The 86856-nt window shown below is 74.8% G+C and carries 86 protein-coding genes; 50 read left to right on the top strand and 36 right to left on the bottom strand.

Going from position 1 to position 86856, the window contains the following annotated elements:
- A partial coding sequence (locus tag VM95_RS15950) for a hypothetical protein (RefSeq protein WP_208615466.1) occupies positions 1–1306 on the top strand: 1306 nt, incomplete at its 5' end.
- Positions 1307–1316: 10 nt separating this feature from the next.
- On the opposite strand, the gene VM95_RS15955 is transcribed toward VM95_RS15950, so the two are convergent.
- A complete protein-coding gene (locus tag VM95_RS15955; RefSeq protein WP_045697112.1) occupies positions 1317–3074 on the bottom strand; it encodes an AAA family ATPase in 1758 nt (585 codons plus the stop codon).
- A 28-nt stretch (positions 3075–3102) separates the two neighbouring features.
- The gene (locus tag VM95_RS15960) at positions 3103–4104 is read right to left on the bottom strand and encodes a DNA-methyltransferase (protein WP_157882118.1); all 1002 of its coding nucleotides are present in this window, start codon (positions 4102–4104) and stop codon (positions 3103–3105) included.
- Positions 4105–4200: 96 nt separating this feature from the next.
- Here VM95_RS15960 and VM95_RS15965 point away from each other — a divergent pair, with 96 nt between their 5' ends.
- The 6 genes from VM95_RS15965 (at position 4201) to VM95_RS15990 (ending at position 9854) form a co-directional block, all read left to right on the top strand.
- The gene (locus tag VM95_RS15965; protein WP_157882119.1) at positions 4201–4560 is read left to right on the top strand and encodes a hypothetical protein; all 360 of its coding nucleotides are present in this window, start codon (positions 4201–4203) and stop codon (positions 4558–4560) included.
- A 32-nt stretch (positions 4561–4592) separates the two neighbouring features.
- Positions 4593–5270, top strand: coding sequence for a response regulator (locus VM95_RS15970; protein WP_425265314.1), 678 nt, complete (start codon positions 4593–4595; stop codon positions 5268–5270).
- A 72-nt stretch (positions 5271–5342) separates the two neighbouring features.
- Entirely contained in the window at positions 5343–6644 is a 1302-nt protein-coding gene (locus tag VM95_RS45205; protein ID WP_063773509.1) for a sensor histidine kinase, read from the top strand.
- Positions 6645–6873: 229 nt separating this feature from the next.
- Positions 6874–7257: a hypothetical protein gene (locus VM95_RS15980; RefSeq protein ID WP_045697121.1), complete on the top strand. Its 384-nt coding sequence runs from the start codon at positions 6874–6876 to the stop codon at positions 7255–7257.
- Between the two features lie 36 nt (positions 7258–7293).
- Positions 7294–8208, top strand: a complete 915-nt coding sequence (locus VM95_RS15985) for an ABC transporter ATP-binding protein (protein ID WP_045697123.1) — start codon at positions 7294–7296, stop codon at positions 8206–8208.
- Entirely contained in the window at positions 8205–9854 is a 1650-nt protein-coding gene (locus tag VM95_RS15990; RefSeq protein WP_045697125.1) for a hypothetical protein, read from the top strand. Before VM95_RS15985 ends, VM95_RS15990 begins: the two co-directional genes overlap by 4 nt.
- A 58-nt stretch (positions 9855–9912) precedes the next feature.
- Here the strand turns inward: VM95_RS15990 and VM95_RS15995 are convergent, their stop codons facing one another.
- The 6 genes from VM95_RS15995 to VM95_RS16020 form a co-directional block, all read right to left on the bottom strand.
- Positions 9913–10557: a LuxR C-terminal-related transcriptional regulator gene (locus VM95_RS15995; protein WP_045697127.1), complete on the bottom strand. Its 645-nt coding sequence runs from the start codon at positions 10555–10557 to the stop codon at positions 9913–9915.
- A complete protein-coding gene (locus tag VM95_RS16000; RefSeq protein WP_045697129.1) occupies positions 10521–11840 on the bottom strand; it encodes a sensor histidine kinase in 1320 nt (439 codons plus the stop codon). Before VM95_RS16000 ends, VM95_RS15995 begins: the two co-directional genes overlap by 37 nt.
- 227 nt (positions 11841–12067) lie before the next feature.
- The gene (locus VM95_RS16005; protein WP_244178797.1) at positions 12068–12826 is read right to left on the bottom strand and encodes an AfsR/SARP family transcriptional regulator; all 759 of its coding nucleotides are present in this window, start codon (positions 12824–12826) and stop codon (positions 12068–12070) included.
- 299 nt (positions 12827–13125) lie between these two features.
- Positions 13126–13698 (bottom strand): TrmH family RNA methyltransferase, encoded by a 573-nt coding sequence (locus VM95_RS16010; protein ID WP_045697131.1) that lies wholly within the window; start codon positions 13696–13698, stop codon positions 13126–13128.
- Complete coding sequence (locus VM95_RS16015; RefSeq protein WP_045697133.1) at positions 13695–14339, bottom strand: class I SAM-dependent methyltransferase; 645 nt, start codon at positions 14337–14339, stop codon at positions 13695–13697. The genes VM95_RS16010 and VM95_RS16015 overlap by 4 nt, the downstream gene beginning before the upstream one ends.
- A 196-nt stretch (positions 14340–14535) precedes the next feature.
- A complete protein-coding gene (locus VM95_RS16020; protein WP_045697135.1) occupies positions 14536–15015 on the bottom strand; it encodes a carboxymuconolactone decarboxylase family protein in 480 nt (159 codons plus the stop codon).
- 277 nt (positions 15016–15292) lie between these two features.
- On the opposite strand from VM95_RS16020, the gene VM95_RS16025 reads away from it, so the two are divergent.
- A complete protein-coding gene (locus tag VM95_RS16025) occupies positions 15293–15490 on the top strand; it encodes a hypothetical protein (protein ID WP_045697137.1) in 198 nt (65 codons plus the stop codon).
- 104 nt (positions 15491–15594) lie between these two features.
- Here the strand turns inward: VM95_RS16025 and VM95_RS16030 are convergent, their stop codons facing one another.
- Complete coding sequence (locus VM95_RS16030) at positions 15595–18264, bottom strand: lysylphosphatidylglycerol synthase transmembrane domain-containing protein (RefSeq protein ID WP_157882120.1); 2670 nt, start codon at positions 18262–18264, stop codon at positions 15595–15597.
- 133 nt (positions 18265–18397) lie between these two features.
- On the opposite strand from VM95_RS16030, the gene VM95_RS16035 reads away from it, so the two are divergent.
- From VM95_RS16035 to VM95_RS16045, 3 genes are all read left to right on the top strand, one after another.
- A complete protein-coding gene (locus VM95_RS16035) occupies positions 18398–18664 on the top strand; it encodes a UBP-type zinc finger domain-containing protein (RefSeq protein WP_045697139.1) in 267 nt (88 codons plus the stop codon).
- Positions 18665–18812: 148 nt separating this feature from the next.
- On the top strand, positions 18813–19085 hold the full coding sequence (locus tag VM95_RS16040) for a hypothetical protein (protein ID WP_157882121.1): 273 nt from the start codon (positions 18813–18815) through the stop codon (positions 19083–19085).
- 208 nt (positions 19086–19293) lie between these two features.
- Positions 19294–20271: a sigma-70 family RNA polymerase sigma factor gene (locus VM95_RS16045; protein ID WP_045697144.1), complete on the top strand. Its 978-nt coding sequence runs from the start codon at positions 19294–19296 to the stop codon at positions 20269–20271.
- On the opposite strand, the gene VM95_RS44405 is transcribed toward VM95_RS16045, so the two are convergent.
- Complete coding sequence (locus VM95_RS44405; RefSeq protein WP_045708765.1) at positions 20179–20535, bottom strand: STAS domain-containing protein; 357 nt, start codon at positions 20533–20535, stop codon at positions 20179–20181. The genes VM95_RS16045 and VM95_RS44405 overlap by 93 nt on opposite strands.
- A gap of 251 nt (positions 20536–20786) precedes the next feature.
- Here VM95_RS44405 and VM95_RS16055 point away from each other — a divergent pair, with 251 nt between their 5' ends.
- Both VM95_RS16055 and VM95_RS16060 read left to right on the top strand, forming a co-directional pair.
- Entirely contained in the window at positions 20787–21224 is a 438-nt protein-coding gene (locus tag VM95_RS16055) for an SRPBCC family protein (RefSeq protein WP_045697149.1), read from the top strand.
- Between the two features lie 94 nt (positions 21225–21318).
- Complete coding sequence (locus VM95_RS16060) at positions 21319–21816, top strand: NUDIX domain-containing protein (protein WP_052706264.1); 498 nt, start codon at positions 21319–21321, stop codon at positions 21814–21816.
- A gap of 87 nt (positions 21817–21903) precedes the next feature.
- Here VM95_RS16060 and VM95_RS16065 read toward each other — a convergent pair whose 3' ends face one another.
- The 3 genes from VM95_RS16065 to VM95_RS16075 form a co-directional block, all read right to left on the bottom strand.
- The gene (locus VM95_RS16065; RefSeq protein ID WP_045697151.1) at positions 21904–22656 is read right to left on the bottom strand and encodes a Clp protease N-terminal domain-containing protein; all 753 of its coding nucleotides are present in this window, start codon (positions 22654–22656) and stop codon (positions 21904–21906) included.
- 95 nt (positions 22657–22751) lie between these two features.
- On the bottom strand, positions 22752–23492 hold the full coding sequence (locus VM95_RS16070; protein WP_045697154.1) for a tyrosine-protein phosphatase: 741 nt from the start codon (positions 23490–23492) through the stop codon (positions 22752–22754).
- A gap of 210 nt (positions 23493–23702) precedes the next feature.
- Positions 23703–24437: a VC0807 family protein gene (locus VM95_RS16075; RefSeq protein WP_244178798.1), complete on the bottom strand. Its 735-nt coding sequence runs from the start codon at positions 24435–24437 to the stop codon at positions 23703–23705.
- A gap of 379 nt (positions 24438–24816) precedes the next feature.
- On the opposite strand from VM95_RS16075, the gene VM95_RS16080 reads away from it, so the two are divergent.
- The 3 genes from VM95_RS16080 to VM95_RS16095 all read left to right on the top strand — a co-directional run bounded on the left by VM95_RS16080 (position 24817) and on the right by VM95_RS16095 (position 28569).
- Complete coding sequence (locus VM95_RS16080) at positions 24817–25524, top strand: RNA polymerase sigma factor (RefSeq protein WP_045697156.1); 708 nt, start codon at positions 24817–24819, stop codon at positions 25522–25524.
- Positions 25521–26558: a hypothetical protein gene (locus VM95_RS38870; protein ID WP_052707397.1), complete on the top strand. Its 1038-nt coding sequence runs from the start codon at positions 25521–25523 to the stop codon at positions 26556–26558. Before VM95_RS16080 ends, VM95_RS38870 begins: the two co-directional genes overlap by 4 nt.
- Positions 26559–26991: 433 nt before the next feature.
- Positions 26992–28569 carry a protein kinase domain-containing protein gene (locus VM95_RS16095; RefSeq protein WP_052707398.1) on the top strand — a complete coding sequence of 526 codons (1578 nt, stop codon included), beginning with the start codon at positions 26992–26994 and terminating at the stop codon, positions 28567–28569.
- 158 nt (positions 28570–28727) lie between these two features.
- Here the strand turns inward: VM95_RS16095 and tatA are convergent, their stop codons facing one another.
- From tatA to VM95_RS16115, 4 genes are all read right to left on the bottom strand, one after another.
- Positions 28728–29009 (bottom strand): Sec-independent protein translocase subunit TatA, encoded by a 282-nt coding sequence (gene tatA / locus VM95_RS16100; protein WP_045697158.1) that lies wholly within the window; start codon positions 29007–29009, stop codon positions 28728–28730.
- Positions 29010–29204: 195 nt separating this feature from the next.
- The gene (locus tag VM95_RS16105) at positions 29205–29774 is read right to left on the bottom strand and encodes a methyltransferase family protein (RefSeq protein WP_078859985.1); all 570 of its coding nucleotides are present in this window, start codon (positions 29772–29774) and stop codon (positions 29205–29207) included.
- A gap of 115 nt (positions 29775–29889) precedes the next feature.
- Positions 29890–30525, bottom strand: coding sequence for a class I SAM-dependent methyltransferase (locus VM95_RS16110; protein ID WP_045697163.1), 636 nt, complete (start codon positions 30523–30525; stop codon positions 29890–29892).
- Positions 30526–30798: 273 nt separating this feature from the next.
- Positions 30799–32397 carry an MFS transporter gene (locus VM95_RS16115; protein WP_045697166.1) on the bottom strand — a complete coding sequence of 533 codons (1599 nt, stop codon included), beginning with the start codon at positions 32395–32397 and terminating at the stop codon, positions 30799–30801.
- A gap of 123 nt (positions 32398–32520) precedes the next feature.
- Here VM95_RS16115 and VM95_RS16120 point away from each other — a divergent pair, with 123 nt between their 5' ends.
- Positions 32521–33111: a TetR/AcrR family transcriptional regulator gene (locus VM95_RS16120; protein WP_045697168.1), complete on the top strand. Its 591-nt coding sequence runs from the start codon at positions 32521–32523 to the stop codon at positions 33109–33111.
- Positions 33112–33190: 79 nt separating this feature from the next.
- Here VM95_RS16120 and VM95_RS16125 read toward each other — a convergent pair whose 3' ends face one another.
- Positions 33191–33508 (bottom strand): cupin domain-containing protein, encoded by a 318-nt coding sequence (locus tag VM95_RS16125; RefSeq protein WP_045697170.1) that lies wholly within the window; start codon positions 33506–33508, stop codon positions 33191–33193.
- A gap of 113 nt (positions 33509–33621) precedes the next feature.
- Here VM95_RS16125 and VM95_RS16130 point away from each other — a divergent pair, with 113 nt between their 5' ends.
- The gene (locus tag VM95_RS16130) at positions 33622–33888 is read left to right on the top strand and encodes a hypothetical protein (RefSeq protein ID WP_045697172.1); all 267 of its coding nucleotides are present in this window, start codon (positions 33622–33624) and stop codon (positions 33886–33888) included.
- Positions 33889–33952: 64 nt separating this feature from the next.
- On the opposite strand, the gene VM95_RS16135 is transcribed toward VM95_RS16130, so the two are convergent.
- The gene (locus VM95_RS16135) at positions 33953–35110 is read right to left on the bottom strand and encodes an acyl-CoA dehydrogenase family protein (RefSeq protein WP_045697174.1); all 1158 of its coding nucleotides are present in this window, start codon (positions 35108–35110) and stop codon (positions 33953–33955) included.
- 200 nt (positions 35111–35310) lie between these two features.
- On the opposite strand from VM95_RS16135, the gene VM95_RS16140 reads away from it, so the two are divergent.
- Positions 35311–36471 carry a TetR/AcrR family transcriptional regulator gene (locus VM95_RS16140; protein ID WP_045697176.1) on the top strand — a complete coding sequence of 387 codons (1161 nt, stop codon included), beginning with the start codon at positions 35311–35313 and terminating at the stop codon, positions 36469–36471.
- A 143-nt stretch (positions 36472–36614) separates the two neighbouring features.
- Here the strand turns inward: VM95_RS16140 and VM95_RS16145 are convergent, their stop codons facing one another.
- Complete coding sequence (locus VM95_RS16145; RefSeq protein ID WP_045697179.1) at positions 36615–36938, bottom strand: hypothetical protein; 324 nt, start codon at positions 36936–36938, stop codon at positions 36615–36617.
- Between the two features lie 246 nt (positions 36939–37184).
- Here VM95_RS16145 and VM95_RS16150 point away from each other — a divergent pair, with 246 nt between their 5' ends.
- The 6 genes from VM95_RS16150 to VM95_RS45210 all read left to right on the top strand — a co-directional run bounded on the left by VM95_RS16150 (position 37185) and on the right by VM95_RS45210 (position 47151).
- Positions 37185–39113, top strand: a complete 1929-nt coding sequence (locus VM95_RS16150; protein ID WP_045697181.1) for an ATP-binding protein — start codon at positions 37185–37187, stop codon at positions 39111–39113.
- 97 nt (positions 39114–39210) lie between these two features.
- Positions 39211–41568, top strand: coding sequence for a hypothetical protein (locus VM95_RS16155; RefSeq protein ID WP_045697183.1), 2358 nt, complete (start codon positions 39211–39213; stop codon positions 41566–41568).
- 125 nt (positions 41569–41693) lie between these two features.
- Positions 41694–42356: a DedA family protein gene (locus VM95_RS16160; RefSeq protein ID WP_045697186.1), complete on the top strand. Its 663-nt coding sequence runs from the start codon at positions 41694–41696 to the stop codon at positions 42354–42356.
- A 207-nt stretch (positions 42357–42563) separates the two neighbouring features.
- On the top strand, positions 42564–44432 hold the full coding sequence (locus VM95_RS16165) for a threonine/serine exporter family protein (RefSeq protein ID WP_045697188.1): 1869 nt from the start codon (positions 42564–42566) through the stop codon (positions 44430–44432).
- A gap of 90 nt (positions 44433–44522) precedes the next feature.
- Positions 44523–45620: a hypothetical protein gene (locus VM95_RS16170; RefSeq protein WP_208615467.1), complete on the top strand. Its 1098-nt coding sequence runs from the start codon at positions 44523–44525 to the stop codon at positions 45618–45620.
- A gap of 271 nt (positions 45621–45891) precedes the next feature.
- Entirely contained in the window at positions 45892–47151 is a 1260-nt protein-coding gene (locus VM95_RS45210) for a C40 family peptidase (RefSeq protein WP_052707399.1), read from the top strand.
- A gap of 26 nt (positions 47152–47177) precedes the next feature.
- Here the strand turns inward: VM95_RS45210 and VM95_RS16180 are convergent, their stop codons facing one another.
- The 3 genes from VM95_RS16180 to VM95_RS16190 all read right to left on the bottom strand — a co-directional run bounded on the left by VM95_RS16180 (position 47178) and on the right by VM95_RS16190 (position 48353).
- Positions 47178–47579 (bottom strand): PIN domain-containing protein, encoded by a 402-nt coding sequence (locus tag VM95_RS16180; RefSeq protein ID WP_045697191.1) that lies wholly within the window; start codon positions 47577–47579, stop codon positions 47178–47180.
- A gap of 61 nt (positions 47580–47640) precedes the next feature.
- Positions 47641–47943 (bottom strand): hypothetical protein, encoded by a 303-nt coding sequence (locus tag VM95_RS16185; protein WP_045697193.1) that lies wholly within the window; start codon positions 47941–47943, stop codon positions 47641–47643.
- Between the two features lie 44 nt (positions 47944–47987).
- Complete coding sequence (locus VM95_RS16190; protein WP_045697195.1) at positions 47988–48353, bottom strand: hypothetical protein; 366 nt, start codon at positions 48351–48353, stop codon at positions 47988–47990.
- A gap of 137 nt (positions 48354–48490) precedes the next feature.
- On the opposite strand from VM95_RS16190, the gene VM95_RS16195 reads away from it, so the two are divergent.
- Together VM95_RS16195 and VM95_RS16200 are read left to right on the top strand one after the other, a co-directional pair.
- Positions 48491–49003: a GNAT family N-acetyltransferase gene (locus tag VM95_RS16195; protein ID WP_045697197.1), complete on the top strand. Its 513-nt coding sequence runs from the start codon at positions 48491–48493 to the stop codon at positions 49001–49003.
- Between the two features lie 70 nt (positions 49004–49073).
- Positions 49074–50354 (top strand): GNAT family N-acetyltransferase, encoded by a 1281-nt coding sequence (locus VM95_RS16200; RefSeq protein WP_045697199.1) that lies wholly within the window; start codon positions 49074–49076, stop codon positions 50352–50354.
- Between the two features lie 122 nt (positions 50355–50476).
- On the opposite strand, the gene VM95_RS16205 is transcribed toward VM95_RS16200, so the two are convergent.
- Positions 50477–51301, bottom strand: a complete 825-nt coding sequence (locus VM95_RS16205; RefSeq protein WP_244178799.1) for a TetR/AcrR family transcriptional regulator — start codon at positions 51299–51301, stop codon at positions 50477–50479.
- A 184-nt stretch (positions 51302–51485) separates the two neighbouring features.
- On the opposite strand from VM95_RS16205, the gene VM95_RS16210 reads away from it, so the two are divergent.
- Positions 51486–52043: a GNAT family N-acetyltransferase gene (locus VM95_RS16210; RefSeq protein ID WP_045697201.1), complete on the top strand. Its 558-nt coding sequence runs from the start codon at positions 51486–51488 to the stop codon at positions 52041–52043.
- Here VM95_RS16210 and VM95_RS16215 read toward each other — a convergent pair.
- Both VM95_RS16215 and VM95_RS16220 read right to left on the bottom strand, forming a co-directional pair.
- Entirely contained in the window at positions 52028–52519 is a 492-nt protein-coding gene (locus VM95_RS16215; RefSeq protein ID WP_045697204.1) for a macro domain-containing protein, read from the bottom strand. The two genes, VM95_RS16210 and VM95_RS16215, sit on opposite strands and share 16 nt — an antisense overlap.
- 9 nt (positions 52520–52528) lie before the next feature.
- Positions 52529–53800: an MFS transporter gene (locus VM95_RS16220; protein ID WP_045697206.1), complete on the bottom strand. Its 1272-nt coding sequence runs from the start codon at positions 53798–53800 to the stop codon at positions 52529–52531.
- A gap of 233 nt (positions 53801–54033) precedes the next feature.
- On the opposite strand from VM95_RS16220, the gene VM95_RS16225 reads away from it, so the two are divergent.
- Entirely contained in the window at positions 54034–55002 is a 969-nt protein-coding gene (locus VM95_RS16225) for a LysR family transcriptional regulator (RefSeq protein ID WP_045697208.1), read from the top strand.
- A gap of 146 nt (positions 55003–55148) precedes the next feature.
- Here VM95_RS16225 and VM95_RS16230 read toward each other — a convergent pair whose 3' ends face one another.
- Positions 55149–55766, bottom strand: coding sequence for a YceI family protein (locus tag VM95_RS16230; protein ID WP_045697210.1), 618 nt, complete (start codon positions 55764–55766; stop codon positions 55149–55151).
- Between the two features lie 156 nt (positions 55767–55922).
- On the opposite strand from VM95_RS16230, the gene VM95_RS16235 reads away from it, so the two are divergent.
- From VM95_RS16235 to VM95_RS16265, 7 genes are all read left to right on the top strand, one after another.
- On the top strand, positions 55923–59108 hold the full coding sequence (locus tag VM95_RS16235; RefSeq protein WP_045697212.1) for a DEAD/DEAH box helicase: 3186 nt from the start codon (positions 55923–55925) through the stop codon (positions 59106–59108).
- A complete protein-coding gene (locus VM95_RS44415; RefSeq protein ID WP_045708746.1) occupies positions 59105–59314 on the top strand; it encodes a hypothetical protein in 210 nt (69 codons plus the stop codon). The genes VM95_RS16235 and VM95_RS44415 overlap by 4 nt, the downstream gene beginning before the upstream one ends.
- Positions 59315–59414: 100 nt before the next feature.
- Positions 59415–60341 carry an RNA polymerase sigma-70 factor gene (locus VM95_RS16245; RefSeq protein ID WP_425265313.1) on the top strand — a complete coding sequence of 309 codons (927 nt, stop codon included), beginning with the start codon at positions 59415–59417 and terminating at the stop codon, positions 60339–60341.
- Between the two features lie 33 nt (positions 60342–60374).
- Positions 60375–61466 (top strand): DNA polymerase III subunit beta family protein, encoded by a 1092-nt coding sequence (locus VM95_RS16250; protein WP_045697216.1) that lies wholly within the window; start codon positions 60375–60377, stop codon positions 61464–61466.
- Positions 61467–61527: 61 nt separating this feature from the next.
- The gene (locus tag VM95_RS16255; RefSeq protein ID WP_045697218.1) at positions 61528–61950 is read left to right on the top strand and encodes a helix-turn-helix domain-containing protein; all 423 of its coding nucleotides are present in this window, start codon (positions 61528–61530) and stop codon (positions 61948–61950) included.
- Between the two features lie 2 nt (positions 61951–61952).
- Positions 61953–62468, top strand: coding sequence for a hypothetical protein (locus tag VM95_RS16260; RefSeq protein ID WP_045697221.1), 516 nt, complete (start codon positions 61953–61955; stop codon positions 62466–62468).
- Positions 62469–62625: 157 nt separating this feature from the next.
- Entirely contained in the window at positions 62626–62952 is a 327-nt protein-coding gene (locus tag VM95_RS16265) for a DUF2516 family protein (protein WP_045697291.1), read from the top strand.
- Positions 62953–63050: 98 nt separating this feature from the next.
- Here VM95_RS16265 and VM95_RS16270 read toward each other — a convergent pair whose 3' ends face one another.
- Positions 63051–64529 carry a PP2C family protein-serine/threonine phosphatase gene (locus tag VM95_RS16270; protein WP_045697223.1) on the bottom strand — a complete coding sequence of 493 codons (1479 nt, stop codon included), beginning with the start codon at positions 64527–64529 and terminating at the stop codon, positions 63051–63053.
- Positions 64530–64788: 259 nt separating this feature from the next.
- Between VM95_RS16270 and VM95_RS16275 the strand changes: the two genes are divergently transcribed.
- Positions 64789–65349, top strand: a complete 561-nt coding sequence (locus VM95_RS16275; protein ID WP_208615468.1) for an O-acetyl-ADP-ribose deacetylase — start codon at positions 64789–64791, stop codon at positions 65347–65349.
- A gap of 200 nt (positions 65350–65549) precedes the next feature.
- Here VM95_RS16275 and VM95_RS16280 read toward each other — a convergent pair whose 3' ends face one another.
- Positions 65550–66383 (bottom strand): class I SAM-dependent methyltransferase, encoded by an 834-nt coding sequence (locus VM95_RS16280; protein ID WP_045697227.1) that lies wholly within the window; start codon positions 66381–66383, stop codon positions 65550–65552.
- A gap of 252 nt (positions 66384–66635) precedes the next feature.
- Here VM95_RS16280 and mshA point away from each other — a divergent pair, with 252 nt between their 5' ends.
- Positions 66636–68006: a D-inositol-3-phosphate glycosyltransferase gene (gene mshA, locus VM95_RS16285; protein ID WP_425265315.1), complete on the top strand. Its 1371-nt coding sequence runs from the start codon at positions 66636–66638 to the stop codon at positions 68004–68006.
- Between the two features lie 127 nt (positions 68007–68133).
- The gene (locus VM95_RS16290; protein ID WP_045697233.1) at positions 68134–68676 is read left to right on the top strand and encodes a type III secretion system chaperone family protein; all 543 of its coding nucleotides are present in this window, start codon (positions 68134–68136) and stop codon (positions 68674–68676) included.
- A 9-nt stretch (positions 68677–68685) separates the two neighbouring features.
- On the opposite strand, the gene VM95_RS16295 is transcribed toward VM95_RS16290, so the two are convergent.
- Entirely contained in the window at positions 68686–70023 is a 1338-nt protein-coding gene (locus VM95_RS16295; protein WP_107072980.1) for an MDR family MFS transporter, read from the bottom strand.
- Between the two features lie 160 nt (positions 70024–70183).
- On the opposite strand from VM95_RS16295, the gene VM95_RS16300 reads away from it, so the two are divergent.
- Both VM95_RS16300 and VM95_RS16305 read left to right on the top strand, forming a co-directional pair.
- Entirely contained in the window at positions 70184–70942 is a 759-nt protein-coding gene (locus VM95_RS16300; RefSeq protein WP_045697235.1) for a phosphoglyceromutase, read from the top strand.
- Positions 70943–71258: 316 nt separating this feature from the next.
- Positions 71259–71855, top strand: coding sequence for a lytic polysaccharide monooxygenase auxiliary activity family 9 protein (locus VM95_RS16305; protein WP_045697237.1), 597 nt, complete (start codon positions 71259–71261; stop codon positions 71853–71855).
- 128 nt (positions 71856–71983) lie between these two features.
- Here VM95_RS16305 and VM95_RS16310 read toward each other — a convergent pair whose 3' ends face one another.
- The gene (locus VM95_RS16310; protein ID WP_045697239.1) at positions 71984–72163 is read right to left on the bottom strand and encodes a hypothetical protein; all 180 of its coding nucleotides are present in this window, start codon (positions 72161–72163) and stop codon (positions 71984–71986) included.
- Between the two features lie 234 nt (positions 72164–72397).
- Positions 72398–73087, bottom strand: a complete 690-nt coding sequence (phoU, locus tag VM95_RS16315; RefSeq protein ID WP_045697241.1) for a phosphate signaling complex protein PhoU — start codon at positions 73085–73087, stop codon at positions 72398–72400.
- A 307-nt stretch (positions 73088–73394) separates the two neighbouring features.
- Between phoU and VM95_RS16320 the strand changes: the two genes are divergently transcribed.
- Positions 73395–74840, top strand: a complete 1446-nt coding sequence (locus VM95_RS16320; RefSeq protein WP_244178801.1) for a sensor histidine kinase — start codon at positions 73395–73397, stop codon at positions 74838–74840.
- Between the two features lie 2 nt (positions 74841–74842).
- Positions 74843–75538 (top strand): two-component system response regulator PhoP, encoded by a 696-nt coding sequence (gene phoP / locus VM95_RS16325; protein ID WP_031069385.1) that lies wholly within the window; start codon positions 74843–74845, stop codon positions 75536–75538.
- A 146-nt stretch (positions 75539–75684) separates the two neighbouring features.
- On the opposite strand, the gene VM95_RS16330 is transcribed toward phoP, so the two are convergent.
- Positions 75685–76416, bottom strand: coding sequence for a hypothetical protein (locus tag VM95_RS16330; protein ID WP_052707400.1), 732 nt, complete (start codon positions 76414–76416; stop codon positions 75685–75687).
- Between the two features lie 443 nt (positions 76417–76859).
- On the opposite strand from VM95_RS16330, the gene VM95_RS16335 reads away from it, so the two are divergent.
- The 7 genes from VM95_RS16335 to VM95_RS45215 all read left to right on the top strand — a co-directional run bounded on the left by VM95_RS16335 (position 76860) and on the right by VM95_RS45215 (position 83950).
- Positions 76860–77342: a CarD family transcriptional regulator gene (locus tag VM95_RS16335; protein ID WP_030244332.1), complete on the top strand. Its 483-nt coding sequence runs from the start codon at positions 76860–76862 to the stop codon at positions 77340–77342.
- Between the two features lie 277 nt (positions 77343–77619).
- On the top strand, positions 77620–78375 hold the full coding sequence (gene ispD, locus VM95_RS16340) for a 2-C-methyl-D-erythritol 4-phosphate cytidylyltransferase (RefSeq protein ID WP_045697251.1): 756 nt from the start codon (positions 77620–77622) through the stop codon (positions 78373–78375).
- On the top strand, positions 78365–78856 hold the full coding sequence (gene ispF / locus VM95_RS16345; RefSeq protein ID WP_045697253.1) for a 2-C-methyl-D-erythritol 2,4-cyclodiphosphate synthase: 492 nt from the start codon (positions 78365–78367) through the stop codon (positions 78854–78856). The genes ispD and ispF overlap by 11 nt, the downstream gene beginning before the upstream one ends.
- 178 nt (positions 78857–79034) lie before the next feature.
- Complete coding sequence (locus VM95_RS16350) at positions 79035–79430, top strand: PPOX class F420-dependent oxidoreductase (RefSeq protein ID WP_045697256.1); 396 nt, start codon at positions 79035–79037, stop codon at positions 79428–79430.
- Positions 79431–79525: 95 nt separating this feature from the next.
- Entirely contained in the window at positions 79526–80920 is a 1395-nt protein-coding gene (gene cysS, locus VM95_RS16355; RefSeq protein ID WP_045697258.1) for a cysteine--tRNA ligase, read from the top strand.
- 137 nt (positions 80921–81057) lie between these two features.
- The gene (gene rlmB / locus VM95_RS16360) at positions 81058–82050 is read left to right on the top strand and encodes a 23S rRNA (guanosine(2251)-2'-O)-methyltransferase RlmB (RefSeq protein WP_045697260.1); all 993 of its coding nucleotides are present in this window, start codon (positions 81058–81060) and stop codon (positions 82048–82050) included.
- A gap of 184 nt (positions 82051–82234) precedes the next feature.
- Positions 82235–83950, top strand: a complete 1716-nt coding sequence (locus VM95_RS45215; protein ID WP_052707401.1) for a DoxX family membrane protein — start codon at positions 82235–82237, stop codon at positions 83948–83950.
- A 108-nt stretch (positions 83951–84058) separates the two neighbouring features.
- Here the strand turns inward: VM95_RS45215 and VM95_RS16370 are convergent, their stop codons facing one another.
- From VM95_RS16370 to VM95_RS16380, 3 genes are all read right to left on the bottom strand, one after another.
- Positions 84059–84868, bottom strand: coding sequence for a nucleotidyltransferase family protein (locus tag VM95_RS16370; protein WP_078859994.1), 810 nt, complete (start codon positions 84866–84868; stop codon positions 84059–84061).
- 101 nt (positions 84869–84969) lie between these two features.
- Positions 84970–85416 carry a hypothetical protein gene (locus VM95_RS16375; protein ID WP_045697262.1) on the bottom strand — a complete coding sequence of 149 codons (447 nt, stop codon included), beginning with the start codon at positions 85414–85416 and terminating at the stop codon, positions 84970–84972.
- Positions 85417–85579: 163 nt separating this feature from the next.
- Entirely contained in the window at positions 85580–86677 is a 1098-nt protein-coding gene (locus VM95_RS16380; protein WP_045697264.1) for an ABC transporter ATP-binding protein, read from the bottom strand.
- Positions 86678–86856 lie beyond the last annotated feature (179 nt).

Genomic DNA, 86856 nt, shown 5'->3' on the forward strand with positions numbered 1-86856 from the left:
GGTGGAGCGGGTGGCCGGGGGTCTGTTGCCGGTGGACCTGACGCGGTCGACCGGGTTCCACCGGCTGGTCGTGGAGGGGCGGGAGTACTGGTTCGGGACGGAGGACGCGAAGCTCGGGCTGGACGGGATCGAGCGGATGCTGAACCACCTGCGGACGGTGTACGCGGGGGCGGGCTGGCGCGGGCAGGTGCTGTTCTCGTCGGGGGAGGTGCTGCGGGACCCGCACGTGGTGTACGGGTGGCTGGACCGGCACGCGGACGTGGTCGTGGCGGTGGCGCGGGAGATCCTGGCGCAGCCGCGGTGGGGGAGCGAGGCCGGGCGGCGGATGAGCCGGGTGGGCGGGCCGGGGGTGGACGCGGCGGCGACGCACCGGCTGCTGCGGTCGGATCCGCGACGGCTGCTGGTGGAGGTCGAGGGCAAGGGGTACCTGCCGCTGCGGGTGGTCCGGAAGGACCGGCGGGCGAGCGTGCGGACGGCGGCGAACCTGCGGCTGCTGGCCCTGCTGCGGGTGGTGGCCCGGCTGGCGGGGGAGGTGCGGGCGGCGGCGGCCGAGGACGAGGAGGCGGCGGCGCGGTGCCTGCGCTGGCAGGAGGAGGTCGGCGGGCTGCTGCGGCTGGGCGTGCTGCGGGAGTTGGGACGGGACGGGGTGCCGGCGAACGCGCTGCACGCCGCGCGGACGGCCGACGAGCTGGCCGACCGGCGGTACCGGGCGATGTACGGCCAGGCCGATTCGCTGCGGCGCAACTTCGGCTGGCAGGCGACGCGGGAGCCGCTCAGCCGCTTCGCGTACGTGGACTACGCGGACCGGATCTACCAGTCGTTCGTGGCGGTGGCGCTGGCCGACGCGCTCGGTTGCGCGCCGGTGGACCCGGTACTGGGGCGGGCGGCCGGGGCGGCCTTCAGCGGACCGGAGTTCGACGTCCACGTCGACCGGACGCCACCGGAGGGCGTGTTGAGGTCCTGGCGGCTGGCGAGCAGCACGCCCGACCGGCTGCGGCCGGACGTCCTGGTGCACCGCCGGGAGGACGGGGCGGTGCTGCTGCTGGACGCGAAGTACCGGGCGCACGGGAACCGGGCGACGGAGGACTCGCGGAAGGAAGTGCTGGCGTACATGGCGAGTTACGGCCTGGAGACCGCTGTGATCGCGTACCCGCCGAGGAACGCGGCGTACGCGCAGGTGGCGGTCGTGGAGGGGGCCGGGCAGCGGCTGATCGAGCTGCCGGTGGCGCCCCGGGCCGGGTTGCGCGCGGAACTCGCGGCGGAGGTGCCGAAGTTGCTCGCGCACCTGGCTCCGGGGCGGTACTGAGCGCGGCGGCTCAGAGGAGCGGGAGGAGCTCCTCGGGGGCGCCGTCCTTCATCCGGTCCAGCAGGCGGCCGACGTGCTCGGCGCCGGTCAACCCGGCGACGGCGGCGGCCAGTTCGTCGGCGCGGGCATGCGGGCCGCGCAGCTGCGGGACCAGCTTGTCGGCCACCGCGTCGACCAGGGCGCGGAGTTCGGACTCCTCGTCGCCGCGGTCCTCGTAGGCGATGGCCAGGGCGAGGTCGCGGAGCAGGCCCATGGTGAACCAGGACCGGCCCTCGGGGCTGCCGAGGATGGCGGCGCAGATCGTGGCCAGTGCGGAACGGGTCTGCGGGGAGAGGGAGTCCGAGGTCTCGACGGTGGCGAGCTGGGCGAGGCGGGCCCCGTCGAACATGCTGGCCAGGCCGGAGTCGACGCGCTGCTGGACGCGCCGGTGCTCGGTCCGGATCTGGTCGACGGCGAGGGAGACGATCTCCGCCTCGCGGTCGGACTCGTCCACGGCCTCGAAGCGGTCGGCCAGCACGTTGGGCATGGTGATGACGGTGGCGCGACGCTTGGCCGGGGCGCTGATCCTGGTCCGGGTCTCCGGCTCGTCCAGGTAGGAGTTGCAGGTGGCCAGGATGAAGGCGTCGACGGGCAGGGCCCGGTGGGTGCCGTCCGGGAGGCGGATCCGGCGCTTGGGCTCCTGGGTCGCGATCAGGACGGAGGCGAGGTAGCTCTCGATCGTCGCGAGGTTGAACTCCTCCAGGATGACCACGCGGGCGTCCAAGGGGCGTTCGGTGTCGAGGATCTCGGTGGCGAACTCGCGCAGCTGGGGAGTTCCGTCGAGCTGCTGGTAGCCGAGGAACTCGGCCTCGTCGAAGTCCGAGCGGATCGGGATCAGGACCGGGGCCGGGAGCTTGAGGTACTTGCTCATGGCCTCCGCCAGGTTGCTCGCGAAGGTCGTCTTGCCGGTACCGGGCTGGCCGATCAGCACGACCATGTCGCCGCGCAGCCAGGCGGTCAGGACGCGGCGGACGAGTCCGGTGGGGGCGGCGAAGCCGGACTTGGCTATCCGGGCGTCGAGTTCGGCGATGATGCCGTCGATCGGGCCGGGGAGCTGACCGGCCTGCTCGGTGCCGCCGAGGGCGGCGGTGAGTTCGGCGTCGGTGACCGGCTGGTCGGTGAGGGAGTAGTCCCAGTAGGCCGTGGGGATGCCGTTGTCGGGCAGGATCGTCCCGGGGAGATCCAGGACGTCGGGACGGAACTCCGCGCGGAACCAGGCTGCCAGCTCGTCGAGGTCGGCGATCTCGACGTTCCGGCCGAACCAGATCGCCAGGTCGATCAGGGGGGTCGGCTCGTAGCCCTGGTCGAGCATGTCCTGGCCGGCCGTCACGGTGAGAGCCCACTCGTCCCTCGGCCGGTTGGCCAGCGGGTTCTTCTTCTGCTGGCGCAGGACCTTGCCGCGTTCGTAGCAGCCCTTTCGGATCCGCTGGATGCTCGTCTCCGCGTAGCGCTCCTTCACCCACGGGCTCTCGCTCTTCCAGATCGCCCGGTACGGGGCGTCGGTGTCGGGCGCGCCGGGGAGGCGGAAATGCGCGTCGAGGAAGGCCTTCTCCTCGCTGCCGCCCCACGGGAGGCCGTCCAGCAGTTTCTTGGCCGCGCCCTCGGCGTCCGCGCTGTCCTTGGCGGCGGTCCGCAGCATGGCGGAGAGGGTGACGACGATCAGCGGGTGGGCCTCGGCCTGGAGCCGTTCGGCGGCCTTGAGGATCAGCGGCAGGGGAAGGTACGGCACGGTCGTACTGTACCGACCCGAGCTTCCGCTACGGGGCCAGGTCGGTGAGCCCGGGGAGGGTGGGGTGGAGGTCGAGCTCGTCCGGCTGCGGGGTGTCCTCGGGGCCGGCGGTCCGGGGGCGGGCGGCGGCGCCGGGCATGTGGCCGATGACGAGGTCGCAGAAGGCCGGGTTGAGCTCGATGCCGACCGAGGAGCGCCCCATCTCCAGGGACACGTCCATGGTGGTGCCGCCGCCGAGGAACGGGTCGAGGGTGACGCCGCCCTCCGGGCAGCCGGCGGCGATGCAGCGCCGGACCAGGTCGCGCGGGTAGGGGGCGTAGTGGGTGCCGCGGCCGAGGGACTTGCGGTCCGGCTCGATGGTCCAGACGTCCTCGGCGCCGTCCAGCCCGTCGCGGTTGAAGAAGTACCGGGGGCCCTTGGAGAACAGGAAGACGTGCTCGTACTGGCGGTGCGGGCGGTCCTTGGCGGTGGGCTCGGGGAGGCTGGTGCGGCGGGTCCAGATGATCGCGCTGCGGAGCGTCCAGCCGTCCTCCTGGAGGGCGAGGGCGACCCGCCAGGGGATGCCGATCAGGGACTTCCGGGGCAGGCCGAGGCCGGGGCCGTCGACGGCGCGCAGGCCGGGGAGGCGGCGGCTGCGGTGCTTGGCGTCGTTGCCGTGCGGCTTGCCCTTGGCGGAGTAGTAGGTGTCGCCCAGGTTGAGCCAGACCGTGCCGTCCTTGGACAGCACGTGGCGCAGGCCCTCGAAGGTCTCGCGCAGGTTGGTGACGAAGCCGTCGATGGTCGCCTCCATACCGAACTGGCCGTCGACGCCGTAGTCGCGCTGCCAGTAGTACGGCGGGGAGGTGATCACGCAGTCGACGGACTCGGCCGGCAGGTCCTGGAGGATCTTGCGGTTGTCGCCCTCGTGGACGCGCCAGAAGGAGCCGTCCGGGGTGCTGCCCGCGCCGCGTGCCGCGGGGACGTTCTCGTCGGCCCAGATCTCGGCCTTGGGGCGTGGCTCGGCCTTCGACGTCTTCGTGCGCGCAGCCACGTGGTCCCTCATCCGGATTGTCCTGCAATGTACCGACCCATTATGGGCCAGTGAACACCAATGTAAGAGTAGTCCGACGGTGGTGGCAAGCCGCGGATGGATCTAGGCTGGCTGGTCGTGGACGCCAAGTATCTTGCGGGTGCGACCGAGATCGGCGAGGTGCTGGGCGCGGACGGCAACACCGTCAACCAGTGGAAGCGCCGCTACCCCGACTTCCCGGAGCCGGTGCTCGTGCTGTCCGGGCGCCCGCTCTGGGACATCCGGGAGGTCGTCGGCTGGGCCCGGCGCACCGGGCGGCCGGTGGCGAAGCCGGACTACGAGGCGCCGGTGCGGTCGGCGGGCGTGCGGTCGGCGGGCGTCCGATCGACGGCGGCGGAGCGGTCAACGGTGCTGCCGGGCAAGGACGTTCGCGCACCCGAGGGGTGGACGAACGGTGTGGCAGAATCCCGGCTGTGACCCTTCGCCTACTGATCGCGGACGACCAGGAGATGGTCCGGCGCGGCATGCGGCGGATCCTGGAGAACCAGCCGGACCTGGCGGTGGTCGGTGAGGCGGCGGACGGCGTCGCCGCGGTGGAGGAGGCCCGCCGGCTCCGGCCGGACGTCGCCCTGGTGGACATCCGGATGCCGCGGATGGACGGCCTGGAGGTCGTCCGGCTGCTGGCCGGGCCCGGGGTGGCGGAGCCCGTCAAGGTGGTCGTCGTCACCACCTTCGACCTCGACGAGTACGTGTACCCGGCGCTGCGCAACGGCGCCTCCGGGTTCCTGCTCAAGCGCTCGGGGCCGGCGCTGCTGGTCGAGGCGGTCCGGTCGGCGGCGGTGGGGGACAGCCTGATCAGCCCGTCGATCACCGTCCGGCTGCTGCGGCACGTGACCGGCGGCGTGGGGTCGGAGAAGGCGGGGGCGAGGGCTGGCGCGGGGGCGTCGAGGGCGGGCGGTGGTGGCCCGGCGCCGGTCGAGCGGCTCACCGGGCGGGAGGCGGAGATCGCCGGGAAGGTCGCGGAGGGCCTGACCAACGCGGACATCGCCGGGGAGCTGTTCATCTCGGCCGGCACGGTGAAGACCCACGTGGCCAGCATCCAGCGGAAGTTGGGCGTTCGGAACCGGGTCGGGATCGCCGTGCGGGCCTTCGAGCTGGGGTACGCGGACGGCCGGACGGTCGGCTGACCGGCCTGCCGCGCCGGGCAGTTGGGCCGTTCGGGGTCGCACCGCCGGGTCGGTGCCGCCTAGGCTCGGCGCATGCAGACCGACCCGGGGCCGCCGGACTCGCGCCGCCGCCGCACCCTCTGCGTCGTGGCCGGGGCGCTGGTCGCGGCGCCGGCGGCGTTCGCCCAGACGGCCAGTGCGTGGATCGTGGCGCTGGCCGCCGCCGCGGCGCTGGCGGTCGCGGTGCTGCGGCGGCCGTTCGGGGCCGGCTCCGCGGTCCGGGCGGCCGGGCTGGTCGCGGCGGTCTCGCTCGCGGTGGACGCCGGCTACCCCGGGCCGCGCGGCGTGGTGCTGCTGTGGCTGCCGTTCGAGTTCGCGGCGCTGCTGGTGCTGGTCGCGCGGGTGGTGCGGCTGGCGCCGGCCCGGCAGGCGGCGCTGGTCGGCTCGGCGCTGACGCTCGCGGTGACGGTCCTGCCGCTGCGCTTCGCGCTGCAGCCGCCGGGGCCCGCCCTCGGGCCCGCGGTGGTCGGCGTCGCGACGGCCGTGTTCCCGGCCGTCGGGGCGGTCGGTGTCGGGCTGTACCTGCGGGCGCTGGACGACCGCCGGGCCCGGGCCGTCCGGCGGGCGCGGCGGGAGCAGCGGCTCGAAGTGGCCCGCGATCTGCACGACTTCGTCGCCCACGAGGTGACCGGGATCCTGCTGGAGGTGCAGGCCGCGCAGCTCGGGCCGTACGACGAGCGGGAGGTCGGGGAGCTGCTGGTGCGGCTGGAGGCGGCCGGGCTGCGGGCGCTGGACTCGATGGACCACACCCTGCGGACCTTGCGGGAGCCGGGCGGCGGATCGGGTGGGTCGGGGGACGCGCCGGTGGACGTGCAGGTGGACACACAGGTGGACGCGCCGGGGGACGCGCCGGGGGTTGCCGACGCCGAGCCGCCGCCGACCCGGACCCGTGGCCTCGCCGACCTGCCGGAGCTGCTGGAGCGCTTCCTGGCGGCCGGCCCGGTCGACGGCGGGCTCGACCTGGCGCCCGGGCTGGCCGGGACGGCGCCGCCCGCGATCGAGGACGCGGCCTACCGGATCGTCCTGGAGGCGCTGACCAACGTCAGGCGGCACGCCCCGGACACTGGGCGGGTGGCGGTCGAGGTGGTCCGCGCGGAGGGGCCCGCGCTGCGGGTCACCGTGACGGACGGCGGGCGGCGGGCGGGCTCCGGACGGCTCGGTGGACCGGGCCCGCGCCGTGACGGCGGGGGCGGCACCGGGCTGGCCGCGCTGGGCGAGCGGGTCGAGGCGCTCGGCGGGCGGTTGGAGGCCGGGCCGTACGGCGGGGGGTGGGGGGGGGGCGGCGAGGTGCGGTGGCGGGGGGGGCGGGGGCGGGGGCGGTCCGGGCGGGGCTGAGACGGCGGGGCCCTGCCCGGTCCGGCGGCCTCGCCCGGCCCTGCCTCGTGCCGGCCGGCCGTGCCCGGGGTGAGCGGGAGGGGCGCGCGACGCGGGTGCGCGCCCTGCCGAAAAGCACAGGTCAGGGGGCGAGAAAGTCCCCGGATATCTGCCGAACGGCAGATGGCAGCCGGGCGCGGATCGGGGAGGCTTCCGAGCGTGTCCAACGCCAACCCCCTGGAGGTGCCCGGTGTTCACCCGCCGCCGAGTCGTACCCGCCCTGCTCGCCCTCGTCGTGGCCGTCCTCGTTCCGCTGACCGGCTGTGCCAACGCCGCCGGCGCCGAACCCGAGGACAAGACCTTCAAGTTCACCGGCAAGAGCCTGAACGTCAAGTCGCACGGCATCCCGACCGACCTGGTGCCCGCCGACCGCAAGGACGTGAAGGTCACCCGCTGGTTCGACAAGGACGGCCGGATCGGCGACACCCACGAGGTCTGGGAGTTACAGGGCGACGTCCTCGAACTCCGGGCCGGGTGCAACGGGCTGGCCAACTGCGACGCCAAGTTCCGGGTCGAGGTCCCCCAGGGAGTGGCGGTGCTGCGGGACGGCCGCGAGACGGACCTCAAGGGCTGAACCGACCGACTGCTGTTGCTGGGAAAGGAGGAGACGGTGCTCGAATTGATCGACGTCACCAAGGTCTACAAGGGCGGCAAGCGGGCCGTCGACGGCATGACGATGCAGCTCGCCCCGGGGATGCTGGGCCTGCTCGGCCCCAACGGCGCCGGGAAGTCGTCGTTGATGCGCATCGTGTCGACGGTGACCCGGCCCACCAGCGGCCAGGTCCGCTACCGGGGTGCCGACGTGGTCGCCGAACCCGACTGGTTGCGCACGGAACTCGGCTACCTGCCGCAGGACTTCGGGGTCTACCCGAACCTGACCTCGCGGGAGTTCCTGTCCTACCTGGCGGCCGCCAAGGGGCTCGGCGCCCGCTCCGCCCGGGCCCGGATCGACGAACTGCTCCACCTGGTCAACCTGACCGAGGCGGTGAAGCGTCCGCTCGGCACGTACTCGGGCGGCATGCTCCGCAGGGTCGGCATCGCCCAGGCCCTGCTGGCCGACCCCCGGGTGATCGTGGTCGACGAGCCGACCGCCGGGCTGGACCCGGAGGAGCGGGTGCGCTTCCGCAACCTGCTCAGTGAACTCGCGGCCGACCGGGTGGTGATGCTCTCCACCCACATCGTCTCCGACGTCGAGTCGGTCGCCGCCGACATCGCCGTGGTCGCGCGGGGGCGGCTGCTGCGGCGTGGCGCGCCCGAGGGCCTGCTCCGGGAGGCGGACGGGCAGGTCTGGGAGGCCGTGGTCGCCCCGGCCGCCGTTCCGGCGGTGCAGGAGCGGTGCGTGGTCAGCCGGATGGTGCGGACGGCGGACGGCGTGCGGCTTCGGCTGCTCGCGTCCGACCCGCCGACGCCCGACGCCGTCCCGGTGCCGCCCGACCTGGAGGATGCCTACCTGGGCGTCATCCACGGTGCCGACGCGCTGGGTTCGGGGACGAGGCCCGCGAATCCGGGGGTGGTGCGGCGATGACGGTGCGACTGCTCGCGGGCCTGGCGGCGGGCGACTTCCGGGACCGGGTGCGCCGCCCGGCGTACGCGGTGACCCTGCTGGCGGCGGTCGGCCTCGGCTACCTGGCGGTGCCGGACGCCGGTAGCCGGTGGGTGATCATGGACGTGGGCGGCCACCGGGGGGTCTACAACAGCCCGTACGTCGGCGTGGTCACCGCGCTGGCCGGCGCGCTCTGGCTCACCTTCGGCGGCTTCTACGTGGTGCGCAGCGGCATCGCCCGGGACGAGACCACGGGGGTCGGCCAGATCCTGGCCGCCACCCGGATACGCAGCTCCGGGTACCTGCTGTCCAAGTTCCTGAGCAACCTGCTGGTGCTCGCCTCGATGCTGGGTGTGCTGGCGGTGACCGCGCTGCTGATGCAGCTGGCCCGGGGCGAGGACCGCTCGGTCGACCCGGTCGCCCTGGTCGAGCCCTTCCTGGTGCTCGCGCTGCCGCTGATGGCGGTGACCGCGGCGGTGGCGATCCTGTTCGAGACGGTGCCGCTGCTGCGGGCGGGCCTCGGGAGCGTGGTCTGGTTCGGGCTGGCGCTCGTCCTGTCGATCGGCGGGCAGTCCGCGTCCGCGCCGCTGGGCGGGCTGGGCGTGCAGGAGGTGTCGCGGTCGATGGGGGCGGCGCTGGAGGCCCAGCACCTGTCGGCCGGGGACGGCGGCTTCAGCCTGGGCCTGACCGAGGTCGCGGAGCCGTTGGGCACCTTCGGCTGGAACGGCTTCACCCCGTCCGGGGGGTTCCTGCTCGGTCGGGCGGTGCTGGTGCTGCTGGCCGTGACGGTGGCGATGCTGCCGGCGCTCTGGTTCGGTCGGTTCGATCCGGCGCGGGCGGCACGGACGGTGGCACGGACAGCGGCACGGACTGTGCGGGGCGCCAGGGCGGGACAGGCGTCCGGGCCGGAGCCGGAGCCGGAGCCGGAACTCGAGCCCGGGCCCGGGCCCCGGCCGAAACCGGCGCAGGCGCCGGGGCCGGAGTCCCCGTCCCTGCCGCGGACGGAGGCGCGTCGGGCCGGGGCGTTCGGCCGGCTGCTCGCGGGCGAGCTGCGGATCCTGGTACAGGGCGTCTCGCGGTGGTGGTGGCTGGTGGCCGCCGGGCTGGCGGTGGCCGGGTTCGTGCTGCCGCTCGGGACGGTCACCGGGGCGCTGCTGCCCGTGGCGTGGCTGTGGCCGGTGCTGATCTGGTCCCGGCTGGGCAGCCAGCAGGTCGAGAACGGCCTGGAGGTGCTGCTCGGCGCCTACCCCTCGGCGCGACGCCGGCTGCTGGCCGAGTGGGCGTCCGGGGTGGTGCTGACCGCGGTGGTGGGTCTCGCGCCGCTGGCGCGGATGCTGGCGGCGGGGGACGGCGCGGGTGCGGCCTGCTGGTTCGGCGGGGCGGTGTTCATACCCTCGCTGGCCATGGTGCTGGGTGTGCTGAGCCGGACCCACCGGGTGTTCCAGGCGGTCTACCTGCCGATCTGGTACGTCCTGGTCAACCACGTGGCCGCGCTGGACTTCATGGGGGCGGTGCGTAGGAACGGCGGTCCGGCCGGGCCGAGCCCGCTGCTGGTCGCGGGCCTGGCGGCGGCGATGCTCGCGGTGGTGTTCCAGGTCGGCGCCGCCCGGCGGAACGTCAAGGAGTGACGGAACAAGGGGTGAGGAGGTGGGAGCGGTGGGAGGCTGAAGGCCCTGGCGGCCGTCGTCACTGGTCGAGGTAGGCGAGGACGGCGAGGACGCGGCGGTTGTCGGCGTCGGCGGGCAGCAGGCCGAGCTTGGTGAAGATGCTGCTGATGTGCTTGGCGACGGCCTTCTCGGTGATGAACAGCCCCTGGGCGATTCCGGCGTTGGAGCGTCCCTGGGCGACCCATTCGAGGACCTCGCGCTCCCGGGCGGAGAGGCTGCCGACGCTCTCGTCGCGCTCCTTGCGGACCAGCAGCTGCGAGATCACCTCCGGGTCCATCGCGGTGCCGCCCTCGGCGACCCGGCGGATCGAGTCGAGGAACTGCGAGCCGTTGGTGACCCGGTCCTTGAGCATGTAGCCGACTCCGCGCCCGCCGCTGGCCAGCAACTCCCGGGCGTAGAGGGGCTCGACGTACTGGGAGAGCAGCAGGACCGGCAGATCGGGCATGGTGCGGCGGGCGGAGAGGACGGCCCGCAGGCCCTCGTCGGTGAAGTTCGGCGGCAGCCGGACGTCGACGATGGCGACGTCCGGCCGCTCGGCGGTCAGCGCGGCGAGGAGGTCGGAGCCGTTGTCCACGGCGGCCACCACCTCGTGGCCGTAGGCCTGGAGCAGGCGGATCAGGCCGTCCCTCAGGAGGAAGTGGTCTTCGGCGAGGACAATGCGCACGGGAGCTCCATGGTCACCACGGTCGGGCCGTTGGCGGGGCTGTTGACGGCGACGACCCCGTCGAAGGTGGCGAGCCGTCGCTCGATGCCGCGCAGCCCGGTGCCCCGGGAGGCGTCGGCGCCGCCGCGGCCGCTGTCGGTCACGGTGATGCGCAGCACGCCGTGATCGTAGCGAATGTCGATCCGGGCCCGGTCGGCGTGCGAGTGCTTGGCGACGTTGGTCAGGATCTCCGAGACGGCGAAGTAGGCGGCCGACTCGACCGGCATCTCCGGGCGGCCGGGGAGGTCCACCTCGACCTCGGTCGGGACGGGGCAGACCATGGCCAACGCCCGTACCGCGTCGGCCAGTCCGCGGTCGGCGAGGACCGGCGGGTGGATGCCGCGGACCAGGTTGCGGATCTCCTCCAGCGCCTTGGAGGAGGACTGCCGGGCCTCGATCAGCAGCGCGCGGACGGCCTCCGGGTTGCTTTCCAGCAGGTGCTCGGCGGCGTCCAGGGTCATGCCCATCGCGACCAGCCGGGCCTGGGCGCCGTCGTGCAGGTCGCGCTCGATCCGGCGGATCTCGGCCATCTGGGTGTCGACCGCGCTGCTGCGGGTGGTGGTCAGGTGCTCGATCCGGCTGGCCATCAGCTCCTGCTCGCCGGGGGCGAGCATCGAGCGAGTGTACAGCGCGTGCCGGCGCACCGCGCGCGGGGCGACCCACAGCGCCAGCGGCAGCTGCGCCAGGCCGAGGACGCCGGCCAGGACGGCGGTGGCGGTGCCGTTGATCGGGACGAACTCGTACCAGAGGCCGTCCACCTCGGCGGAGAGCGGGACGCCGAAGAAGGCGAGGAAGATCCCCCAGAGGCCGCTGAGCAGCAGCGCGACCGGAACGAAGGCGAGGAAGGCGCCGACGAACGGGTCGGTGAAGACCCAGGCGAACTCCCGTCTGGTCTGCGGGTCGCCCGTGATCCAGCGGTAGCGGGCGATCATCCCGGAGGCGTCGGTCGGCACCGGCGGCAGCGGGGCGGGCGGGCCGGGGATCTGCACGCCGGACCAGCTCGCGGCCCGCTCGCGCTGCCGGTCGGCCAGGGCGCGCACCCGCGCCATGGCACGCGGCACCAGGCCGAGTCGCAGGCCCGGCAGGGAGATCGCGGTGGTGACCACGAGGGTGAGCCCGCAGGCCACGACGGACAGCCGGCACAGCTCCAGGGCCCGGCGCAGCCCGGTGAATCCGGCAGGGACGGAGAACCCCTTGATCTCGACCGCCGAGGGGCTTCCCCCGAGCTGCATCGTGCGGTCCATGGACGCGCTCCTTCCTGGTGCCTCGCGGCCTTGGCGGTGCTCCGGCCTGCGGTGGCCGTGCGTCCATTCTGGTGGTGCCGCGGGGGTGGCCGCGGTGGTAATAACTCCCCTCTTGCGGCCCGGTGACGAATCGCCAGGCCGCCCATGCCGCCCAGGCCGCCCAGGCCGGCCTGGCCCGGCAGTGGGGCCCGGTGGTCACTGCGGGGCGCGCTGCCCACGTCCCGCCGTCACAGCGACGGGTCCTGCACCAGGATCGCCTGGTAGAGGTGGTGGAGGCGGCGGCTCGGCGCGAGCCCCAGCTCCTCGTCGAGCCAGCGGCGCGTCCGGTGGAAGGTGTCGACCGCCTCGGACGGCCGCCCGCACCGGTACAGCGCGATCATCAACTGCTCGCTGAACCGCTCCCGTTCGGGGTGCTGGGCGAGCAGCTGCTTGAGCTCCGGGACGACCGCGCCCGCCTCGCCGGCCTGCAGCTGCGCCGCGATCAGGTCCTCGCGAGCGGTCCTGCGCTGCTCGTCCAGCCGCAGGGCGACCGCCCGGCACCAGGGGCCGTCGCTGGTGTCCAGCAGGGCGGGTCCGCGCCACATCGCGAGCGCCTCGCGGAGCGTGCCCATCGCCTCGTACGGCCGGTGCTCGACCAGCCCGGCGCCCCGCTCGGCGGTGCGCAGGAAGCGGTAGGCGTCGACGGCGCCCTCCGGGACGTCGAGCAGGTAGCCGTTGTCGACGGTGCGGACGAGTTCCCGGTCGTGTCTCTCCAGGCCGAGTTCAGCCAGGGACTTCCGCATCCGTTTCACCGTGGCCTGCAGGGCGTTCCGCGCGTTCTTGAGCGGCGCCTCCCCCCACAGCTCGTCGATCAGCTCGTCGAACGCGACCACCCGCCCGGCATTCAGGGCCAGCATGGTGAGCATGACGCGGTTCTTCTTCGCCCGTAAGCGCACGGTCCGCTGATCGTCGCCGATCAGCAGCGGGCCGAGTATGGAGATGTCCACCGAATTCCCCGTCCCTGGCGGTGAACTCCGGCCGCGCCGTGCCCGGTCGACACGCGACGCGAACGGCGAACGTGTATGCGGCTCCACAACTCCCGTAACAAACCATCACATGGCGGTCGCCGTCAAACCCCTGATCCGCCGTGCGTGCGGGGGAGGGAGGCGCCGGGGAGCGCTGGGTCGGCGCGGCGGGACGGGCGTTCGCGGCGGCCAACTCGCCCGGGGCGCACAGCAGTCCGGGGTCGGCGAGGACATCCTCGCCGACCCCGGACGTCGTGCCGGTGCGGCCCGGCCGGTGGGTGCTAGTCGTCGTCCCCGAAGTCCCCGGCGTCGCTGCCGTCCGGGGTGCCGCTGATGGCGTAGCCCTGGCGGCGGGCCTCGTAGCAGGCCACCGTCGCGGCAGCCGAGACGTTCAGCGAGCCGACCCGGCCCAGCTGCGGCACGAAGACCACCTGGTCGCAGAGCGCCAGCGCCTCGGGGGTGATGCCGCGGTCCTCGTGCCCGAGCACGAAGGCCACCGCCGGGGTCAGCTCGGCGGCGAACATCGGCACCGCCTCGTCCGCGAGCTCCAGGCCGACCACCTTGAAGCCGTCCGCCTTCGCCGCGGCCACCGCCTCGGCGACGGTCGGGAAGTGCTCCACCTTGAGGTACTTGTCGGTGCCCATGGCGGCCTTCTGCGCGCCGGAGGAGCGCACCGAGGGAGTGTCCCCGGCCAGGTACAGCTTCTCGGCGCCCATCGCCGCCCCGGTCCGGACCACCGAGCCGACGTTGAACGGCGACTGCAGGTTCTCCAGGATCATCGCGAGCCGGAACTCGTTGCTGCGCCGCCACGAGCGGTGCAGTCGCTTCAGTTCGGTCCCGCGCAGCTGCTTCACGACGTCGTACCCCTGCCACTCTCGGTGCCCTCGCCCGCCTCCGGACGGGGCCGTGCTTCCAGAATCCGGAACCCGTTGACGGACGTGACCCGGCTCGTCGGGTAGCCCTGGTCGTTCAGCCACTTCTGCAGCGAGTCCGAGCCCAGGTGCTTCTGCACCACCAGGAAGGCCGAGCCGTCCGGGGTCAGTCGGCCGAGCCAGCGGGTCAGCAGCCGGCGCAGTTCCGCCTTGCCGATCCGGATCGGCGGGTTGGAGTAGATGGTGGCGAACCGGACGTCCTCCGGGACGTCGTCGGGCAGCGCGGCCTGGACGTTGCCCAGCCCCAGCGCCTGCGCGTTCAGCCGGACCAGCTCCAGCGCGCGCTCGTTCACGTCCACCGCCCACACCGGCAGCCGCTTGCGCCGGGTCGCCCAGGTCAGCGCGATCGGGCCGTAGCCGCAGCCGACGTCCAGGATCGGGCCGCGCACCCGCGGCGGCGGGGCGTGCTCCAGCAGGATCCGGGTGCCCGGGTCGAGCCGGTTGCGGGAGAACACGCCGGCGTCGGTGGTCAGTTCCAGGGTGACGTCCGGCAGGGAGACCGTGATCGGCCTGCGCTCGCTGGCGACCTCGGGTGCACCGCTGAAGTAGTGCGAGCCGGACATGCGTTCCCCGTCGTTCGTAAGGGCCTCGGGGCCACCGGGTGGGTGTGGGTAAGCCCTTGGTACGGCACCGATCGTACCCCGGTGGCCTCGGACGGCGTCCCGGACGGCGTCCCGGCGGGCGGGGCGGACGGGGCGGACGGGGCGGGGTGGACGGGGCGGGCGGCGGCCCGGACGGGGGCCCGCCGCCCGGGCCGGGTCAGTGCGTGCCCGGGGTCTTGCGGGTCGCCACGTTGATCCGGTTCCAGGTGTTGATGGTGAAGCAGACCGAGATCAGCTGCGCCAGCTCCGCCTCGGCGAACTGCTCGGCGGCCCGGGCGTACACCGCGTCCGAGACCCCGCCCTCGATCCGGGCGATCTCCTCGGCCAGCGCCAGCGCGGCCCGCTCCCGCTCGTTGTACACGCCGGCGGGGGCCTCGTGCCAGACCGGCAGCAGGTAGATCCGCTCGTCGGTCTCGCCGGCCTTGCGGGCGTCCTTGGCGTGCATGTCCAGGCAGTACGCGCAGCCGTTCAGCTGCGAGGTGCGCATCTGGACCAGCTCGACCAGCGCCGGGTCCAGCCCCTCGCGGGCGGCGGCGTCCAGGGCGATCACCGCGCGGAAGACCTTCGGGGCGGTGCGGGCGTAGTCGAGGCGGGCGGGGGCGGTGGTGCTGTCCTTCGTCGTGGAGTTCGTCGTCATGGCTACGACCCTAGGCGTGGAATGCACCCGCTCCATGGGTCATTCCGCGGCCGGATTCCCGGGTCAATTTCCGGGGCCGATCCCGGGCCGGTTCCCGGGGCCGATCCCGGGCCGGTTCCGGAGCCGTTTCCCGACCGGTCCGGGCCCCGGTCGGCTCCGGCACGTCGCGCCCGGCGGCCCGGCGGCGGATACTGCCAGTACCGCCCTGTACCGCCCCGTAGCGCGCAGCACCGCCGCCCGGGCCCGTGGGAGCCTCCGAACAGCGAGGACGTACGCCATGCCGCAGAATCACGAGGACTACCTGATCGACGAGGCCGTCGAGACCGTCGAGCCGGACGAGGCGGAGCCCGAGGGCGACGAGTACGACGAGGTCGCCGAGCGCAGGGCCGTCGGCGCGGACCCGGCCACCGACATCGCGGACGCCGCCGAACAGAGCCGGACCGTCCAGCTCGACGAGGACGCGTACCGCGAGTAGCGCCGACCCGGAGCAGCTCCGTCCGCGAACAGCGGCTACCGCGAGCAGCGCCTACCCCGAGTAACGCCCAGCGCGCGCGGCCTCCCGCCGCCGGCGGCCGCCCGTCACAGCGCCTTGCGGCGCTGCAGCCAGGTCATCGCCGCCCAGCCCGGCAGCACCGGAAGGATCAGCGTCAGCAGTCGGAACAGCGCCACCGCCGCCAGCGCGCCGCCCTCCTCCATCGACGCGGTCTGCTCCAGCAGCCCGGTCAGCATCGTGTCCACCGCGCCGGCCCCGCCCGGGGTCGGCGCCATGCTGCCCACCGAGTTCCCGACCAGGAACACCACGGCCACCGAGGCGAACGACGGCTCCCGGCCGATCGCCCGGACACAGCAGTACAGGCAGGCGATCAGGCACAGCGACACCAGCAGCTGCCCGGCCACGCCGACCGCCAGCCGTCGGGGGTTGCGCAGCAGGTCCAGCATCCGCGGCAGCACCTCGGCGGTCAGCGGCCGCAGCCGTGCCGCCAGCCACCGCCGGGCCGCCGGGACCGCCCAGGCGACCGCCAGCAGCGCCGCCGCCACAGCCAGGCCGGTCACCACGATCGGCAGCGGGTCCGACTCGGCGTTGCCCGGCTCGAAGTCCAACAGGTAGGCGAACGCGCCCAGTTGCAGCATGTGCAGGGCCAGCCCGATCAGGTTCCCCACCCCGACGCTGGACAGCGCCTGCGCGGTCGGGATCCCGGCCTTCTGCAGCAGTCGGGTGTTCAGCGCGATCCCGCCGACGCCGCCGGGTGACACCAGCTTCACGAACGACCCGGCCACCTGCGCCAGCACCACGTTGCGGAAGTCCAGCCGCTCCGGCACGAACCCGACGAACCCCATCCCCGCCGCCACGTGGCTCGCCGCCGCCGCGGCCAGCGCCAGCACCAGCCACCACGGTTCGGCGTTCGCCACCGCCGAGATCGGATTGTCCTCCGCCGCGAACAGCTGCGGTATCAGCAGCCACCCGGCCACCACCCCGCCCACCACGGCCAGCAGCGTCCGGGGCCGCAGCCGCTCCAGTTTCACCGGCCGCTCCGGCGTCACCGCCCGCCCCCGCAGCACCTCCGCCCGGATCTCCTCCACCAGCCCGCCGGCCGTGGCCGTTCCCCCGGCGGTGCCGCTCTCCTGCTCCGGCCGCTGCGCCTGCTGCGACTCCGCCGCCTGCTCCGACTGGTCCGCCTGCTCCGGCACCGGCTTGTGGTGCTTGAGGGCGTGGCGGGTGGTGCGGGCGAGGGCGATGGGCTGGAGGAGGGGGAGGGCGGCGACGACCGGGTCGGGGCCGAGGACGGCGATCGCGGTGGCGACGGCGCGGGCGGCGCCGGCGCGCAGGGCCAGGGTGGTGAGGAGCTGGACGAGGTCGCAGCGGAGGACGAGTTCGCTGGCCGCGATGTCGCCGTCCGCGAAGTCGACCAGGTGGACGGCGCCGGTCCCGTCGATCAGCAGGGAGGTGGGGACGAGCGCCCGGTGGGCGATCTCGCGGCGCTGCAGCAGGGCGAGCTGCCGCCAGGCGTCGGCGAGCAGTTCGTCGGTGATCTCCTCGTCGGCGAGCCGGTCGAGGGTGCGGCCGTCGAGGTGTTCGTAGGCGATGAGCGCGGTGTCCGGGCCGAGGCCGGCGGTGGCGGCGATGTGCCGGGTGCGGACGCCCGCGGCGAGGGCCGCGTAGGTGACCAGGGCCTCGTGTTCCAGGCCGGTGCGGGGCGAGCGCAGGGCGCGCGGGTGCGGCGCGGTGCGCAACCGCAGACGGCGCCAGGCGCGCTGGAGGGCGGCGGCGGTGACGGCCTGCCGGTCGAGGAGCTGGAGGTCGAGGTCGGGCCGGTCGTCGGCCTGCCGGACGTGGTAGCGGTCGGGCCCGGCGGGCTGGGCCTCGACGGGCCGCAGCCCGCTGTCCCGCAGGGTGCGCAGGATCTCGCCGGGGCGGGGCCGCGGGTCCGGGGTGCCGACCGCGTACAGGGTGCCGTGCGCGCCGGTCCAGCCGAGCAGCAGGCCGAGCAGCAGCGCGGTGGGGGTGGCGTAGCCGCCGGCCAGCCCGGCGAGGCCGTTGAGCGCGAGGAGGGCCCAGGGCAGCCGGCGTTCGCGGCTGCCGGAGGCGGTCATGAAGGCGAGGACGGGCGCGAGGTAGCCGTACACGGGCTCGGTGTGGCCGAGCGTGCCGGGTGTCGGCTGGGTGAGCGCGTCGAGCATCGAGGCGGGGGCGCGGGTTTCGCACCACAGGTTGAGGGCGAGGGTGGCGCCGTACGCGAGGACGGCGGCGAGCAGTCCGTCCGAGACCTGGTGGAGGGCGCGGCGCCGGTCGGGGCCGAACAGGCGGCGGACGGCGAGGCCGACCGGGAGCAGCAGGACGGCGGCGGTGCTGAGGCCACCGGCGAGCTGGGCCAGCGGGCGGGGGACCAGTGCGGCGACGCCGGCGACGTCGTCGGCGAAGCCGCCGGTGGTGGCGCGGGCGTACTCGGCGAGGAGGAGGGTGAGGGCGATCGCGGTCAGGCCGGTGAGCAGCCGGATGAGGGCGACGGGCTGCCGGACGCGGTCGGTGCCGGGCAGCACCCGGGCGGCCCGGTACCGCCCGGAGGCGGCCTGCCCGCTCCCGGCCGGTCCGTTCCCGGTCTGCCCGTTCTCGCCCTGCCCGCTCCCGGCGGGTCCGTCCCCGCCCTGCCCGGCTCGGCGCTGTTCGGGTATGCCGCCCGCGCCACCCGCCCCGGTGGGTGCGCTGCCGCCCCCGCCGTCGCCGCTCGTTCTCCCCGTCACGATCGTCACGGACGGCATGCTCCCACGCCGTCCGTGGACGAGGTGTCCGGGCGGTGGACGACCGCGCCCGCTCTCGGGGCCGGGCCGGCGCTGAGCGTGTCGCGGGCGGGCCCGACCGGGGCCGTCACTACCCTCGACGACCATGAGCGCCTGCGAAGACCTCGCCGCGGCCCCCCGGGAGATCGCGCCGCTTCCGCCCGTCGACGGCTGCGCCGACTGCCTGGCCGAGGGCCGCCGGGACTGGGTGCACCTGCGGATCTGCCTGGACTGCGGCCACATCGGCTGCTGCGACTTCTCGCCGCGGCGGCACGCCACCGCGCACTTCCACGATTCCTCGCACCCGGTGATCCGCTCGTTCGAGCCGGGGGAGGACTGGCGCTGGTGCTACGTCCACGAGGTCATGGGCTGAGTCACGGGCCGGGCGCACCGGCCGGCCCGGCTCGGCTCGGCTCCCCGGTGGCACGGGCCCCCAGGCCGGATAAAATCCGGACATAACGCCCGTGCGGGCCCTCCGGCCGACATCCGTCCGGTCGGTGGCCGCCGAAGGGAGGCCGATGATGACCAAGCGATCACCGGGCAGCACCGCCAAGCTCCGCCAGGGCACCCAGGAGCTGCTGGAACGCCGGGGCATGGCGAGCGCGCCCACCCGGCTCGGACCGACGCCGCAGGCCGGATCCATGTCCTCCGCCACCGCCGGGTACGGCGCCGGCGGCGCCTTCCGCCACGGCGGGCGCGACGCGGCGACGGCGGCGATGCACTCCGCCCCGGCGATGCACGCCGAGCTCAAGGGGCACCGGCACCGCGGCGCGGAGAAGCACTCGGCGCACTGAGCGCCGCGTCGTCCGGGGTTCCCTCTCGGGGCGGGCGCCGGAACCTCCGGGCCCGCCCCTGACGCGTGTTCAGGCGCCCGGGCCGGGCGGCCCCGAGGGACGGTCCGGGCGATTGTCGGAGGTGTCCGCTAGGTTCGTCGCGATCACCGGCACAGGGCCCGTTGATCAGCGCAGGGCACAGGGCACGGCAGGACGTTGGGGGCGCACCATGGCCGATGTGATCGCGGAGGAGCCGGTCGAGGTCCGGATCGAGCGGCACCGCACCGAGTTGACGGGCTACTGCTACCGCATGCTCGGCTCGGTCTTCGAGGCCGAGGACGCGGTGCAGGAGACGATGGTCCGCGCCTGGCGCGGCTACCAGGGCTTCGAGGGCCGGGCCGCGCTGCGCTCCTGGCTGTACCGGATCGCCACCAACGTCTGCCTGGACGCGTTGAACGGCCGCAACAACCGGGCCCGTCCGATGGACCTCGCCGGTCCGGTGACGGTGGCCACGGCGAGCGACACCCAGCTGCCCGAGGTCACCTGGATCGGTCCGGCGCCGGACGGCCGGGTGCTCCCCGAGACGGGGGACCCGGCCGAGGTGGCGGCGCAGCGCGAGTCGGTGAAGCTGGCCTTCGTCGCCGCGCTGCAGCGCCTGGCGCCCCGGCAGCGGGCGGTGCTGATCCTGCGCGAGGTGCTCGGCTGGAAGGCGGCCGAGGCGGCCGAACTGCTCGGCGTCACGGTGGCCTCGGTCAACAGCGCGCTGCAGCGGGCCCGGGCCGTACTGGCCGCCGACGACTCGGCCGCGCGGCCCCCGCAGCCGCTGGACGCCGACCACCGCGCCCTGCTGGACCGCTACGTCACGGCCTTCGAGGCCTACGACATGGACGGCCTGGCGGCGCTGCTGCACGAGGACGTCACGCTCAACATGCCGCCGTTCTCGATGTGGCTGCGCGGCCGGGGCGAGATCCGGGACTGGATGCTGGGCCCGGGCCACGGCTGCCGGGGCTCGCGACTGGTGCCGGTGACGGCCAACGGCGGCCCGGCGTTCGGCCAGTACCGGCCGAGCCCGGCGGGCGGGCACGAGCCGTGGGCGCTGATCGTGCCGGAGGTGTCAGGGGGCCGGATCACCGGGCTCACCAACTTCCTCGACACCGACGTGCTCTTCCCGCTGTTCGGCCTCCCGCCCCGGCTGGACGCGGAGTAGCCGGGTGTCGGGCCGCGACACGTCGAGCATCCCCGCCAGCGCCGGCGGGTCGGCCGCGCCCGGCAGCAGCGCCGCGAGGCCGCTGAACGCGAGCAGTTCGCGCAGCGGCCCGTCCGCGTTCAGCAGCACCACGCCCACACCGTGCCGCCCGGCGGCCAGCCGCAGCCGGGCGAGCGCGTCGACGACGGCCAGGTCGGGGGCGGTGAGGGCGCCCAGGTCGCAGGTGAGCACGGGGGCGGTCGCGGTGTGGCGGTCGAGGTCCATGCGGTGTGGACCGTCCGCGCGGCCCGGGCTCATCGCTCCCGGCGGAATCGGCCGGGATGGGCCGGGATCCCGACCGGATCCGGCCGGGATCCGCCGCGCATGCGGCCCGGGGGAACCGGTCGGAAAACACCTCGGCGGGCAGCGGAAAAAAATCGGCGCGGAGCGATGAGTTTCGACCCGGCACCCGGTCTACCCCTGTGAAAGCGCGCCACCGAGGGCGCCCCACCCGAGCGAGGACGGACGGACACCACATGACCGAGAACCTGGGCGAGCTGACCATCACCCGCGAGCTGCCGGCCGGCCCGGACGCGGTGTTCCGCGCCTACGTCGAGCCCGAGCAGTTCGTCCGCTTCTGGGGCCCGGTCGGCACCCACGTGGAGCTGGACACGGTGACCATCGAGCCGAAGGTGGGCGGCCGTTACGACAGCACGATGACCATCGACGCGACCGGCGACACCTTCCCGCTGCGCAGCACGATCACCGCGTTCGTCCCCGGCGAGCTGCTCGTGATCCGGGAGGAGGGCGTCGGCATGAGCTCCAGCCTGGCCTTCAAGGACCTCGGCGACGGCCGCACCGAGGTCGTCCTGCACCAGACCGACGTGCCCGAGATGTTCCGCGGGCCGGAGGCCGAGGCGGGCATGAACTCCAGCTTCGACCGCCTGGTCGAGCACCTGTCCGCCCAGCGCTGACCGGGCCGGACGGTGCCCCCGGGTGCGGCCGACCGGCCGTGCCCGGTGGCAGAGTTGGGGCCACCTGTACCCGCCCCGCCCCAGGAGGTCCGCCGTGACGGCCGAGCCCGAGCCCCTGAAGTCCCGTGAGGAATGGCTGGCGTCGCTGCCCCGGATCTACGCGGCGGCCGGCTGCCTGCTGCGGGACGCGTCCGGCCGGATCCTGATCGTGAAGGCCGGCTACCGCGAGCACTGGCAGTTCCCGGGCGGGACGATCGACCTCGGTGAGGGCCCGGTCGAGTGCGCCGTACGGGAGTTGGAGGAGGAGACCGGCATCGTCCAGGAGGCCGGCGAGCTGCTGGCGATCTCCTGGACCCACCCCTCGCCCGAACTGGACCACCCCGCCCAGCACTTCCTGTTCGCGTTCGGCACCGTCCCGGACGGCACCCCCGTGACCGTCCCGGCCGGTGAACTGGACGCGTACCGCTGGGCCGGCGTCGAGGAGGCGCTGGACCTGCTCGGCCCGGCCCGCTCGCTCCGGCTGCGCGCCGCGCTGGAGGCGGAGGCGGACGGCCGGGTGCGGATCTTCTCCACTCCGATCTCCGGCTTCTGAGCGGCGGCTGCGGCTGGCTGGGCGGCGCCCCAGCGGCGTGACCGGCCCCGGGCGGGATCCTTCGCCCGGGGCCGGCCGCCTCCGCTGCTACGACTGGTCGCCGCCCCGGGTGGCGGCGACGAGGGCGGCGACGGCCTCGGCGACGAAGGTCTCGGCCTCGGGCTTGTCGACCTTCAGCCCGGTCAGCACGCCGTCGCCGTTCTCCAGCTCCAGCAGCGCGAGCAGGATGTGCTCGGTGCCGATGTAGTTGTGCCCGAGCCGGAGCGCCTCGCGGAAGGTCAGCTCCAGCGCCTTCTTCCCCCGCGCGTCGTACGGGATGAGCGCCGGCACGGTCTCGACGGCGGCCGGCAGGGCCGCGGCGACGGCCGTCCGGACGGCCTCCGGGGTGACGCCCTGGGCGGCGAGGGCCTTGACGGCGATGCCCTCCGGTTCGGCGAGCAGCCCGACCAGCAGGTGCTCGGCGGTGATCTCGGCGTTGCCGGCGGCCCGGGCCTCCTCCTGGGAGGCCATGACGACGTTGCGGGCCCGGGGGGTGAACCGGCTGAAGCCCTGGCTGGGGTCCAGGTCGTTCGGGGTGCCCGGGTCCTTGGGGACGAAGCGCTTCTGGGCGGCCTGCTTGGTGACGCCCATGCTGCGGCCGATGTCGGTCCAGGAGGCGCCGGAGCGCCGGGCCTGGTCGACGAAGTGGCCGATCAGGTGGTCGGCGAGTTCGCCGAGGTGGTCGGCGGCGATGACCGCGTCGGACAGCTGGTCGAGCGCGTCGGCGTGGACCTTCTTGATCGCGGCGATCAGGTCGTCGAGGCGCAGCGGGGTGGCGGAGGGAACGACGGGATTCTCCATGCGTCAACCGTAGGTTGTCGATCCGAGGATCGTCAACCATCGGTTGACGTTACTGGAGGGTAGTCCCGCCGGACGTCCTGCTTGCCCCCGGCGTCCTACGCGTCCGGCAGCAGTCGCGCCCGGACGGCCGCGAGCTCGGCGGGCGTGTTCCCGGCGGCGAGCAGGTAGCGGGCCGGGTCGAAGCCGTCCAGGGCCGAGCCCAGGGCCGCCCCGGCGGTGGTGCCGGCCTCGGCGAGCGCCGCGTCGATCCGGCGGTACGGGTCCCGCAGGCCGAGCATCGTGTACAGCGGGCGGACGTTCGGCTCGCTCAGCAGGTAGTCCTCGACGATCGCGTCCCGGTCGACCCCGGCCAGGGCGAGCAGCAGTGCGGCGGCCAGGCCGGTGCGGTCGCGGCCGGCGCCGCAGTGCACCACCAGGCCGCCGGGGCGGGCCGCGGCGATCGCGGAGACCAGCGCGGCGGCGGCGTGCGGGCAGTGCTCCAGGTAGGGGCGGAAGGCGAGCGGGGTGCCGTCCAGGTGGCCGTGCGCCTCCCACCAGGCGGGGCCGGCCAGCTCGTCCAGCGGGACGCGGATCAGCTCGACGTCCTCGGGGAGCGGCAGCAGCGGCTTGTGCTCGGCGGCGTCACGCAGGTCGACGACGGTGCGGATGCCGTGGTCCAGCAGGGCCTCCCGGCCCTCGGCGGTGAGGCGGTCCAGGTTGTCCGCCCGGACGATCGCGCCCCGGGCGGTGGGTCGGCCGATGGCGGTGGGCAGTCCGCCCAGGTCCCGGACGTTCAGGCAGCCGTCCCAGACGAGGGTGCGGTCCTCGATGGTGGTGGGCGTGCTCGTCCGAATCATGGGGTCCCCGTTTCCTCGACCGGGGGTCCCGTTACCCCCTTGTTATGAACGACTCCCGAGAGGGATGGATGGTTCCTGTGGTTCCATCCCGTTCGATCCGGCGGAACCGTCCGTTCACGGAACTCCGGGCCCGTCCGATGACGGGGAGGTCGGCCCGTCCCGCGACGGCGCGCTCGGGACCTGCGCTCCGCGAGCGGTCGGGCCGTGCGCTCAGCGGGCGGTCGGGGCCTCGACCTCGTCGCGGACCAGCTTCTCGATCGGCTCGACGGCGATCTGGCCGAGCATCGAGCCGGCCACGATCGCGCCGACCAGGAACACGGTGGACAGCCAGGTCATGGTGGCCACCGGCAGGGTGAAGGCGCCGACCACCCGGGCCGCGCACTCGGCCAGCAGCGCGGTCCCCCAGATCCCGGCGAAGACCCGCTCGTGGCGGTGGAAGGCCCGGGAGCCGGCCGCCCGGCCCTCGACCAGCCGCTGCCACGCGGCGGCGCGGTCCCGCCGGCCCTTGGTCACGAAGGGCATCAGCATCGGGGTCATCACCGGGCGCCCGATCAGCGCCGAGACCAGGATCGCCAGCGCCACGGTGCCGCTCAGCAGGCCGTCCTTGGCGATCATCATCCGGGCGTCGCCGCTGACCAGGGTCAGCGCCAGCCCGGCCAGGTTGACCGTCAGCATCAGCGACGACCACAGGTTGAGCCGGCGCTCCTGGAGCAGGCCGAGGACCGTCCGCCCGGCCGGGACGACGCTGCTCCAGGCCAGCGCGGCGAACTCGCTCAGGCCGCAGACCGAGTGCAGCAGGTAGTAGCCGGCCAGCGGCGCGGCGATGTCGAGGGCCAGCGGCCGCAGCCCGGCGGCGAGCGGGTTCGGCGCCCCGGCGCCCTGCGCGGGGGCGGTGGCGTGGGCGGCGGGAGCGGCGACGGCTGCGGTGGTGACGGTCTGGCTCACGGTGGGTTCCTCCCCGACTGGCTGCCGCGGGCCGCTGCCCGCGTCGTGCCTCCAGTCTTCTCGGCGACCCCCGGGCCGGAGCAGTGCCGTCCGTTGCCCGTTCCGCGTGACAGGTGTCATGGTGAGACCCGTGACACCGCCGCTGACCTGCGGTTTTCCTGGAGTGCGGGGAGGTGGCCGGGGTGCCCCGGCGCCGGGTGCGGCCCGCTGCCGCCGACCGGCCCCGCGACCGGGGCCGAGCTGTTCGCCCGGATGGCGCATCATGTGGCGGGTGCAGAGTGCAGAACTCCCAGGAGCGGGGGCCGGCGGCCCGCTCGGCCGGTCCGGACCGGTACCCCCCGAAGACCCGTCACCGGGCCGGGCCGCCACCGAAGCCGAGTTGACCGAGGCCGTCCTGGCCGCCCAGGCCGGGGACGAGGAGGCCTTCCGGCTGCTGTTCCGGACCGTCCAGCCGGGCCTGCTGCGCTACCTGCGGGTGCTGGTCGGCGGCCGCCCGGAGGACGCGCAGGACGCGGAGGACATCGCCTCCGAGACCTGGCTGCAGATCGCCCGCGACCTGAGCGGGTTCTCCGGCGACGGCGACGGCTTCCGCGGCTGGGCCGCCACCGTCGCCCGGCACCGCGCCCTGGACCACCTGCGGGCCCGGCGCCGCCGCCCGGTCGCGGACCTGCCCTTCGAGTACCTGTCCGAGCTGGCCGCCGGGGACGACACGGCGGGCAGCGCGCTGGCCTCGGTCGGCACCTCCGACGCACTGGCGCTGATCTCCCGGCTGCCGCAGGACCAGGCCGAGGCCGTCCTGCTGCGGGTGGTGATGGAGCTCGACGCCGAGAGCGCCGCCCGGGTGCTCGGCAAACGGGCGGGCACCGTCCGGATGGCCGCCCACCGGGGCCTGAAGCGGCTGGCCAAGCTGCTCGGCCAGACCGGCGTCGGGATCCCGGCCGCTCGGACGGGTACGGAGGACGCGCCGGATCCGGCCGCGGACCCCGCCCGGGAGGGCTCCGGGACCTCCGCGCGGAAACCCGCGAGAAAAAAATCTCCGCAAGGTGTGACGGAACACCGGGCCGCGACGCTGAAGGACATGAGATGAGCACCAACCGACCCCGTCGGATCGACCGTGATACCGCCGAGCAGCTGCTCGGCGGTGCCGTGGGCGGCCCGTCGGCCGGGCAGGGCGCCTCGCTCACCGGACCGGACGGCGGTCCCGGGCAGCTCGCCCGGGTGCTGGCCGCGGCCGCCGCTCCCGCGACGGCCGGTGAACTGGCCGGGGAGGAGGCCGCACTGGCCGCGTTCCGGGAGGCCCGTCTCGCGCCCCACCCCGTCACGACCACCGCACCCGTCCGGAGACGACCGATGGCGACCGCCACGCTGGCCAGGGCCTTCAGCACGAAGGCCGCTGCCGCCGTGCTCGGGGCCACTGCGCTGTGCGGGGTCGCGGTCGCCGCCGGGACGGGCAACCTGCCCGGGATCGGCGGCGGCACGCCCGAGCCGGCCCGCACCCTCGGAAGGGACGGCGCCTCCGCCGCCGGTTCGGCCTCCTCACCCACCGGCGGCTCCGCCCACGGCGCGTCCGCACGTCCGCCCGGCACGTCCCCCTCGGCCGGAGCGCCGGCACTCGTGCCGACCCCCGGCTCGCCCTCGGCGGACGGGCACGGCGCGGGCCACCCGGCCGCCGGCCCGCTCGCGGACCTCTGCCGGGGGTTCGTGGAGCGGACGGGCAAGGGCGAGCACCCGCTACGGGTGGCCGCCGACCCGCTGTTCGCGCAGCTGGTCACGGAGGCGGGCGGTGCCGACAAGGTGGCCGAGTACTGCGCCAAGGCGCCGGACCGGGCCGGCCAGGACGGCCACCAGGGTGCGACCGGCCAACCGCACGACCCGGGCCGGACCGGCTCGGGCTCCGGTTCGGGCTCCGGCGCCGGAAAGGGCGGCGACGGCCAGGGCGCCCAGAACGGCGGCAACGCGAACGGCGGGAACCAGAACGGCGGCAACGCGAACGGCGGGAACCAGAACGGCGGCGCCGACAGCAAGCCGGGCGGCCACGGCGGCGCGACCGCACCGGCCCCACCGGGCGGGCCGACCGTCCGCCCGGGCAAATCGGACGATCCGAAGTCCGGAACGTCCTGAGACACCCCCCAGAACTCCGGATGGGCGGCGAGCGAATCCCCCCGGGCTCGCCGCCCATCCGGACCGCACCACCCGCAGTACCCGCACCACCCGCACCACCCGCAGTACCTGCGCACCGCCCGTGCGCAGGACCACCCGAAGACTCCGGGTGGCCGGTCGGCTCCCCCGTGCCCGCCGTCCACCCGGCCGGCCCCGGCCGGACCGGCAGGCGCTCTCCCCGGACGCGCCGCCGGCCCGGCCGGCCCGGAAACGTGCGGCCCGCCCTCCCGCAGTCAGGGCGGGCCGCACACCCCCGTGCCGGCGGCCGGGGGACCGCTGCCCGGTCCCCCGACCGCCTCCCCTGCTCGCGGGGCGCCTCCCGGCGGGGCCGCTATCGTGCACAGGTGCACGAGGCGGCCCGAACCCCGGGCAGCGCACGTGAGGGGAGCTCCAGGTGATCGGTCGGGCGCTGAACGGGCGTTACGAACTCGTCGAGATACTCGGCGTCGGCGGCATGGCCACCGTCTGGCGCGGTGTCGACCGCGTGCTCGGCCGCCAGGTGGCCGTCAAGGTCCTCAACGGCGGCCTCGCCGACGACCCCCGCTTCGCCGAGCGGTTCAGCCGCGAGGCGCAGCACGCGGCCATGCTGGTGCACCCGAGGATCGTCATGGTCTTCGACTCGGGCGTGGACCAGGGCACCCCGTTCATCGTCATGGAGCTGGTCCACGGCCGTTCGCTGGCCGCGGTGCTGGTCGAGCAGCCGACCCTGCCGGTGGAGCGCGCCGTGGGCATCGCGGCGGCGGTCTGCGAGGCGCTGGCCGTCGCGCACGCGGCCGAGCTGGTGCACCGGGACATCAAGCCCGGCAACATCATGATCACCGACGACGGCGGGGTGAAGGTCGTCGACTTCGGCATCGCCCGGGCCGGCTCCTCCAACAACCTGACCCAGACCGCCAGCGTGCTCGGCACCGCCGCCTACCTCTCGCCCGAGCAGGCCACCGCCTCCGCCCTGGACGGCCGCACCGACCTGTACGCGGTCGGCTGCGTGCTGACCGAGATGCTCACCGGCGAGACCCCGTTCACCGCCGAGACGCCGGTCGCGATCGCCTTCAAGCACGTCAGCGAGCAGCCGGTGCCGCCGTCCTTCCGGCGCCCGGGCCTGCCGCCGGCGCTGGACGCCGCGGTGCTGCGGCTGCTCGCCAAGAACCCCGCCGGGCGCCCGGCCGACGCCACCGCGGCGCGCGCCGAACTCCTCGCCACCGTCCCCGGGTTGATGGTCGGTGACCCGACCGCCGAGCTGCTGTCGACCACCGCCGCGCCGACCCGGGTGCTCCCGCCGGTCGCTCCGCCGCAGTCCCCGTTCGGGCCGAACCCGGACCAGCAGCACACCACCCTGCTGCCGCCCCAGCCGCCGGCCGCCACCTCGGTGATGGCGCCGGTCCCGACCGCGCCGGCGGCCGTGCCCGTCCCGCCCGCGCGGCCCGCCCCGGCCGCGAGCAGCCGGCGCCGCAAGCCGCTGGTCATCGGGGCGCTGGGGGTGGTCGGGCTGGCCGGGGTCACCGCGCTGGCGGTCACCGCCTTCGACGAGCCGGCCGGGCACGCCGCCGCCACCCCGCCGCCCGCGAGCACCGCCGCCCGCACGCCCGGCCCGTCCGTGGCCGCGACCCCGGCCGCCACCGGGCCGTCCGCCACGCCGTCCGCCCCGGCGAGCGCGGCCCCCACCCAGGCCGTCCCGCGCAACCAGCCGGCGGCCCTGCAGCTCCAGTCCTTCCGTCAGGCCGTCGCGCAGACCCAGGTGACCAAGGAACGGGACCGTCAGCTGGAGCTGCTGAAGGTCCTCGACGACACCGCCGCCGCCCTCAACGAGGGCAATCCGGACGACGCGGCCCAGAAGCTGAAGGGCGCCCAGAAGGTGATCAAGGACCTGGGCAAGAAGCACGCCATCGACGGCCCCACCTACGCCAACTGGAACGCCCGGCTGTCCGCCCTCTACGCGACGCTGCACACCGCTGGCGACTTCCAGGACGACTGACCCCGGCGGGCTCGGGTTGTCCACAGGTCTGTGGACAACCCGAGCCGTCCGGTGGACGGGTCGGGCCGGCCGCTCCGGGGCGTCCAGCGGAAAGGTGCGGCGGGAACGACGGAAGCCCCCGGCAGTGCCGGGGGCTTCCGAGGGGGCGTCGCGCGGACTCAGGCGGTCTCGGTGTGCTTCGCCTCGGTGGCCTTGGTCACGTTGGTCGGCGTGACGGCCGGGCGCTCGGCGGCCGGCTGCTGCGGCGCGGCCGTGCTCTGGGCGGTGCCGGCGTCGGCGGGGGGGTCGTCCTCGCGCATCGCCTTGGTCTCCGCCTTCAGGATGCGCATCGACTTGCCGAGTCCGCGGGCCATCTCCGGCAGCTTCTTCGAACCGAACAGCAGCACTACGACCGCCAGCACCACGAAGATGTGCCAGGGCTCAAGACCGTTCCGCAGCATCCCTGGCCACCGGTCCCTTCTTGTCTAGAGTCACGGGAGGGCTAGCGCCCGTGCTGGCCAGTATGCCTGTCCTTACCGACGAACGGATACACCGGCCGGGAAACGCTGGCTGAAAACCAGGTGCCGGGCGAATCGTCCCGGGGGCCGGGTCGGGCCCGGCCCGGCGGGCTCGTCGGCGCGTCGTCGCCGGTGTGATCAGTAGACGAACGGAACCAGTCGCTTCGACGCCCGCCGGTACTCCTCGTACTCCGCCCCGAAGGCCGCCAGCAGCAGCCGCTCCTCGGCGGCGATCCGCCAGCCGTACGCGGTGAGCAGCACCGCCAGCACCACCAGCGCCGCCGCCCAGCCGGCCGTGCCCAGCGCGTAGCCGGCCCAGACCAGCAGGCTGCCGCTGTAGCCCGGGTGCCGGACCAGCCGGTACGGGCCGGAGCGGACCACCCGCTGGGCGTCCACGGTGCGCAGGGTGCGGGTGTAGTACCGGCCCAGGGTGGTCATGCCCCAGGCCCGCAGCGCCAGCCCGGCGGCGATCAGCGCGACCCCGGACCAGCGCGCCCCCGTGGGCAGTTCGCCGATCGAGGCCCGGGCGCACACCACCACGGCCAGCACCGCCACGCCGTAGCCGGCCAGCAGCAGGCGGGTGGAGCCGCGGTCGCGCCCGTCGGCGCGCCAGCTGCCCGTGGCGGAGTCCTCCCGGTGGCGCAGCAGCAGCTCGTAGCCGGCCCAGCAGAGGACGCCGAGGACGGAGAACAGACTCGGCAGGGACATGGTGGGGCTCCTGACGTCTCGGGGGAGCGGGTGCCCACCACGGTCCTCCCGCGCGGGCGCGGACACACGCACCCGGGGGTGGACCGGGAGCCGTCCACCCCGGGGTGGACGGCCGTCAGGCCGGGCGCCGGGCCAGCAGGTAGCCGCGCCGGGTCGGGGCCTCCTGCGGCAGCCCCTCCCGCTCCAGGCGGGCCTCCACGGCGAAGCCCGCGCCGGCGAGGAGGGCGGCCACCGCCCCGGTCTCCAGGTGGTGGAAGGCCACGTCCACCGGGTGGCCCCACCACTCCTCCAGCCGCTTCACCTCGGTGCCCAGGTGGAAGGAGACCAGCAGCACCCCGCCCGGCCGCAGCACCCGGTGCATCTCGGCGAAGGCGGGCGCCAGTTCGCCCGGTTCCAGGTGGATCACCGAGTACAGCGCCACCGCCGCCGCGAACTCCCCGTCCGCGGCGGGCAGCGCCAGCAGGTCGCCGGTGCGGAACCCGGCCTTCGGGTGCTCGCGCCGGGCCAGCTCGACCATCCGCGGCGACAGGTCGATCCCCACCACCTCGGCCCCCAGCCCGCTCAGCCACCCGGCCACGTGCCCCGGCCCGCACCCGAGGTCCGCCACCACCCCGCCGGCCGCCTCCTCCACCACGGCCGCCAACAGCGCCCGGTCCAGCGGCTTGTACGCCAGCTCACCCCCGATCCGCCCCAGGTACTCCTCCGCCACCGCGTCGTAACTCCCGCGCACCCGCCCGTGATTCGCCGTCATGCCCCCACCCTGGCACGCGGGGCGCGGCCCCGGCAGCCCCGGATCCGTCTCCTCCGGCCGTTTCGCAACTCCCGCGTGCCCGCCGGTGGTTCGCGGCCGCACGCCCCCGACTCGGCGCGCTGGTCGAGGCCGCGGCGGGCGAGTGGCGATCGCCGCCTCTCGAACGGCCGCGCCCGGATCGCCGCCCCCCCCGAACGGCACAGAGCCCCCGCCCGGGTGGGCGGGGGCTCTCGATGACTCGCGCGGATCGGTGTCGGTCGTTCGCCGACCGGGTCAGGCGGCGGCGGTCTCCGGCTCGGTCTCGGCGGCCTCGGCGGCCTCGGCGGCCGGGGCGGCGGGGAGGTGGCCGAGCAGGCGGTAGGCCAGCAGGCCGGCGCCGAGGGCGAAGACCAGGCCGACCACGGCGGCCACGTGCAGCCCATCGGTGAAGGCGCCGCGGGCGGTCTCCAGCAGGTCCGTGCCGAGCCGGCCGGGCAGCTGGGCCGCGGTGCTCACCGCGCCGCCGAGGGTGTCCTGGGCGGTGCGGGCGGCCTCGCCGCCGACACCCGCCGGGAGGCCGCCGTCGAGCTGGTGGCGGTAGACCGCCGCGCCGGCCGCGCCGAGCAGGGCGATGCCGAGCGAGCTGCCGAGCTCCACGGCGGTCTCGGAGGTGGCCGAGGCGGCGCCGGTCTGTTCGGCGGGGGCGGCGGAGACGACCATCTCGGCGGTCATCGTCATGGTGCCGACCGTCCCGGCGGCGAGCACGCCGGCCGCGGTGAGGATGAGCGCCAGCGGCGAGTGCGGGCCGACCTGGGTCATCATCGCGAAGCCCGTCGCGCCGATCAGGAAGCCGCAGCCCATCAGCACCGCCGGGCGGACCTTGCCGGCCAGCGCGGAGCTGATGCCGACCGACGCGCCGACGCCGACGCTCGGCACCAGGGACCAGAGCGAGGCGGTGAACGGGCTCATGCCCTTGACCAGCTGCAGGTACTGCGAGGTGAAGAGGGCGAAGCCCATCATCGCGAACATCGCCAGGGTGTTGACGCCGATCGCCCCGCTGAAGGTGCGGATGCGGAACAGGCTCAGGTCGATCAGCGGGTTCGCGGCGGTGCGCTGGCGCAGGTAGAAGGCACCGGCGAGGACCAGCCCGGCCGCGAGGGCGCCCGCGGGCAGCGGGTCCCAGCCGTCCACCGCGAGGGTCTTGATGCCGTAGACGGCCGGCAGGATCGCGGCGAACGAGAGCGCGGCGCCGAGCAGGTCGAAGCGGCCGATGGGGGTCCCCCCGGCCGAAGGCTGGGGGAGGGCGGGGCTGCGGTGCTCGGGGAGCAGGAAGGGCGCGCCGAGCAGCACCAGGGCCATCACGGGGACGGCGAGCAGGAACGCCGAGCCCCACCAGCAGTGGTCGAGCAGCAGGCCGCCGGCGACCGGCCCGAGGGTGGCGCCGCCGGTGAGCATGCCGCCCCAGGCGCCGAGCGCGATCTGCCGCTGCTTGGGGTCGTCGAACATGGTGCGGATCAGCGCGAGCGTCGAGGGCATCACGGTGGCCCCGGCGGCGCCGAGCAGGGCCCGGGCGGCGATCAGCTGTTCCGCGCTGCCGGACCAGGCGGCGAGCAGCGAGGCGCCGATGAAGCCGGCGGCGCCGACCATCAGCAGTCGGCGGCGGCCGATCCGGTCGCCGAGGGCGCCCATGGTGATGAGCAGCCCGGCCAGCAGGAACGAGTACATGTCCATGATCCACAGCTGCTGGGTGCCGCTGGGGGCGAGCGTGGTGGAGATGTACGGGACGGCGAAGAACAGCACGCCCATGTCCATGGCGAGGACGAGGGTCGGGAGCAGGAGGACGGCGAGGCCGATCCATTCGCGGCGGCCGGCGCGGCCGGTGGTTGCGGTCATGAGGGAGACGGTACGCACGTGTCAGACGCTTGTCTAGTACGTATGTGTAAATCGCTCGTGCAAGACGACCGTGCGAGACGCATGTCCGAGACAAGCGTCCAGGCGGGACGTAGGATCGGAGGCATGGGAAACCGCGAAGACCTGATGGCCGGCGCCAAGCGCTGCCTGTACGAGAAGGGCTACGGGCGCACCACCGCCCGCGACATCGCGACCGCCTCCGGTGTCAGCCTGGCCGCGATCGGCTACCACTTCGGCTCGAAGGACGCGCTGCTGAACGCCGCGATGATCGAGGCGATCGGCGAGATGGGGCAGTCCCTGGCCGCGGTGGTGATCGCCGCCAACCAGGTGTCCGACCGGCCGGACGAGCGGTTCGCCGCCGTCTGGGAGGGCCTCAAGGGCGTCTTCGTCGAACACCGCGGCCTGTGGGCGGCCCAGTTCGAGGCGCTGGCGCAGGCCGAGCACGCGCCGGAGCTGGCCGCCGCGCTGGCGGAGGTGCAGAAGGAGGGCCGGCTCGGCCTGGCCGCGCTGTTCCAGGGCCTGCCCGAGGTGGCGGACACCGAGGAGGAGCTGGCCCGCGGCGCCTTCTACCAGACGCTGCTGGCCGGTTACGTCGCGCAGTGGCTGGCCGCGCCCGAACAGGCGCCCAGCGGGCCGCAGTTCCTTCTCGGGCTGCGGCTGGTCAGCGCGAGCCTGCTGGAGCCGGCCGCGACCTGAGGCCGGTCGGGTGGCGGCGGCCGGGTGGCGGCGGCCGGGTGACGGCGGCCGGGCGGCGGCGGCCGGGCGGTGGCGGCGCTCAGGTGGTGACGGCGGTCAGCAGCACCACCGAGTCGACGTGCGCCAGCAGCCCGTGCCGCTCCTGCGGGACGGGCTCGAGCCGCCCGGCGGGCAGCTCCAGCCGGTGCCCGGCGATGGTCAGCGAGACCCGGCCGCGCAGCACCTGGACGCTGCCCGCGGACGGCGGGTTGTGCTCGTCGAGCGCGGTGCCGGCGGTCAGCGCGATCACGGTCTGCCGCAACACGCCGTCGTGCAGCAGCAGATGGGCGCTGCGCCCGTGCGGGCTCTCGGCAGCGCGGGCGGCGTGCTCCACGGCGAGCTGTTCGAGATCCGGCATCGCGCCGCCTCCTCACCCACTCGGTGTGCCCAGGTTCGCGGACGGGCCGGTGCGGCGCACCTCGGCGACGGGCCCGAGGTGCGGCCCTCGCCGACTGCCCGCATCGTGGAGGCATGGCGACCAACGAGAGTGAATTCAGCGGGTTCCGGGTCAACCGCTCGCTGCTCGCCGGCGGCGCGGTGCTCACCGGCATCGGCTCGCTGCTCGGCGCGGCCGGGGCGACGATGGTGTGCGTGGCGCTGGCGATGGCCGGCCGCGACTGGATGCGCGGCCTGGAGAACCGGCCCACCGCCGTCGCCCAGCGGGCGCTGCACGAGGCGCGGGTGGCCTCCACGGCCGGCTGGGAGGCCTGGCGGGCCGAGCACGGTTCGCCCAACTGAGCGGCCGCACCCGGCACCCGCCGTCCGCGCGCAGGCGCCGTCCGCGCGCGGGCGGCGTCCGGCCCTACAGCCCCAGCGACTTGGCGATGATGCTCCGCATGACCTCGCTGGTGCCGCCGTAGATCCGGAACACCCGGTTGTCGGTGTAGAGCCGGGCGATCGGGTACTCCAGGATGTAGCCGTAACCGCCGTGCAGCTGGAGGCACTTGTCGATCACGGTGGACGCCGACTCGGTGCAGAACAGCTTCGCCGCCGCCGCGTCCGCCACGGTCAGCTCGCCGCGCTGGTACAGCTCCAGGGCGCGGTCCACCATCGACTGCTGCGCCACCACCTGGGCCTCGCAGTCGGCCAGGGTGAACTTGGTGTTCTGGAACTCGGCGACCGCCTTGCCGAACACCCGGCGGTCCTTGACGTACTGCAGCGCGAACCGCACCGCGGCCGCCGACGCCGCGTACGCGCTCACCGCGATCGCCAGCCGCTCCTGCACCAGGTTGTGGGTCAGGTAGGAGAAGGCCCGCCCCTCCTCGCCGAGCAGGTTCTCCACCGGCACCCGGACGTCGGCGAACGCCAGCTCGGCGGTGTCGGAGGTGCGCAGGCCGATCTTCTTCAGCTTGCGGCCGACCGTGTAGCCGGGCGACGTGGTGTCCACGCACAGGATGGACAGCCCGGCCCGGCGGTTCTCCGGGTCGTACGGCGAGGTGCGGCAGACCACCAGCACCAGGTCGGCCAGCACGCCGCCGGTGATGAAGGTCTTGGCGCCGTTCAGGACGTAGTGGGTGCCGTCCTCGGAGAGCCGCGCGGTGGTGGCGATGCCGGCCAGGTCGGAGCCCGTGCCCGGCTCGGTCATCGCGATCGCGGTCATCAGGTCGCCCGAGACGAAGCCCGGCAGCCAGCGCCGCTTCTGCTCCTCGTTCGCGTACTCCAGCAGGTAGGGCAGCACCAGCCCGGTGTGCACGCCGGAGGAACCGAAGGTCACGCCCGCCCGGGCGGTCTCCTCGGCGATCACCGCCTGGTACTTGAACCCGCTCTCGCCCGCGCCGCCGTACTCCTCCGGCACCTCGATGCCGTAGACGCCGAGCGCGCCGAGCTTCCGGTAGAAGTCGCGCGGCGGGTGGCCCTCGGTCTCCCAGCTCTCGTAGACCGGGACGACCTCGTTCGCGATGAAGTCCCGGATGGTCTCCCGGAAGGCCTCGTGGTCCTCGGTGAACACGGTGCGGCGCACGGCGGCGCTCCCTTCGGCGGAGCCGGCCGAGCGGGCCGGCGGGGGCGGAACGGGCCTGGTGATGGCCCCACAAGTTAATCCCGGGTAGCTTCCGCTGTCCAGGGTCGGCGGTCGGCCGTCCAGCCGTGGCCGTCCAGCCGGGTGAATCCTTGCTAGCCTGCCGTCGACACCCGGTCGGACGGCAGGAAAGGGGGCTCGCCGTGGTGGTCCGACGCCCGCCCGGGCGACGCGCCGAGATCCTCGCCGTCGCCGCCGACCGCTTCCACCGCAGCGGCTACCACCAGGTCTCGATGAGCGAGGTCGCCGCCGGCGTCGGCATCACCGCGCCCGCGCTCTACCGGCACTTCCGCGGCAAGCCCGAACTCCTCGACCGCTCCCTCCGGGTGGGCCTGGACGCCCTCGCGGACGGGCTGCGCGGGGCCCGCACCACCGCCGACCTCGGCGCCGCGCTGGCCGCCGTCGCGGTCGCGCACCGGCCGCTCGGCACCCTGGTGCAACGCGACGCCCGGCTGCTGCCGCCGGCCCGGCGGGCCGCGCTGCGCCGCGAACTGCGGGGCGACGTCGCCCTGATGGCCGCCGTGCTGCGCGCCGAACGGCCCGAACTGGTCGCGGCGGACGCCGAGCTGCTCTGCTGGTCGGCGCTCTCGGCCTGCGCCGGGCTGTCCTACCAGTCGGCCGCGCCGCAGCCCCGGCGGGCCGAGGCCCTGCTGCGCGACCTGGTCGCGGCCGTCCTCGCGGTCTCCCTGGACGGGACCGCCGCCGAAGCCGTACCGGCGCTCCCCGAGGACGTGCCGCCCGGCCCCCGGCCCCGGGCCCGCCGCGAGGAACTGCTCGCGGCCGCCGTCCGGCTGTTCCACCAGCGCGGCTTCGACAACGTCAGCACCGACCAGCTCGGCGCCGCCGTGGGCATCTCCGGCCCGAGCGTGTACCGGCACTTCGACAGCAAGGCGCAGCTGCTCGCCGCCTCGCTGGTGCGCAGCCGCGAGCGGCTCTGGCACGAGGTGGACGGCGCGATCACGGCCGCCGCCGGGCCCGAGCGGGCCCTGGCGGCGGGGCTGCGCGGGTACGTCGGCTTCGCGCTGCGCAACGGCGACTACCTGGGCGCGATGCTCAGCGAGACCGAGCGGCTGGCGCCGCCGGACCGCCGCGCCGCCGTCGACTTCCGGCGCGACTTCCTGCGCACCTGGGTCGGGCTGCTGCGCGAGGTCCGCCCGGAGGACGACGCGGTGGCCGCCCGCATCCGGGTGCACGCGCTGTTCGCGCTGGTCAACGACGGCGTGCGGAACCGCCCGCACAGCGAACGGCCGGACCTCGGCGACTGCCTGCTGCGCCTGGGCCGCGCCGTGCTCGGACTGGGCTGAACACGCGAGGTCGGGCTGAACACACGAGGTCGGGCCGAACGCGGGAACGGGCCCGGCCGCTCCACCGGCGTGGAGCGGCCGGGCCCGAGGCAGCACCCGGGGGGCGTGGGCGCTGCCCGGCACGGGAGGGCCCGGGGCGGGCGCTAGTACAGGACGTGCGGGTAGTACACCCGGGCGTCGACGTTGCCGTTGCCCTGCAGGGCGCCGACGTTGCCGGAGTTCCCGGCCGCCGCGAGCCCGTTGTTCTGGTTGCTCGCGCCCGAACCGGTGGCGGTCTGCTGGGTGTTGACCAGGTTGCCGTTGACGGTGCCGAGGACGTTGCCGGAGCCGACGTTGCTGACCACGCTGCTGTTGGAGTGGTCGATCGCGCCGGCGCCGTTGTCGGCGTGCGCGGTGGCGGCGCCGACACCGACCAGGAGGAAGGCCCCGAGGGCGGTGACGGCGGCGGCTGCGCGGATACGGGACACGCTGGTCTCCCTGAATGTGGAGTGCGAAGGTGGCGCGATCCGGAGTGGCCGCTCCGTAGCGCCGTGGCCTGACGTCGCTCGTCCAGCATTCACCAGTGCCGTGGACGAACTCCACCGAACGGGTGGCATTTCCCCCGATGGTGGGGGGCCGGTCAATTCCCGATTGACCACGACCCGTCAGGGACCGGGAACGACGGGAAGGAAAGAAATGGTCGCCGGATAGTCGCACTGGCACACTGAGGACCCATGTCTGAAGGTGCCCCGTCCGAGCCCGCCCGCGCCGACGATCTGCGCACGACCGAGGTCGACCTCGGCGGTCTGGTCAACGTCCTCGCCACCCACCTCTACTCCACCCCACTGGTCGCCCTGCGCGAACTCGTCCAGAACGCGCACGATTCGCACACCCGCCGGTTCCTGGAGGACCCGGACGGCGCCCTCGCCGACGGGAGCCGCCCGGTGATCCGGGTGCGCGCGGACGGCGCCCGCCGGACGGTCTCCATCGAGGACACCGGCGCCGGCCTCACCGAGCCCGAGATCCACGCCTACCTCGCCACCGTCGGCACCGGCTACACCCGGATGCTGCGCGAACTGACCGGGAACCAGGAGCTGATCGGCGCCTTCGGCCTCGGCTTCCTGTCCGCCTTCTCGGTCGCCGACGAGGTCACCGTCACCACCACCTCGCACCGCGAGCCGCACCTCGGCCACCGGTACCGCAGCCGCGGCGGCGAGCAGTACCGGGTCGAGCCGGTGCCGGCCCGGCCGCGGCCGGGCACCGTCGTCGAGCTCGCCCTCAAGCCCGAGCACGGCCACCTCGCCGACGAGCACGCGCTGCGCGAGGTCCTCGGCCGGTACTGCGTGCTGCTGCCGATCCCGGTGCACGTCGGCGACGACGAGCAGCCCGTCAACGCCGTCCCGGTGCCCTGGCGGCAGTCCCCGCCGGGGGACCCGTACGAGGCCCGGATGGGCTTCGCCACCGCCTTCGGCCGCCGCTTCGAACCGCTCACCGCCTTCCCCGTCCACCCGGTCGAGGGCGCCACCGACGCGGTCGGCCTGCTCTGGGTCCAGGACGGCGGCACCTACGGCAGCAGCGACAACCGCGACCTCGCCGTCTACCTGCGCGGCATGCTGCTCGCCGAGGACGCCCGCGACCTGCTGCCCAGCTGGGCCGGGTTCATCGGCGGCGTGGTCGAGTCCAACCGGCTCACCCCCACCGCCAGCCGCGAGGACCTGCAGCGCGACGACCACTACCGCGCGCTCCAGCGCGCCCTCGCCGACGCCATCGTGGACGGCCTGTACGAGACGGCCCGGCTGCGGCCCGCCGCCTGGCGCCGCATCCTCGCCCGGCACGGCCAGGACCTGCTCGGCGCCGCGCTGTGCGACGAGCGGCTGTTCACCCTGCTCGCCGACGACGTCCCGGTGCCCACCTCGCAGGGCGACCTCACCGCGGGAGCCCTGCGGGCGGCCGGGGGAGGCGCGGTGCACGTCGCGCTCGGCAGCGGCGGTGGCTTCGAGGAGATGCTGTACCGCGCGATGCGGGTGCCGATCGCCCGCGGCGACCGCTACGCCGTCCTGCCGTTCCTGCGCCGCTACGCGCAGCTGCGCGGCTGCCGGCTGGTCGAGCTGGGCAGCGAGCACGGCGACCGCGCGCTGTTCCGCGACCCGGAGCGCCCGCTGCCGGCCGAGGAGGCGGCCTGGCTGGCGGGCGCCCTGGCCGACCGGGGCGAGCAGCTCGTCCCGGCCCGGTTCGACCCGCCCGGCCTGCCGCTGGTGCTGGTGCCGGACCGCGAGGCCGAGCTCAAGGCCCGGATCGAGGACGACCAGGCGGACGCCCGCATCCCGTCCGCCGCGCTGCGGCTGGCCCGCGCCTTCACCGCCCGCACCGACGGCGAGGTCAGGGCCCGGCTGTACCTCAACCTGGACTGTCCGGCGGTGCGCGACCTGCTCGCCGCCTACCGCGCCGGGCACACCGGCAGCGCGACGGCGGCCGGGCTGCTCCGCTCGCTGAAGGTGATCATGGCCGCCGCCGGGTCGGCCGGGTCGGCCGGTTCGAGCGGCGGTGACCTCACCGCCGCGCTGGCCGGTGTCGGCACCGCGGTCTCGGCGCTCACCGCCGCCGTCCCGGCCGGTCTGCCGGACGTCCCGGACAGCCCGGGCACGCTGCCGGACGGGCCGTGACGGGCGGCGCGGCCGCACCGCCCGGCGGGGCCGGCCCGGACGGATTGTCAGTGGGCCCTGGTAGACCACTCATCAGCACCACGCAGGGGGAGACGACATGACCACCGACATCTGGGCCTGGGTCCACGACACGCACCAGCAGCTCGCCGAGGCCGGCCACCACCGGCTGGCCGAGGCCATCTACGCGCTCCCCGGCCACGCCAACGAGGGCCGCGACGACCAGCTCGACGCGGTCTACCCGGAGGCGGTGGCCGCCGCCCGGGCGCTCGGCCTGCCCTGGGTCGAGGTCTACCTGCGGCACTGGCGGATGCAGAACCTGCTGAACAAGCGCCACCAGGGCGAGCAGGCCCTGCCCGAGGCGGTCGACCTGCTGGAGTTCGCGCACCGCGAGGAGACCGTCGGCTGCCCGCAGTCGGTCTGCGTGGTGCAGGACTTCGCGATCTGCCACGCCCGGGTGGACGGCCCGGGCTACGTGCCGCAGCGGCTGGAGGTGCTGGGCGAGACGCTGGCGCGGATCGAGCCCGGCCGGGCCTGCTTCGACTGCCTGTCCCGCGAGTACTCCGACGCGCTGGAGGACGACGGCCGCCCGGCCGACGCGCTCAGCCACCTCGACACCGCCGCCGCCCGCATCCAGGGCGCCGGCGAGCGGCTCTCGCTGCACTTCCACCACTCCCGGGCCGGCACGCTCCACCTGCTCGGCCGGCACCAGGAGGTGCTGGACCTGCTCGACACCGCCGAGCGGGCCGAGCGCGCCCGCGGCCACGAACCGGACGAGAGCGACGTCCGCTGGGGCGCCCTGCTGCGGGCCCGCGCGCTGGCCTCGCTCGGCCGCACCGAGGAGGCGCTGGCGCTGCTGCCCGAGCGGGCGGAGGCGGAGCGGCACGCCGACCTGCGGCAGGTCTGGACGTCCACGGTCGAGCTGCTGGTCGCGGCCGGCGCGCAGGAGAACGACGCCGAGCTGGGCACGGTGCTGGCCGGCTGGGTCGGCTACCTGGACGGCACCGGTTCGCACCGCCCGTGCGTCGACCTGCTGCTGGCGGCCGGCCGGCTGGCCGTCGCCCGCGGGGCCCGCACGGTCGCGCTGACGCTGGCCGCGACCGGCGAGCGCAAGCTCGCCCAGCTGGTCCGCACCGAGGGCGTGGCCGAGGAGGTCGCCGCGCTGCGGGCGGCCGCCGAGGCACTGCCGGTGCCGGAGCTGCCGGTGCCGGCCGACGAGCTGATGGCGCACCTGGCCGAGGCCGAGGTGCCCTACGAGACCGGCGCCGACCTGCTCTCCGTCGCCCTGGACCGGTACCAGGGCGTGCAGGCCGGCGCCTCCGAACTGGCCGGCGTGCTGGCCGTCGTGCTGGACGGCCTGGGCCACGCCCGGGCCGCCGCCGACGTGCTGTGGCAGCGGCTGGACGCCGACCCGGGCAACGAGCAGCTGACCGGCACGCTCGGCCAGGTCCTGATCGAGGCCGGGGACGCCGAGGGCCTGCGCCGGCTCGCCGACCGGCTGGCCGCGACCAGCCCGGCCGAGGCGCACTGGATACGGGCCCGCTGGGCCGCCGCCGAGGCCCGCTGGGCCGAGGTGCTGGAGCAGTGCGAAGCGATCCTGGCGCTGGACGGCAGCCGGATCAACACCCGCCGGCTGGCCGCCTCGGCCGCCACCGCGCTGGGCGACCACGCCACCGCGCAGCGGCTCTACCAGGAGCTGCTGGAGCACGCCCTGCCCGCCGAGGACGTCGAGGAGGGCGAGCGGCACCGCACCGTCCAGGAGCCCGACCTCTGGCACCTGATCACCGCGGCCACCGCCAACCGGGACTGGGCCGTGGTCCGCTCCACCGGAGCCCGGATCGGCATCGAGTTCGACGAGCCGGAAGGTCCGGTGGACGAGGAGTGGCAGCTGGTCACGGTCCGCGCCACCCGCACCAACGGCGCGACGGCCGACCTCCCGGCCCTGCGCACCGGCCCGGCCACCGCCCGGGTCCTTCCGGTGCTCGGCGACGACCTGACGCTCAACCACGGCGACGTGGTGGTGTTCGCCCCGGCGCTGCTGGAGCCGTACCCGGCCGAGGACGCCCCGGAGGAGGAGCGGGAGGGCTGGCGGCCGGTGTTCGAGGTGCTGACCCTGCTCGACCCGGCCGGCTTCACCACCTACTGGATCGACGGCGGCCGGCCCACCGAGGAGCAGTGGACCACCCTGCGCGAGGACCTGCGCCGGGCGGGCTACGCGGTCTGGGCGTACAGCGGCGAGCAGTACCGGATCACCGACCCGGCGGACGAGGGCGGGACGCTGCCCGGCCTCTACGCGGCGCTCGGGGTCCCGCCGACCGCCTCGGCCGCCGAGGCCGACGCGCTGCTGCACCGGCTCACCGGCGACTGGCCGCACCCGCTCGCCTGGCTGGACCTGGCCGAGGCGGCCGGCGCGGACACCGCCCGGCACGAGGGGATCGTCGAGCGCTACGGGCTCTGAGCGAAGGTTCCCGGCCCCGGCCTCCGCCCCCACCCGGGGCCGGGAACCTTTCCGGCCACGCACGAGTCTTTGTCAATGCTTTACCTTTGCATTGCCGAGCCTCGACCTCCAGGAGCGTCCGTACCGTGACCAGCCTCGCCCTCGGCCCGTCCTGGCTCGATCCGACCCACCTGATCTCCACCTTCGGCCTGATCGGCATCCTGGTCGTCGTCTTCGCCGAGTCCGGCCTGCTGATCGGCTTCTTCCTGCCGGGGGACTCGCTGCTGTTCACCACCGGCCTGCTGGTGGCCGGCGGCAGCCACCTGCACCAGCCGCTCTGGCTGGTCTGCGCGCTGATCGTGGCCGCCGCCGTCGCCGGGGACCAGGTCGGCTACCTGTTCGGCCGCAAGGTCGGGCCGAGCCTGTTCCGCCGCCCCGACTCCCGGCTGTTCAAGCAGGAGAACGTCGAGAAGGCCGCGGCCTTCTTCGACCGGCACGGCCCGAAGGCGATCGTGCTGGCCCGCTTCGTGCCGATCGTGCGCACCTTCACCCCGATCGTCGCCGGGGTGAGCCGGATGAACTACCGGCTCTTCGTGGTCTACAACCTGGTCGGCGGGCTGCTCTGGGGCGCCGGCGTGACGGTGCTCGGCTACTTCCTCGGGCGGATCGCCTTCGTCCGGGACAACATCGAGGCCATCCTGATCGCCATCGTGCTGCTCTCGGTGGTCCCGGTGGCGGTCGAACTGCTGCGGGCCCGCCGTTCCGGCAGGTCGTCCACGGCCGCCGACGCCCACCACCACGCCGGGTAGGCACCCGCCGGGCCGGCCGCCCGACACCCCGGACATGTGCGTCGAGCAGTTCGATCAGGCAAGGTGTCATCAGCGATCGAACAGTGGCCGGGCGGCCACCAGGGGCGGCGAGGAGCGGAAGTGCCTAAGCGGGGCCGACCGGGTGCGGGCAAGCGGACGAGGGGAGGCCGGGCGGTCCGTCAGGCGCGGCAGGCGCCGCCGAAGCCGGTGACCCCCGCCGAGGCGCCGCCCACCGAGGGTCTGCTGGGCCACCCGGCGCCGGTCGTCGAGCCCACCGTCGTCATCCCGCTCGTCCCGCCCGTGCCCGAGACCAAGGGCCTGCTGGCCCCGGAGCCGGCCCCGGAGCCGGAGCCGGCCCCGGAGCCGGAGCCGGAGCCGGAGCCCGGGCCGCACCCCTCGCTGACCGTCGACCAGGCCGTGGACCGGCCCGCTGACCGGCCCGCCGACCGGCCCGCCGGCCAGCCCGCCGACCGGCCCGCCGGCCAGCCCGCCGACCGGGCCGCGGCGGACGCCGCCGCGGCCGCCGTCGAGGCCCGCCCGGCCCGGCGCCGCTCGGTCGCCGAGGACACCCTCACCCCCGAGGAGTGGCGGGCGGCCGGCTACACCCCGCCCACCGGCATCCCGATCCCGGACCTCACCGCCGGCGCCCCCGGCGAGGCACCCTGGCCGGACCGGATGCGCACCCTGCTGCGCACGCCGATGTCCGAGCGCCCGTCCTTCGAGCGCACCGCCCGCGAACTGCACCCCTCGGCCGGCGTCACCCGCAACGTCCCCCGCATCCTCGACCTGACGCTGCGCATCGGCGAGCTGCTGCTGGCCAGCGGCGAGGCCGCCGAGGACGTCGAGGCGGCGATGCTCGGCATCGCCCACGCCTACCGGCTGGACCGCTGCGAGCCGCAGGTCACCTTCACCCTGATCGGCATCTCGCACCAGCCCTCGCTGGTCGAGCCGCCGGTCACCGCCGACCGCGTGGTGCGCCGCCGCACCTCCGACTACACCCGGCTGAACGCGGTGTACGAGCTGGTCGCGGACATCACCGCGGAGAAGGTGACGGTCAACGACGCCTACCGCCGGCTCGCCGAGATCCGCCGCAACCGGCACCCGTACCCGGCCTGGCTGCTCGCCCTGACCACCGGTCTGCTGGCCGGCGCCGCCACCTTCCTGGTCGGCGGGAAGGCCGACGACAAGGCCTGGCTGGTCTTCGCGAGCGCCTTCATCGCGGCCGTGCTCGGCGACCGGCTGGCCTCCGTGCTGGCCCGCCGCCGGCTGCCGGAGTTCTACCAGTTCGTGGCGGCCGCGATGCCCGCCGCCGCCTCCGGGATCGTGCTCTCCTTCAACGACTGGGGCCTGCGCGGCTCGGTGGTGATCACCGGTGGCCTGTTCGCGCTGCTGCCCGGGCGCGCCCTGGTCGCCGCCGTCCAGGACGGCCTGACGGGCTTCTACATCACCGCCGCGGCCCGCCTGCTGGAGGTGATCTACCTGGTCGCGGGCATCGTGATCGGCGTGATGGTGATCCTCTACCTCGGCGTCGGCTTCGAGGCGAAGCTGCGCCCGGACGAGAGCCTGGTGGGGATCAGCTACCCGCCGGTCCAGATGGTCGCGGCGATGCTGCTGACCCTGGCCTTCGCGATGCTGCTGCAGACCGACCGCCGCACGCTGCCGCTGGTCACGGTCAACAGCGGCATCGGCTGGGCCAGCTACGGCGCGCTGGTGTACAACGCGGGCGTCAACCCGATCGCCGCCACCGGCGTGGCGGCCGGTCTGGTCGGCCTCTTCGGCCAGCTGATGGCGCGTTCGCGCAACGGTTCGGCGCTGCCGTACGTGACCGCCGCGATCGGCCCGCTGATGCCCGGTTCGGCGCTCTACCTCGGGATGCTCGCCTTCGCCCAGGGGCACTCCGGCGCCGGCCTGGTGTCGGTCTTCCGGGCGGCGGCGATCGCGATGGCGCTGGCGATCGGGGTGAACCTCGGTGGGGAGATCGCCCGACTCTTCCTGAAGCTGCCGGTCGGCGCCGAGCTCCCGTCCCTCTACCCGGTGGTGCCGCGCCGCGCGGCCAAGCGCACCCGGGGGTTCTGACCGCGCGTTGAGCCCGGTGTTGGAGGCCTGTTGGGCTCCGGGCCATGTTCCCGCAGGCAGGACGCAGGACCAGGAACGAAGGTAAGAGGCATGACCACACTGCTGGACGGCTACCGCGAGCACATCGTCGCCGCGCACAAACAGCCGCTGTTCCTGCTGCTGGTCGGCTTCATCACGTCCTTCGTCTTCATCCGGTTCAGCGTGCGGATGATCCGCGCCCAGGTCCGCTGGTGGCCGGGCAACGTGACCCCCGGCGGCCTGCACATCCACCACATGGTGTTCGGCCTGGGCTTCCTGCTGCTCGGCGGCATCGGCGTGTTCGCCACCTACGGCGGGCACCCGTGGATCGACTGGTTCGGGCTGGCGTTCGGCATCGGCTGCGGCCTGGTGCTGGACGAGTTCGCGCTGATCCTGCACCTGGACGACGTGTACTGGAGCGAGCAGGGCCGCAAGTCGGTGGACGCGGTGATCTTCGGCATCCTGTTCACCGCCCTGCTGCTGGTCGGGTACGTGCCGCTCGGCGTGGTGCCCGGCGAGGAGACCAGGTGGGGGCTGGTCACGGTGATCTCGGTGAACGCGCTGGCCTCGGTGGTCACCCTGTTCAAGGGCAAGGTGTGGACGGGCCTGCTCGGCATCATGGTCCCCGGCCTGTCCTGGATCGGGGCGGTCCGGCTGGCCCGCCCGAGCAGCCCGTGGGCCCGCTGGCGGTACGCCGCGCGCCCCCGCCGCCGGGCGCGCGCGCTCCGGCGCGAACGCCTGCTGCACCGGCGCGCGTACCGGGCCCGCACCTGGCTTTTCGACCTGATCGCCGGCGCCCCCGACAAGGTCCCCGCCAACCACCCGGCGGCCCACCGGGTGGCCGAGCGGATGGCCGCCCGGGCCACCGCCCACCTCGACGCGCACGCCGCCCGGGCGCTGGCCCGCCGCCGCGCACGGCTCGCCGACCGCCGCTCGGCGGCCGCCACCGGGGCCGCCACCGGCGCCGCGCCCGCCCGCCCGGCCCCGGCCGAGGGGGCGGCGTACGGGGGTTCCGGCGGCGGTCCGGGCCGGTCCCGCCGGGCGCAGCAGCTCCGCCGGACCGTCCGGGCCGGGCGCAGCCGGACGTACGCCGTGCGTCCGACCGGGCTGGAGCGCCGGCCCGAGCGACACCCCCATCTGCGGACGCGAACCCGCCGGACGCGTCGGTAGTTCGTATACCCTGGGCGCCCGGCCGGAGTTGAGCCCTGGTCGGATCATCCGATGGTCACCCGGCCGGCCGAGCGCGTTCGAGGTGTGAAACGCGTCCGAATTGAGAACATGAGCGTCGTGTGACCGTTCTGTCACGTGATGGGATGATTCGTCGGATCCCCCGCTCCGCCGCTCGCCACCGCCGCTCCCGCCGCCCCCAGCGGCTCCCGGCCGTTGCCCGCCGCGGTCCGCAGCCGTCCCCGCGCACGTGACCCGTGAGAAGGGATGTCGCGTGGCGCGCAGGCTCCTGCCGACCCTCCTGTTGTCCCTCACCGGGCTGCTCGGGCTGCTGCCCGCCGCCCAGGCCGCCCCGGCGGACCCCGAACCGGCGGCCGGCCCGGCCCGGGGCGAGACCCCGTACCCGAGCACCGACGACATCGACCGCGCCCGTGCCCGGGCCGACGGCAAGGCCGCCTCGGTCACCGCCCTGGAGGCCGCGCTCACCAGTGCCCGGGCCGACCTCGACCGGGCCGGCCGGAGCGCCGAACAGGCCGTCGAGGCCTACAACGGCGCCCAGCTCGCCCTCACCCGGGCCCGCACCGAGGAGACCGCCGCCGCCGGCCGCGCCGCCACCGCCGAAGCCGCCCGCGCGGCGGCCGTCGAGGACGCCGCGCAGCTCGCCGCCGAGACGTACCGCCAGGGCGGCGGCGCCGAACTCTCCGCGATCAACGCCCTGCTCGCCGCCCGCGGCCCGCGCGAGGCGGGCGACCGGGCCGCCGTCATCAGCGTGGTCAGCCGGCGCACCCGGCAGATCCTGGACGCCGCCACCGACACCGCCGCCGAGGCCGCCCGCGCCTCCGCCGCCGCCCGGGCCGCCACCGGGGCCGCCGAACGGGCCGCCACCGAGGTCGGCGCCGCGAAGGCCCGGGCGGAGCAGCGCCTCGCGGCGCAGCGGACCGAGGTCGCCGCGGCCGACCGGCGCCGCGAACAGCTGCTCGCCGAACTCGCCGCCGCCCGCGACACCACCGTGGAGCTCGAACGCCGCCGCCGCGAGGCCCTGGAGGAGATCGCCGCCCGTGAGGCCGCGGCCGCCGCCCGGGCCGCCGCCGAGCAGGCCGCCCGCGAGGCGGAGGCCGCCGCGGCCGCCCGGCCCGCTGCCCAGCCGCCGCCCGCCCGTCCGTGGTCCGCGGAGGGCGCGGCCGCCGCCGTCGCCTTCGCCAAGTCCAAGATCGGCCTGCCCTACGTCTGGGGCGGCGAGGGCCCGGCCGGGTACGACTGCTCGGGCCTGACCATGATGGCCTGGCGCACCGGCGGCAAACAGCTCAACCACTTCGCCGCCGACCAGTACGCCCAGTCCACTCCGGTCACCTACCGCCAGCTCCGCCCCGGCGACCTGGTCTTCTGGACCGAGACCGGCCGCGCCGCCGACATCCACCACGTCGGTCTCTACATCGGCGACGACCAGATGGTCGAGGCCCCGCGCGCCGGCATGCCGATCAAGCAGGCCAGCCTCTGGATCATGGGGACCCCGGACTACTACGCCCGGCCCTGAGGTCCGGCCGGGGCCGGTCCCCGGTGCTACCGCTCGAACAGCGCCTCGAAGGGGGCGAGCGGGACGACGCCGCGGGCGGCGGCGGCGAGCGCGGGGTCGAGGGTGACCAGGGCGTCGGCCTGCAGCCGGGTCAGCGCGAGGTACTCGGCGCCGAGGGTGTCCGGCGCGTCCAGCCGCTCCGCGATCCGCCAGGCGGTGGACTGCAGCACCCGGTCGCCGAGCAGCCGCACGCGCAGCGCCCGCACCCGGACGAGGGCCTGCTCGGCGTCCCCCGCGGTCAGCTCGCCCCGGCGGACGGCGCCGTAGAGCAGCGCCAGCAGCTGCGAGCGCAGCAGCGTCGGGGCCAGCAGCTGTCGCCCGTCCGGGAGCGGCGTGCCGTCCCGGACGAGCCGCAGGGCCACCTCCGGGGTGATCACGTACTTCGCCACGGGCCTCGGGCCTCCTCGGTGCGCGGGACTTCGCGCACCAGTGAACCCCAGGGGGCGGGTCCTACGGCCGCAGCGCGTCCAGGTCCTCCTCCAGCTGCCGGATCCGGCGCACCGCCCGGGCGTACAGCCAGCAGACCGTCACCAGGGCGGTGATCAGGCCGGTCCGGATGACGACGGAGTTCTGCCGGGCGCAGTCGTCGTGGTAGCCGTTCCGGCCGCAGGTGTCGACGAAGGCGAGGTAGCACGTCCAGAGCCAGCCGGCCGAGACGACCAGCCACACGGCGGCGGCGCCGGCCCGGCTCGCCGTGGCGCTCCTGCGCCGCGCCCGGGCGTCCTTCTCCGCCAGCAGTTCCGCGACTCCCATGGTTCCCCCGCTGTCCGCCGATCGACGATCATGACCGCCGTAGGCTACTCGCCCGCCGCCGCCTCGACGGCCGCCCGGCGGTCGCGCAGGGTGATCCCGAAGTGGATCCAGGCACCGGCCAGCGGGAGCGTCAGCACGGTGACGGTCACCGCGTCGCGGGTGCGGCCGGCCACGTCCTGGTCGCAGGCCTCCCGCTGCCAGCGCAGGTCCGGCTTCTCGTACAGGGCCGGGGAGCCGCAGTCGACCTCGTCCCCGAGCGCGGAGGCGTGGGCCGGGACGAACAGCAGCCCGACCGCCCAGAGCCACCCGCCGACCGCCAGCGCGGCCAGGGCCCGTACCAGGTTGCGCCGGTGGTAGTAGGCCTCCAGGCGCTGGGCGTGCTGGTAGTTGTAGATGTCGTCGCCGTCCATGGCTCCCCCCGGAGACCGTTCACCGCCGTTCACCGCTCGACCGGGCCGAGCCTGCCAGACCGGCGCGCGGGCGCGCCAGGGTTTGTCGGTGGCGGCGGCTAGCGTGGTCCGTTCCGATCGATGGCGAGGAGGGCGCGGTGCGACTGCGGAATGTCGAGGCGGGGGACGTGGAGGTGTATGTCCGGATGCGGTGCGACGCGGAGATGATGGCCGAGTTGGGCGGTCCGCTCCCGAGGGAGGCGGTCGAGGCGCGGCTGCGCAAGGACGTCGAGGGCGTCGCGCGGGACACCCTCTGGGCGCGGATGATCGTCGACGACGACGGGCGGACGGCCGGCGGGGTCGTGCTGTGGTCCGCGACGGAGGACGGCGTCACCGTCTCCGAGATCGGCTGGGCGGTGCTGCCCGAGTTCCAGGGGAAGGGCCTGGCCAAGGCGGCCGTGCGGCAGCTGCTCGACGAGGCCGCCCGGGACGGCCGGTGGGGCGAGATCGAGGCCAACCCCGGCGTCACCAACGGTCCGTCCAACGGGATCTGTCGGTCCCTCGGCTTCCGGCTGGTCGGCGAGCGGGACCTGGACTTCGCCGACCGGTGGCTGCGGACCAACCGCTGGATGGTCGTGGCCGGGGAGCACACCGGGGCGAGCGCCGAGTAGCCGGCCCGGCGCGACGCCCACGAAATAAATCGGGTGCCCCGCCCATGGAGTCGCCCTACGGTGAGGCTCCATGGGCAACAGCATTGACGGGACGACCGTGGACGTCGTGAACGGGCTCACGGTCCGGGCGGTCGCCGAGGACGAAGTGGCAGCCTGGGAGCGGGCGTTGTTCCTGGGCTTCCACCGTCCGCACGCGCCGAGCGCGACCGAGCTGCGCCGCGCGGACTGGCGGCCGGGCCGCTGGCTGGCCGGCCTCGACGGCGAGCGGATGGTCGCCACCTTCCGCGGCTTCGACACGGAGCTGACCGTGCCGGGCGGCGCCACCGTCACGGCCGACGCGATCACCAACGTGTCCGTCCTCTCCACCCACCGCCGCCGCGGCCTGCTCGGCACCATGATGCGCCGGGAGTTGGCCGCCGCCGCCGAGCGCGGTTCGGCGGTCGCCATCCTGATCGCCGCCGAGTACCGCATCTACGGCCGGTACGGCTTCGGCCCGGCCACCCTCGGCCACGGCTGGAACATCGACCTGCAGCGCGCGCAGGGCCTGCGGGACGACCTGCCGACCGCCCCCGGCGGCCGGGTCGACTTCGTCACCATGGCGGAACTGGCCACGATCGGCCCGGAGTTGCACGACCGCTGGCGGCTCCTCCAGCCCGGTGCGATCACCCGCTCCGAGCAGTGGTGGAAGCGCCGCACCGGCGCGGTGGTGGACCCGGCCGAGGGCTTCTCGGAGCCCTTCGCGGCCGTCCACCGGGACGCCGAGGGCACCGTCACCGGCCTGGTGACCTACCGCGTCACCGACAGCTGGGACGGCAGCTACCCGAACTGCACGCTCAACGTCACCGATTTCCTCGCGCTCGACCTGGCGGCGGCCGCCGCGCTGTGGCGCCTGGTCCTCTCCGTCGACTGGGTGCGCAAGGTCTCGGTGTCCAACCTCGGCCCGGACGACCCGCTGCCGCTGCTGCTCAACGACCCGCGGGGGGCCACCCCGCACGCGGCCAACTCCGACTTCACCTGGGTCCGGGTGCTGGACGTCGAGGCGGCCTTCAACGCCCGGACGTACGGCCCTCCCGGCCGGGTGGTGCTGGCGGTCGAGGACCGGCTCGGCTACGCCGCGGGCCGGTGGGCGATCGAGGTGGGGGAGGGCGGCGTCGGCCGCTGCACCCGCACCACCGACGAGGCCGATCTCGCCCTGGGAGCGAGCGAGTTGGGCTCGTTCCACCTCGGGTCCGAGACGGCCGCGCGGCTGGTCGCGGCCGGTCTGGTGACGGAGCTGCGCCCGGGCGCGGCGGCCGCCGCCGACCTGCTGCTGCGCGCCCCGCTGCGGGCCTGGACTCCGGACATCTTCTGATCCGGCGCACCCTTCGGGGGCCTTTGGGCCTCCGAGAGCTTCGGGACCTTCGGGACCTTCGAGACCGGATCGCCGGGTGGGCGGTCCGGTCTCCGGCCTGTCCGAGTCGCGTGCGGAGCGGGCTACTTGACGGCCGTCCGGCCGATGGTCGGCAGGATGAAGTCCTGGATGAGCCCCTTGGCGTCGCGCACGATCGGCCGGAACACCCGGTAGCGCGACAGGTTGATCACCCGGGCCGACATCGGCGTGGAGCGCCGGACGAACTCCCTGGTCCGCTCGGTGTCCGGGGTGCGGTCGAAGACCCAGTACAGCACCACGATCATCAGGTAGAGCCAGAGCACGTCGGGCAGCAGCTCGACCAGTTCGGCGTCCAGCTTCGGCGCCAGCTCGGAGCCCACCAGGACCTCGCGGAACAGCTCGACCGCGGTGGCCCGGGCCGGGTGGGACTCGTTCGAGAACGGGCTCAGCGAGCTGGTCGGGTCGGCGGCGGTGCGGAAGAACTGCGCGGAGAACTCGTGGTACGGCGCCGCGGTGTCGAGCCAGGAGGTCAGCGCGATCTCCAGCCGTTCGGTGAAGTCCCGGGTGTGCGCCATCCGGCGCCGGGCCTCGGCGGCGTGGTCGTGGGTCATCCGGTCGTAGAACCCCTGGATCAGGAACTCTTTCGCGGAGAAGTAGTAGTAGGCGTTGCCGACCGAGACGCCCGCCTCGGCGGCGATCGCGCGCATGGTGGTCTTCTCGTAGCCCCGCTCCTGGAACAGCCGCATGGCCGTCTCCAGGATCAGTGCCCTGGTCGCCTCGCTCTTGTCGGTCTTCGGCTGCGCCCGGCCGCCGGGCAGCGCGCCGGTCTCCGTGGCGGGCAGCGGCTCGCGCTCCGCGCGGGGGGCCGCCGGGGTGTCGGCGGGCCCGTGCTCGCCGTCCGTTCGGTTCGTCGCTGCCAGGTCGTCCACGGGGACGAGCCTAACCGGAGCCGGGGCCCTGGTGGTTGTCGGTGCGTGCGGCACCGGATGCCCCCTCCGCATCCGGTGCCGCACCCACCGCCCCCTGGTGTGGAACACGTCCGGAAGTTCGGTGACAGCACTCTAGGGGCATTACTTGAACGCGTTCAACTCCAATCCGTAGGAGTATCGTCACATGATCAGTTCTAAGAGTGGGCCGGCCGGGTCGGTCGTCGTCCGGAGCGGCGGCCCGGCGGACGCGCGCGCTGTCGCCGAGCTGCACGCGCTCAGCTGGCGGACCGCCTACCGGGACTTCGTCCCCGCCGCGGCGCTCGGCGACGGGCTGGCCGAGGAGCGCGGCGAGCTGTGGGAGCTGCGGCTGACCGCCGACTACGGCGGCCCGGAGTCGACCCCCGAGCTGTTGATCGCCGAACGCGACGGCGAGCCGGTCGGGTTCGCCTACCTCGTCCCGGAGCCGGACGGCCGGGTGCTGCTCGACAACCTGCACGTACGGCCCGGCCTCACCGGCGGCGGCATCGGCCGCGCCCTGCTCGCCGCGGCCCGCGCGCACCTCGCCGAGCGGCACCCGGCGGCCGAGCTGTACCTGGAGGTGCTGCGCGCCAACACCCGGGCGATCGCCTTCTACGAGCGCGAGGGCGGGGTGCGCGCCGGTGAACAGGACGGCGTCTTCCCCGGCGGCTTCGTGCTGCCGGAGTACGTCTACGCGTGGCCGCCGGTTCAGTCCGCGTCGTAGACCGTCACCGGCACCCCGCGCGCCACCAGCCGGGCCGTCACCAGTGGTTCGACCCGCTCCCAGCGGCCGCCGGCCAGCCCGCAGCCGATCCTCGGCATGTGGACGGAGGCGCCGAGGTCGAGCGCGTGGCCGGCCAGCGCCGCCAGCGCGGCGTCGATCGCCTCGTACCGCACCGGCACCCCGGTGGAGCGGCCGGTCCGGATGCCGCGCTGGCCCACCAGGTTGGCCACCCAGACGTACTCCGCGACCCGCACCAGCTGCACCGCGCCCAGCCCGAAGTCGTTCCCCGCCCGCTCCCGGTGCCAGCGCCGGTACGCGGCCTCGGGCTCGGGCCAGCGCCTGGACAGGGCGAGGACGAAGCCCTTGCCCCACCCGCCCAGGTCGTTGCAGACGTGGGCGATCACCTTCACGCCCTTGCCCCGGGGCGCGGTGGCGTCGCCCCGGACGTAGCTGATCCCCGTGGTGTCCCCCGTCATGCCCGAACGTTAGACCGGGGCGCTGACAGCCGGCGCGGGATTTTCCCGCCGGTCGCCGTCCAGCAGGCGCCGCCGCCCGGCAAGCCCGATCAGCAGGGCGAGGGCGGCCGCGCCGGCGGGCAGGGCGTACCCGGTGCCCGGGGCGGTGTGCTCGGCCACCGCCCCGGCGAGCGCGGCGCCGGCCGAGATGCCGACCACGATGCCGGACACCGCCACCGCCATCCCCTCGTTCAACTGCCGCTGCGGCAGCAGGTCCTGGATCAGCGTCATCCCGGTGACCATGGTCGGCGCGGTGGCCGTGCCGGCCGCGAACAGTGCCGCCCCGAGCGGCACCAGCCCGACCCCGCCCAGCCCGGCGGCGAGCGGCAGCAGCAGCACCCCGGCCATCGCGGCCACCCCGGCGAGGAACCGCACGCCCGGTGCCCGGCGCGGCGTCAGCAGCCCGAACAGCAGCCCCGCCACGCAGGATCCGCCCGCGACCAGCCCCAGCAGCAGCCCGGCGGCGGGCTTGTGGCCGAGCGCGTCGGCGTAGGCGACGGTGGTGATCTCGGTGGAGCCGAAGATCATGCCGGTGGCCAGGAAGGTCAGCGCCAGCACCCGCAGCCCGGGCACCCGCAGCGGTGAACCGGCATGGGGCCCGGCGCCCTGGGGCCCGGCGCTCTCCGGCTCGGCGAGCGGCGGTTCGGTGCGCCGCTGGGCGGCGAACAGCAGGGCGCCGGTGGTGCCCAGGGCCCAGGCGGTGAGCAGCCCGGCCTCGGGGACGAAGGTCGTGCAGAGCAGCATCCCGAGCACCGGCCCGGACATGAAGCAGAGCTCGTCCAGGGACTGTTCGAGCGAGTTGGCCAGGTGCCGGGCGGCCGGGTCGTCCCGGTACAGGTGCGCCCAGCGGGCCCGGGCCATGCCGCCGAGGTTGGGCGCGGCGGCGCCGGCGGCCCAGCAGAGCGGCAGCGTCCAGTTCGGTGCGCCGAGCCGGACGCACAGCAGCAGCGCGGCGAGCGGCACGGAGACGTACAGCGCGGCCGGAACGGCGACGCGCGCTTGCCCGTAGCGGTCCACCAGCCGTCCGAACAGCGGCAGCCCGACCGCGCCGGTGACCAGCCCGGCCGCCGCGACGGTGCCGGCCAGCGCGTACGAGCCGCGCCGCTCGGTGAGCAGCATGACCAGCGAGACGCCGCTCATCGACATCGCGAGCCGGCCGAGCAGACCGGCCAGGGTGAAGGCGACGGTGCCGGGGGCGGCGAACAGGCGGCGGTAGGAGGGGAGGAGGGCGCGCGGGGGCATGGGGCTCCTGGGCGGGGGAGGGGTGGGGATGCCCGTCAGCTTCGCGGGGGCGGCGGCCCGCGGTCCAACACCTGTTCCGCCGCATTCACAACAGGGTGTTGTCGATCGGTTCCGGGACCCGCTTCCGGATCCGCTCCGGGACCCGCTTCCGGATCCGCTCCGGGATCCGTTCCCGGATCCGCTCCGGTCGCCCATGATCCCTTCGGGGCGGCCCGGTTGTTAGTCTGCCGCCCATGCCCCGTGACCTGCACCCCCGTCTGCTGCGCGGCTTCGTCGCGACCGCCGAGACCCTGCACTTCGGCCGGGCGGCCGCGGGGCTGCACGTCGCGCAGCAGGCGCTCAGCCGCGACATCCGGGCGCTGGAGGGGCTGCTCGGCGACGCGCTGTTCAGCCGCACCACCCGCAGCGTCGAACTCACCCCGGCCGGGCGGCGGTTGCTGCCCCAGGCGCGTCGGCTGCTGGCGCTGCACGACGAGATCCTGGCCGGGGCGGCGGCCACCGCCCGGCCCCTGCTGCTCGACCTCAACAGCGACGTCGACGGCCCGGACCTGACCGCCGACCGGGTGCTCGAACGGGCCCGCGCCGCCTGGCCGGAGGGCGAGCTGCTGGCCCGCTTCCACGGCGGGCTGGCGGCCGCGGCCGCCGAGCTGCTGGCGCACCGGCTGGATGCCTCGTTCGGCCGCTTCGCCGGGCTGCCCGCCGAGGTGCGCGACCAACTCGCCCAGCTGCCGGTGCGGTTGGAGCGGATGTCGGTGATGATGGCGGCCACCCACCCGCTCGCCGACCGGTCCGCGCTGCGGCTCGCCGACCTCGCGGGGCACCCGGTCGACGTCTGCGCGGGCAACCCGGCCACCACCGAGTGGGCCGACCTCGGCACCCGGCTGCTGCGCGAGCACGGACTGACGGCGGCAGCCCCGTACGTGCCGCCGGTGGGAGTGGACGAGACCGCCCGCTACCTGGCCCGGCACGGCGACCCGATGCTGACCACGGTCGGCGGCCCGCGCATCCCGGGCGCGGTGAACGTGCCGCTGGTGGAGCCGGTGCCGCTGAGCCTGGTCAGCCTGGTGCACCGGCCCGGTGAGCGCCACCCGGGACTGCGGGCGCTGGCCGGCGCGGCCGCCGGGCTCGGGGCGGCCGAGGGCTGGTTGCGGCGCCCGCCGGGCAGCTGGCTGCCCGCGCCGGACGCGGCGCTGCTCGGCTGAGCGCGCGGCCCTCGGGGCATGCGCCTGAAGCATGCGCCGGAAGCAAGCGCCTGAAGCGGGCGGCGCCTTCGGGGCGGCGCCGGAAGCAGGACACCGCCCCTGCCGTCGGGGACCGGCAGGGACGGTGCGATCAGGGGGCGGCGGGGTCAGGCGGCGGCCTTGACGGCGGAGATGTCGAAGCTGAGCTTGACCTTCTCGCCGATCAGCACGCCGCCGGTCTCCAGGGCCGCGTTGTAGGTCAGGCCGAACTCGGTGCGGTCGACGACGGCCGTGCCCTCGAAGCCGACCCGCTCGGCGCCGTACGCGTCGGTGGCGCTGCCGGTGTACTCCAGGTCGAGGACGACCGGGCGGGTGGCGTCCTTGATGGTCAGGTCGCCGTGCATCCGGTAGGTGTCGCCGTTCAGCCGCTCGACGGAGGTGCTGCGGAAGCGGATCTCCGGGTAGCTGTCGGCGGCGAAGAAGTCGCCGGTGCGCAGGTGCTCGTCGCGCTGGGCCTGGTTGGTGTCGATGCTGGCGACCTTGATCACCAGCTCCGCCGAGGAGTTGGCCGGGGCGGCGCCGTCCAGGTGCAGCTTGCCGTCGTACTCGGTGAAGCGGCCCTTGACGTTGGTGACCATCGCGTGGCGGACCGAGAAGCCGACCTCGCTGTGCATGGTGTCGATCGCCCAGTCGCCGCTCAGGTGGGAGAGGTCCGGGCCGGCCGGGGTCTGGACGGCGGTGACGGTGGTGGTGGCGGCGGTCTTGCTGCGGTTGAACAGGCCCATGGCTCCTCCTCGGGTCCGAAGCCATTTGTTTAGGCTTCAACTTGTTGACTCCACTGTAGACCCGTCTCGTTCAAGTTTCAACCACTACGTCCGGAAGAGTGTCGGACCACCCGGTTAGGCTGCGAAAAGCCCCGCCGTCCGTCCCTGGGAGTCCCGATGTTCGTCCTGCACGCGCTGTGGCGGGCGGACGACCGGCTGGCGCTCTGGGCCGAGGACGCCCGCGGCTACCCCCGCGCCCTGACCGGCGCCGCCCCCCGGGCCGACCGGCCCGCCCCGCACGCCCACCCGTACGCCTGCCCGGCCGGCGAGCTGGCCACCGTGCTCGGCGGCATCGGCCCCGGCCTCGGCTGGCTCGCCGCGCAGGCCCCCGAACGCTGGGCGGGCCTGCTGCTGCCCACGGTCGGCGCGCTGCCCGCCCCCTCGCCCGACCTGCCGGTCACCCCGCCGCGCGGCGGCGCCGTGCTCACCCCCTGGCGGGTGCCCGCCCTGCTCTTCGAGCCCGGGGCGGCCGCCCAGCTGCTCGGCGAGATCTTCGACCCGCACTGGGCCGTCACCGACGCCGACCTGCCCGGCACCGGCCGGGTCGAGGTCGTCCGCGGCCCCGCGCTGCGCTGGCTCACCGGCGTGCACGACCTCGCCTGGCGGGCGGTCGGGCACGGGCGGGTGCTGCCGTGGGTCGTCCCCGGCGACGGCGCGGCCGGCGCGGGCGGCGACGGCCCGCAGGCCCGGTGGCGCCCCGACCTCGACCCGGCCGGTCTCCGCGAGGCCGCCGCGCTGGCGGCGGGCTGCCCGCCCGTCCTGCTGGGGGAGTGGCCCGCCCGCCCCGCCCCCACCGGCGAGGCGCTGCTGGCGGAGGCGCTCGGCGCCCTGGTGGACGCCGAGGCCCGCGCGGCCCTGGCCGGGGCGCCCTTCCCGGCCGGCGCCACCACCCCCGAGCGCTGGCTGCACGCCCTCACCGGCCCCGTCGCCGAGGTCGCCGCCCCGCCCGAGGACGTCGCCGAACTGCGCGACCGGCTCGCCGCCTGGTACGCCGCCGCCGAACCCGCCGAGCCGGCGCTGCGGCTCTGCTTCCGCCTGGTCGAACCGCTCGGCCCCGACGCGGACGACCCCGAGGGCCACCCCTCCGACGACGCCTGGCGGCTGGAGTTCCTGCTCCAGGCCGTCGACGAGCCCTCCCTGCTGGTCCGCGCCGCCGACCTGCACGAGGGCGGCGCCGCCCGGGCCGCGCTCACCCGCGCGGCCGCCCGACCCGGGGGTCAGGAGGTCGACCCGGCCGACGTCCTGGTCGCCGAACTCGCCCGCGCCGCCCACCGCTGGCCCGCCCTGGACGCGCTGCGCCACCGCTCCCGCCCGTCCGCCCTGCCGCTCGACCGGGCCGGCGCGCTGGACTTCCTGCGCACCGCCGCCCCCGCCCTCGCCGAGGCCGGCTTCGGGGTGCTGCTGCCCGCCTGGTGGCGCCGCCGCCCCCGGCTCGGCCTGGCCCTGCGCGCCGCCGCCCCGCCCGCGCCGGGCTCGCTCGCCGTCAGCAGTCAGGTCGACCACGACGCCGTGGTCGCCTTCCGCTGGCAGGCCGCGCTGGGCCCGGACGGCGCCCCGCTCACCGAGCGGGAACTGGCCGAACTCGCCGCCGCCAAACAGGAGCTGGTGCGCGTCCGGGGCACCTGGCTGGAGGCCGACCCGGCCCAGATCGCCGCCGCGCTGGCCTTCCTCGCCGAGCAGCGCGACGGTGTGCTGCCCGCCGCCGACCTGCTGCGGCTCGCCCTCGACCCGGAGGCGACCGTCGCCGGGCTGCCGGTCACCTCCGTCCGGGTGGACGGCCCGCTCGGCGACCTGCTCGCCGGCCGTGCCGACGTCCCGGCCGGGCCTGAACGCGCCGACCCCCCACCGGACTTCCGGGCCGAGCTGCGTCCGTACCAGCGGCGCGGACTGGCCTGGCTGCGGACCATGTCCGACCTCGGGCTCGGCGCCGTCCTGGCCGACGACATGGGCCTCGGCAAGACCGTCCAGACCCTCGCCCTGCTGGCCGCGGAGAAGGCCGGGGGCGCCACCGGCCCGACCCTGCTGGTCTGTCCGATGTCGCTGGTCGGCAACTGGCAGCGCGAGGCGGAGCGCTTCGCCCCCGGCCTGCGCCGGTACGTCCACCACGGCTCGGGCCGCCTCGGCCCCGACCGGCTCGCCGCCGCCGTCGAGGGTGTGGACCTGGTCGTCACCACCTACGGGCTGGTCCAGCGCGATCTCGCCGCGCTGCGCACGATCCGCTGGCGCCGGATCGTCGCCGACGAGGCGCAGCACGTCAAGAACGCCGGTACCGCGCAGGCGCGGGCGATCCGCGCGCTGCCCGTCGCCCGGCACCGGATCGCCCTGACCGGCACCCCGGTGGAGAACCGGCTCTCCGAACTGCACGCCGTGCTGGACTTCGCCAACCCCGGCCTGCTCGGCCCGGCCGAGCGCTTCAAGGAGCGCTACGCGATTCCGGTCGAGCTGCACCGCAACCCCGAGCGCACTGCTGAACTCCGGCGCCGCACCGCCCCGTTCGTGCTACGCAGGCTCAAGTCCGACCCGGCGGTGGCGGCCGAGCTGCCCGCCAAGCAGGAGATGACCGTCTGGTGCAACCTCACCGCCGAACAGGCCGGCCTCTACCAGGCGGTGGTGGCCGACCTGCTGCGGCGGGTCGAGGGCATCCGGGGCGTGGAGCGGCGCGGCACGGTGCTCGCGGCGATCGGCAAGCTCAAGCAGGTCTGCAACCACCCGGCCCAACTCCTGCACGACGGCTCGCCGTTGGGCGAGCGTTCGGGCAAGGTCGCCCGGCTCGCCGAACTGCTGGAGGAGGCGCTGGCCGAGGGCGACCGGACGCTGGTCTTCACCCAGTACGCCGAGTTCGGCGCGATGCTCCGCCCGTACCTGGAGCGCCGGCTCGGCGAGGAGGTGCTGTACCTGCACGGCGGTGTCCCGCGCGCCCGCCGCGAGGAACTGGTCGAGCGCTTCCAATCGCCGGACGGGCCAAGGGTGTTCCTGCTCTCGCTGCGGGCCGGCGGCACCGGTCTCAACCTGACCGCCGCCAACCAGGTGATCCACCTGGACCGTTGGTGGAACCCGGCGGTCGAGCAGCAGGCCACCGACCGCGCGTTCCGGATCGGCCAGCGCCGGGACGTCCAGGTCCGCCGACTGGTCTGCGTCGGTACCGTCGAGGAGCGGATCGACGAACTCCTGTCCGCCAAGCGCTCGTTGGCCGAAGCCGTGGTGGCGGAGGGGGAGCACCGGCTCACCGAACTGCCGCTCGACGAGCTGCGCGAACTGATCACCCTGACCCGCGAGGACGCCGTCGCCGAGGAGGACGCGTGAGCGAGCGCAGCGAGCCCGATGCCCCCATGGTCAACGTCGCCGCCTACTGGCGCGGCGACTTCACCCTGCGCCCGGAAGGCCGCGCCGAGGACGAGCCGGACGCGGACGCCCCCTCGCTCGCCCGCCTCGGCCGCTCCGGCATCACCGCGCACGGCCGCGACCTGGCCGCGCTGCTCGCCCCCGCCTACGACGCGTTCCTCGGCTGAAGGCCGCCTGCCCGCCCGCGCCCGCCCGTGCCCGCCCGCCCGCGCCCGCCCGTGCCCGCCCGTGCCCGCCCGCCCGCTACCGTGCGGTAGCGTCCCGACCGTGACCGACACCACCGACGCCCGTCTGGCCGACTTCGAGCAGCACCGGCGCACGGTCTTCGGCATCGCCTACCGGATGCTCGGCAGCGTCGCGGACGCGGAGGACCTGGTCCAGGACACCTGGCTGCGCTGGAGCGCCGTGACCGGCCCGGTGGCGAGCCCCGGCGGCTACCTGGCCCGGACGGTCACCAACCTCGCCCTCAACCGGCTGTCCTCCGCCGCCGTCCGCCGCGAGTCCTACGTCGGCCCGTGGTTGCCCGAGCCGCTGGTCACCGAACCGGACGCGACCGAGGGCGTCGAGCGCGCCGAGTCCGTCTCCGTCGCCCTGCTGGTGGTGCTGGAGAGCCTGTCCCCGCTGGAGCGGGCGGTGTTCGTGCTCAAGGAGGCCTTCGGCTTCTCCTACCCGGAGATCGCCGAGGCGCTGGACCGCACCGAGGCCGCCTGCCGCCAGGTCGGCAGCCGGGCCAGGGCGCAGGTGCGGGCCCGCCGGCCGCGCTACGACGCCCCGCCGGAGCTGCGCCGCCGGGCCACCGAGGAGTTCCTGGCGGCCTGCGTCGGCGGCGACCTCAACCGGATGCTCGACCTGCTCGCCCCCGAGGTCACCACCTGGAGCGACGGCGGAGGTGTCGTCCGCGCCGCGCTGCGGCCGGTCACCGGCGCCGGGAACGTCGCCCGCTTCGTCCTCGGCGTGCTCGGACAGCTCGGCGAACGGGCCGCGGTCCGCCCGGTCCTGGTCAACGGCGAGCCCGGCCTGCTGGTCACCGTGGACGGCGCGGTCGACTCCGTCTCCGTGCTCGACTTCGCCGAGGGGCCGGACGGCGGCCCGCTGGTCTCCGCGATCCGCGCCGTCCGCAACCCGCACAAGCTCGCGCACCTCGCCCACCTCGCGCACCTCGCCCACCTCGCGCACCGCGCCGACCGGGCTTGACTCTCGACCAGGTCGAGCCCGCAGAGTCACCGCATGGAGAGCGAGCTGCACAGCATCGGCGCCCTGTCCCGCGCGAGCGGCCTGGGCGTCGGCACCCTGCGCTACTACGACAGCGCCCAGGTGCTCGCGCCCGCCTGGGTCGACCCGCAGACCGGCTACCGCTGGTACCGGCCCGACCAGCTCGCCGACGCCCGCCTGCTGGCCCGGCTCCGCCGGGTCGGCCTGCCGCTGGCCGGCATCCGCGCGGTGCTCGGCGCCGCGCCCGGCAGCGGCGCGGGCCACCAGGTGCTCGACGCGCACCTGCGCCGCCTGGAGGACGGCCTCGCCGACGCCCGCCGCGAGCTCTCCCTGATCCGCACGATGATCGACCAGAGGGAGCAGCCGATGACCACCACGCCCGCAGGACTCCGCCTCGCCGTCCCCGCCGGGGAGCTGACCGCCGCCCTGGAGGCGGTCCGCTTCGCGGTCGGCAGCGACCCCGAGCAGCCCTCCCTCGCCGGGGTGCTGTTCGAGCCGGACGGCCCGGTGCTGCGACTGGTCGCCACCGACCGCTACCGGATGGCCTTCGCCGAGGTCCCGGCCACCGGGGCGCCCGAGCAGCCGACCGCGGGCACGATCGTCCCGACCCCGCTGGTGGACGCGCTGCGCGCGCTGCTCGCCGCCGGTCCGGCCGAGGCGGTGCTCACCCTCGGCGGCGGCCGGGTCCGGGCCGAGGCCGGCGGGCACCGGATCGAGGGCGCCGCCCTGGACTTCGACTACCCCGACCACCGGGCCGTCACCAGGCTCGAACCGCGGCACCGGATCACCCTCCCGGCGGACGAGCTGCGCACCGCCGTCGCCACCGGCGCCACCCGCACCCTCCCCTCCGGCCCGCACGGCGCCGACTGCGAGGTCAGCGTCCTCGTCCCCACCCCGGACGGCCGGCTCGCCGTCGCCGCCGGGCCGGCCGGCGGGCCCGGCATCGCCGTCAACCGCGACTACCTGCTCGACGCCCTCGCCGCCGGGCGCCCCGAGCAGCTGCTGCTCGAACTCGGCGGCCCGATCGCCCCGCTCGCCGTCCGCAGCCCCGGCCGGCCCGGCACCTTCTCCGTCCTGATGCCCGTCCGCCTCCCCGAGGCCTCCTGATCCGTTTGCTGGCGCTAGCGCCCTGCTTGCAAAAGCAAGCGGGGTGTTGCAGGCTGTCGGCATGGCCTCACTGAACGTCGGCTCGCTGGGCGAGTACATCCGGGAGCAGCGCCGGAACGCGCAGTACTCGCTGCGGCAGCTGGCGGAGGTCGCCGGCGTGTCCAACCCGTACCTCAGCCAGATCGAGCGAGGGTTGCGCAAGCCGAGCGCGGAGATCCTGCAGCAGATCGCCAAGGCGCTGCGGATCTCGGCGGAGACGCTGTACGTCCAGGCCGGGATCCTGGAGGAGCGGCGGGGCGAGGGCCACGAGCTGCGGGCCTCGATCCTGGCCGATCCGCTGATCAACGAGCGGCAGAAGCAGGCGCTGCTCGCGGTCTACGACGCCTTCCTGAAGGAGAACGCCGCCCCGGCCGCCTCCGACTCCGCCGCCGGCGCGACGACCGACGGCCCAGCCGCCCAGAACACCCACCGGGAGGACCGGTAACCATGCCGATCACGGACGAGATCAAGAAGACCCTCACCGACCCGACCCCGCTGTACGCCCTCGCCGGCGCCGGGGACCTGGCGTACGAGAAGCTGCGCGAGGTGCCGGGCCGGGTGGAGGCGCTGGCGTCGGACCCGAAGGGCGCCCAGGAGAAGGCGGCCGCCAGGTTCCAGGAGGCGCAGTCGCTGGTGGCCGGGGCGCAGGCCAAGGTCACCGAGGCGGTCACCGCCCTGCCGACCGACCTCAATGGGCTGCAGGAGCGCGCCCAGGGCTTCGCCCTGCAGCAGGTGGCCCGCGCGGTCGAGCTGGCGGTGAAGGCCCGGGAGGCGTACGACGAGCTGGCCGAGCGCGGCAAGGTCGCGGTGGAGAAGGCCCGTCCGGGCGCCGCGACCGAGGCCGCCGAGGCCACCGAGCCCGCCGTCGAGCCGGTGGAGATCGAGGCCGCCGAGCCCGTCGAGCCCGCCGAGGCCGGGCCGAAGAAGACCGGCCGCGCCCGGAAGGCCGCGGACGACCGCTAGGCGTGGCCGCCGGGCAGGCGTGGAAAGCCGCCGAACGGGGCACATCCGGTGACTGCGGGACGTTGAGAGCAGAGCGGACAGCCACCCGTGCCAGGATGGGCGGCCGGGCGCCGCAGCACGGACGACGGAGGAGACCACGGTGGGTGGAGTGTTCCAGATCTTGGCCCTGGACTACCTGAACCCGTTCTGGTGGGTGGCGGTGGCGATCCTCGGCTTCAAGCTGTTCGTCCTGCTCGACGCGGCCTCCCGCCGCGAGGACGCCTACCGGGCGGCGGACAAGAAGACCAAGCAGTTCTGGCTGGTGATCCTGGGGATCGCGTTCGGCCTGGACCTGCTGTTCGGGGCGATGCCGCTCTCCAGCTTCCTCACCCTCGCCGGGCTGGTCGCGGCGATCGTCTACATGGTGGACGTCCGCCCGGCGATCCGGGCGCTGACCGGCGGGAGCGGCGGCCGGAGCAACTCCGGCCCGTACGGCCCCTGGTGAGCGGCCGCTGAACGCGCCGTCCGCTGAACGCGCCGGCCACTGAACGCATCGGCCCGGTCGGGGATCCCCCGACCGGGCCGAGTCGTGTCCGCCGGGCGTCAGCCCAGGATCAGCTGCACCGGGTTGCGCTCCAGCAGCAGCACCGCGACGTCGTCCGTCAGCGCGCCGCCGTTCAGCTCCTCGACCTCGGCGATGGCGCTGTCGACCAGCCGCCCCCTGGTCAGCCCGGCGCTCTGGTGGTCGGCGACCAGGTCCGCCAGGCCGTCCTGCCCGAGGCGCCGCGACCCGGCCCCGACCCGGCCCTCGATCAGGCCGTCGGTGTAGAGCAACAGCCGCCAGCCGGGCTGGAGTTCGACGTCGTGGGCGGGCCAGGCGGCCTGCCCGTCGTGGCAGGGCAGCAGGCCGAGCGCGGGCCCGGCGAGGTCGGCGGGCAGGGTGACCGGGCGGTGGTCGCGGCCGAGCAGCAGCGGCGCGGGGTGTCCGGCGAGGTAGAGCCGGGCCCGCTCGCAGGCGCCGAGCGAGTCGAGGCCGGTGTCCGTGCGGCCGGGCTCGATCACGAGCATGCAGAGCGTCGCGAAGATCTCGTCGCTGCGCCGCTCGTGCTCCAGCACGTGCTGGAGGGTGGTGAGCAGGGCCTCGCCGGTGAGGCCGGCGAAGACCAGGGTGCGCCACGCTATCCGGAGCGCGACGCCGAGCGCGGCCTCGTCCGGACCGTGGCCGCAGACGTCGCCGATCACCACGTGGACGGTGCCGTCGTCGGTGCGGACGGCGTCGTAGAAGTCGCCGCCGAGCAGGGCGCGGCGCCGGCCGGGGCGGTAGCGGCGGGTGAAGGAGAGCCCGGCGCCGTCGAGCAGCGGGGTGGGCAGCAGGTGACGCTGCAGGCGGGCGTTCTCCTGGCCGCGCAGCTCGGCCTCGACCAGGCGGCGCTGGGACTCGTCGGCGCGCTTGCGCTCGACGGCGTAGCGCAGCGCGCGGGCCAGCAGCGGGCCGTCCGTCTCGTGCTTGATCAGGAAGTCCTGGGCGCCGGCGGCGACGGCGGCCGCGCCGAGCTCCGCCCCGGCGGCGTCGGTGAGCACCACGACGGGGGTGTGCGGGGCGCGGCGGAGCAGTTCGTGCAGCCCCTCCAGCCCGTCCGAGGCGTCGGACGGGTGCGGTAGGTCGGCGGGGGAGGCGAGGTCGAGCAGCACGCAGTCGAACTCGGGGCCGCGGGCGCCGCGCCCGCGCCGGGCGGAGGGGGCGGGCGGGGCCAGCAGTTCGGTGGCCTGGTCCAGCCCGCGGGCCCAGTGCAGGGCGATCGAGGTGCCGCTCTCGGCGGCCGCGGCCTTGATCAGCTGGGCGTCGGAGGCGTCGTCCTCGATGACCAGCAGCCGCAGCGGCGGGGCGCCGTCGGCGGGCGCGTCGCCCGGTGCCGGGCCGTCGCCGAGGTGGGAGGCGCGGGTGCGGGGGTGAGGTATCGGGGGAGCGGTCGCCGGGCCGGTGGTGGTGGGGTGGTTGCGGGCACGGCTGAGCCGGGCGCCGTCATGGGCGTCCGGCTGGTCCGCGGCACCAGGTGCCCGCCCGTCTCCCGTTGCGGGCATCGGTGGTTCCTCCCTTTCCCCGCATGCGTAACGGCCGGCGTCCGTCCGCAGTGCCCGGTCGGCACCGTGCGGCGGGGAACTTCTCGCGACCATCGCGACCATAACGTGATCTCCGGGGATTTCTCCGGCCGACCGGCGCCGTTGTGGCTCGTGCCACGCCGGTGGCAGGGTGGTCAGTGGTCCGGTGAACGGACTCGGATGGCGGACGGGGCCCGCACCCCGGGGGTGCGGGAGCGGGTCGGAACGGGGGCGAGGAATGGTGACGCGGATCACCCTGGTCGAGGGTGACATCACGGAACAGCAGGTGGACGCGGTCGTGAACGCCGCCAACTCGTCGCTGCTGGGCGGCGGCGGGGTGGACGGCGCGATCCACCGCAGGGGCGGGCCGGAGATCCTGGCGGACTGCCGCCGGCTGCGCGCCTCGCACTGGGGCAAGGGGCTGCCCACCGGACGGGCGGTGGCCACCACGGCCGGGCGGCTGCCCGCCCGCTGGGTGGTGCACACGGTCGGGCCGGTGTTCCTGGAGGGGGAGTACGAGGAGCGGGCGGGGCTGCTGGCCTCCTGTTATCGCGAGTCGCTGCGGACGGCGGCGGAGCTGGGCGCCCGCACGGTGGCGTTCCCGGCGGTGTCGGCCGGGATCTTCGGCTGGCCGCCGGCGGACGCGGCCCGGATCGCGCTCTCCACCGTCGCCGAGGTGCTGGCGGGCGGGGACGCGCGGGCGGGCGCGGAGCTGGCGGAGGTGCGGTTCGTGCTGTTCGGGGCGGAGATGTACGGGGTGTTCGAACAGGCCCGGGCGGAGCTGTTCGGGCGGGACGGCTGACGGCTGAGCGTTTGGGCGGCTGAGGGCACGGCGACCGCCGAGCGGTCCGCGGTGCCGCCGCTCGGCGGCCTCCATCGTGGCGCGGCGGGGCGTCAACACACCAGAGATATTCGATAACTCGTTCGAGTGAATGCGGGGTGGCGCCCCGCCAAGGCGCTCCGACAAAGCACGGCGCCTCGGCACGGCGCCACGGCACGGCGCTACGGCGCGAGCGCCGTCCACGGCACCGTGACCTCGCCCTGCCGCCACCGCCCCCGCGCGTCCACCAGCGGCCAGCTGCCCGCCAGCGCCGTGCAGGCCGCCACCCAGCGCTGCCGCGCCCCGAAGGCCCCGTACGGCGCGGCCGCCGCCCAGGCCCGGTCGAAGTCGGCCAGGAAGGCGTGCACCGGCCGGCCCGGAACGTTGTGGTGGATCAGCGCCTTCGGCAGCCGCTCGGCCAGGTCGGAGGGCTGCCCGAGGCCGCCCAGCCGGGCCGCGAAGGTCACCGTCCGGGGCCCCTCCGGGCCGAGCGCCACCCACACGTGCCGCCGCCCGATCTCGTCGCAGGTGCCCTCGACCAGCAGCCCGTCCGGCGCGAGCCGGGCGCACAGCCGCTCCCACACCCCGGCCACCGCCGACTCCTCGTACTGCCGCAGCACGTTGGCCGCCCGGATCAGCTGCGCCCGGGCGCCGCCGTCCAGCGGCACCTCGAAGCCGCCGCGCCGGAAGGTCAGCAGCGGCGGCACCGCGTACGGCTGCGCGGCGGCGACCCGCTCCGGCTCGATCTCGATCCCGACCACCCGGACGTCCGGCCGCACCGCGCGCAGCCGCCCGGCCAGCTCGACGGCCGTCCACGGCGCCGCGCCGTAGCCGAGGTCGACCGCCACCGGCGGCCGCTCGGCGGCGCGCAGCGCGCCGCCCAGGGTGTGCGCGATCCAGCGGTCCATCCGGCGCAGCCGGTTGGTGTTGGTGGTGCCCCGGGTGACCGTGCCCACCGGCCGGCCGGTCCGCCCCCGGGAGGGCGCGGCGGAGGCGGGGTCGAAGGTGGCGGCCATGCCGAGAAGGGTAGTCGGCGCCCGCGACCGGGATCGGTCGCACCTGCTCTGACCAGCGCGGCTGCCGCCGCGGCCGAGGAACTGGCCTGTCCCCGTCATCTCGCCGCCCGAACCGGGAATGCCCGGCCTCCGTCGCGTGGTTGGCACACTGGTGGTGATGTGTGCCCGGACGGGGCAGCGCACACCGGACAGCCGGCGGCCCGGACGCGGACCGCCGGGACGGGCCGCACACGAGGAGGCTTCAGCCAGGTGATCCAGCACCCCGTCCGTTCGGTACGCCGTGCCCAGCCCGCCGCGCCCGCGCGCGGCCGGCTCCAGTCGCTCGTCCCGGGCCGCCGCCGCCCGCGCCGGATAGCCATGCTGAGCGTGCACACCTCGCCGCTGCACCAGCCCGGCACCGGGGACGCGGGCGGGATGAACGTCTACATCGTCGAGCTGGCCAAGCGGCTGGCCGCGCTGAACATCGAGGTCGAGGTGTTCACCCGGGCGATCTGCTCGGACGACGCGCCCACCGTCGAGCTGGCCCCCGGCGTACTGGTCCGGCACGTCACCGCCGGGCCGTACGAGGGCCTGGTCAAGGAGGACCTGCCGGCCCAGCTGTGCGCCTTCACCCACGGCGTGCTGCGCACCGAGGCCGGCCACCGCCCCGGCCACTACGACCTGGTGCACTCGCACTACTGGCTCTCCGGGCAGGTCGGCTGGCTGGCCGCGCAGCGCTGGGGGGTGCCGCTGGTGCACACCATGCACACCATGGCGAAGGTCAAGAACGCCGCGCTGGCCGAGGGCGACACGCCCGAGCCCGCGGCCCGGGTGATCGGCGAGACCCAGGTGGTCGAGGCGGCCGACCGGCTGATCGCCAACACCACGGAGGAGGCCGCCGAGCTGGCGCTGCACTACGCCGCCCGGCCCGACCAGCTGGCCGTCGTCCACCCCGGGGTCAACCTGGACGTCTTCCGCCCCGGCGCCCCCGGGGCCGGCGCGGACGCCCGGGCCCGGCTGGGCCTGCCGCAGGACGCCGCCGTGCTGCTGTTCGCCGGCCGGATCCAGCCCCTGAAGGCGCCGGACGTGCTGCTGCGGGCGGTCGCCGCACTGCTGGAGCGCCGCCCGGAGCTGCGCGAGCGGCTGGTCGTGCCGGTGGTCGGCGGGCCGTCCGGCACCGGGCTGGCCCGCCCGGAGAGCCTGCACAAGCTGGCCGCCCAGCTGGGCATCGGGGACGTGGTGCGCTTCCACCCGCCGGTCGGCCAGGCGCAGCTGGCGGACTGGTACCGGGCGGCGACGGCCCTGGTGATGCCCTCGTACAGCGAGTCCTTCGGGCTGGTCGCGCTGGAGGCGCAGGCCTGCGGCACCCCGGTGGTGGCGGCCGCGGTCGGCGGCCTGCCGGTGGCGGTGCGGGACGGCGAGTCCGGCACCCTGGTGCAGGGGCACGACCCGGTGGCGTGGGCGCACGCGCTGGAGCCGTACGTCACCGACCGGGAGCTGGTGGCCCGGCGCGGCGCGGCGGCGGCCCGGCACGCGGCCGGCTTCGGCTGGGACACCGCGGCGGCGACCACCGCCGAGGTGTACGCCGGCAGCCTGGCCCGCCCGGCCGGGCGGCTGGCCGTGGCCCGGCGCCGCCTGGTCTGAGCCCGTCCGGGCCCGTCTGGCCGGTACGGTCCGGTCCGGGCCCGTCTGGCCGGTACGGTCCGGTCCGGGCCCGTCCGGCCGGGCCGTCCCGTGCGCCATGCGGGTACCGACGAGTAACGTCACTCCCATGGCAATCCGCACCAAGGACGAGGCCCTGACCCTCCTGCGCACCGCCCTGGACGACGCCGGGGTGGCCTGGGAGCCGGCCGCCGCCGACCCGTACACCCTGGTGGCGACCCTCCCGGGCACCCGGAAGCTGAACACCGCCTGTGCCCTGCGGGTCGGCGATCACACCCTGTCGGTGAACGCCTTCGTGATCCGCCGCCCGGACGAGAACCACGAGGCCGTCTACCGCTGGCTGCTGGAGCGCAACACCCGGCTGTACGGCGTCGCCTACGCGATCGACGCGCTCGGCGACGTCTACCTGGCCGGCCGGCTCGCGCTGGAGGCGCTCACCCCGGACGCCGTGGACCGGCTGCTCGGGACGGTGCTGGAGAACGCCGACGAACCGTTCAACACCCTGCTGGAGCTGGGCTTCGCCACCGCGATCCGGCGCGAGTGGGAGTGGCGCACCAAGCGCGGGGAGTCCACCCGCAACCTGGCCGCCTTCGCCCATCTGGCCGCCGCCCCGCAGGCCGCCGGGGCCCCGGAGCCCCCGGCGGCCGGCTGACGGACGCCGTCAGGCGCCCGCCGGGGCCTTCTCCGGGGCCTTCTCCGGAGCCGGGGCCTTCCCCGCCTCCGCGGCGGGCGCCGCCACCTCCGTCACGGAGTCCGTCCCGACCCGCTCGGCCCCGCCCGTCCGGCGGCCCAGCGCCACGTGCCCGAGCGCCGCGGCCGTGCCGCACAGCCCGCACACCAGCCAGAGCGTCCCCGGCCCGGACCGGTCGAGCAGGAGCCCGCCGGCCGCCGGCCCGAGGAACGAGGCGAGCGACCAGGAGAGCGAGTAGACGCCCTGGTAGCGGCCGCGCCCGTGGGTCGGCGCCAGCTCGGCGACCAGGCCCATCGTGGTCGGCGCGTTCAGGATCTCGCCGACCGTCCAGACCACCACCGAGAGCGCGAACAGCCACGCCGAGGACCCGGCCAGCGCCGCCAGGCCGAAGCCCCAGCCGGCGAACAGGCAGCTGGCGATCAGCAGCCCGGTGCGCGAGCGGCCCTCCATCCACCGGGTGAGCGGGATCTGCAGCACCACGATCAGCAGCCCGTTCAGGCCGATGACCAGCCCGTACTCGGTGGAGGTGATCCCCGAGGCGCCCATGTCGACGGCCAGCGTGGTGCTGCCCTGCTGGAAGACCAGCGCGAGCAGCAGGTTCAGCCCGACCACCGCCATGAACGGCGCGTCCCGGAACACCGTGAGCAGGCCGATCCGCGGCTCGGCGGCGTTCCGGTCCGCGCCGGGCTCGGCCTCCTGCGGCCTGGTCTCCGGGACGCGGATGAAGATCACCACCGCGCAGACCAGCGTGGTCAGCGCGTCCAGCACGAACAGCGTGAGGTAGCCGTGCACGGCGATCAGCCCGGCCACGGCGGCGGAGAGGCCGAAGCCGATGTTGATCGCCCAGTAGTTGAGCGAGTACGCCCGGACCCGGTCCTCGGCCGGGACGAGGTCGGCGATGATCGCCGAGGTGGGCGGCCGGGTGGCGTTGTTGCAGAGGCCGACCAGGAAGGCCACCACGGCGATCGCCACCTGGCCGTCCATGAAGCCGAGCACGGCGGTGGACACCGCGGTCCCCAGCTGGGCGGCGACCAGCGTCGGCCGGCGCCCGATCCGGTCCGCGAGCACGCCCGCGCCGAGCGCCGCGATCGCCGAGCCCAGCCCGAACAGCGAGGCCACCAGCCCCGCGTACGAGGCCGAGTACCCCCGGTCGGTGGTCAGGTAGAGCGCGAGGAAGGTCACCACGAAGGCGCCGAGCTTGTTCACCAGCGTGCTCACCCAGAGCCACCAGAACTCGCGCGGCAGCCCGCCCACCGTCTCCTTCACCAGTCTTCGGATCCGGGGATTGGCGACCAGGGCGACGAGCATGTGGGGGCTCCCGAGGGCAGGCGTGCGGGCGCGAGGACCGGGCGGCGCGGGCAGGCCCGACCGGCCGACGCATGTAAGTGGCAGATATGCCGTGCACACATTACTCGTCAGCCCGGTGATCGGCCCAGGGGTTTTTCCGCCCTCCACTAAGCTGGGCCGCATGGCTGACACGACGTACCGACTCATCCTGCTCCGCCACGGCGAGAGCCAGTGGAACCAGAAGAACCTGTTCACCGGTTGGGTCGACGTCGACCTCAACGAGAAGGGTGAGAAGGAGGCCGCCCGCGGCGGCGAGCTCCTGGCCGCCGAGGGCCTGCTGCCCGACGTGGTGCACACCTCGCTGCTGCGCCGCGCCATCCGCACCTCGCAGATCGCGCTGGACAAGGCCGACCGCCACTGGATCCCGGTCTCCCGCAGCTGGCGCCTGAACGAGCGCCACTACGGCGCCCTCCAGGGCAAGGACAAGGCCCAGACCCTGGCCGAGTTCGGCGAGGAGCAGTTCCAGCTCTGGCGCCGCTCCTACGACACCCCGCCGCCGGTGCTGGCCGACGACAACGAGTACTCGCAGGCCGGTGACGCCCGCTACGCCGAGATCCCGAGCGAGCTGCGCCCGCGCACCGAGTGCCTCAAGGACGTCGTCGAGCGGATGCTCCCGTACTGGTACGACGCCATCGTCCCGGACCTCGCCGGCGGCCGGACCGTCCTGGTCACCGCCCACGGCAACAGCCTGCGCGCGCTGGTCAAGCACCTCGACGGCATCTCCGACGAGGCCATCGCCGGCCTCAACATCCCGACCGGCATCCCGCTCGTCTACGAGCTGGACGCCGACTTCAAGCCCGTCACCGCGGGCGGCCGCTACCTCGACCCGGACGCCGCCGCGGCCGCCATCGAGGCGGTCAAGAACCAGGGCAAGAAGTAGGGCCAGCATCAGGGCCCGCCATTGGCCCGACGCCTTCGGGGCCCCGCCGTCCGGTTCGCCGGGGGCGGGGCCCTCGTCGTTGTCGCGGTGTCGGCGGGTGAGTCAACCGGCCGGTGCGGTGGGCGAGTTGGGGTGGCCGGGCCGGGGTGCGGCCAAAATGGTTCAGACCATTGACGGCGGTGGGTGGGGCTCCTACCGTGAGGGCACCGGGCTGGCGCAAGCATGCCAAGGGTTCCCCTGCCCCGGGCCGCCGCACCCCCACGCGCGCGCGTCCGCCGCCCGGCGCACACTCCATCCACCCCCACGGAGGAGCACCATGCGCACACGTCATCTCGTCGGGGCGGCCGTCGCCGCGCTGGCCGTCCCGATCGCCCTCGCCTTTCCCGCGCAGGCCCACGGGTACATCACCACGCCGCCGAGCCGTGCCGCGCTCTGCGACGAGCACGTCAACGGCGTCCCCTGGGACTGCGGCGACATCCAGTGGGAGCCGCAGAGCGTCGAGGGCCCCAAGGGCTTCCCGAGCCTCGGGCCCGCGGACGGCACCATCTGCGCCGGCGGCAACGCGCGGTTCGCCGAGCTGGACGACCCGCACGGCGGCGACTGGCCGACCACGGCGGTGACGGCGGGCCAACGGCTCACCTTCACCTGGAACTTCACCGCCCGGCACGCCACCACGGACTTCAAGTACTACCTGACCAAGCAGGGCTACGACGCGAGCCGGCCGGTCACCCGGGCCGACCTGGACCTGACGCCGTTCCTGACCGTCCCGTACGGCGGCCGCCAGGTGCCCGGCACGCTCAGCCACACCGCGACCGTCCCGGGCGGGCGCACCGGCCACCAGGTGGTCGTCGCGGTCTGGACGATCGCCGACACCGGGAACGCCTTCTACTCCTGCAGCGACGTGCGGTTCTAGGGACGGGCGGTTCTAGCGACGTGCGGTTCCAGGGACGTGCGGCTCTGAGGCCCCGGCCCGGAAACGCGGGGTGCCCGGCCGTCTCCCAGGACGGCCGGGCAGCTTCGCGCGTACGCGGTCGGCGGCGGTCAGTGGCCGCCGCAGCAGCCGCCGTCCGCGCCGCCGCACTGGCAGGGCGCGCCGGACTGGCAGCCGCAGCCGCAGCCGGGGCCGCAGCCGCAGCCGGCGGCGAGGACGGGGAGCAGGTTCGGGACGGGCGGCTCGACGGTGTCGTGGGCCGGTGCGGTGCGGGTCGGGTGGGCCTTCATCGAGCTGTTCCCTCCTCATCACGGGCACACGTCGGTGCCTGCGGTTTCGAGTGAAGCCGCCGTTCGGAGGGAGCGTCAATGGGCGCGCAGTGGCGGGGCGTACGGATTTCGTGCGCCCACACCACCCCCGCCGCAGGTTTACTCACCCCTGGGGGTGAGCGGGGTGAGCGTCCCCACTTGCGGAGCGCCCACCCGTGGTCACCCGGCCGTTCATCCGGCCGTTCATCCGGCCGTTCACTCGGCCGGTGCGACCTCCGCGGCCTCCGCCGAGGCGATGAACTCGGCCACGTGCTCACCGGTCACCAGGTACACCACGCGCTTGGCCACGGACACCGCGTGGTCCGCGAAGCGCTCGTAGTAGCGGCCGACCAGGGTGAGGTCGACGGCGGTCTCGATGCCGTGGTGCCAGCGCTCGTCGATCAGGTGCGACAGCAGCTCGCGGTGCAGGGCGTCGATCCGGTCGTCGTCCTGCTCCATCTCCAGCGCCTTGTCGACGTCCTTGGTCGCGATGACCAGGCCCGCCTTGGCCACCAGGCGCTGGGCGAGCTGGCCCATCTCCAGGACGGTGGAGTGCAGGTCACCGGGCACCGCCGTCTCGGGGTAGCGCATTCTGGCGACCTTGGCGACGTGCCGGGCGAGGTCGCCGCAGCGCTCCAGGTCGGCGCTCATCCGCAGCGAGGTGACGACGATGCGCAGGTCGGTGGCGACCGGCTGCTGGCGCGCGAGCAGGTCGATCGCGCGGTTCTCCAGCTCGTGGTGCAGGTCGTTGATCTTCTCGTCGGCGGCGATCACGCTCTCCGCCAGAGCCAGGTCCGCGTCGAGGAGTGCGGTGGTGGCCCGGCCCAGCGCCGAGCCGACCAGGCGGGTCATCTCGACCAGGCTGTCGCCGATCGCATCGAGTTCCTCGTGGTACGCGTCGCGCATGCTCTCTCCTCAGTAGCTGTGTCGGTGGCGGTGCCGACCGGTCAGCCCGTCCGACCATCGTTCCGGTGTCCGGGCAACCGCTGCTGGTGTGCGCGAATGGTACGCGCACCCCCGAGACGGTGCCCCCGGTTCGGCGCACCGATCTCACCCACACGGGCTGCATGGCCAACTGTCGGCCGCCCGGGCGAAGGAGCACGGCCGGTACGGTGAATCAGCGGCCACGTGAAGGTGAATTCTCGGCAACGCATGGCCGATGCCTTGATCAGGGTCCTGGGGAGTGCCCTGGCCGTGCGCTTACGCTGGCCACATGGACGTGAACGTGGCCGCCGCCGCTGCCTGCGCCATAGCCGGGCTCGGTGTCGGCCTCACCGCCTCCATCGCCTTCCGCTGGAGCGAGCGCGAACAAGCCCGGGGCAGGAACAGCGGCACCGGCGGCAAGCATTACGGCCGGCACCAGCCGCTGGCCACCGGGGCCGAGCCCCCGCTCCCGCCGGGTGTCGACACGGTGCTCTCCGTGCTCCGCTCCTGCGCGATCGTGCTGGGCGAGGCCGACGAGGTGGTCAAGGCCAGCTCGGCCGCGTACGCGATGGGCCTGGTGCGCGGCGGCGCGGTCGCCGTCGACCAGATGCTCGCGCTGGCCCGCGCCACCCGCCGGGACGGCGAGATCCGCCAGGTCGAGCTGGAGGTGCCCCGCCCCGGCGCGGCCCGCGCGGCCGAGCCGCTCGCGGTCTCCGTCCGGGTCGCCCCGCTGGGCTCGCGGCTGGTGCTGGTGCTGGTCGAGGACCAGACCGACCGCCGCCGGGTGGAGGCCGTCCGCCGGGACTTCGTGGCCAACGTCAGCCACGAGCTGAAGACCCCGGTGGGCGCCCTGTCGCTGCTCTCCGAGGCGGTCGCCGACGCGTCCGACGACCCGGAGGCGGTGCAGCGCTTCGCCGGCCGGATGCAGATCGAGGCGACCCGGCTGGCCAGCCTGGTGCAGGAGATCATCGACCTCTCCCGGGTCCAGGACGACCGGCTGATGGTCGACCCGGAGCCGGTCGCGGTGGACGAGCTGATCGCCGAGGCGATCGACCGCTGCCGCCAGCAGGCCGCCGCCAAGCAGATCCTGATCTCGGCCGGCGGCGTCGCTGGCCTCTACCTGCACGGCAACCGCGGCCAGCTGGCCGCCGCGCTCGGCAACCTGGTGGAGAACGCCGTCAACTACAGCCCCCCGCGCACCCGGGTGGCCATCGCCACCCGCCGGATCTCCAGCGCCGCGGCGCTCGGCGAGGCGGACGGCGAGCTGATCGAGATCTCGGTGACCGACCAGGGCATCGGCATCTCGGAGAAGGACCGCGAGCGGGTCTTCGAGCGCTTCTACCGGGTCGACCCGGCCCGCTCCCGGCAGACCGGCGGCACCGGCCTCGGCCTGTCCATCGTCAAGCACGTCGCCGCCTCGCACGGCGGCACGGTCTCGGTGTGGAGCGTCGAGGGCCAGGGGTCCACCTTCACCATCCGCCTGCCCGCCGGACAGGCGCCGGCAGCCGGCGACGACCTGGACGACGTCGAAGACCTGGACGACCTCGACGACCTCGACGACCTCGCCGACCTCGCCGACGAGCCCGACCACCTCGCCGTGCCCGCGGCCGGGACGGCCGAGCCGGCCGAGGCCCCCCGAACCCTCACCACGGACCGTTCGCACGGTACGGCCCGTTCGCTCCCCACCGGGGAGCGGCCCCTGTCAGACACAACCCAGCTTGCCCCGGAGGCCTGATCGTGACCCGAGTACTGGTGGTCGAGGACGAGGAGTCGTTCAGCGACGCCCTCTCGTACATGCTCCGCAAGGAGGGCTTCGAGGTGGCCGTGGCCGCCACCGGCCCCGACGCGCTGGAGCAGTTCGAACGCAACGGTGCCGACCTCGTCCTGCTCGACCTGATGCTGCCGGGCCTGCCCGGCACCGAGGTCTGCCGCCAGCTCCGGGTGCGCTCCAACGTGCCGGTGATCATGGTGACCGCGAAGGACAGCGAGATCGACAAGGTCGTCGGGCTGGAGATAGGTGCGGACGACTACGTCACCAAGCCCTACTCGACCCGCGAGCTGGTCGCCCGCATCCGCGCGGTGCTGCGCCGCCGCGGCGAGGACGGCGGGGCCGGCGACAACGGCGGCGGCCCGGGCGCCCTGGAGGCGGGCCCGGTCCGGATGGACGTCGACCGCCACGTGGTGACGGTGGACGGCGCCAAGGTCGACCTGCCGCTCAAGGAGTTCGACCTGCTGGAGATGCTGCTGCGCAACGCGGGCCGGGTGCTCACCCGGATGCAGCTGATCGACCGGGTCTGGGGCGCGGACTACGTCGGCGACACCAAGACCCTTGACGTCCACGTGAAGCGCCTGCGGGCCAAGATCGAGCCGGACCCGGGCGCGCCGCGCTACCTGGTCACGGTCCGCGGCCTCGGCTACAAGTTCGAGCCGTAAACGGCCCTACGGCCCGTACAGCCCGTACAGCCCGTACGGCCCGTACGGCCGGTACCCGGTCATCTGCGAAAGGCCCCCGCCGACAGTCGGCGGGGGCCTTCCCCGTTGACCCCGGCGGGCCCGGAGCGGGCCCGCCGGGGTCGGCGTCAGTGCGCGGTCGGCGTGGTGCCGACCGGGGTGCCCGCGACGGTGGTGGCACCGGCGCCCGGGGTGGCGGTGGTGCCCGGCGCGGCCGGGGTGGTGGCGCCGGCGCCCGGGGTGGCCGGGGCGCTCGCGGACGGCGAGGCGGCCTTGGCGGGGGCCGTGGTGGACGGGGCGACGGTCGGACCGTAGCCGTTGTAGATGTCCTTGTTCTTGACGTCCGAGTCCGAGCTCACGCCGGCGTCGGCGGTGACGGTCTGCGGGGCGCCGACCGCGTTGTTGTCCTTGTCGACCTCCTGCAGCGTGAAGGTGGTCTTGGCGAAGCCGCCGATCTTGACGGAGGCCGAGGCGACGGTGGCGGCCGGGTTGCCCTGGCCGCCGATCGCCACCGCGCCGCCCGCGGGGACGGGGACGGAGGCCAGCGGGGCGCCCGCGGCGTCGGTGAAGGCCGCGGTGCCACCGTTGCCGACGGTGACGGACTTGAGCTGGACCGTGTTGCTGCCCGTGTTCGAGATGTTCACGACCACGTTGGCGGGGCCGGTGTAGTCACCCGCGGACTTCACCGGGGTGACGATCACGATGTTGTTCAGTCGGAGGCTCGTGCCGATCGTCGCAGCCGCGTTGTCCGGCTTGATCTGCAGCGTGTCCGGCGTGTTGCCGGCGGCGCAGGACGACAGGGAGGCGATGGCGATGGCGGCGATGGCGGCGATGCTGCCGCGTCGAAGGCTGCGGCTCACGGCGGCGGCTTCTCCTAAAGGTCACGTGTCGACAGGTCAGGTCTCAGATTATCGACCTCACTTATGCGCTCTTCACGGGGAGGTCCCCGTGTCGCACTCCCGGGGTCCGCAGGGGGCCGTCCGGCCGCATCCCGGGCGGGCCGCTCCGGCGTCGGTCCGCATCACGGGCAGGACACGCTTCGATGCAGATCGAATAACGGTGCGGATGCGACCCGAACGGCGACGAAAACTCAAGATCCAATCATGGTTCCGGGGGTGTTGCGCAAGGTTTCGTCGAGCACCGGAACCGCCTCCGACCTGCGGGAAGCCGTTCTCGAACACCGGTCGCAGCACGTCATGGGGGTCCTTGTCAAGCCCCGAGACCCGCCCTGACCTGCGAAAACGCCCTTCGGGCCGGGCCCGGGGCGTGTTATTCTGGAAAGCCACGGAAGGGGTCCTGTCACATGACGTTCAAGGTTGGCGACACGGTGGTCTACCCCCATCACGGGGCCGCGCTGATCGAGGCCATCGAAATTCGCCAGATCAAAGGTGTGGACAAGACCTACCTGGTGCTCAAGGTGCAGCAGGGAGACCTGACGCTCCGCGTGCCCGCCGAGAACGCGGAGTTCGTCGGCGTGCGCGATGTGGTCGGCCAGGAGGGTCTGGACCGGGTCTTCGAGGTGCTTCGCGCACCGTACACCGAAGAGCCGACCAACTGGTCCCGTCGCTACAAGGCGAACCTGGAGAAGCTCGCCTCGGGCGACGTCATCAAGGTCGCCGAGGTCGTGCGCGACCTGTGGCGCCGCGAGCGCGAGCGCGGCCTCTCGGCCGGCGAGAAGCGCATGCTCGCGAAGGCGCGCCAGATCCTCGTCAGCGAGCTCGCGCTGGCGGAGAACACCAACGAGGACAAGGCGGAGACGCTGCTCGACGAGGTGCTCGCCTCGTAGTGCGCGCGTAGCCGCAGTGCAGTCGGGCTGTCGCCCACACCGCTCACAGCGCCCGGTGCCGGCGCGCCGCTCCTCGGACGAACCGTCCGGGAGTGGTGCAGTGGCACTTCGGGCGCTGAGGCGTGTCCGGACGACGCCTCCCGCCCGGGCCGGTGCTGGCCCGCAGGACCGTTTCTGCGGAGCTGTGCGGCGGGCGGTTGGACCGTGGCTCTTCGGAAGGGGTCCGGCGCCCGCCGGGCACGCCAAGGCCATACCCACTTCGCCGAAGGAGTGAAACCTGAACGCCTCAGCAGCAGTCGCAGCAGCAGTGGTGCCGGCCGCGGGACGCGGTGAGCGGCTGGGGCCCGGCGCCCCGAAGGCCCTCCGGGAGCTCGGCGGCGTGCCGCTCCTGGTGCACGCCGTCCGGGCGCTGGCGCGCAGCCGGGCGGTCGGCCTGGTCGTGGTGGCCGCGCCCGCGGACGGGGTGGCCGAGGTGGTCGCCCTGCTGGACAGCCACGGGCTGGACGGCAAGGACATCCGGGTGGTGGCCGGCGGCGCGACCCGCCAGGAGTCCGTCCGGCTGGGCCTGGCCGCGATCCCCGAGGACGTCGAGATCGTCCTGGTGCACGACGCGGCCCGCCCGCTCGTCCCGGTCGAGGTGGTGGACGCCGTCGCGGCCGCCGTCCGGGCCGGGGCCGTCGCGGTGGTGCCGGCGGTGCCGCTGGCCGACACCGTGAAGCGGGTCGAGCCGAACCCGGGCCGCCCCGAGCCGGTGCTCGACACGCCCGAACGCGCCACCCTGCGCGCGGTGCAGACCCCGCAGGGCTTCGACCGGGCCGCCCTGGTCGAGGTGCACGCCAAGGCGCTGGCCGAGGAGGCCGCCGGCGCCGCCGACGCGCCGCCCGTCACGGACGACGCCGGCCTGGTGGAGCGCTACGGCGGCCAGGTCGTCGTGGTGCCCGGCCACGAGGAGGCGTTCAAGGTCACCCGCCCGCTGGACCTCGTGCTCGCCGAGGCCGTACTCGCCCGCCGGAGGGCCGCCGATGCCTACTGATCCGATCGTTCCCCGCGTGGGCATCGGCACCGACGTGCACGCCTTCGAGGCCGGCCGCCCGCTCCGGGTGGCCGGACTGGACTGGCCGGACGCCGAGTTCGGGCTCGCCGGGCACTCGGACGCCGACGTCGCCGCGCACGCCGCCTGCGACGCGCTGTTCTCGGCCGCCGGGATCGGCGACCTGGGCGCCCACTTCGGCACCGACCGGCCCGAGTGGGCCGGCGCCTCCGGGGTGACGCTGCTCGCCGAGGCGGCCCGGCTGGTCCGCGCGGCCGGCTTCGAGATCGGCAACGTCTCGGTCCAGGTGATCGGCGTCCGGCCGAAGATCGGCAAGCGGCGGGCCGAGGCGCAGGCCGCGCTGTCCGCGGCGGCCGGGGCGCCGGTGTCGGTCTCCGGCACCACCACCGACGGCCTGGGGCTGACCGGTCGGGCCGAGGGGCTGGCCGCGATCGCCACCGCCCTGGTGTACGAACGGCGTTGACGGCCGCCGCAGCGGGAGCCGGCGGGGGAACCGCCGGTGCCGGTGCCGGTCCCGCGGGAACAAACCCGCGGCACACGAGTGTTCACCTGAGGTGACGGCCCCCGGGTCGGTAGTGTTCGGCCCGGGCCCGCGCGGAGCTCAGCCCGGGCCGTATCGCCGCCGACGAGAAGAGGTTCCCATGAGCGCGCAACTCTCCGACCGTGCCAAGGCGTTGATCGACGGCAAGAGCTTTGCCGTGGTCTCCACGATCCAGCCGGACGGCAGTCCGCAGTCCTCGGTGGTCTGGGTGAAGCGGGACGGCGAGGACATCCTGTTCTCGACAGTCGAGGGCCGCCGCAAGCACCTCAACATGGTGAAGGACCCGCGGATCACGCTGCTGGTCAACCCGGCGGACAGCCCGTACGAGTACCTGGAGGCGCGCGGCGCGGTGACGCTGACCAGGGAGGGCGGCCGCGAGCTGATCGACGAGCTCGCCGCCAAGTACCGCGGCGTGGACACCTACACGTGGGACGGCCCGGACGACGTCCGGGTGGTGGTCCGGCTCACCCCGAGCAAGGTGGTCGGCGGCATCTGAGGGCCCGCGCCGATGCGCCGATTCCCCGGGGGCGCGGCCTGCCGTCCCCGGGGAAAGTGGCGGGGCACCCCCCGCCGCCCACTACGCTTGACGCTGTGAGCATTCGTCTGTACGACACCAGCACCCGCCAGGTACGCGACTTCGTCCCGCTTGTACCGGGTTGTGTCTCGATCTACCTGTGCGGCGCTACCGTTCAGTCGGCGCCTCACATCGGGCACATCCGGTCCGGGCTCAACTTCGACATCATGCAGCGGTGGTTCGCCTACCGCGGCTACCAGGTGACCTTCGTCCGGAACGTCACCGACATCGACGACAAGATCATCGCCAAGGAGCGCGAGCTCGGCACGCCGTGGTGGCAGGTCGGCTACGCGAACGAGCGCGCCTTCAACGACGGTTACGACGCGCTGGGCTGCCTGCCGCCGACCGTCGAGCCGCGCGCCACCGGGCACGTCCCCGAGATGATCGAGATGATGCGCGGGCTGATCGAGAAGGGCCACGCCTACGAGGCGGACGGCAACGTCTACTTCGACGTGAAGTCCTACCCCGACTACCTCGCGCTCTCCAACCAGAAGCTGGACGACCTGCGCCAGCCGAGCGGCGAGGGCGAGACCGGCAAGCGCGACCACCGCGACTTCGCGATGTGGAAGACCGCCAAGCCGGGCGAGCCGAGCTGGGAGACCCCGTGGGGCCGCGGCCGTCCGGGCTGGCACCTGGAGTGCTCGGCGATGGCCCACAAGTACCTGGGCAGCGCCTTCGACATCCACGGCGGCGGGCTGGACCTGATCTTCCCGCACCACGAGAACGAGATCGCCCAGTCCAAGGCCTACGGCGACGGCTTCGCCAACTTCTGGGCGCACAACGCCTGGGTCACCATGGCCGGCGAGAAGATGAGCAAGTCGCTGGGCAACTCGGTGCTGGTCTCCGAGATGGTCCGGCGCTGGCGCCCGATCGTGCTCCGCTACTACCTGGGCTCCCCGCACTACCGCTCGATGATCGAGTACAGCGAGGAGTCGCTGCGCGAGGCCGAGGCCGGCTTCGGCCGGATCGAGGGCTTCATCCAGCGCGCCGTCGAGCGCTGCGGCACGGTCGACGCGGCGCCCGAGGTGCCGCCGGCCTTCGCCGAGGCGATGGACGACGACTTCGGCGTCCCGCAGGCGCTGGCCGTCGTGCACACCGCCGTCCGCCAGGGCAACAGCGCCCTGAACGCGGACGACAAGGAGAGCGTGGTGGCGCGTCTGGCCGAGGTCCGTGCGATGCTCGGTGTACTGGGACTCGACCCGCTCGACCCGCACTGGGCCGGGACGGAGCGCGGCGAGGACCTCCACGGCGTGGTCGACTCGCTCGTCCGCCTGGTCCTGGACCAGCGGCAGGCGGCGCGCGAGCGCAAGGACTTCGCCACCGCGGACGCCATCCGCGACCAGCTCGGCCTGGCCGGGCTGGTGATCGAGGACACCCCGTCCGGCCCGCGCTGGACGATCAACAACCAGTAACCCCATCTGACGATCGGGGTGATGGGTGGGCCGTACCGGACCGGTGCGGCCCTCCCGCATGACGTAGCGCATGCCGTCGGCCGCCGCCGGAGAGAGCGGGGGCGGCCGGGCATGCCGAACAGACAGGAAGTACAGCCATGGCCGGCAACAGTGCACGCAGGAACCGCCGCAACCCCGGATCCAAGAAGGGTGCGTCTGTCGGTACCGGCGGGCACAGCCGGAAGGCGCTCCAGGGCAAGGGCCCGACCCCGCCCGGTGAGGAGCGCAAGGGCCACCCCAAGCAGCGCGCCGCCAACGCCGCGCTCAAGCGCGAGCGCGACGCCAAGTCGCGGGCCGGCATGCGCCGGGCCGGGGCCGGCGGCCGGGGCGGCCGCGGCGGCGCGGGCAGCGCCGAGCTGGTCTTCGGCCGCAACTCGGTGGTCGAGGCGCTGCAGGGCGACGTGCCGGCCAACGCGCTGTACGTCCAGCAGTTCATCGACACCGACGACCGGGTCCGCGACGCCTTCCAGGCCGCCAACGACCGCGGCATCCCGCTGATGGAGGCGCCCCGCGCCCAGCTGGACCAGATGACCGGCGGGATGAACCACCAGGGCCTGGTGCTGCAGGTGCCGCCGTACGAGTACGCGCACCCCGAGGACCTGCTGGCCGAGGCCGCCGACGCGGGCCAGGACCCGCTGATCATCGCCCTGGACGGCGTCACCGACTCGCGCAACCTGGGCGCCGTGGTCCGCTCCGCCGCCGCCTTCGGCGCGCACGGCGTGGTCATCCCCGAGCGCCGTGCGGCCGGGATGACCGCGGGCGCCTGGAAGACCTCCTCCGGCGCCGCGGCCCGGCTGCCCGTCGCCCGGGCCACCAACATGACCCGCACCCTGGAGGCCTACCAGAAGGCCGGCCTCATGGTGGTCGGCCTGGCGGCGGACGGCGAGGCCGAGCTGGGCGACCTGGAGCTGCTGACCGGCCCGGTCGTGATCGTCGCGGGCAGCGAGGGCAAGGGCCTGTCCCGGCTGGTGTCGGAGACCTGCGACATGCGGGTGAAGATCCCGATGTCCGGCCTGACCGAGTCGCTGAACGCCGGTGTCGCGGCGGGCATCGTGCTGTACGAGGCCGCGCGGCTGCGCGCCAAGCGCTGAGGCCGTCGAAGGGCGAGCACAGGTAGGTGCTCGCCCGCAGCCGGTCTGCTGAATTGCCCGCATTTCGGGTGAGAAGTGATCGGGCCCGACCGGGTCCGATCACTTTTTTCATGATCACTTCAAGTGTGCGCCGCACATCCACCCGGGAGAGTGTCCTAAGCGGCCGTCACCCGGTTAGACGGGCGTGGACACCAGAACACCTCGGCGCCCCCTGCTCGGCGGTGGCAGCACCGGGATAGACGCGGGCGCGGGCCCCGGCCTCAACACCGTCAAGGTGGACTCGGACCCCGCGCGCCTCAGCAGCACCCAGGCGAGCTTCCGGCTCCGGCTCGGCGCCCCCGTGGCGCCGATCATCGACGCCCCGGCCGGCCTGCTCTCCACCGGCGCCGCCTTCGGCGACCCGTACGCGAACCAGGGCCTGATCCGCCGTCCGCTGGTCACCCCGCAGGTCGTCGTCCCCGCCTCCGCCGTCCCGGCGCTCGCCGGGGCCGGGGTCGGCGGGTCGGGGGTCGGTGGGGCCGGGGTCGGTGGGGCTGGTGGGGCCGGGGTCGGCGGCGCACCGCGCCGCAAGGGCCGGGTCACCGCCGTCACCTGGACCGGTCAGGCGCCCCCCGGGGACCTCGCGGCCACCCAGCTGCTGGACGCCGTCCGGCTCAGCGGCCCCGGCACCCAGGACGAGGCGGACACCCAGGTGCTCCCCTCCCTGGCGGGTGCCCGGACCGTCCCGCGCCAGCCCCGCGCGGGCGCCGGCACCGCCACCGACGCCGGCGTCGGCCCGATCGGCGAACCGCACGGCTGGACCCCCAGCGGCGAACTGCCCGAGGTCTCCGCCGCCGACGCCGAGGGCAAGCAGCCCTGGTACCCCGGCCGCCGGGTCGACCTCGGCCTGGTGCTGCTGCCGCTGCGCGCCGTCCTCGGCTCGCTCTCCGTCTACGCCGGCTTCAGCAAGCTCTGCGACCCGGTGTACTTCGACGGCGGCGAGCGCGGCTCGATGATGCGCTGGCTCTCCTCGCTGCACCCGTGGAAGGTCGCCGAACCGCTGCTGGCCTTCGCCATGGCGCACCCGGTGGGCGCCGGCCTGGTGGTGTCGTTCACCGAGATCGTGGTCGGCGTGCTCACCATCCTCGGCCTCTGGCAGCGGCTCGCGGCCGGGGCGGCGATGCTGCTCTCCGCCGCGCTGCTGTTCACCGTCAGCTGGCGGGCCGTGCCCGTCTACGACACGCCCGACCTGATCTTCCTGGCGGCCTGGAGCCCGCTGCTCATCGCCGGCGCGCCGTTCGCCTCCCTGGACGGGCGGCTCAACCTGGAGGCCTGGCGGCGGTACGGCGCGGACGCGCCGGGCGCCCTGCGCCGCCGGGTGCTGCGCCGCGGCGCGGTGGTCACCACGGTGGTCGTCGGCCTGACCCTGCTGCTCGGCTCGATGCTCGGCGCGGCCGTCCGCACCGGTGCCCGGCCGCACCAGGCGCCGGCCCGGCCCGCCACCGACTTCGGCACCCCGGTGTGGCCGGCCGGCGGCCCCTCCGGCGCCCCCGGCCAGGGCCCGTCCACCTCGCCCTCGCCCGCCGCCCCGCGCCCGACCACCCCGGCGCCCAGCGCGACGGCGCCGTCCACCGCGCCGTCCGCCAAGCCCACCGGTGCCACGCCGAGCGGCAAGCACTCCGGCAAGCCGGACGGCGGCGCCGGCACCGCCCCGGCCCCGGCCGCGCCCGCCGGCGCCCCGGCCGGTTCCGCGCCCGCCCAGCAGCGCAGCACCCCGCCCCCCGGCGGCTCGGGGACGACGCCCAAGCAGAGCCCGAGCTCCGGGCCGGGGCTGCTCGGCGGGGTCCTCGGCAGCGGCCCGCTGGCCGAGCTGGCGGGCGGCGACCGGTCCTCCCACCCGGGGGCGCCGACCGCGACCTGACCCTCCCGTGACGGCGATCGGCCGGGTGCTCCGTGGGGGAGCACCCGGCCGATCGCTGTTCGCTGTTCGTGGGTCAGTGCCCGCTGTTCGCGGGTCAGTGCTCGCGGCTCACTGCGGGGCCCGGCCGGCGCCGGAGGCGAGCTCCTTGGCCGCCTCGGTGAGGTCCTTGGCGGTGTCGATCGCGCGCCAGTACACGCCCTGCGGCAGCTGGTAGCCCGCCAGCCGCTTGCTGCGGGCGAGTTGCGGGAAGGTGGTGCGCTCGTGGTCGCCGACGTCCGGCAGCAGCTCGGCGAACTCCGGGCTGAACACGTACAGGCCCGCGTTGATCAGGAACGGCGAGGGCGGCGCCTCGATGAAGTCCAGCACGTTGCCGAACTGGTCGGTCTCCACGGCGCCCCACGGGATCCGCGGCCGGGCCAGCGCGAGCGTCGCGACGGCGTCCCGCTCGTGGTGGAAGGCGGCCATGTCGCGCAGGCTGAAGCGGGTCCAGATGTCGCCGTTGGTGGCGTACCAGGGCTCGTCCGGGCGGGGCAGCGCCTTCGCCGCGTACTTCAGCCCGCCGCCGCGCCCGAGCGGTTCGGCCTCGATCACCGTGCGCACCCGCAGCGGGAGGTCCGCCTTGTCGAGCCACTCCTCCAGCACGTCGGCGAGGTGCCCGCAGGAGACCACGGCGTCGGTGACGCCCTCGGAGGCCAGCCAGGCCAGCTGGTGGCCCAGGATCGGCGTGCCCGTCCCCGGGATCTCGACCAGCGGCTTCGGGCGGTCGTCCGTGTAGGGCCGCAGCCGGGAGCCCTGGCCGCCGGCCAGGATCACGGCCTGGGTGACGGGCGTCGTGGTCGGCCGGGTCGGGTGCGGCGGCGCGGCCTGCGGGTGCGGCGGGGGCGCGGGAGCGGCGGTGGGGCCGGAGTCAGCGGTCATGGCTGAACGATAAGCCGCGCCGGGCGGGTGCGCGCCTCAACCGGCGCTGGGCGGCGCGGAGTTGCCGCGCTGCCGTGGTGCCGCGCTGCCGGACCCGTGCCTCAGCCGACGACGCCGGCCGCGAACGCGCCGTCGCAGACCGGACGCGCGAAGGAGCGGGCCCGCTGCACGTCGCCCTGGTACTTGCGCACCGCCGCCTTGCCCAACTCCGTGGCCAGCGAGGTGCAGTACGGCGTCAGCGCGGGCTGCTCGCGCATCGAGCGCTCCAGCAGGTCCAGCGCGGCGGACGGGTTCTTCGCACGGAGCTCGTCCAGCAGCGCCACCCGCAGCGACTCCTGCGGGGCGAGCCCGTCCGGGGACTTGGCGGTGGCCCCCGCGGAACGGCCGATCCCGGCGCCGTCGCCGCTGGACGCCGCCACGACCTGCTGATCGAGCCCGGTCGGCGGGGCCCACGGGACCCGGGTCACGGCGAGGGTGCCGGTCGTCACCAGGACGACCGGCAGGGTCAGGGCGACGGTCTGGCCGATTCGGCGCACAAGCTGCTTCACGCTCAGGAGCGTAGCGGTGGGTAGGGGCCGGTTCGCCCTCCGTTACACCAACGAGTGACACGGTGTCCGGTTTCGTCCCTGCACCGTGTTGACACGGGGGTGTACGGACGGAGCCCGCCCGACCGGGGAGGGCCGGGCGGGCTCCGTCGGAACCACCGTCAGGTCAGTCGCAGACGCTCAGGCGCTCGCCGGTGCTGGTGGCGAAGACGTGGGTCTCCTGCGCGATCGGCACGACGTGGACGGTCTCGCCACGGGCCGGGATCTGGCGGCCCGGCACGCGGACGACCAGCTCCTTGTCCTCGCCGCCGAGCTGCGTGGTGCCGTACACGAAGCCGTCCGAGCCGAGCTCCTCGACCACGTTCACGGTCACCGCGACGCCCTCGATGCCGCCGGCCGGCACGATCTGGAAGTGCTCCGGGCGGACACCGACGATCACCGTCTTGTCCGAGCCGGCGCCGGCCAGGTTCTCGCGCGAGATGTTGACCACCGAGCCGCCGAACTTCACGCCGCCGTCCACCAGCGGCACCTCGACCAGGTTCATCGCCGGCGAGCCGATGAAGCCGGCCACGAACACGTTGGCGGGCTTGTCGTACATGTTGCGCGGGGTGTCGACCTGCTGCAGCAGGCCGTCCTTGAGCACCGCGACCCGGTCGCCCATGGTGAGCGCCTCGGTCTGGTCGTGGGTGACGTACACCGTGGTGATGCCCAGGCGGCGCTGCAGGCCGGCGATCTGGGTACGGGTCGAGACGCGGAGCTTGGCGTCCAGGTTCGACAGCGGCTCGTCCATCAGGAAGACCTGCGGCTCGCGGACGATCGCGCGGCCCATCGCGACGCGCTGGCGCTGACCGCCGGACAGCGCCTTCGGCTTGCGGTCCAGGTACTCGGTCAGGTTGAGGATCTTCGCAGCCTCCTCGACCTTGGTGCGGATGTCCGCTTTGTTCACGCCGGCGATCTTGAGCGCGAAGCCCATGTTCTCGGCGACGGTCATGTGCGGGTACAGCGCGTAGTTCTGGAACACCATCGCGATGTCCCGGTCCTTCGGCGGCAGGTGGGTGACGTCCCGGTCGCCGATGCGGATCGCGCCGCTGTTGACGTCCTCCAGACCGGCCAGCATCCGCAGGCTGGTCGACTTGCCGCAGCCGGACGGGCCGACCAGGACGAGGAACTCGCCGTCCGCGATGTCCAGGTCCAGCGAGTCCACCGAGGGCTTGTCCGCCCCGGGGTAGACGCGGGTCGCCTTGTCGTACGTGACAGAAGCCATGGGTCGTTGTCTCCTTCACCGGCAGGAACGTGCCGGACGATCCGAGTAAAGGGGTGTCGTCTTTCGCCGCCGGTCCGTCACTGGTCTGAACCACTACACGAACCGACTCCCCGCGACGCTACCCGCGCCCCCGCCGCTTGTCAGCCCCCCGCCCGCCCCGATTCCGCATCGGTTCCATC

It is taken from the genome of Streptomyces rubellomurinus (assembly GCF_000961885.1).
GTDB classification, from domain to species: Bacteria; Actinomycetota; Actinomycetes; order Streptomycetales; family Streptomycetaceae; genus Kitasatospora; species Kitasatospora rubellomurina.

What these genes read in the sequence shown, in the direction of transcription:
- VM95_RS15965 (WP_157882119.1), top strand. Translation starts at nt 4,201, where the DNA reads ATGGATCTAGGCTGGCTGGTCGTGGACGCCAAGTATCTTGCGGGTGCG.
- VM95_RS15970 (WP_425265314.1), top strand. Translation starts at nt 4,593, where the DNA reads ATGGTCCGGCGCGGCATGCGGCGGATCCTGGAGAACCAGCCGGACCTG.
- VM95_RS45205 (WP_063773509.1), top strand. Translation starts at nt 5,343, where the DNA reads ATGCAGACCGACCCGGGGCCGCCGGACTCGCGCCGCCGCCGCACCCTC.
- VM95_RS15990 (WP_045697125.1), top strand. Translation starts at nt 8,205, where the DNA reads ATGACGGTGCGACTGCTCGCGGGCCTGGCGGCGGGCGACTTCCGGGAC.
- VM95_RS16000 (WP_045697129.1), bottom strand. Translation starts at nt 11,840, where the DNA reads ATGGACCGCACGATGCAGCTCGGGGGAAGCCCCTCGGCGGTCGAGATC.
- VM95_RS16015 (WP_045697133.1), bottom strand. Translation starts at nt 14,339, where the DNA reads ATGTCCGGCTCGCACTACTTCAGCGGTGCACCCGAGGTCGCCAGCGAG.
- VM95_RS16020 (WP_045697135.1), bottom strand. Translation starts at nt 15,015, where the DNA reads ATGACGACGAACTCCACGACGAAGGACAGCACCACCGCCCCCGCCCGC.
- VM95_RS16025 (WP_045697137.1), top strand. Translation starts at nt 15,293, where the DNA reads ATGCCGCAGAATCACGAGGACTACCTGATCGACGAGGCCGTCGAGACC.
- VM95_RS16035 (WP_045697139.1), top strand. Translation starts at nt 18,398, where the DNA reads ATGAGCGCCTGCGAAGACCTCGCCGCGGCCCCCCGGGAGATCGCGCCG.
- VM95_RS16040 (WP_157882121.1), top strand. Translation starts at nt 18,813, where the DNA reads ATGACCAAGCGATCACCGGGCAGCACCGCCAAGCTCCGCCAGGGCACC.
- VM95_RS16045 (WP_045697144.1), top strand. Translation starts at nt 19,294, where the DNA reads ATGGCCGATGTGATCGCGGAGGAGCCGGTCGAGGTCCGGATCGAGCGG.
- VM95_RS44405 (WP_045708765.1), bottom strand. Translation starts at nt 20,535, where the DNA reads ATGGACCTCGACCGCCACACCGCGACCGCCCCCGTGCTCACCTGCGAC.
- VM95_RS16055 (WP_045697149.1), top strand. Translation starts at nt 20,787, where the DNA reads ATGACCGAGAACCTGGGCGAGCTGACCATCACCCGCGAGCTGCCGGCC.
- VM95_RS16065 (WP_045697151.1), bottom strand. Translation starts at nt 22,656, where the DNA reads ATGGAGAATCCCGTCGTTCCCTCCGCCACCCCGCTGCGCCTCGACGAC.
- VM95_RS16070 (WP_045697154.1), bottom strand. Translation starts at nt 23,492, where the DNA reads ATGATTCGGACGAGCACGCCCACCACCATCGAGGACCGCACCCTCGTC.
- VM95_RS38870 (WP_052707397.1), top strand. Translation starts at nt 25,521, where the DNA reads ATGAGCACCAACCGACCCCGTCGGATCGACCGTGATACCGCCGAGCAG.
- tatA (WP_045697158.1), bottom strand. Translation starts at nt 29,009, where the DNA reads ATGCTGCGGAACGGTCTTGAGCCCTGGCACATCTTCGTGGTGCTGGCG.
- VM95_RS16105 (WP_078859985.1), bottom strand. Translation starts at nt 29,774, where the DNA reads ATGTCCCTGCCGAGTCTGTTCTCCGTCCTCGGCGTCCTCTGCTGGGCC.
- VM95_RS16110 (WP_045697163.1), bottom strand. Translation starts at nt 30,525, where the DNA reads ATGACGGCGAATCACGGGCGGGTGCGCGGGAGTTACGACGCGGTGGCG.
- VM95_RS16115 (WP_045697166.1), bottom strand. Translation starts at nt 32,397, where the DNA reads ATGACCGCAACCACCGGCCGCGCCGGCCGCCGCGAATGGATCGGCCTC.
- VM95_RS16120 (WP_045697168.1), top strand. Translation starts at nt 32,521, where the DNA reads ATGGGAAACCGCGAAGACCTGATGGCCGGCGCCAAGCGCTGCCTGTAC.
- VM95_RS16125 (WP_045697170.1), bottom strand. Translation starts at nt 33,508, where the DNA reads ATGCCGGATCTCGAACAGCTCGCCGTGGAGCACGCCGCCCGCGCTGCC.
- VM95_RS16130 (WP_045697172.1), top strand. Translation starts at nt 33,622, where the DNA reads ATGGCGACCAACGAGAGTGAATTCAGCGGGTTCCGGGTCAACCGCTCG.
- VM95_RS16150 (WP_045697181.1), top strand. Translation starts at nt 37,185, where the DNA reads ATGTCTGAAGGTGCCCCGTCCGAGCCCGCCCGCGCCGACGATCTGCGC.
- VM95_RS16155 (WP_045697183.1), top strand. Translation starts at nt 39,211, where the DNA reads ATGACCACCGACATCTGGGCCTGGGTCCACGACACGCACCAGCAGCTC.
- VM95_RS16170 (WP_208615467.1), top strand. Translation starts at nt 44,523, where the DNA reads ATGACCACACTGCTGGACGGCTACCGCGAGCACATCGTCGCCGCGCAC.
- VM95_RS16185 (WP_045697193.1), bottom strand. Translation starts at nt 47,943, where the DNA reads ATGGGAGTCGCGGAACTGCTGGCGGAGAAGGACGCCCGGGCGCGGCGC.
- VM95_RS16190 (WP_045697195.1), bottom strand. Translation starts at nt 48,353, where the DNA reads ATGGACGGCGACGACATCTACAACTACCAGCACGCCCAGCGCCTGGAG.
- VM95_RS16200 (WP_045697199.1), top strand. Translation starts at nt 49,074, where the DNA reads ATGGGCAACAGCATTGACGGGACGACCGTGGACGTCGTGAACGGGCTC.
- VM95_RS16210 (WP_045697201.1), top strand. Translation starts at nt 51,486, where the DNA reads ATGATCAGTTCTAAGAGTGGGCCGGCCGGGTCGGTCGTCGTCCGGAGC.
- VM95_RS16215 (WP_045697204.1), bottom strand. Translation starts at nt 52,519, where the DNA reads ATGACGGGGGACACCACGGGGATCAGCTACGTCCGGGGCGACGCCACC.
- VM95_RS16220 (WP_045697206.1), bottom strand. Translation starts at nt 53,800, where the DNA reads ATGCCCCCGCGCGCCCTCCTCCCCTCCTACCGCCGCCTGTTCGCCGCC.
- VM95_RS16225 (WP_045697208.1), top strand. Translation starts at nt 54,034, where the DNA reads ATGCCCCGTGACCTGCACCCCCGTCTGCTGCGCGGCTTCGTCGCGACC.
- VM95_RS16230 (WP_045697210.1), bottom strand. Translation starts at nt 55,766, where the DNA reads ATGGGCCTGTTCAACCGCAGCAAGACCGCCGCCACCACCACCGTCACC.
- VM95_RS16235 (WP_045697212.1), top strand. Translation starts at nt 55,923, where the DNA reads ATGTTCGTCCTGCACGCGCTGTGGCGGGCGGACGACCGGCTGGCGCTC.
- VM95_RS16250 (WP_045697216.1), top strand. Translation starts at nt 60,375, where the DNA reads ATGGAGAGCGAGCTGCACAGCATCGGCGCCCTGTCCCGCGCGAGCGGC.
- VM95_RS16255 (WP_045697218.1), top strand. Translation starts at nt 61,528, where the DNA reads ATGGCCTCACTGAACGTCGGCTCGCTGGGCGAGTACATCCGGGAGCAG.
- VM95_RS16260 (WP_045697221.1), top strand. Translation starts at nt 61,953, where the DNA reads ATGCCGATCACGGACGAGATCAAGAAGACCCTCACCGACCCGACCCCG.
- VM95_RS16270 (WP_045697223.1), bottom strand. Translation starts at nt 64,529, where the DNA reads ATGCCCGCAACGGGAGACGGGCGGGCACCTGGTGCCGCGGACCAGCCG.
- VM95_RS16280 (WP_045697227.1), bottom strand. Translation starts at nt 66,383, where the DNA reads ATGGCCGCCACCTTCGACCCCGCCTCCGCCGCGCCCTCCCGGGGGCGG.
- VM95_RS16290 (WP_045697233.1), top strand. Translation starts at nt 68,134, where the DNA reads ATGGCAATCCGCACCAAGGACGAGGCCCTGACCCTCCTGCGCACCGCC.
- VM95_RS16295 (WP_107072980.1), bottom strand. Translation starts at nt 70,023, where the DNA reads ATGCTCGTCGCCCTGGTCGCCAATCCCCGGATCCGAAGACTGGTGAAG.
- VM95_RS16300 (WP_045697235.1), top strand. Translation starts at nt 70,184, where the DNA reads ATGGCTGACACGACGTACCGACTCATCCTGCTCCGCCACGGCGAGAGC.
- VM95_RS16305 (WP_045697237.1), top strand. Translation starts at nt 71,259, where the DNA reads ATGCGCACACGTCATCTCGTCGGGGCGGCCGTCGCCGCGCTGGCCGTC.
- VM95_RS16310 (WP_045697239.1), bottom strand. Translation starts at nt 72,163, where the DNA reads ATGAAGGCCCACCCGACCCGCACCGCACCGGCCCACGACACCGTCGAG.
- phoU (WP_045697241.1), bottom strand. Translation starts at nt 73,087, where the DNA reads ATGCGCGACGCGTACCACGAGGAACTCGATGCGATCGGCGACAGCCTG.
- VM95_RS16320 (WP_244178801.1), top strand. Translation starts at nt 73,395, where the DNA reads ATGGACGTGAACGTGGCCGCCGCCGCTGCCTGCGCCATAGCCGGGCTC.
- VM95_RS16335 (WP_030244332.1), top strand. Translation starts at nt 76,860, where the DNA reads ATGACGTTCAAGGTTGGCGACACGGTGGTCTACCCCCATCACGGGGCC.
- ispF (WP_045697253.1), top strand. Translation starts at nt 78,365, where the DNA reads ATGCCTACTGATCCGATCGTTCCCCGCGTGGGCATCGGCACCGACGTG.
- VM95_RS16350 (WP_045697256.1), top strand. Translation starts at nt 79,035, where the DNA reads ATGAGCGCGCAACTCTCCGACCGTGCCAAGGCGTTGATCGACGGCAAG.
- rlmB (WP_045697260.1), top strand. Translation starts at nt 81,058, where the DNA reads ATGGCCGGCAACAGTGCACGCAGGAACCGCCGCAACCCCGGATCCAAG.
- VM95_RS16370 (WP_078859994.1), bottom strand. Translation starts at nt 84,868, where the DNA reads ATGACCGCTGACTCCGGCCCCACCGCCGCTCCCGCGCCCCCGCCGCAC.
- VM95_RS16380 (WP_045697264.1), bottom strand. Translation starts at nt 86,677, where the DNA reads ATGGCTTCTGTCACGTACGACAAGGCGACCCGCGTCTACCCCGGGGCG.